At 44.6% G+C, this 82,451-nt stretch carries 84 protein-coding genes and 2 pseudogenes; 40 read left to right on the forward strand and 46 right to left on the reverse strand.

Annotated elements, in window-relative coordinates:
• Positions 1-82: 82 nt before the first annotated feature.
• The 3 genes from MOF34_RS11540 to MOF34_RS11550 all read right to left on the reverse strand — a co-directional run bounded on the left by MOF34_RS11540 (position 83) and on the right by MOF34_RS11550 (position 2,928).
• The gene (locus MOF34_RS11540; protein WP_268400227.1) at positions 83-1,054 is read right to left on the reverse strand and encodes an ABC transporter substrate-binding protein; all 972 of its coding nucleotides are present in this window, start codon (positions 1,052-1,054) and stop codon (positions 83-85) included.
• A gap of 361 nt (positions 1,055-1,415) precedes the next feature.
• Positions 1,416-2,408 (reverse strand): NADPH:quinone oxidoreductase family protein, encoded by a 993-nt coding sequence (locus tag MOF34_RS11545; RefSeq protein WP_268400228.1) that lies wholly within the window; start codon positions 2,406-2,408, stop codon positions 1,416-1,418.
• 70 nt (positions 2,409-2,478) lie between these two features.
• A complete protein-coding gene (locus MOF34_RS11550; protein ID WP_268400229.1) occupies positions 2,479-2,928 on the reverse strand; it encodes a GNAT family N-acetyltransferase in 450 nt (149 codons plus the stop codon).
• Between the two features lie 440 nt (positions 2,929-3,368).
• Here MOF34_RS11550 and aprE point away from each other — a divergent pair, with 440 nt between their 5' ends.
• On the forward strand, positions 3,369-4,514 hold the full coding sequence (gene aprE, locus MOF34_RS11555; protein ID WP_268400230.1) for a subtilisin AprE: 1,146 nt from the start codon (positions 3,369-3,371) through the stop codon (positions 4,512-4,514).
• Positions 4,515-4,551: 37 nt separating this feature from the next.
• Here the strand turns inward: aprE and MOF34_RS11560 are convergent, their stop codons facing one another.
• Positions 4,552-5,832 carry a M48 family metallopeptidase gene (locus MOF34_RS11560; protein ID WP_268400231.1) on the reverse strand — a complete coding sequence of 427 codons (1,281 nt, stop codon included), beginning with the start codon at positions 5,830-5,832 and terminating at the stop codon, positions 4,552-4,554.
• Positions 5,833-5,981: 149 nt separating this feature from the next.
• Between MOF34_RS11560 and MOF34_RS11565 the strand changes: the two genes are divergently transcribed.
• Positions 5,982-6,377: a hypothetical protein gene (locus tag MOF34_RS11565; protein WP_019713854.1), complete on the forward strand. Its 396-nt coding sequence runs from the start codon at positions 5,982-5,984 to the stop codon at positions 6,375-6,377.
• Positions 6,378-6,420: 43 nt separating this feature from the next.
• Here MOF34_RS11565 and lcfB read toward each other — a convergent pair whose 3' ends face one another.
• The 4 genes from lcfB to MOF34_RS11585 form a co-directional block, all read right to left on the reverse strand.
• Entirely contained in the window at positions 6,421-7,962 is a 1,542-nt protein-coding gene (lcfB, locus tag MOF34_RS11570; RefSeq protein WP_268400232.1) for a long-chain-fatty-acid--CoA ligase LcfB, read from the reverse strand.
• A gap of 117 nt (positions 7,963-8,079) precedes the next feature.
• Positions 8,080-8,724 (reverse strand): SDR family oxidoreductase, encoded by a 645-nt coding sequence (locus MOF34_RS11575; RefSeq protein ID WP_268400233.1) that lies wholly within the window; start codon positions 8,722-8,724, stop codon positions 8,080-8,082.
• Positions 8,725-8,788: 64 nt separating this feature from the next.
• Positions 8,789-9,784, reverse strand: a complete 996-nt coding sequence (gene lplJ, locus MOF34_RS11580; RefSeq protein WP_268400234.1) for a lipoate--protein ligase LplJ — start codon at positions 9,782-9,784, stop codon at positions 8,789-8,791.
• A 12-nt stretch (positions 9,785-9,796) separates the two neighbouring features.
• Positions 9,797-10,531 (reverse strand): MBL fold metallo-hydrolase, encoded by a 735-nt coding sequence (locus MOF34_RS11585; protein ID WP_019713850.1) that lies wholly within the window; start codon positions 10,529-10,531, stop codon positions 9,797-9,799.
• 157 nt (positions 10,532-10,688) lie between these two features.
• Here MOF34_RS11585 and yhfH point away from each other — a divergent pair, with 157 nt between their 5' ends.
• Both yhfH and gltT read left to right on the forward strand, forming a co-directional pair.
• On the forward strand, positions 10,689-10,823 hold the full coding sequence (yhfH, locus tag MOF34_RS11590; protein ID WP_003224325.1) for a protein YhfH: 135 nt from the start codon (positions 10,689-10,691) through the stop codon (positions 10,821-10,823).
• Positions 10,824-11,092: 269 nt separating this feature from the next.
• On the forward strand, positions 11,093-12,382 hold the full coding sequence (gene gltT / locus MOF34_RS11595; RefSeq protein WP_268400235.1) for a glutamate/proton symporter GltT: 1,290 nt from the start codon (positions 11,093-11,095) through the stop codon (positions 12,380-12,382).
• A 37-nt stretch (positions 12,383-12,419) separates the two neighbouring features.
• Here the strand turns inward: gltT and MOF34_RS11600 are convergent, their stop codons facing one another.
• The 3 genes from MOF34_RS11600 to MOF34_RS11610 form a co-directional block, all read right to left on the reverse strand.
• The gene (locus MOF34_RS11600) at positions 12,420-12,827 is read right to left on the reverse strand and encodes an ASCH domain-containing protein (RefSeq protein WP_268400236.1); all 408 of its coding nucleotides are present in this window, start codon (positions 12,825-12,827) and stop codon (positions 12,420-12,422) included.
• A 12-nt stretch (positions 12,828-12,839) separates the two neighbouring features.
• Positions 12,840-13,880 (reverse strand): M42 family metallopeptidase, encoded by a 1,041-nt coding sequence (locus MOF34_RS11605; RefSeq protein WP_268400237.1) that lies wholly within the window; start codon positions 13,878-13,880, stop codon positions 12,840-12,842.
• Positions 13,881-14,170: 290 nt separating this feature from the next.
• A complete protein-coding gene (locus MOF34_RS11610; protein WP_268400238.1) occupies positions 14,171-14,947 on the reverse strand; it encodes a YhfC family glutamic-type intramembrane protease in 777 nt (258 codons plus the stop codon).
• A gap of 125 nt (positions 14,948-15,072) precedes the next feature.
• Here MOF34_RS11610 and fabHB point away from each other — a divergent pair, with 125 nt between their 5' ends.
• Positions 15,073-16,050, forward strand: coding sequence for a beta-ketoacyl-ACP synthase III FabHB (fabHB, locus tag MOF34_RS11615; protein WP_268400239.1), 978 nt, complete (start codon positions 15,073-15,075; stop codon positions 16,048-16,050).
• A gap of 42 nt (positions 16,051-16,092) precedes the next feature.
• Here fabHB and MOF34_RS11620 read toward each other — a convergent pair whose 3' ends face one another.
• The 6 genes from MOF34_RS11620 to MOF34_RS11645 all read right to left on the reverse strand — a co-directional run bounded on the left by MOF34_RS11620 (position 16,093) and on the right by MOF34_RS11645 (position 24,969).
• Positions 16,093-18,420: a YhgE/Pip domain-containing protein gene (locus MOF34_RS11620; RefSeq protein WP_268400240.1), complete on the reverse strand. Its 2,328-nt coding sequence runs from the start codon at positions 18,418-18,420 to the stop codon at positions 16,093-16,095.
• Positions 18,421-18,490: 70 nt separating this feature from the next.
• The gene (locus MOF34_RS11625) at positions 18,491-19,066 is read right to left on the reverse strand and encodes a TetR/AcrR family transcriptional regulator (protein ID WP_268400241.1); all 576 of its coding nucleotides are present in this window, start codon (positions 19,064-19,066) and stop codon (positions 18,491-18,493) included.
• 144 nt (positions 19,067-19,210) lie between these two features.
• Entirely contained in the window at positions 19,211-20,623 is a 1,413-nt protein-coding gene (gene hemY / locus MOF34_RS11630; RefSeq protein WP_019713843.1) for a protoporphyrinogen oxidase, read from the reverse strand.
• Positions 20,624-20,637: 14 nt separating this feature from the next.
• Entirely contained in the window at positions 20,638-21,570 is a 933-nt protein-coding gene (hemH, locus tag MOF34_RS11635) for a ferrochelatase (RefSeq protein ID WP_268400242.1), read from the reverse strand.
• A 71-nt stretch (positions 21,571-21,641) separates the two neighbouring features.
• Positions 21,642-22,703, reverse strand: coding sequence for a uroporphyrinogen decarboxylase (gene hemE, locus MOF34_RS11640; RefSeq protein WP_166853731.1), 1,062 nt, complete (start codon positions 22,701-22,703; stop codon positions 21,642-21,644).
• A 121-nt stretch (positions 22,704-22,824) separates the two neighbouring features.
• Complete coding sequence (locus MOF34_RS11645; RefSeq protein ID WP_268400243.1) at positions 22,825-24,969, reverse strand: transglycosylase domain-containing protein; 2,145 nt, start codon at positions 24,967-24,969, stop codon at positions 22,825-22,827.
• Between the two features lie 121 nt (positions 24,970-25,090).
• Here MOF34_RS11645 and hmoB point away from each other — a divergent pair, with 121 nt between their 5' ends.
• The 4 genes from hmoB (at position 25,091) to sndC (ending at position 28,690) form a co-directional block, all read left to right on the forward strand.
• Positions 25,091-25,591, forward strand: coding sequence for a heme-degrading oxygenase HmoB (gene hmoB / locus MOF34_RS11650; RefSeq protein WP_268400244.1), 501 nt, complete (start codon positions 25,091-25,093; stop codon positions 25,589-25,591).
• A gap of 49 nt (positions 25,592-25,640) precedes the next feature.
• Positions 25,641-25,955: a hypothetical protein gene (locus tag MOF34_RS11655; RefSeq protein WP_268400245.1), complete on the forward strand. Its 315-nt coding sequence runs from the start codon at positions 25,641-25,643 to the stop codon at positions 25,953-25,955.
• A 79-nt stretch (positions 25,956-26,034) separates the two neighbouring features.
• A complete protein-coding gene (locus MOF34_RS11660) occupies positions 26,035-27,426 on the forward strand; it encodes a hypothetical protein (RefSeq protein WP_268400246.1) in 1,392 nt (463 codons plus the stop codon).
• A 73-nt stretch (positions 27,427-27,499) separates the two neighbouring features.
• Positions 27,500-28,690: an N-acetyl amino acid acetylase SndC gene (gene sndC / locus MOF34_RS11665; protein WP_268400247.1), complete on the forward strand. Its 1,191-nt coding sequence runs from the start codon at positions 27,500-27,502 to the stop codon at positions 28,688-28,690.
• Positions 28,691-28,707: 17 nt separating this feature from the next.
• On the opposite strand, the gene MOF34_RS11670 is transcribed toward sndC, so the two are convergent.
• Genes MOF34_RS11670 through ecsA form a run of 3 tightly spaced genes read right to left on the reverse strand, consistent with a single transcriptional unit; the run spans position 28,708 to position 31,405 of the window.
• Positions 28,708-29,418, reverse strand: coding sequence for an EcsC family protein (locus tag MOF34_RS11670; RefSeq protein ID WP_019713835.1), 711 nt, complete (start codon positions 29,416-29,418; stop codon positions 28,708-28,710).
• A gap of 24 nt (positions 29,419-29,442) precedes the next feature.
• Positions 29,443-30,669, reverse strand: coding sequence for an ABC transporter permease EcsB (ecsB, locus tag MOF34_RS11675; protein WP_268400248.1), 1,227 nt, complete (start codon positions 30,667-30,669; stop codon positions 29,443-29,445).
• Positions 30,662-31,405: an ABC transporter ATP-binding protein EcsA gene (gene ecsA / locus MOF34_RS11680; RefSeq protein ID WP_019713833.1), complete on the reverse strand. Its 744-nt coding sequence runs from the start codon at positions 31,403-31,405 to the stop codon at positions 30,662-30,664. The genes ecsB and ecsA overlap by 8 nt, the downstream gene beginning before the upstream one ends.
• Before the next feature lie 487 nt (positions 31,406-31,892).
• On the opposite strand from ecsA, the gene MOF34_RS11685 reads away from it, so the two are divergent.
• From MOF34_RS11685 to trpP, 3 genes are all read left to right on the forward strand, one after another.
• Positions 31,893-32,330 (forward strand): HIT family protein, encoded by a 438-nt coding sequence (locus MOF34_RS11685; protein ID WP_019713832.1) that lies wholly within the window; start codon positions 31,893-31,895, stop codon positions 32,328-32,330.
• 145 nt (positions 32,331-32,475) lie between these two features.
• On the forward strand, positions 32,476-33,555 hold the full coding sequence (gene serC, locus MOF34_RS11690; RefSeq protein ID WP_268400249.1) for a 3-phosphoserine/phosphohydroxythreonine transaminase: 1,080 nt from the start codon (positions 32,476-32,478) through the stop codon (positions 33,553-33,555).
• A 122-nt stretch (positions 33,556-33,677) separates the two neighbouring features.
• Positions 33,678-34,196 carry a tryptophan transporter TrpP gene (gene trpP, locus MOF34_RS11695; protein WP_019713830.1) on the forward strand — a complete coding sequence of 173 codons (519 nt, stop codon included), beginning with the start codon at positions 33,678-33,680 and terminating at the stop codon, positions 34,194-34,196.
• A 74-nt stretch (positions 34,197-34,270) separates the two neighbouring features.
• Here the strand turns inward: trpP and MOF34_RS11700 are convergent, their stop codons facing one another.
• Positions 34,271-34,462 carry a hypothetical protein gene (locus MOF34_RS11700; protein ID WP_268400250.1) on the reverse strand — a complete coding sequence of 64 codons (192 nt, stop codon included), beginning with the start codon at positions 34,460-34,462 and terminating at the stop codon, positions 34,271-34,273.
• Between the two features lie 129 nt (positions 34,463-34,591).
• Here MOF34_RS11700 and MOF34_RS11705 point away from each other — a divergent pair, with 129 nt between their 5' ends.
• Together MOF34_RS11705 and MOF34_RS11710 are read left to right on the forward strand one after the other, a co-directional pair.
• Positions 34,592-34,948 carry a YtxH domain-containing protein gene (locus MOF34_RS11705; protein WP_003224279.1) on the forward strand — a complete coding sequence of 119 codons (357 nt, stop codon included), beginning with the start codon at positions 34,592-34,594 and terminating at the stop codon, positions 34,946-34,948.
• A gap of 177 nt (positions 34,949-35,125) precedes the next feature.
• Positions 35,126-35,737, forward strand: coding sequence for an HTH-type transcriptional regulator Hpr (locus MOF34_RS11710; protein WP_268400251.1), 612 nt, complete (start codon positions 35,126-35,128; stop codon positions 35,735-35,737).
• Here the strand turns inward: MOF34_RS11710 and MOF34_RS11715 are convergent.
• Positions 35,734-36,075, reverse strand: coding sequence for a YhaI family protein (locus MOF34_RS11715; RefSeq protein WP_019713827.1), 342 nt, complete (start codon positions 36,073-36,075; stop codon positions 35,734-35,736). The two genes, MOF34_RS11710 and MOF34_RS11715, sit on opposite strands and share 4 nt — an antisense overlap.
• 210 nt (positions 36,076-36,285) lie before the next feature.
• On the opposite strand from MOF34_RS11715, the gene MOF34_RS11720 reads away from it, so the two are divergent.
• Both MOF34_RS11720 and MOF34_RS11725 read left to right on the forward strand, forming a co-directional pair.
• On the forward strand, positions 36,286-36,804 hold the full coding sequence (locus MOF34_RS11720) for a DUF3267 domain-containing protein (protein WP_019713826.1): 519 nt from the start codon (positions 36,286-36,288) through the stop codon (positions 36,802-36,804).
• A 107-nt stretch (positions 36,805-36,911) separates the two neighbouring features.
• Positions 36,912-37,094, forward strand: coding sequence for a hypothetical protein (locus MOF34_RS11725; RefSeq protein WP_024571667.1), 183 nt, complete (start codon positions 36,912-36,914; stop codon positions 37,092-37,094).
• A 52-nt stretch (positions 37,095-37,146) separates the two neighbouring features.
• Here MOF34_RS11725 and yhzE2 read toward each other — a convergent pair whose 3' ends face one another.
• Both yhzE2 and yhzE1 read right to left on the reverse strand, forming a co-directional pair.
• The gene (gene yhzE2 / locus MOF34_RS11730) at positions 37,147-37,233 is read right to left on the reverse strand and encodes a sporulation protein YhzE2 (RefSeq protein WP_003155248.1); all 87 of its coding nucleotides are present in this window, start codon (positions 37,231-37,233) and stop codon (positions 37,147-37,149) included.
• Between the two features lie 124 nt (positions 37,234-37,357).
• On the reverse strand, positions 37,358-37,444 hold the full coding sequence (gene yhzE1, locus MOF34_RS11735) for a sporulation protein YhzE1 (RefSeq protein ID WP_003327753.1): 87 nt from the start codon (positions 37,442-37,444) through the stop codon (positions 37,358-37,360).
• A gap of 159 nt (positions 37,445-37,603) precedes the next feature.
• Between yhzE1 and prsA the strand changes: the two genes are divergently transcribed.
• Positions 37,604-38,467, forward strand: a complete 864-nt coding sequence (gene prsA, locus MOF34_RS11740) for a peptidylprolyl isomerase PrsA (protein ID WP_019713825.1) — start codon at positions 37,604-37,606, stop codon at positions 38,465-38,467.
• A gap of 40 nt (positions 38,468-38,507) precedes the next feature.
• Here the strand turns inward: prsA and yhaL are convergent, their stop codons facing one another.
• The 6 genes from yhaL to MOF34_RS11770 all read right to left on the reverse strand — a co-directional run bounded on the left by yhaL (position 38,508) and on the right by MOF34_RS11770 (position 46,246).
• Positions 38,508-38,720, reverse strand: coding sequence for a sporulation protein YhaL (gene yhaL / locus MOF34_RS11745; RefSeq protein WP_003239506.1), 213 nt, complete (start codon positions 38,718-38,720; stop codon positions 38,508-38,510).
• Positions 38,721-38,846: 126 nt separating this feature from the next.
• Entirely contained in the window at positions 38,847-39,791 is a 945-nt protein-coding gene (yhaM, locus tag MOF34_RS11750) for a 3'-5' exoribonuclease YhaM (protein ID WP_019713824.1), read from the reverse strand.
• Positions 39,792-39,864: 73 nt separating this feature from the next.
• The gene (locus tag MOF34_RS11755) at positions 39,865-42,762 is read right to left on the reverse strand and encodes an ATP-binding protein (RefSeq protein WP_268400253.1); all 2,898 of its coding nucleotides are present in this window, start codon (positions 42,760-42,762) and stop codon (positions 39,865-39,867) included.
• Between the two features lie 4 nt (positions 42,763-42,766).
• On the reverse strand, positions 42,767-43,993 hold the full coding sequence (locus MOF34_RS11760; RefSeq protein WP_268400254.1) for a DNA repair exonuclease: 1,227 nt from the start codon (positions 43,991-43,993) through the stop codon (positions 42,767-42,769).
• A 104-nt stretch (positions 43,994-44,097) separates the two neighbouring features.
• Entirely contained in the window at positions 44,098-45,357 is a 1,260-nt protein-coding gene (locus MOF34_RS11765) for an ABC transporter permease (protein WP_268400255.1), read from the reverse strand.
• Positions 45,350-46,246, reverse strand: coding sequence for an ABC transporter ATP-binding protein (locus tag MOF34_RS11770; RefSeq protein ID WP_268400256.1), 897 nt, complete (start codon positions 46,244-46,246; stop codon positions 45,350-45,352). The genes MOF34_RS11765 and MOF34_RS11770 overlap by 8 nt, the downstream gene beginning before the upstream one ends.
• A 126-nt stretch (positions 46,247-46,372) precedes the next feature.
• Here MOF34_RS11770 and MOF34_RS11775 point away from each other — a divergent pair, with 126 nt between their 5' ends.
• The gene (locus MOF34_RS11775) at positions 46,373-46,558 is read left to right on the forward strand and encodes a YhzD family protein (RefSeq protein ID WP_019713819.1); all 186 of its coding nucleotides are present in this window, start codon (positions 46,373-46,375) and stop codon (positions 46,556-46,558) included.
• A 20-nt stretch (positions 46,559-46,578) separates the two neighbouring features.
• Here the strand turns inward: MOF34_RS11775 and MOF34_RS11780 are convergent, their stop codons facing one another.
• Complete coding sequence (locus tag MOF34_RS11780) at positions 46,579-47,346, reverse strand: enoyl-CoA hydratase (RefSeq protein ID WP_268400258.1); 768 nt, start codon at positions 47,344-47,346, stop codon at positions 46,579-46,581.
• Positions 47,347-47,509: 163 nt separating this feature from the next.
• Between MOF34_RS11780 and MOF34_RS11785 the strand changes: the two are divergent.
• The 3 genes and pseudogenes from MOF34_RS11785 to khtU all read left to right on the forward strand — a co-directional run bounded on the left by MOF34_RS11785 (position 47,510) and on the right by khtU (position 49,634).
• Positions 47,510-47,849: pseudogene (locus tag MOF34_RS11785) on the forward strand (hypothetical protein).
• 62 nt (positions 47,850-47,911) lie between these two features.
• The gene (gene khtT, locus MOF34_RS11790) at positions 47,912-48,409 is read left to right on the forward strand and encodes a K(+)/H(+) antiporter subunit KhtT (RefSeq protein ID WP_019713816.1); all 498 of its coding nucleotides are present in this window, start codon (positions 47,912-47,914) and stop codon (positions 48,407-48,409) included.
• 7 nt (positions 48,410-48,416) lie between these two features.
• Positions 48,417-49,634, forward strand: coding sequence for a K(+)/H(+) antiporter subunit KhtU (gene khtU / locus MOF34_RS11795; protein ID WP_268400260.1), 1,218 nt, complete (start codon positions 48,417-48,419; stop codon positions 49,632-49,634).
• 17 nt (positions 49,635-49,651) lie between these two features.
• Here the strand turns inward: khtU and MOF34_RS11800 are convergent, their stop codons facing one another.
• Positions 49,652-51,157, reverse strand: a complete 1,506-nt coding sequence (locus tag MOF34_RS11800; RefSeq protein WP_268400261.1) for a coproporphyrinogen III oxidase — start codon at positions 51,155-51,157, stop codon at positions 49,652-49,654.
• Between the two features lie 113 nt (positions 51,158-51,270).
• Positions 51,271-52,137: a Cof-type HAD-IIB family hydrolase gene (locus MOF34_RS11805; protein WP_019713813.1), complete on the reverse strand. Its 867-nt coding sequence runs from the start codon at positions 52,135-52,137 to the stop codon at positions 51,271-51,273.
• A gap of 499 nt (positions 52,138-52,636) precedes the next feature.
• Here MOF34_RS11805 and MOF34_RS11810 point away from each other — a divergent pair.
• A pseudogene (locus tag MOF34_RS11810) lies at positions 52,637-53,301 on the forward strand (hypothetical protein); the annotation flags it as partial.
• Positions 53,302-53,337: 36 nt separating this feature from the next.
• Here the strand turns inward: MOF34_RS11810 and MOF34_RS11815 are convergent.
• Together MOF34_RS11815 and MOF34_RS11820 are read right to left on the reverse strand one after the other, a co-directional pair.
• Positions 53,338-53,691 carry a YlbF family regulator gene (locus MOF34_RS11815; RefSeq protein WP_019713812.1) on the reverse strand — a complete coding sequence of 118 codons (354 nt, stop codon included), beginning with the start codon at positions 53,689-53,691 and terminating at the stop codon, positions 53,338-53,340.
• 93 nt (positions 53,692-53,784) lie between these two features.
• Positions 53,785-54,918 carry a DUF445 domain-containing protein gene (locus MOF34_RS11820; protein WP_268400262.1) on the reverse strand — a complete coding sequence of 378 codons (1,134 nt, stop codon included), beginning with the start codon at positions 54,916-54,918 and terminating at the stop codon, positions 53,785-53,787.
• Positions 54,919-55,184: 266 nt separating this feature from the next.
• Between MOF34_RS11820 and spaC the strand changes: the two genes are divergently transcribed.
• The 6 genes from spaC (at position 55,185) to MOF34_RS11850 (ending at position 59,299) form a co-directional block, all read left to right on the forward strand.
• The gene (gene spaC / locus MOF34_RS11825) at positions 55,185-56,276 is read left to right on the forward strand and encodes a spore coat associated protein SpaC (RefSeq protein WP_268400263.1); all 1,092 of its coding nucleotides are present in this window, start codon (positions 55,185-55,187) and stop codon (positions 56,274-56,276) included.
• Positions 56,266-57,627: a YheC/YheD family protein gene (locus tag MOF34_RS11830; protein ID WP_268400264.1), complete on the forward strand. Its 1,362-nt coding sequence runs from the start codon at positions 56,266-56,268 to the stop codon at positions 57,625-57,627. The genes spaC and MOF34_RS11830 overlap by 11 nt, the downstream gene beginning before the upstream one ends.
• A gap of 150 nt (positions 57,628-57,777) precedes the next feature.
• Positions 57,778-57,996, forward strand: coding sequence for a YheE family protein (locus tag MOF34_RS11835; RefSeq protein WP_072566014.1), 219 nt, complete (start codon positions 57,778-57,780; stop codon positions 57,994-57,996).
• Between the two features lie 208 nt (positions 57,997-58,204).
• Positions 58,205-58,408 (forward strand): beta type acid-soluble spore protein SspB, encoded by a 204-nt coding sequence (gene sspB / locus MOF34_RS11840; RefSeq protein ID WP_019713808.1) that lies wholly within the window; start codon positions 58,205-58,207, stop codon positions 58,406-58,408.
• A 106-nt stretch (positions 58,409-58,514) separates the two neighbouring features.
• On the forward strand, positions 58,515-58,640 hold the full coding sequence (locus MOF34_RS11845) for a hypothetical protein (RefSeq protein WP_268400266.1): 126 nt from the start codon (positions 58,515-58,517) through the stop codon (positions 58,638-58,640).
• A gap of 38 nt (positions 58,641-58,678) precedes the next feature.
• Positions 58,679-59,299, forward strand: coding sequence for an SDR family oxidoreductase (locus tag MOF34_RS11850; protein ID WP_268400267.1), 621 nt, complete (start codon positions 58,679-58,681; stop codon positions 59,297-59,299).
• Between the two features lie 44 nt (positions 59,300-59,343).
• Here the strand turns inward: MOF34_RS11850 and bmrD are convergent, their stop codons facing one another.
• Together bmrD and bmrC are read right to left on the reverse strand one after the other, a co-directional pair.
• Positions 59,344-61,365: a multidrug resistance ABC transporter ATP-binding protein/permease BmrD gene (bmrD, locus tag MOF34_RS11855; protein WP_268400268.1), complete on the reverse strand. Its 2,022-nt coding sequence runs from the start codon at positions 61,363-61,365 to the stop codon at positions 59,344-59,346.
• Positions 61,362-63,119, reverse strand: coding sequence for a multidrug ABC transporter ATP-binding protein BmrC (gene bmrC / locus MOF34_RS11860; protein ID WP_268400269.1), 1,758 nt, complete (start codon positions 63,117-63,119; stop codon positions 61,362-61,364). The genes bmrD and bmrC overlap by 4 nt, the downstream gene beginning before the upstream one ends.
• Before the next feature lie 451 nt (positions 63,120-63,570).
• On the opposite strand from bmrC, the gene MOF34_RS11865 reads away from it, so the two are divergent.
• Both MOF34_RS11865 and nhaC read left to right on the forward strand, forming a co-directional pair.
• Entirely contained in the window at positions 63,571-64,071 is a 501-nt protein-coding gene (locus MOF34_RS11865; RefSeq protein ID WP_019713804.1) for a universal stress protein, read from the forward strand.
• A 126-nt stretch (positions 64,072-64,197) separates the two neighbouring features.
• Positions 64,198-65,559 carry a Na+/H+ antiporter NhaC gene (gene nhaC / locus MOF34_RS11870; protein ID WP_268400270.1) on the forward strand — a complete coding sequence of 454 codons (1,362 nt, stop codon included), beginning with the start codon at positions 64,198-64,200 and terminating at the stop codon, positions 65,557-65,559.
• Between the two features lie 40 nt (positions 65,560-65,599).
• Here the strand turns inward: nhaC and dat are convergent, their stop codons facing one another.
• Complete coding sequence (gene dat / locus MOF34_RS11875; RefSeq protein WP_268400271.1) at positions 65,600-66,448, reverse strand: D-amino-acid transaminase; 849 nt, start codon at positions 66,446-66,448, stop codon at positions 65,600-65,602.
• 285 nt (positions 66,449-66,733) lie between these two features.
• Between dat and MOF34_RS11880 the strand changes: the two genes are divergently transcribed.
• A complete protein-coding gene (locus tag MOF34_RS11880) occupies positions 66,734-67,582 on the forward strand; it encodes a polysaccharide deacetylase family protein (protein WP_268400272.1) in 849 nt (282 codons plus the stop codon).
• Between the two features lie 29 nt (positions 67,583-67,611).
• On the opposite strand, the gene MOF34_RS11885 is transcribed toward MOF34_RS11880, so the two are convergent.
• The 3 genes from MOF34_RS11885 to MOF34_RS11895 all read right to left on the reverse strand — a co-directional run bounded on the left by MOF34_RS11885 (position 67,612) and on the right by MOF34_RS11895 (position 69,802).
• Positions 67,612-68,355 (reverse strand): NAD-dependent protein deacylase, encoded by a 744-nt coding sequence (locus MOF34_RS11885; protein ID WP_268400273.1) that lies wholly within the window; start codon positions 68,353-68,355, stop codon positions 67,612-67,614.
• A 73-nt stretch (positions 68,356-68,428) separates the two neighbouring features.
• Positions 68,429-69,544 (reverse strand): small-conductance mechanosensitive channel protein MscY, encoded by a 1,116-nt coding sequence (mscY, locus tag MOF34_RS11890; protein WP_268400274.1) that lies wholly within the window; start codon positions 69,542-69,544, stop codon positions 68,429-68,431.
• A 150-nt stretch (positions 69,545-69,694) separates the two neighbouring features.
• On the reverse strand, positions 69,695-69,802 hold the full coding sequence (locus MOF34_RS11895) for a YhdX family protein (protein WP_003224203.1): 108 nt from the start codon (positions 69,800-69,802) through the stop codon (positions 69,695-69,697).
• Positions 69,803-70,035: 233 nt separating this feature from the next.
• Here MOF34_RS11895 and MOF34_RS11900 point away from each other — a divergent pair, with 233 nt between their 5' ends.
• The 3 genes from MOF34_RS11900 to crcB are packed head-to-tail and all read left to right on the forward strand — an operon-like array spanning position 70,036 to position 71,502.
• On the forward strand, positions 70,036-70,767 hold the full coding sequence (locus MOF34_RS11900) for a glycerophosphodiester phosphodiesterase family protein (protein ID WP_268400275.1): 732 nt from the start codon (positions 70,036-70,038) through the stop codon (positions 70,765-70,767).
• On the forward strand, positions 70,754-71,149 hold the full coding sequence (locus MOF34_RS11905) for a fluoride efflux transporter FluC (RefSeq protein ID WP_268400276.1): 396 nt from the start codon (positions 70,754-70,756) through the stop codon (positions 71,147-71,149). The genes MOF34_RS11900 and MOF34_RS11905 overlap by 14 nt, the downstream gene beginning before the upstream one ends.
• Positions 71,146-71,502 (forward strand): fluoride efflux transporter CrcB, encoded by a 357-nt coding sequence (crcB, locus tag MOF34_RS11910; protein ID WP_019713795.1) that lies wholly within the window; start codon positions 71,146-71,148, stop codon positions 71,500-71,502. The genes MOF34_RS11905 and crcB overlap by 4 nt, the downstream gene beginning before the upstream one ends.
• Positions 71,503-71,515: 13 nt before the next feature.
• Here the strand turns inward: crcB and MOF34_RS11915 are convergent, their stop codons facing one another.
• Together MOF34_RS11915 and MOF34_RS11920 are read right to left on the reverse strand one after the other, a co-directional pair.
• Positions 71,516-72,901, reverse strand: a complete 1,386-nt coding sequence (locus tag MOF34_RS11915; protein WP_268400277.1) for a hemolysin family protein — start codon at positions 72,899-72,901, stop codon at positions 71,516-71,518.
• Positions 72,902-73,192: 291 nt separating this feature from the next.
• Positions 73,193-74,374 (reverse strand): pyridoxal phosphate-dependent aminotransferase, encoded by a 1,182-nt coding sequence (locus MOF34_RS11920; RefSeq protein WP_268400278.1) that lies wholly within the window; start codon positions 74,372-74,374, stop codon positions 73,193-73,195.
• Between the two features lie 155 nt (positions 74,375-74,529).
• Here MOF34_RS11920 and cueR point away from each other — a divergent pair, with 155 nt between their 5' ends.
• The 3 genes from cueR to MOF34_RS11935 all read left to right on the forward strand — a co-directional run bounded on the left by cueR (position 74,530) and on the right by MOF34_RS11935 (position 77,415).
• Positions 74,530-74,961 (forward strand): Cu(I)-responsive transcriptional regulator, encoded by a 432-nt coding sequence (gene cueR, locus MOF34_RS11925; protein ID WP_268400284.1) that lies wholly within the window; start codon positions 74,530-74,532, stop codon positions 74,959-74,961.
• A gap of 60 nt (positions 74,962-75,021) precedes the next feature.
• A complete protein-coding gene (locus MOF34_RS11930) occupies positions 75,022-76,356 on the forward strand; it encodes a hemolysin family protein (RefSeq protein ID WP_268400279.1) in 1,335 nt (444 codons plus the stop codon).
• A gap of 159 nt (positions 76,357-76,515) precedes the next feature.
• Positions 76,516-77,415, forward strand: a complete 900-nt coding sequence (locus MOF34_RS11935) for an NAD-dependent epimerase/dehydratase family protein (RefSeq protein ID WP_003224186.1) — start codon at positions 76,516-76,518, stop codon at positions 77,413-77,415.
• A 19-nt stretch (positions 77,416-77,434) separates the two neighbouring features.
• On the opposite strand, the gene MOF34_RS11940 is transcribed toward MOF34_RS11935, so the two are convergent.
• The 3 genes from MOF34_RS11940 to MOF34_RS11950 all read right to left on the reverse strand — a co-directional run bounded on the left by MOF34_RS11940 (position 77,435) and on the right by MOF34_RS11950 (position 80,392).
• Positions 77,435-78,562, reverse strand: a complete 1,128-nt coding sequence (locus MOF34_RS11940) for an FAD-dependent oxidoreductase (RefSeq protein WP_268400280.1) — start codon at positions 78,560-78,562, stop codon at positions 77,435-77,437.
• 100 nt (positions 78,563-78,662) lie between these two features.
• A complete protein-coding gene (locus MOF34_RS11945; RefSeq protein ID WP_268400281.1) occupies positions 78,663-79,262 on the reverse strand; it encodes a 1-acylglycerol-3-phosphate O-acyltransferase in 600 nt (199 codons plus the stop codon).
• A 134-nt stretch (positions 79,263-79,396) separates the two neighbouring features.
• Positions 79,397-80,392, reverse strand: coding sequence for an aldo/keto reductase (locus MOF34_RS11950; protein WP_268400282.1), 996 nt, complete (start codon positions 80,390-80,392; stop codon positions 79,397-79,399).
• Positions 80,393-80,581: 189 nt separating this feature from the next.
• On the opposite strand from MOF34_RS11950, the gene sigM reads away from it, so the two are divergent.
• From sigM to MOF34_RS11965, 3 genes are read left to right on the forward strand one after another with little or no spacing between them, the layout of a single operon-like run.
• Positions 80,582-81,073, forward strand: a complete 492-nt coding sequence (gene sigM, locus MOF34_RS11955) for an RNA polymerase sigma factor SigM (protein WP_003224177.1) — start codon at positions 80,582-80,584, stop codon at positions 81,071-81,073.
• Positions 81,063-82,139: an anti-sigma factor gene (locus MOF34_RS11960; protein ID WP_268400283.1), complete on the forward strand. Its 1,077-nt coding sequence runs from the start codon at positions 81,063-81,065 to the stop codon at positions 82,137-82,139. The genes sigM and MOF34_RS11960 overlap by 11 nt, the downstream gene beginning before the upstream one ends.
• Positions 82,127-82,417 (forward strand): anti-sigma-M factor, encoded by a 291-nt coding sequence (locus MOF34_RS11965; RefSeq protein ID WP_003224169.1) that lies wholly within the window; start codon positions 82,127-82,129, stop codon positions 82,415-82,417. The genes MOF34_RS11960 and MOF34_RS11965 overlap by 13 nt, the downstream gene beginning before the upstream one ends.
• Positions 82,418-82,451 lie beyond the last annotated feature (34 nt).

The following is an 82,451-nucleotide window of genomic DNA, read 5'->3' on the forward strand; positions in this document are numbered from 1 at the left end:
AGTGTAACAGCCACTTTTGAAAAGTGGGCTTTTTACACTGTCTACTTAGAGGGGATAATATCACGTTCGCCTGTCTTTTCTTTTATTTCTTCTTAGCCGGCATCTCTTTCTGAAGCTCATCCAAAATGGCATTCGCTCCGTCCACACTGCGGCGCAGAGACCACACCGTACGGTCCACGTGGTACACATGTCCGTTTTTCACTGCCTTCAGCTTCTTCCAAAGTATATTCTTTTCGATTGGGCGTTTACCGTCCGCATCGATGTCATCTGTTTTTCCTGTCATCAGAATAATCACATCCGGATCTGTTTTTAGCAGCTGCTCAAGTGTCATCTTCATGTTCACTGAGTCGCCGCCATTGCTTGATTCACTGTTTTCTGTCGTGCTGATCGCATATCGATAGCCGGCCTGTGTTAAAAGTCTTGATGTAAAGAAATTTTCATCTCTTGCCATAATCGTATCATTTGTATTTCCAATCAGAAGGACGGACTGGCTGTTAGCGCTGATTTTCTGCTTTGTCTCGCTAAGTTTTTCTTCATGTGCCGTCAGCTTTTTCTCCATTTCCTTCTCCTTGCCGACTGCTTTTGCAATCGTAAGTGAAGCGTCAATTGTATCCTGATAATCAGCATTTAAATTATTTAGCGCAATCGTCGGCGCAATTTTTTTCAGCTGATCGTATACTTTCTTATGACGGGTCGTGTCAGCAATAATTAAATCGGGTTTTAATGAAGCGATTTTTTCCATGCTTGGCTGTGAGCGAGTGCCGACAGATGTGTAGCCGTCAATTTTCTTCAGCACATCCTTGTTGATCAGCTGCTTCGCTTTATTATCATCGGCAACCCCGACAGGCGTAATGCCGAGATCAAGCAGTGTGTCTATAAAACCAAGCTCAAGAACAACAACCCGCTTAGGATGCTTAGGCACATTGGTCTTCCCTAAATCATGTGTTACCGCCACTTTATTTTCTTTGCTGTTTTGATTGCCGCTTGAAGACGAGCAGGCAGCCGTTAAAACAGAAAGAAGCAAAACTGTAAGAATAATCAGTGTTTTTTTCATATGTTCCAGTCTCTCCTGTATGTAGGTAGTTTCTAAGATTAAGTGTCCAAAAGATAGTATAACACGGAATGAGAATCATTATCACTAATTATGATTAAAATGAGAAGAGAAAGTTCAATATACGGGAACGGTTCATAACAGCCATACTTTCAAGTGACACGGAATCATTGGATAAACTCCTGGCTGATGACATTATCTTTATGTGTATTGGATCAGCACATCAGAATCTTAAATCACCCCATTTGAAGGTGAGTTTACTTAGAATGGCAAATTGTTTCAGGACACAGCGGTACAGCAGCTTCACATCATGTACACAAAAAAGCTTGCAGAAAAACATAGCTTTCTCTGCAAGCAGATCCTGTTAAAGCTTCACAATGACTCTTCCTTGAATGCGATTTTGCAAAATATCGTTTAACGCAGCCGGCGCTTCTGCCAATGGTACTTCCCTGTCCACGATAGTCAGCAGCTGATCGGGCTTGAGATCAGAAGACATGCGCTCCCAAACAGCGGCTCTGACATCCATCGGACAGTACACTGAATCGATTCCGAGCAGGCTGACCCCGCGAAGGATAAATGGATAAACTGTTGCAGGAACTTCTCCCCCGCCCGTTAAGCCGCTCACCGCGACAGCTCCGCCATATTGGATTTTGCTTAAAAGCGAGGCAAGCTGTTTTCCGCCGACAGGATCAACCGCTCCCTGCCAATGCTGCTTGGACAGCGCCTTAAGCGATCCGTCATAAACCTCTTCCCTGCTGATCACTTTGCTTGCACCGAGCTGCTTCAAAAAATCAGCCGCATCCCGGTTTCCGGTGCTTGCCACCACATCATAGCCCCGCTTGTTCAGCATCGATACCGCAATTCCGCCGACACCGCCGGTTGCTCCTGTGACAAGCACGCTCCCTTTTTCTGGAGACAGGCCGTTCTGTTCAAGCCGATGCACCGATAACGCCGCAGTAAATCCAGCCGTTCCGTACGCCATCGCTTCTTTTAGTGTAAGATTCGCTGGCAGAGGCACCAGCCAGTCACCAGGCACTGAAGCATATTGACTTAATCCGCCATCGCGGGAGACACCAAGCTCATAGCTTGTCGCAATTACCTCATCCCCCTCGGCAAAGCGCGGATCATTGGAAGAGACAACCGTACCCGCAGCATCAATACCCAAAATAAGCGGATACTCTCTGACGATATTGCCGTCTGCTTTTCCGGCCAGACCATCTTTATAATTGATGCCGGAATAAGCGATTTTAATCAGGACACCGTCTTTCGGCAAATCCTCTGTTGACATGGTTTTCACATGGACTGAAACATCATCGGCATGTTTCTCTGCCAGCAATGCTTGAAATAACGTTGACATTCGTCACACTCCTTTTCATTTATATCGTAACCGAAGAAGGTTCAAAAAACCAAATCATCAAGCTTCAATTTTACTTCGCCGGCACATTGAGACGATAATGGACAAATGCAGTTTCCTCTTCATAGCCGTTTTGCTCATATAAGCTTCTTGCCGTCCGGTTGTGGTGTTCCGTCTGAAGCAATAAACGGTTTGCCCCGTTTTCCGCAGCAAAATCCTTTGCGGCAGACAGCAGCTGCCCGCCGGCTCCCTTTGTCCGCGCATGAGGAGCGACGAATAAGTCATTTAATATGTAAATTTTTTTCATAGACACAGAAGAAAACGTGGGATAGAGCTGGGTAAAGCCTATGAATTCTCCATTTTCTTCTGCTATCAAAATCATAGACTCGTCATTTTCCAGACGCGCTTTCAAAAAAGCCTCTGCCCCTTTCAGATCGGACGCCTGCTTATAAAATTCCCGATACTGGTTAAACAGCGGCGCAATAGCTGTTGCATCTGATAGCTTTGCTTGGCGAATGTTCATCTCATTTCTTCCTTCCTCTCTATAATCGTTTTATTCTAACTTTTATAGAATTTTCTGTAAAGTCCCTTTTACAGAATACTTTTATCAGCATGCATAGAAAAAATATCACGATAATATCCATCGATCTCTCCAAAATAAACGCAGGTCATTTGAAGGATTTTTTTCGACAGGAATTTGCCGGGACTCAGGAGCATTTGACCTGAAAAAGCATGACTTTTCAACATAATGAACATTTACTCATGTCTATTTTCGTTCTTTTCTGTATAAAATTAGTGACTTGGAGTTTCTGCAAAAATAGCGAGAGATGATATACCTAAATAGAGATGAAATCATCGCGAAAAAATGGGTCTACTAATATATTATTCCATCTAGTACAATTAATTAACAGAATAGTCTTTAAATAAGTCTACTCTGAGTTTTTTAAAAGGAGAGGGTAAAGAGTGAGAAGCAAAAAATTGTGGATCAGCTTGTTGTTTGCGTTAACGTTAATCTTTACGATGGCGTTCAGCAACATGTCTGCGCAGGCTGCCGGAAAAAGCAGTACAGAAAAGAAGTATATTGTCGGATTTAAACAGACAATGAGTGCGATGAGTTCCGCTAAGAAAAAGGATGTTATTTCTGAGAAAGGCGGAAAGGTTCAAAAGCAGTTTAAGTATGTTAACGCAGCCGCAGCAACGTTGAATGAAAAAGCTGTAAAAGAATTAAAACAAGATCCGAGCGTTGCATATGTGGAAGAAGATCATATTGCACATCAATATGCGCAATCTGTTCCTTATGGCATTTCTCAAATTAAAGCGCCGGCTCTTCACTCTCAAGGCTACACAGGCTCTAACGTAAAAGTAGCTGTTATCGACAGCGGAATTGATTCTTCTCATCCTGACTTAAACGTCAGAGGCGGAGCAAGCTTCGTACCTTCTGAAACAAACCCATACCAAGATGGCAGTTCTCACGGCACGCATGTAGCCGGTACGGTTGCCGCACTTAATAACTCAATCGGTGTTTTGGGCGTAGCGCCAAACGCATCGTTATATGCGGTAAAAGTTCTTGATTCAACAGGAAACGGCCAATACAGCTGGATTATTAACGGCATTGAGTGGGCCATTTCCAACAATATGGACGTGATTAACATGAGCCTTGGCGGACCTTCTGGTTCTACAGCGTTGAAATCAGTCGTTGATAGAGCCGTAGCCAGCGGTATCGTCGTTGTTGCTGCAGCCGGAAATGAAGGCACTTCCGGAAGCTCAAGCACAATCGGCTATCCTGCAAAATATCCTTCTACCATTGCGGTAGGTGCGGTAAACAGCAGCAACCAAAGAGGTTCATTCTCAAGCGTAGGTCCTGAGCTTGATGTGATGGCTCCTGGTGTATCCATCCAAAGCACACTACCTGGAGGCACTTACGGCGCTTACAACGGAACGTCAATGGCGACTCCTCACGTTGCCGGAGCAGCAGCGTTAATTCTATCTAAACACCCGACTTGGACAAACGCGCAAGTCCGTGATCGTTTAGAAAGCACTGCAACATACCTTGGAAGCTCTTTCTACTATGGAAAAGGGTTAATCAACGTACAAGCAGCTGCACAATAATATCAAAAAGAAGCAGGTCCTCCATACCTGCTTCTTTTTATTTGTCAGCATCCTGATGTTCTGACGCATTCTCTTCTTTTTCCGCGTGTTGTATCCGTTCCATGATCGAAGGGTGGCTGCCTCTAAAAATTTTTACAAGCACGGGAGGATCAACCTGGCTCAGTCCCGTCACAGCCAAATCCTGAAACGTCTTCACAGCGGCTTCTCTGTTCTCCGTCAGCTCAATCCCATACCGGTCAGCCTGATTCTCCTGATACCGCGAGACCGCGTTAGAAAAAGGCGTGACCGCAAAGCTCAAAACGGACATCAAAAGCAACAACAGCGGCAGTGCTGCAAGGTCATGCCGTCCCTCCAAATGAAACATGCTGCGGGTAAAGCGGACCGTTCGCTTGTAAAGCTTATCAATGACATAAAATCCGGCGAGCGACACGAGCAAATAGCCAGCCAGTCCGATATAGACGTGCTTCATGACATAATGGCCCATTTCGTGGCCCATAATAAAGAGAATTTCAGAATCGTCAAGCTTGTTAAGCGTCGTATCCCACAATACAATCCGTTTGTTCGCCCCGATTCCTGTGACATAGGCGTTAAGCGCATTTGTTTTTTCGGACATGTTCACTTCATATACATGATTAGCCGGGATATCGGCTTCTTCTGCCAGCTCTAAAATTTTGCTTTCAAGTTCCTTGTTTTTCAGCGGATAAAAATCATTGTATAAAGGATCGATAATGACCGGCTGAATAAAAAACAGAAACAGCGAAAACGGCACAGTTAACAGCCAAGCGTATAACCACCATTTTTTTTCATGCCTTTTGATCAGCCAATAAAACACGAGAACGCAGAGCGTAAAGATCGGAAAGCTGATCCAAAAGTCTATGACCTGATCCTTAGCCCAGCTGGCCGCTGTCTGTGTGGAAATATTGTAGTCAAGCGATACTTGATAGCCTATCCAATCTAAAGGCAGCGTCACTAACGTTGTAACCAGCGAAAGCACAAACACAAAACCAATAATCTGCAAAAAACGAAAGGGCACGGCTGCTTCCATCCATTTCTTGATTTTCTTTGAAACGCCGCTGACCAGCAATACAAAGAACAAAAACCAATCAAGAGGAAGCCCTATAAAAAATAAAAAATTTTTTACATTTGAATACTTCTCGGCCACTGCCAATTCAGACGGCTTCATAAAAGAAGCCGGATCAGCCTGCGTCCCTTTCACAGCCTCCGGTACTGTGGAATCACCCGACAGGAAAAAGTACCAATAAAAAAACAGCCCGTACAGCACGTAAGCAAGCCCTGCTGCCGCAATCCACTTGCGCATAACGCCTCACTCCTCACATCAACCCGTTACTTCTATTGTAATCATAAATGCAAATTCTTAGAACCAAGCTGTGTATCCTTACTTTTCCGTCCTATTAGGCATGGATTGCCTTATCACTGGGAAAACTAACTATGTTTGGAGTGATGCAAATGAAAAAAATAGTGGCAGCCATCGTGGTTATTGGTCTTGTGTTTCTTGCATTTTTCTATCTTTACAGCCGGTCAGGCGAAGTGTACCAATCGGTAGACGCGGATTTGATCACGCTGTCTTCAAGCGGCCGGGAAGATATCGAGATTGAAAAAAGGCAGTACGTCAAAGACATGCTGGATATTATGAATCAGGGAAAACAGCTAAAGACAGAAAAAACATCAACCCCTGATTACGAAGGGACAATCAAGTTTCATAAAGACCGGTACGACTCATTCAGACTATGGGTTGACGGCAGCCAGCAGGCCGTTTATTTGAAGGACGGGACATACTACAAATTAAGTAAAAGAGATACAAAGGCGCTGCTTAACATTATTAAAAAAGAAGCAAAGGATTGAAATTGAAAAAGCGAAGCTCGCCGCTTCGCTTTTTTCGTATTATTTATTGAGGCAAAATATCTCTCAGCGCCCGCCTGAGCATTTTCCCCGTCGCATTTTTAGGAATGTCGTCAAGAAACGTAATGGCAGCGGGCCGTTTATATTTGGCGAGATGTTTTTCACAGTGCTGCATGATATCCGCTTCTGTTACGCCAGAGCGTTTTGGCACAATATATCCCTTTACCGCTTCCCCGCTTTGGGCGTCCGGCACCCCGATGACAACCGCCTCCTTGACATCTGGGTGGCTGTAGAGCACTTCCTCTACCTCGCGCGGATACACGTTGTATCCTCCTACAATGATCATGTCTTTTTTCCGGTCAACAATGTAAAAATAGCCGTCCTCATCTCTTCTTGCCAAATCCCCCGTATAAAGCCACCCGTCTTTTAACGCATGCTTTGTTTCCATCGGCATTTTATAATAGCCCTTCATCACATTGGGGCCTTTCACGATCAATTCGCCGACCTGGTGTTCGGGCAGCTCGCGTCCGAGCGGATCTACGACCTTGTTTTCGACATGTAAGATACTTGTCCCGATGGAGCCCGGCTTTCTGCCTCTGTCAAACGGGTTAAAACACGTCACGGGCGATGCTTCCGAAAGCCCGTATCCTTCCAAAATGGTCACACCGAATTTTTCTTCAAACGAGGTCAGCAGCGCGACTGGCAACGCCGCACCTCCCGAAATGCACAGCCGAATGGAAGAAAAGTCATCTTTCTTTCCGTTTTCATGCTGAAACAGATAATTATACATCGTAGGCACACCGGCAAAAATGGTTGCCTGGCGCTGCTTAACAAGCTGAAAAATAGATGCAGGACTGAATTGAGGCTCAATTAAAACAGTTGCGCCGCTCATCAGCGGGGCATTCATACAGACGGTTAAACAAAACACGTGGAACATAGGAAGAGTGCAGACCACATTGTCCTTCTCATCCATTCCCAAATAGCAGGCGACATCGTTGGCATTGCTGTACAAATTTTGATGGGTCAACATTGCGCCTTTTGGTTTTCCGGTCGTTCCTGACGTATACAAAATGACCGCGGTATCATCAGGAACAATCTCCGGGCTTTGTTTAGCGGCAGATGTAGGACACAATATCTTTGCAAACGTTGTCATTTTCATCCTGACCTCTGGGTCTGAAGCTTCTGATTCGGTATCTCCCGTCTGGCATAAAATGACGAGCTCAACCTTTGGCAGCGATTCATGCATGCTCTCATAAAGCGGCAAGAGCTGGTCAACGCCCACGATCGCCTTTACATCGCCATTTGTCAGCATATAACCGATTTCTGTGGGCGTGTACAGCGGGTTGATGGGCACTACCACAATCCCAGCTTTTAACGCACCAAAAAACGCGATGATAAAATCCGGCGAATTGCCAAGCAGCAAAGCTAGATGGTCCCCTTTCTCCATACCGGCTTCCTGAAGGCCGTCCGCAAATCGCTGAACTTTTTTATTCAGCTCCTGATACGTCATCATGCGATCCTTAAACCTGCATGCGATGCTGTCGGGCTTCTCAGATGCTGTTTCTTCTAATTTGGAAACAAGATTCATTCTCCCACCCCTTAAAGTGAATGAATAGTCATTCATTATTGAAGCCTAGCTTTCCCCTTCATTATAGAGAAACAGAAAAAAACACTCAAGAGCAAAAAGCCCTGAGTGTCAGTACTGTTATAGTTTCTTTAATGCTTCGGGAATCGGTGTATCTCCTTCTGTCAGATCAAAGGTCCGATTTTCCGTATTGGTTTCATCTAAAGAAGCAATGACCGTTTTTGCCACGTCATCACGGGAAATGAATCCCCGTTCCAGATCGGCGGCGACTGAAACAGTTCCCGTTCCTGACTCATTGCGAAGGCCTCCCGGACGGATAATCGTATAGGTTAAGCCGCTTGATTCAAGAATTTTATCAGCGTAATGCTTAGCCACATAATAAGGTTTAAGTGATTCATTCCAATTTTCACGGTTTTGGGCTTGCAGAGCGCTAACCATGATAAACCGCTTGATGCCCGCAATATCCGCTGCTTCCATCGCTTTTGCCGCTCCGTCTAGATCCACCAGTAGCGTTTTATCATAGCCTGTGCTGCCGCCTGAACCCGCTGTAAAAATGATCGCGTCGCAGCCTTTTGCCGCGGCAGCGATTTCTTCGGGGCTGCCTTCCAGATTCGCAAGCACAGCTTCTGCACCTGCAGCTTCGAGAGACGCTTTCTGTTCTTCTTTTCTGACCATCGCTCTGACAGAATGATCAGGATTGTCTCGGAATAAAGAAACGAGTCTTTGTCCGATTTGTCCGTTCGCTCCGATTAAAAACACTTTCATGTGAATCCCTCCTGCCTCCATTATTTCAAAATCACAACCGCTCTTTCAAACAATGTGTTTTGCCTTAATAAATCAGATCAAGGAAATCCTCTTTCGTAATGTTCCCAAAGTAATGCTTAAGATTCACACCTTCCAGCGCGTCAGCGATGACACTGCGTTCATATTGTTTTCCAACCAGCAGGTTTTCAATTTCAGATACATCACCGGCACCGAAGAAATCTCCGAAGATTTTGCAGTCCTCAATTTTGCCTTTCTTGACTTCCAGACGCAAATCTATCGATCCGATCGGATAACGTTTCGAATGATTAAGGTTAAATTTTGGTGAACGGCCATAGTTCCAATCCCAATTCTGGTAGCGCTCTTTCGAAATTTGATGGATTGCCTCCCAATCTTTTTCGGTCAGCTTATACTCAGGTACGTTTTGAATGTCATTTGTGTTGAAAATATGGCGAAGCAAGTGGCTGCGGAATTCTTCCGTAGTCATTTTATCATCGAGAAACTCACTGATGTTTGCCACTCGGCTTCTGATCGATTTGATGCCTTTTGATTCAATTTTATCCTTTTTCACCTTTAACGCTGACACAACATGATCAATGGCTGAATCAAACATGAGAGTGCCGTGGCTGAAAATGCGTCCTTTTGTTGCAAACTGGGCGTTTCCGGATATTTTCCGGCCATTTACTACTATGTCGTTCCGGCCGCTCAGTTCTGCTTCAACCCCAAGCTGATGTAATGCCTGGATCACTGGCTCAGTGAATTTTTTGAAGTTATGAAAGCTGTCCCCATCATCCTTTGTGATAAAGCTGAAATTCAAATTTCCCAGATCATGATAAACAGCGCCTCCGCCTGATAAACGGCGGACGACGACAATCCCGTTTTCCTCTACATATTTTGTATTGATTTCTTCTATTGTATTTTGGTTTTTCCCAATGATAATAGAAGGCTGATTCACGTAAAAGAGCAAATACGGCTGTTTAGGGTCTAAATGCTTTACACAGTACTCCTCGATAGCAAGATTGATCCGCGGATCATTGATATTTTGATTGTCGATAAATAACATGGTGCTCCTCCTTTATCCTTCCCACACAAAACCTGACTTCGCAAGATTCACTTCCCCGCTAAAAACGGTTTTCGCTTCTTTGCGAAGATTATCATGCACGCCGAAATGCGGCAAATGCGTCAGCAGGAGCTCTCCCGCTCCCGCTTCTTTTGCAATTCGTCCGGCTTCCAGGCTGTTCATATGGCCTGCGCTTGTCCCGTCTTGATCAGCATAAAAATTGCATTCTGAGATCAGCAAATCGGCATTTTTCGAAAATGGAATAAATGAATCCTGGTAGCTGGAATCAGCGGTATATACGACAGTATGGCTGCCGTCAGTAATCCGCATGGCATAGCACGTCACCGGGTGAATTGTTTTTAAAAAGGTGACCGTAAACGGACCGACAGTCAGCGGCTGATCCGGCTGATAGGCAATGCCTTTCGTATGTGTTTTATATGTAAGCTTTTGAAACTGTTCTATATCAGCATCATGTCCGTAAATTGGAAGTGTATGCTCTCCTTTGCCGAGAAACGAACCGACTTGTTTGGCAAATTGCAGCGGCCCGATGTCCGCGATATGGTCATGGTGATAATGAGACAGAATCACCGCATCCAGCTTTTCCGCCGGCACATACCCGAACAGCTTAGATAATACGGCACTGCCGCAATCAACAAGCAAAGAATAATCACCTGACTGAAATAGATAGCCCGACGTCGCTTCATTTGCCGCCGGAAAACCGCCATAGCATCCGATAACTGTAACTTTCATAATGTCCTCCTATCTTTTCAAGAAAATTGATCCTCCTTCAATATACCCATTTTTCTTAAAAAAAGCATGTTTTAAACATTGTATCAAAACAGTTATTGATTTTTATAATCTGTTATATTACAATGAAGGCACTACAAAGGGGAAAGAGGGATTGGTTATGCTGGGGAAAATCACAGATTTTTTTAGAAACCTGCCTTCGAAAAAGTGCGCGGAATGCGGAAAAAAGATAGAAGAGCAGCATGAGTGTTATGGAAACATCTGCAATGACTGTATAAAAGTTAACGATTTATAAAGAGTAAATATCTCGCGCAGCATGCGCGGGGTTTTCTTTATTTTTCCACACTTCTTTATTTCGAAATAATAATTACGTTAGGTCAAAGCTCACCTGTTTTTAGATAATTCTGGTGAATCCAGCCTCATTTTAGAAAATTTCTTATTTTCTAAATATAATTTACTATAGACGAATTCATTTCTTATCTATTATAATTTGATCTAATAGTGAGATTAAATATATGTCTATTCATGATATATGTTGATACTTTGTTTTTTGGGAGGTAATCTATGAAAAGAATTAAGTTTGGATTAGCCACACAAATATTCGTTGGACTTATTCTAGGTGTTATTGTTGGCGTTATTTGGTATGGCAACCCAGCATTGCCTACTTACCTGCAGCCAATCGGGGATCTCTTTTTACGCTTAATCAAAATGATAGTGATTCCTATTGTTGTCTCCAGCTTAATCATCGGTGTAGCCGGTGCAGGAAATGGAAAGCAAGTCGGTAAATTAGGCTTCAGAACAATTCTGTACTTCGAGATCATTACGACTTTTGCTATCATTCTCGGACTAGCCCTTGCAAACATCTTCCATCCGGGTACAGGAGTTAATATACACGAAGCTCAAAAATCTGACATAAGTCAATATGTTGAAACTGAAAAAGAGCAAAGCAATAAATCAGTGGCGGAAACGTTCCTGCACATTGTGCCGACAAACTTCTTCCAGTCCTTGGTCGAAGGGGATCTTCTTGCCATCATCTGCTTTACAGTTTTATTTGCATTGGGTATTTCCGCGATCGGTGAACGAGGCAAGCCTGTATTAGCCTTTTTTGAAGGCGTTTCCCATGCCATGTTCCACGTTGTAAACCTTGTGATGAAAGTAGCGCCATTCGGCGTTTTCGCGCTCATCGGAGTGACTGTGTCTAAATTCGGGCTCAGTTCTCTTCTTTCTCTCGGAAAGCTTGTCGGACTGGTGTATATCGCACTTGCTTTCTTCTTAATTGTCGTGTTTGGAATTGTTGCAAAAATTGCCGGCATCAACATTTTCAAATTCCTTGCATATATGAAGGACGAAATTTTACTGGCGTTCAGTACGTCCAGCTCTGAAACCGTTCTTCCGCGCATCATGGAAAAGATGGAGAAAATCGGCTGCCCGAAAGGTATTGTTTCATTTGTCATTCCGATTGGATATACGTTTAACTTAGACGGTTCCGTACTCTATCAATCTATTGCCGCGCTGTTTTTGGCACAGGTATACGGAATTGATTTGACGATTTGGCACCAAATTACGCTTGTGCTCGTCCTAATGGTGACATCTAAAGGGATGGCTGCCGTGCCTGGTACTTCTTTTGTCGTCTTGCTTGCGACACTTGGCACGATCGGCGTTCCGGCTGAAGGACTTGCCTTTATTGCCGGCGTAGACCGGATCATGGACATGGCACGTACAGTTGTCAACCTGACTGGTAACGCGCTTGCTGCCGTTGTAATGTCTAAGTGGGAAGGCATGTTTAATCCTGCGAAAGCAGAAACTGTCATGTCTCAAGCAAAAGCAGACCAAAACGCAACCATTTCCGGTTAATGAAAAGCCTGCGGGGTTCTTGCCCCACAGGCTTTTTCTATTCTTGAACAAGCTCAAACAGCTCTGTAATCAAAACAGTACCCTCATTTAGCTCCACTTCACCGTTTTTGATCAGTTCCGCCCATGCCATCCGGTGGTCTTTCTGAAATTCCTCAATTCGGTCTGCATTGCCCTCTCCTTTGACTAACCTTATATCAGGCGCTCCAAAGGTCGTTTCAAATACATCGGTCACTTTTATATTGCATCTCGGATTGCCATGTTTATCATAAACGGTAACAAGCTGACCCGATGTTTGATACACGGCCATTAATTCATCTTTTGAATATAATGATTTCGGCGCACACGTGGCTGTTTTTTCTCCGGCGAGGATTTGCTGAATCAGCTGTTCCCCTAAGCCGTCATCACCTTCCCAGCCGAAAGTGCTTTTCAGCTTATATATCTTCATCCGCCTCTCCCCTTATACCATCGGTGACTGTACATAATAGTAAAGAAGCTTAGCCGTATGGGAAAGAGACGATTTATGGGTGCGTTCAAATGCATGCGAAGCGTCAATTCCCGGCCCGATAAGGCCATGCACAATATCATGCCCGGATTTGATCGCTGCTGACGCATCCGACCCGTAGTATGGGTAAATATCAAGCTTATAGTCGATATGATGCTTCTCGGCTAAATGGACTAAATGCTTTCTCAGCTGATAATGATACGGCCCGCTCGCATCCTTCACACAGATTGATACTGAATATTCATCTGTCGCCTGCCCGTCACCGATAGCACCCATATCAACCGCCAAATATTCGACTGTTTCAGGAGGAATATTCGAGTTCCCGCCGTATCCGATTTCTTCATTATTCGATATGAGAAAATGGGTTGTATACGGCAATTCAATTTCTTCTGTTTGAATTTGATGAATTAAGCGGAGCAATAAAGCGACGCTTGCCTTGTCATCCAAATGGCGCGATTTAATAAATCCGCTTGATGTGATCTCGACACGGGGATCAAACGACACAAAATCTCCGACGCCAATGCCAAGCTCTTCAGTATCTTTCCGGCAGTGAACAGGTTCATCAAGGCGGATCTCCATATTCTCTTGATTCCGCTCAGCTTTTCCCGCGTCTTTGTATACGTGCACTGACGTTTGATGCATTAAAATTGTGCCTGTATACGTTTTTCCCGAGGCCGTTTCAATTTGGCAATACTCCCCCTCAATCGAGTTGTAGCGGAACCCGCCGATTAAATCAATTGTCAGCCGGCCGTCAGCTTTAATTTCTTTTACCATAGCGCCGAGCGTGTCAACGTGCGCCGTCAGCATGCGGTGCCGGGATGTATCGCGTCCAGGAAGCGTTGCAATTAAGCCGCCCTTATGGTTCCGAACCGTTTCTACCTTCCATTCTGTTAAAAGGCTTTCAATATAATGGATCACCTCATATGTATTTCCTGTCGGGCTTGGGATCGATACAAGTTCTTTAATGAGCTCCATTGTTTTACGTACGGACGTCATAGGACATTCCTCCTTTTACTTTTCTATATAAAATATACTCTTTTCCCGAGGGGCCCGTCCAACCTTTTCCTATCAATCTCTCATATGCTGTAGTAAGCATGGAAAGAGCAGAAATTTCCACGATCATTGCAAGAAACAGAAATATGCCATAACCCTTGCGAGAAGAAGAAAATAAAAACCACTGTTTCTCTTGTAAATAACACAGATGCTTGCTCATTGCTAAGGACTAAAACAGAAATACGCTGATGACCCATGCTATGAATACGAGCAAACTATGCCGCTTGGACTTTTTAGCGAAACAGACTTTTTGCTTTTACAATCCAATAGACGGATATGACAGCGATTAGAGCAACAATGATTTCAACAGCAGCAGCATGCTCTATAATACCTTTTTGGTATAAAACCGCCGGAACATTAAAGAGTGCATGTAAAAGAATAGAATACAGCAAAAACAGCGGCCTGCGGCTTTTAACCGCATACAAGACAAGCAACGACAGCCCGATTTGAACAGCCATCGCACTGATTCTTTCTATTCCGCCCAGCAGCCATTCATACGAATGGGTGTGCAGCAGCTGCTCCTGTATCGGCAGAAGCACCTGTTTGATGTCTTCATTGTTTAAAAGCTGTTCAAACGTTCCGCTATTAATCGCAATGGCGTACACAATAAGCGAGATAGAGGACAAGCCTGTAATCAGGATAGCTTCAAGCCCGCCATGGCCCGTTCCGAAGGCCAGGCCATCCTTCCAAGCATCATGGCGCTTCAAAACTATTCTCATCATGATATACCTTCCGCACTCTTCAAAAATCCCAGCCATCAAACAGCCGTAAACACCATACCACAATGGATTTTGCATGGCTGCTTTCGTCATTTCATTCAATTGCAGTACATAAACGTGAACACCGCCCTCCAACAGCTGAGCAAAGACAAAAAACGTGAGAGCACCAATAAAAAACACCTTTAACGAAGCGCCATACTTTCGCCTAAACCATACTATCAATCCGATCGGCAATAAAAACGCAATAGCCCCAGAGACCGCCATAAAGACTATTGCTTCTTGACTGACCATTTACCAGCCTCCTTTTTTTATTTCTAGATTCCCTATCTCACATTTTCTCTTTTTTTATGAAAAACCCTTTTTAGTACCAGATACTAATATCTAGTGTTATAATCTGATCACAAGGAGTGATTCATATGTCAAAAGCAAAAATTACAGCTATCGGCACCTATGCGCCGAGCAGGCGCTTAACCAATGCTGATTTAGAAAAGATTGTTGACACGTCAGATGAGTGGATTGTTCAGCGCACAGGAATGAGAGAACGGAGAATTGCGGATGAGCATCAGTTCACCTCTGATTTATGCATCGAAGCGGTGAAGGATCTTAAGAGCCGTTATGAAGGGACACTTGATGATATCGATATGATCCTCGTTGCCACAACAACATCTGACTATGCCTTTCCGAGTACGGCATGCCGTGTGCAGGAATATTTCGGCTGGGAAAGCACCGGCGCGTTGGATATTAATGCGACGTGCGCCGGGCTGACATACGGCCTTCATTTGGCAAACGGATTAATCTCATCCGGCCTTCATCAAAAAATTCTCGTCATTGCCGGAGAGACACTTTCAAAAGTAACGGATTATACTGATCGAACGACATGTGTTCTCTTCGGCGACGCTGCAGGTGCGCTGTTGGTTGAACGAGATGAAAAGGCACCCGGATTTCTTGCGTCTGTCCAAGGAACAAGCGGGAACGGCGGAGATATATTGTACCGTGCCGGACTGCGAAATGAACAAAACGGGGTTCAGCTTGCCGGTTCCGGTAAAATGGTCCAAAACGGCCGTGAAGTGTATAAATGGGCGGCGAGAACTGTTCCCCGTGAATTTGAACGTCTTTTACATCAAGCGGGTCTGACAAGCGGCGACCTCGATTGGTTTGTGCCTCACAGCGCCAACCTGCGCATGATCGAGTCGATTTGTGAAAAAACACCGTTCCCGATTGAAAAAACGCTTACCAGTGTCGAATACTACGGAAACACGTCTTCTGTTTCGATTATTTTGGCGCTGGATCTCGCAGTGAAAGCCGGAAAGCTGGAACGAGACCAAACCTTGATGCTTTTCGGGTTTGGCGGCGGATTAACCTATATAGGATTGCTTGTCAAATGGGGAATGTAATAAAAAAAGAACTTGTTTCATCGGAAACAAGTTCTTTTTTTATTATGAAGCCGGCTGTTCTTCTGATGTTTCTTCCTTCCGGCTTAAAATCGTAAAGTAAGTAATGCTGAGCGCAATCATGACGAGGGCAATGCCGATTAAGACGCCGGCCATCTGCCACATGTAGCCAAAATCCCCGTTTGAAATGACCGCTCTGAAACCGTTTATGCTGTAGGTCATCGGCAATGCGCCATGGATGACTTGATAGAAATTCGGGAGCAATTCTAACGGGAAGGTTCCTCCGCTGGCACCGAGCTGAAGCACCAAAATAATGACTGCGATAAATCGCCCCGGATTGCCCATCGTTGTCGCCAAAAATTGAATCATCGCTAGGAAAGCGAGACTAGTAATAATCGTAAACACGTAAAATCTCCACGTGCTCTCAACCTCGAGTCCTATTCCAAGAAGCAGAACCGTCGCTACAATCACCGATTGAATGATTCCCACGAGCATCATCACATTGAATTTGCTGAAGAACCACTCAAAACCGTTTCTCGGACGTCCTGACGCTTCCTTCAGCGGGAAGACCACCGTCAGCATGATGCCGCCGACATACAAGCCCATTGACAGGATATAAGGTGTCAGCCCTGTCCCGTAGTTAGGAACAGAATGGATGGCATCATCCTTGGTTTTAACCGGATCGGCAAACATGCTGTATGTTTGATCGTCAGCATCGATATCTCCTGTTTGATCAGCCGCATCCTTCAGCTTACTAGACAGCTCTCCTGTGCCGTCTAATAGCTTGCCTAAACCTGTATCAAGTGATTCAGATCCTTCTGCGAGTTTTGAAGATCCGCTTTGGACTTGTTTAGACCCGTCTAACAGTTTCAGCAATCCGCCAGATACTTGACTGCTTCCTGTCACCAATTGCTCTGAGCCTGCTTTTGCTTTTGCGAATTGCTTATTATATTCACCGATACCGGCTGTCAGTTTATTTTGGTTTTCTGTCAGTTGCTGTGAACCGTTGTATATCTTCTGGGCTCCTTCAGTTAATCTGTCGATCGCATCTTGAGTCGTTTTTGCGCCGTTATAAAGCTTAGAAGTAGCTTCCGGCATTGCTTTCAGCTGTGTCACCTGCGCTTTCACATCTTCCAGAGAGCTTTTCATCGCTGAAATGTCAGGCAGCTGAGCAGCTGATGGCAGCTGGCTTAAGATTTTATCAACATCAGGCGCATCAACTTGCGGAAGCTTCTTCTCAACAGAGTTGATCAGCTGGCTCTTCTGCTCCGCTGTTAAGAAATCACTCGAATTGATGAGATTTTTAAATGCCTGATCACGGTTTTTTAAGCTGTTTTCAAAGTCCGTCAGCAGTTTTTGGAAATTTTTCATCGCTGTTTCTGAGCTTTCCAGGTTGTTCACAGCTGTTTCAAGCTTCGTTAAATCGACTGCATTGATGATCTTTTCCGCTTTTGTTGCCTTCTCAGAACCTTCCTGGACTTTACTGTTGAGCTGATCCAGCCCGTTTGTGAGATTAGGCAAGCCCTGCTGAACGTTTTGAAGGCCGCCAAGCAGTTCATTCATCTTGCCCGTCAGCTCGCCTAATCCTGCCGCAAGCTTTCCTGAGTTTTCATAAATCGTACTGCTGCTGTCCTGGAATTTTCCGAGCGAGCTGTCAAGTGATTGGATACCGCTTGTCACCTGAGCCGCTCCTTCTGCAAGCTGCGCCGTTTTGTCACTGATAGTGGCAGTGCTTTCCTTCAGCTTCTCCAGATTTTCTTTCAGCTGGGCGCTTCCGTTTTTCGCATCCTTTGTGCCGTCATCGATTTTTTTCGCTCCGCTGCTCGCGTCGCTCAAACCTTTGGCGATATCTTTAAAGTTATCAAAAATGACTTTCGTATATTGCTCGGTCACTTCTTTTGAAACAGAGGCTTTCAGTTTATCAATCGCTTTTTCACCGATCGTTGCCCCTACATAGTTCGAACCGGCATTCGTATGGTATTTCAAATCCAGCTTCTTCGGATTTTTGTCTAATACAGTGCTGGCATTCTTTGAAAAATCCTCAGGAATCTCAACAACTAAATAATATTTTTGATTTAATAAGTCCTTTAACGATTGGTCGAGATCACTTGAAAAATGCCAATCAAAGTTGTCATTATCCTTTAATTCTTTGACCAGATCATCACCGATTTGAAGTTTTTCTCCTTCATACGTTGCTCCTTTGTCTTGGTTGACAACAACGACAGGCAGCTGGTCAACTGTGCCGTATGGATCCCAATAAGCCTTTAAGAACACGCCGCTGTAAATAAGCGGGACAAACAAAATGGCAATAATGGGAATCAATAGTTTTTTACTTGTTACGATGTCTTTCCACTGACTTCGTATTGTGTTCATCCTGATGCCTCCATTCTAAAACTGACTCATTATGAAAAATGGTCATTTTCTTGCAAAGAGAAAGGATTATCTAGTTGGCTGACAATCCTTTCACAACATACAATTCAAGCAGTTCCGCAATCGTCTCTTTGTCGAGCGGGGGATGCTGTTTTTCCCAATCGAAAATGAGCGCGATATAAAGCTTCAGCATCACAAAAGCTGTTAGCTCAGGGTCACACGGCTTGATTGCACCGCTTTCAATCCCGTCTTCAATTTTACTTTTTATATAAGACAGAATGCCTCGCTCCATTTTCTGGATCACTTCCTGAACTGCCATTGTACCAATCTCAGCATTTTCTTGGAAAATTTTAATCGTCAGCTGATGTGTTTTCCTAAACTCTAGAATGGCAAACAGCGCCCTGTGCACATTTTCATGGAACGGAAGGTTCGGCTCCATCGCTTCGTCCGCTTTTTGCTTCATTTCCTTCAATAAAGTAGTGAAAATCTCGTCAAACAGCTCTTCTTTGTTTTTGAAAAAAGTATAAATGGTTCCCTTCCCCACGTTCGCAAGCTTGGCCACAAGATCCATTGTCGTCGCTTTATACCCGAACTGGGTGAAAGATTTAGTGGCCGCCTCCAAAATGAGCTTTTTTCGATCTATTGACATTGTATTCACCTCGAAACTGACCGTTTGAACATTTTAGTCATTAAGTACATATGCAAATGTATCATAACCTGCTGATCAATTCAATCATTTTTTACACAATATTGCCATTGCACAACAAAAAAACCTCCGCAGAGCGGAGATTTTTCAGCTGAATAGATAGGTAAGCGCGTCAGACACGGCAGCTTTTCCTTGATCGATGCAGTCGGGAATTCCGACACCTTCAAAAGAAGCGCCTGTCACGTAGACACCCGGATATACGGAGGCCAGTGCTTCGCGCAGCTCTTTGATGCGCTGCCTATGGCCGACATGGTACTGCGGCATGCTTTCAGGCCAGCGGGTGACACATGTCATTTCCGGCTCCCCGTTTATGTTCATGACTTTTTTTAAGTCTTCTAACACAATGTTGATAATGTCGTTATCTGAGAGATCAACAATGGATTCGTCTCCGGCTTTTCCGACATACGCCCGAAGCAGCGTTTTGCCTTCCGGCGCTGCGTGCGGCCATTTTTTGTTCGTCCACGTACAGGCTGTGATCGCGAAATCACTGTTTCTTGAGATAACGAAGCCCGTTCCCTCATGCTCCATTTGGACAGCGCCTTCAGGGAAGCCCAAGGCGACATTTGCCACAGATGTGGAGTGCATATTTTTCAAATGAGAAATGGCAGGTAGCTCAGGTAGCATTCCTGCAGCCGCTTTATGCGGAGCAGTCACAATCACTGATTCAGCATCAAGTGTGACGCCGTTATCCAGTTCGAGCGAGTAGCCAGTGCCGCCTCGGTTGATCTTGGTCACTTTTGTGCCTTTGTACACGTTCGTCAGCTTTAATTGCTTTTCAATCTCTTCTACAAGGGTCTGCAAACCCGTTGAAAGGGTCTGGAACTGCCCTTGCTTTTTAGCTGTGATTTGCTGCCCGGAGCCTTGAGGCCTTGTTTTTTTCATGCCGAGAATTAAGCTTCTGTGCTTTTGTTCCGTCTGATAAAATTGCGGAAAAGTCGACATTAAGCTGAGCTTGTCTATGTCGCCAGCGTAGATGCCTGATAGAAGCGGCTCGATTAAATTCTCAACCACTTCATCTCCGACACGCCTGCGGAAAAATTCTCCCAATGACTGGTCGTCTTTTGACTTGCTTGCAGGCAGGATAAAATCCATAGCGGCCCTTGCCTTCCCTGACACAGAAAACAGACCAGTTGAAACGAACGGCGCGATTTTTGTCGGTATCCCCATCACGGAGCCCTTCGGCATTGGATGCAGGGTGCGGTTTACAAGCACATAGGATTGACCTGTCGCGTTGTTGACAAGCAAATGCTCAAGGCCGACATCTTTGACAAGCTGCGGAGCGCTTGTCTTCCGTTCCAGAAATGAGTCAGGCCCTCTTTCAATGATATAGCCGTCTTTCTTGACGGTTTGGATTTTCCCGCCGACTCTAGGACTTGCCTCAACAAGCGTCAGCTCAAGGGGCAGATTTTTTTCTTTGATTTCTTTTTCCATATAGAAGGCGGCGGCTAAACCGGTAATGCCGCCGCCGATGATGACTACATGTTTTTTGCCGTCACTCATGTTCATCGCCTTCTTTAACGTCCTAATTTTTTCAATACAACTGTTGCTAATGCATCAATAAATTCCGGCTTTGCATTCGGCATTTCCGGGCGGTAGTAGCTTGCGCCGATATCGTCAGTGACCACTTTACATTCATAATCATTATCATAAAGCACTTCTAAATGATCTGCTACAAATCCGACAGGGACATATACGAATGCCTGATACCCTTTTTGTTCGAATAAATCACGTGTTAAATCCTGAACATCAGGTCCGAGCCAAGGATCAGGCGTGTTCCCTTCGCTTTGCCAGCCGACAGCATATTCGGAAACGCCTGCACCATCAGCAATCAATTTCGCCGATTCATGAAGCTGGTCCGGGTACGGGTCTCCCAATTCTTTAATTTTTTCCGGCAGACTGTGCGCGGATACGATAAGCATCGCATTTTCTCTTTCGTCTTCAGGCATTGACGCATATGTTTCCTTCACTCGGTCAACCCAGTATTTCACGAATTTCGGTTCATCGTACCAGCTTTCAACAGACGTAATCGTTAAGCCGCCAAGTTTTTCAGCCTCTTCTTTGGCACGTTTGTTGTAGGACTGCACGCTGAACGTGGAGAAATGCGGTGCCAGCACGATGCTGACCGCTTCTGTAATGCCATCCTTATGCATCTCTGCCACAGCATCTTCAATAAATGGCTCGATATGCTTCAGCCCGATATACGCTTTAAATGTTATCTCGTCCTGAATCTCATTTAAGTGCTGTTCAAGCTTGTGCGCTTGCTCTTCTGTGATTTTGGCAAGCGGTGAAATGCCGCCAATTGCTTCGTATCTGTCTTTCAAATCTTGAAGCATTTCAGGTTCAGGCTTTCTGCCTCTTCTGATATGTGTATAATAACGTTCGATATCTTCTTCTTTATAAGGCGTGCCGTACGCCATAACGAGAAGTCCCATTTTCTTTTTACTCACTGTTTACACCCTCTTTAATAATCTGATACAACCATTTTGACAGGATATCATTCAGATACCAAAAGATATGCTTAGGAATATTGACCCGTTTTTTTGTTTTGTGAATATTTATGGACAAATGCAGTCAGTTTTTTCAGGACCTCAGGACTGACGTCAGGAAAGACCCCGTGTCCAAGATTGAAAATGAAGCTGTCCGATTTCATGCCCTGATCAAGTATTTCCGTCGTTTTCTTCTCAATGACTTCCCATGGCGCGAGCAAAATGGACGGGTCCAGGTTGCCCTGCACTGTTTTAGTGATGCCTTTTGACCTGGCTTCATCAATGCTGAGCCTCCAATCGAGCCCGACAACATCGAGAGGAAGGTCATGCCAATCACCTGCCAGATGGCTTGCGCCTACGCCAAACATGATCAGCGGCACATTCTCCTCCGCAAGCTCTGAAAAGATCCGGTTCATCACGGGTTTGATGTATGTTCTGTAATCTGCTTGATTCAGCGCGCCGACCCACGAATCAAAAATTTGAATCGCTTTTGCGCCTGCCTTAATCTGCGCTTTCACGTACACAATGATCATGTCGGCAAGCTTGGACATCAGCAGGTTCCATGCATCCGGCATGCTGTACATGAAGGCTTTTGTTTTATTGTAGTTTTTGGACGGACCGCCTTCAATCATATAACTGGCCAGCGTAAAAGGCGCCCCTGAGAAACCGATGAGCGGGACGTTGAGCTGCTCATTGACAAGCAGTTTAATCGTCTCAAGCACGTACGGCACGTCCTGTTCCGGATCAATCTGACCGAGTTTTTCAATGTCCGCCAGAGACCGGATTGGCTGATCAATCACAGGCCCGATCCCGTTTTTGATTTCAACATCTACACCGATTGACGGCAGCGGAGTCATGATATCTTTATAAAGGATCGCAGCATCAACTCCGTATTGCTCAACCGGCAGTCTTGTGACATACGCACAAAGTTCCGGCTGATGTGTAATGTCAAACAATCCGTACTTTTCCTTCAGCTTACGGTATTCCGGCTGTGATCGCCCTGCTTGTCTCATATACCATACAGGCGTGTGATCCGCTTTTTCTCCCCGTGCTGCTTTTAAAAACGTCTCGTTAAACGTTTCTCGTTTACTCATCTGATTTCCACCTTTCATACTGCAACCATACGTTCGTATTTCTTGACTTATTACACTATACCTTATTTTAGGCAAATGGTATAGAAGTGAGGCTCAAAGTTCAAAAAATCGCCGAATTCCATTATGAGGAAAACAATTTAGGCTGAACGTAATCGGTTCCTTCCCCTTCTCTCTTTGTCTGTGAATTATAAGGCACAATTTTATAAGAAGCGCCCGAAAACAAGTTGGCATAAGGGATTTCATAGCTTCCCTTTCCTTCAACTGAATCAAGAAGCGTCTCCTTGCCGTCCTTATTTACATAAATTCTGTATACGGCCCGGTCATCCTCTTGAGCGTCCCATTTTAATTCAATGGTAAAGAGCCCCGCAGCTTTAAATGTGTAATCTGCTTTCAGCATTTTGACCGGCTCCAGCTTAATTGGGCTTTCCAGTTCTTTGACGTTTTTAGGCTTCGTAAACACAGAACCGGTTTCTCCAGCCTGTGTCAAAATATCCTTAAACAGTCTCGTCGAATACGCGCTGCCGCCTTTTAAATAATGACTTTGATCCGTTTTGTCATAGCCCATCCAGACAGCCCCGGTTATTTTCGGCGTATAGCCTGCAAACCAGGCGTCCTTAGTCGCTCCGGAGACGCCAGTATAAGAAGTAGAGCCTGTTTTTCCCGCCAGATCGCCGTGATAAGTGCCGGTCGTTGCCGTTCCCTTTTTGACCACCTGCTGCAGCATTCTCGTCATATTCCATGACGTTTGCTTGCTGAATACTCGCTTTCCTTCTTCTTTATGTTCGGCTATTATTTCTCCGTCTTCATCCTTTATGCTGGAAATAAAGTACGGTTCAGTATACGTTCCATTCGCGGCAAATGTATGAAATGCGCCGGCAAGCTGAAGAGGCGAAACGCCTTTTTCCAAGCCGCCTAGAGCGAGAGCAAGCCCTTCATCAGGGATATCAATGCCGTTTGCTTTCAAATAAGATTTGCCTGTTTCGACGCCGATTTCATTCAATGTCCAGACAGCCGGCGCGTTTTTGCTGTACGTAATGGCGTCAGACATGGTCACTTCGCCCTCATATTGGCTGTCATAGTTTTTCGGCGTATAATCTCCGTAGGATTGCAGCTCATCCTTCAATAGAGAGTAGGGCTTAAATTTCTTTTCTTGCATCGCCGGTCCGTATACTGCAAGCGGCTTAAATGTGGAACCCGGCTGGCGGGCAGCTGTGACACGGTTATACCCCTTTGCTGTGTAATCTCTTCCGCCGATCGCCGCTTCCACACCGCCTGTCTTGTTATTGATAAAGACCGCGCTTCCTTCGGCATTTTGATCAGTTCCAGGATAATAGCTATCCAGCTTCATCACCTGATAAGCCGTCTTTTGCAGCTTCGAATCAAGCGGCACCTTGATCGTGAATCCGCCTTGAAGGAGCTGCTCACCGGAAATCGAGTACTTGTCCTCCGCCTCTTCAATCACAAGATCAATATAGCTGTCAAACCAAGGTGTTTCCGACTGTTTCTTCACGTTCAGCCCTAGCGTCCTCCCCTGCGCGCTGACAGCCTCTTTTGCACTGATGTAGCCTTGGTCATTCATCATGCCAAGAATCGTATCACGCCGCTCCTTACTTTTATCAGGATGCAAAACCGGAGAATACGTAGAAGGCGCCTTCGGAATAGCGGCCAAAACCGCACCTTCAGATACAGTTAAATCTTTTACTTCTTTATTAAAATAATAGTGGGACGCAGCTTGTATGCCGTAGACACCATGTCCGAAGTAAAGCTGGTTCAAATACATTTCCAATAGCTTGTCCTTGCTGTAATCCCGTTCAAGATTGATTGCAATGATCACTTCTTTTGTTTTTCTTAAAAACGTTTTGTCATGTGTCAGAAAAATATTTTTGGCAAGCTGCTGGGTGATCGTGCTTCCGCCTTCCACCTTTCCGCCTGCTAATATATCGCGGTACACTGCCCTTCCAACAGATTTCACATCGATACCGTGGTGTTCATAAAATCTCTTATCTTCCACTGCGATAAACGCTTCTCTGACCTCTTTCGGAATTTCATTGATAGAGACCGGTTCACGATTTTCAGTAAACAGACTTGCGACCTCATCCCCATTTTGATCCACAATTTTTGAAGATGCATGAAGGATCAGCTTCTTTTCATCTATAACATAATGACCGAGAAAAATGATTGAAATATATCCTATTAAAGCGAGAAAAGCAGTTAACACTAAAATAATGATGGGAATGAAAAGTTTCTTATTCTTTATCTTAAACATGAACTCACCTCGCCTTTCTAAAGGTAGTATGGGAAAAATTGTTTGGAATTATGTTCGAAGCACTCGCCAATAGAAACTTATACCATTGTTTTGATATACTAGCAAGCAGGAGGTGGCTGATATGAAGGTTTATATTACATATGGGACAGCCGATTTTTTAAAAACGATCGTAAAGAAGCATCCCTTGGAAAATATCCTTTTGATGCAGGGGCAGGAAAACGCGATTTTGATCCACGAAACAAGCGGAGATACGGTTTTCCAGGCACCACATGCTTACGAAGTAATTGACCAAGTCGGAGAGATAAAGCATCCCGGTTTTGCAGTATTGAATAATATTGCCGTCACTCAGGAAGGACGTCCGCTGTTTGAAAACAAATTTAAAAACAGAGCGGGAAAAGTCGAAAACGAGCCTGGTTTTGAAGCGATTCGTTTGCTCCGACCGCTTGACAGTGACACCTATGTCATTCTCACCTTGTGGGAAACGGAAAGAGCCTTTCAAGATTGGCAGCAGTCCGATTCATACAAAGAAGCCCACAAAAAACGCGGCACGTCTGCCGGAATGGACACAACGTCGATCTTTTCCCGGCCTTCGTATGTCACCACTTATTCCGCTGTCGAGTAGCTGCCGGTATGCCGGCAGCTTTTGTTATGGCGAAAGGGAGGGAATCTAGATGAAGTATATTTGCCCAGTCTGCGGGTTTAAAGGGCTGACAGAACCGGCATATGATGATCAAGGGAATCACTCCTATGAAATCTGCTCGTGCTGCGGCTTCCAATTCGGATTCGACGATTATGAAATGATGCGTGAGGACGGTTCATATTTAGACCCTTCGGAAAGCATAATCGCCTACCGAAAAAACTGGCTCGCTGCCGGTGCCGTTATTTTTTCACCCGAATGCTATCCGCAGCATCAGCAGCAGGCTAAAAAAGTATTGAAACACCAGTTGATCGAGCAGCTAAAACATATTCATATCTATTTGAAGTAATATCTGCGATCGGACGCCCTCCATCCCGGCACCTTCCGCCCGCCTATGAATAGGCTGTAGGAAGCGGAAGGAGTGATCAATGATGGAAGTCGGGATTTTGTCTGTCCATGTTCTGTATGTGTGTTTTATTGGAGCGATCATTACATTTATGCTGCTGCGGAAAGATACGACCTTTATTTCCTTATTCGGCATTTTTATCATATCGCTATGGGCCAGCCATTCACTTTCAGCTTCTGTCAGCAGTTTATTCCACAGCTTTATCTACGCGGCCGCCGAACTGCTCCCCACGATTTTCATCATTTGTTTTATCGTTTCGATGAGTGATTTATTAACAAAAACAGGGATAAATGAAGCAATGATTTCTCCATTTGCAAACCTTGTGAAAGGTCCTGTGACGGCCTACTGGCTGATTGGCGGCCTGATGTTCGCCATTTCTCTCTTCTTCTGGCCTTCTCCGGGTGTCGCTTTAATCGGCGCCGTCCTGCTCCCAGCAGCCGCCCGCGCCGGTTTGCCGCCTATTGCCGCCGCCATGGCCATGAACTTATTCGGACACGGTTTTGCTCTGTCTGGAGACTTTGTCATACAGGCGGCGCCAAAGCTGACAGCGGATGCAGCAGGCATTCCAGTCGGTGATGTCATCTCAGCGAGTATTCCACTTGTGCTGATTATGGGCGTGACCACAACAACCGCAGCATTTATCATGATTCAGCGCGAACGCAAAAAAATGCTGGATTCAGCTTCTTTTTCCCCAGTACATTCTGGCGAGCAAGACACCTCGCTGTACTTGCCAAAACGCCTGCGATCCATACTCGCTTTTTTGATTCCGCTTGTCTTTCTTGCGGATATTGCCTGCATGCTCTTATTTAACCTACAGGGAAATGATGCGACCGCGTTAATTGGCGGGTCTGCCATCTGCATCCTCCTGATCGTTCATTTTCTCGTATATAAGCAAAAAGGGCTTGAAAAAATCACCGGTTATTTTATTGATGGATTTCAGTTCGGCTTTAAGGTTTTCGGCCCCGTCATCCCAATTGCCGCTTTCTTTTATCTTGGCGACTCAGGCTATAAAAACATACTAGGCACTTCACTCCCTAAAGGCTCCCACGGTATTGTCAATGATCTCGGCATTGCTTTATCCCACATGATGCCCTTGTCAAAGGAGCTTGCCGCTGCTGTATTAACTGCCGTCGGAGCCATAACCGGCCTCGACGGATCAGGGTTTTCAGGCATTTCTCTCGCCGGCTCTATCGCCAAGCTCTTTTCGTCCGCTCTTCATACTGATCCCGCCGTTCTGACCGCGCTCGGCCAAATATCTGCCATCTGGGTGGGCGGGGGAACACTCGTCCCATGGGCGCTGATCCCCGCAGCGGCCATTTGCAAAGTTGATCCTTTTGAGCTTGCTAGAAAAAACTTCATTCCCGTCGCAATTGGCCTTTCGGTGACAACCATCGCAGCCATGATGTTGCTTTGAAAAGCAACAAGTTGAAATATTCAGATTTTTTATATACAATCATGGAATAGCATAGAAAAAGGGGGAAGCGGCTTTGTCCATATCCACACTGCAGAAAGAGATAAACAAACAGCTCGACAGCTGTTTTGAAGAAATGGTTGAGATCAGGCGCCATTTTCATATGTATCCTGAGCTCTCGTTTCAAGAAGAAAAAACCGCCGCATTTATTGCTTCCTATTATGAATCGTTAGGCGTCCCGATCCGCACGAACGTCGGCGGCAGAGGGGTTTTAGCATATATAGAAGGAAGCGAGCCAGGCCCCACCGTCGCTTTGCGGGCCGACTTTGACGCCCTCCCCATTCAAGATGAAAAAGATGTTCCTTACGCCTCCAAAGTGCCCGGTGTCATGCATGCATGCGGCCATGACGGCCATACAGCAGCTCTTCTCGCAGTGGGGAAGGTCCTTCACCAGAACAGACATGAGCTGAAGGGAACATTTGTGATGATCCACCAGCATGCGGAAGAATATTATCCGGGAGGCGCAAAGCCAATGATTGATGACGGCTGTCTGGAAAACGCGGATGTGATATTCGGCACGCATCTTTGGGCGACTGAGCCGATTGGAACCATTCTCTGCCGTCCCGGCGCTATGATGGCGGCGGCGGATCGATTCACCATAAAAATCCTCGGGAAGGGCGGCCACGGTGCTCATCCGCATGATACAAAAGACGCCGTCCTGATTGGCTCGCAAATCGTTTCCTCTTTGCAGCACATTGTCAGCCGCAAAGTCAACCCGATTCAATCCGCCGTCATTTCGACCGGATCATTCATCGCCGACAATCCGTTTAATGTCATCGCAGACCAAGCGGTACTCATCGGTACAGCGCGTTCTTTTGACGAAGATGTCCGTACCATTCTAGAGAATGAAATTGAAGCAGTTGTAAAAGGCGTGTGCAGCATGCACGGTGCATCCTATGAGTTCAACTATGAAAGGGGCTATCCGGCGGTTGTGAATCATCCAGCAGAAACGAGCCACTTGGTCAGCATCGCAAAGAACACAGAGGGCGTTCAGCAGGTCATTGCCGGTGAACCGCAAATGGGCGGCGAGGATTTTGCTTATTACTTACAAAATGTTAAAGGCACCTTTTTCTTTACAGGGGCTGCTCCTGAACAGTCAGAGCGTGTTTATTCCCACCACCATCCGAAATTTGATATCAATGAAAAAGCGATGCTGACTGCGGCCAAGGTCCTTGCGGCCGCCGCGATCACCTATCATAAGCTATAAAATAACAGCCGGAGTGTTTATTCTCCGGCTGTTTCCTTTGATATTCTCAGGTGAAAAACGTGTCTTGCCGTCTCTCCAAGCTGAGCAAGCAGCTTATAATTTGCAATTCCGCCGACAGCTGCTCCTACGCCCGGCAATAGCTGCAAAAGTTTCACGACGTCGATATAATCGCGGTATTCCTGCTGAAACACTCGCCAATCGATGCTCTTTTTCTCCGTCTCCCAATTGTCGACGACAGAAAAAAGCGATTTGCGGCAGTCCTCACTCGAAAACGCAAGCTGAAACACAATCAGCAAGAACATTCTTTCTTGTGGATCCTTCACATCAAAGCCATAAATGGAGGATAAGGTAAATAAACACTTCATTTTAATCGAAAGCAGCAGGGGGAAATCGGCAATGCCTAAAATAATGCCGCCCGCTCCGGTGCCGACTCCCTCAGCAGCCGCCACCTTCTGATAAGAAGCAACCGTTTTTTTCGCTAGTTCGTTTTTTTCACTGAGCGAAAGTTCGGTTGTATCCTTCTTATAGGTGATGATATTAGAGCCGGCCATCGTCGCTTCCACCATTTTTTTCACGCTCTCAGTGATGACCGTATGGATTTTTTCAGGAATCCGCTCAGTCACCTTCGTTTGCACACGCTTTGAAAAGCGTTCAAACATGGAATCCTTCCGCAAAACATGCATTTTCCATTGAAGGGCTTCCTGCATCAGCTGCTGATTGTCTGTCATTTAACCTACCCCTTTTTAGCTAGCTCACAGCTTTCCATGTTTTTTCAGTCTTGTTGTCATATAAGACGGCAGAACAACAAAAATCAGAATGGCAGATCCGATCAGCGCATAAAGAAAACCTGTCAATCCGGCAGCATAGGCTGATGCAGCGGATATCAGCAGCGCTTGAACGGTAAGTGCAGTTTTCAATAGGGAAAAATAGCTTTTCCGCTTTGTTTCTTTATTCACAGGATAAAGCTCTTGAAGCGCAAGATGGTCAAAGTGGCCGAACAGCGGCAGTAGCTGAATGCCCGTAATGAAAATGGTAAACACAGTCAAAACCCCTGCAATGAGCGGGCTTGCCGACACATACATAATGATCAGCGTGAAAATGATTGTTAATCTGACGAGTATCCCCAAATAATCACTTGAACGCAAAAAGGCGCGGGTAAACATGTAGGCAAACGTTTTGCGCTGTTCAAACGGCACGAGCCGCAGCAAAAAGTCAAGATACGCTCTGCGTTTCGCTTGCTTTCGTAAATGCGGCACATCAGTGAACAGGTTGGCAATCCGATAGAAACGCTGCTTGCGTCTCAATTCGGACTCAATATGGCTCTCCCATTTAAACGTTTTCCGTTTTGCTGCCGAAGACGTATACAGATAAAGAGCAGCCATAATGACATAGACTACAAGTGCATACATATAAACAGATTGGAAAACAAAATAAAGAACGAGCGTATTCGCCGCAAAGCGAATGATCACATCCATCCGTTTCATGCTTCGGTCATTCTGGAAGGTCGTACGCCATTCCATCACCTGATTCCACGCTTTCAGCAGCAAAAGCTGAACAAAGACTGCCGCGTACGATACAAGCGAAGCCTCCGGTGCAACAGCGAAATATAGCGGCATTGCAACAATGCTCAATGCAATCAGCGGAAACAGCTGAGACACATAGCTGTAAACAAACGCCTGCTTCAAGTAAGGCTCCATTTTTGCTTCAAGCGGCAATAAAAAGACAAGGTCAGCCTCCTTCAAAAGTGTCCGCACAAAAGAGCTTGTCAACACGAGCGAAAACAGCACGGCCATCACCCAGAAGGACGGAAAGTGAGCAGGAATGTCCCGTATCCATTTGCTATACCAGCTTGCAGCGCCCGCGAGAAAAAAGATTAAGACAATGACGAGGTGATCGTTGAGCATATATTTCATGTACATTCTTGTTTCTTTGATATGCTCCTGCAGCCGCGACTGCCAAATATCAAGCATATTATTCATGGCCGGCGTCTTCCTTTGTAAGCTCAAGATACAAATCGTCCAGCGCCGCGTCCTTCATTCCAAACTGCTCTCTGAGTTCGGACAGCGTGCCGCGCGCACGCACCTCGCCGTTATGTAAAATAATAAACGAATCACAATAACGTTCTGCCGTTGCCAAAATGTGCGTTGACATCAGCACGCTCGCCCCGCCTTTTTTCGCTTCATTCATCCGCTCCAACAGCGCGTTAATCGCAAGCGGATCAAGCCCTAGAAAAGGCTCATCAATAATGTAGAGTGCGGGCTCTGCCAAAAATGCGCACATGATCATAACCTTCTGCTTCATTCCTTTTGAAAAATGAGCCGGGAACCACTTCAGCCTCTTTTCCATTCGGAATTCTTTTAAAAGCGGCGGCAGCCTTTTTTCCATTGTTTCTTTTGACAGTCCGTATGCCATGGCTGTTAATTCTAGATGCTCCTTCAGCGTCAGCTCTTCATATAAAACAGGTGTTTCAGGTATATAGGTGAATTGTGAACGGTAGCCTTCCGGATCCTCGGCAAAGGTTTTTCCGTTTAATTCGATTGAACCTTTATGCGGGTCCATCAGACCGATGATATGTCTGATTGTTGTACTTTTACCAGCACCGTTCAGCCCGATTAAGCCGACAATTTGATTCGGTTCAAGGGTAAATGATACGTTTTTTAAAACCGGATTTCTTGTATATCCGCCGGTTAAGTCTTTTACCGATAGCAGAGACATAGTTTCTCCCCTTATATTGTTTTTCTTCATAGTACCAAAAACAAGCCCTGATTTGAAACAATTCCCTTTTAAGAAATGATGAATTTGCTGTCATAAAGAGACAGGTTTCTGGACATCATAATGGTCGTAGAGGAAAAGCATATCAACTGAAAAATGAGGTGTTTGTCAAAGACGTCTTAGATACAGTTGGATAGAAAATAAACATGTCCAATGCTGAAACCATTTCTCTTCACTAAATTGATGAATTCTTCATCTATGAAGCAAATTGTCAAATGAGGTGTTTATCGCAGGAATCGTTAGGCATTAAACAAGTCTTCATTTTATTGACAAATGAGGTGCTTACCAAAGGCATATCACATTTTCTTCATATAAGCTCTTCCTCTGCATTCAGGGTGAACGCTCGCCGTTCATCCTGTTTTCTATTCTCTGCATTTCTGTGGTACGATGAGTATATACATACTAAACAATTTCATAAGGAGGAACCCTCATGCATTGTGAAGAGAATTGCATCTTTTGTAAAATTATCGCCGGTGACATTCCGTCCGCAAAGGTGTATGAAGATGAGCATGTACTGGCCTTTCTTGATATCAGCCAAGTGACAAAAGGTCATACGCTTGTCATTCCGAAAACCCATATCGAAAATGTGTATGAGTTTACGGATGAATTAGCAAAACAATATTTTCACGCCGTTCCGAAAATCGCCCGCGCTATCCGGGATGAGTTTGAACCGATCGGCTTAAATACGCTGAACAATAACGGCGAAAAAGCAGGACAATCTGTTTTCCATTACCATATGCATATTATCCCGCGCTACGGAAAAGGAGATGGATTCGGAGCGGTTTGGAAAACACATGCTGATGATTACAAACCGGAGGATCTGCAGGACATCTCTTCCTCTATCGCAAAACGCCTGGCCTCATCATAAGATGAGGTTATTTTATTTGTGAACATTTCGCAAACATCCGTCAATTTCTTTTGATTATTCTAATTTTTTATCAAAAATCTGAATTTTTGTGATAGGATAATTGTATTATTTTATACATTAACGTGGAAAACAGGGAGAGATCATGATGGAACGTACAACGAATTTTAACGCAGGTCCTGCAGCGCTGCCATTGGAAGTTCTGCAAAAAGCACAGAAAGAATTTATTGATTTTAACGCATCCGGCATGTCTGTTTTGGAGCTTTCCCACCGCAGCAAAGAGTATGAAGCGGTGCACCAAAAAGCAAAAAGTCACTTAACTGAACTGATGGGCATCCCGGAAAATTACGATATTTTGTTTCTTCAAGGCGGGGCAAGCCTTCAATTCTCAATGCTTCCAATGAACTTTCTAACACCTGAGAAAACCGCGCATTTTGTGATGACAGGGGCTTGGTCCGAAAAAGCCCTCGCGGAAGCAAAGCTGTTCGGGAACACCTCTGTGACAGCTACAAGTGAAGGGGATCATTACAGCTACATTCCGGAGATTGACCTTACGGATGTAAGAGACGGGGCGTATTTACATATCACGTCCAACAATACGATTTTCGGGACACAGTGGCAGGAATTCCCGAATTCCCCTATTCCGCTGGTCGCTGACATGTCCAGCGATATTTTAAGCAGAAAAATTGATGTATCCAAGTTTGACGTGATCTACGGAGGCGCTCAAAAGAACCTCGGCCCTTCCGGCGTGACAGTTGTCATCATGAAAAAAACATGGCTGCAGAATGAAAATGCGAACGTTCCAAAAATCCTGAAATATTCAACGCATGTCAAAGCGGACTCACTCTACAACACGCCGCCGACATTTGCCATTTATATGCTAAGCCTTGTACTGGAATGGCTGAAGGAAAACGGCGGTGTAGAAGCTGCTGAACTTCGCAATGAGCAAAAAGCACAAGTTCTTTACAGCTGCATTGATGAAAGCAACGGATTCTATAAAGGCCATGCCAGAACGGACAGCCGCTCACGCATGAATGTTACCTTCACGCTTCGTGATGACGAATTGACGAAAACATTCGTTCAGGAAGCAAAAGAAGCAAAAATGATCGGCCTTGGCGGACACCGTTCAGTAGGAGGCTGCCGCGCTTCTATTTATAACGCGGTGTCTCTCAAAGACTGTGAAAAATTAGCTGCGTTCATGAAGAAATTCCAGCAAAAAAATGAGTAAAAAGTCTGGCTATGCAAACGATCCGTTTGATATACTGTTTGCATATACATTCTTTAAGCCTTCGCAATAAATGACGAGCATATTATTGGAGGGCAAAAAGCTTAGCAGAGGAGAGCATAGAGATGAAAACAAAAGAGTTAGTCATTATGGCTCTGTTTGCCGCAATCGGCGCAGCGCTTCATTCCATTATACCGCCCTTTTTAGGCGGCATGAAACCAGATATGATGCTGATCATGATGTTCATGGGCATCCTTCTGTTCCCGCGGGTGCAAAACGTACTCGTCATCGGGATTGTGACCGGAATCATCTCCGCGCTTACAACCGCATTTCCAGCCGGACAGATTCCTAATATCATCGATAAACCCGTGTCCGCGTTTCTGTTTTTCTTCCTGTTCCTCTTGTTCAGAAAGAGCCAGAAAACAGGTGCAGCCGCTGTGCTGACAGCGATCGGGACCATCTTATCGGGAATTGTATTTTTATCGTCAGCTTTAATGATCGTCGGTTTGCCTGGCGGTTTTGCCGCACTGTTTGCAGCTGTTGTTCTGCCGGCAACTGTGCTGAATGCAATTGCAATGATCATTATTTATCCGATTATCCAAACCATTTTAAGACGTTCGAGCTTTTTGGAAGCTGTTAAATAGTTGTCACCCAAAACCTCTTCCGCTTGCGGGAGAGGTTTTTTTCGAACAGAGAGCCTGCAGCATGTCAGCATGTTTTAAGCGAAGAGTTTTGTGAAAAAGATAAGACATAGTGTAAAGGCGGTTCCGGTTGAACAAACAAGCGCTTTCTGCCGGATGACCTTCTTGGGCGGATAAGAAGCAGCCTGGCTGAGAAGTTTGATATAGTAAACAGCGCCTGTAGCGAAGGCAAGGGTGATGCAGGATAACACAATCATAAAGACAGACAACCTTCTCCCTCCTTTTCACTTAAAAAATATGCTAAAATAAAGCAAGCTATGTATAGAAGTTCAGGCTTTCAACAAAAATGAAAAATACTGAATGAATCCTATTTTCAAGAAAAAGACGGGGTGATTGTAATGGCGGACGGACGTTCTCTATTAACAGGACTATTCGTAGGCGGCATCATCGGAGGAGCAGCAGTTCTTCTATCTGCACCTTCCTCAGGAAAACAGCTGCGTGAAAAAATGAAAACCAATTATGATTCTTTCGAAGAAACGATCAAACGCTTAAAATCAGACGGGCTTGCATTAAAAGACCAGCTGATCAAAGCGGCAAAGGAAAGTACAGACGTCATTAAAGACGTAAGCGGCGAGCTCCAAACGTCAATTAAAAAATGGCAGGAAGAGATCAAGCCTCATCAGCAGGATCTGCAAAAAGAAATCGCTGATATTGAAGAGAAGATCAGACAGCTGGAGAAAACCTTACAAAACTAATATCCTATTCAAAAGAAAAAAATGCGGGCCAAAATGGGACCCGCATTTTTTTATGCCGAAAAAGCCTCTCACCGCAATGGTTCGTGAATTTATTAAAAAATTCTTACATTTTCATCTTTATTAATCTTTATTTTATTGGCATAATAGAGAAAAAGAAAAAGAGAAGCAGGTGACGTAATGAATCGAGTGGAACCGCCCTATGATGTGAAAGAGGCTCTTGTCTTCACCCAGAAAATGGCTCAGCTTAGCAAGGCTCTTTGGAAATCGATCGAAAAGGACTGGCAGCAATGGCTCAAACCGTATGACCTGAATATCAATGAGCATCATATTTTATGGATTGCGTATCAACTGAATGGAGCTTCCATTTCTGAGATCGCGAAATTCGGGGTCATGCACGTATCAACCGCATTCAACTTTTCAAAAAAGCTGGAAGAACGAGGATATTTAAGGTTCTCTAAACGGCTGAATGATAAACGGAACACATACGTTCAATTGACTGAGGAAGGCACCGAGGTATTCTGGAGCTTGCTAGAGGAATTTGATCCGACTCGCAACGCGGTTTTTAAAGGGTCACAGCCTCTGTATCATTTATTCGGAAAATTCCCTGAAGTGGCTGAAATGATGTGTATGATACGCCATATCTACGGCGATGATTTTATGGAAATTTTCGAAACGTCACTCACCAATATTGACAAAGACTTTGAAAGCGCAAACGGAAAACTGAAGAAAAAAGCAAAGGACAGTGCGGCAGATACACCGGCAGAAGAACTCGAACCTGTAAACAGTTAATCAAAGTGCTTCATGATGTCGATAAAGACTTCCATCAGCTCTTCATAAAGCCCCTGCTCATACAGGGCGAAAATCGTTTCATGAACATCTAACTTTTCATTCAGCTGTCCGGCAAAAAGCGCAAGGAGCTTATCGAAGGTTACAAATCCTTGCGCTTTTTGTGTTGCCAGCTCTTCCGACAATTCATCGCATATCCTCATAACCTCTTCCCCTTCTTCCCTGCTCAGCCCTTTATCAATGAGAAGCGCATAGAAGGGGTACCTGTCCATATCTACTGTTTTCACTAATAATTGTATGTAATATTCTAATCGCTTAATGCGATGATCCATCGAATCCATCCACACCACTTCTTTCTATCTTTAATCTTATTTTAGCTGATAATGCACTGAGAAGAAAGTTCTAACCCCATATTTCACAGTTTGTTTGCTTGTTTCAAAAAAATACCTGCCGGATGATATTTTTTCTTAAAAAAGCATTGATTTTTTCTCTTGGGAGGAGTAAATTATTTTGAGATTCTATTCAAGATGATGTATGGAAGGATGACTTTGATGAATTGCTGGAAGACCATAAATCTCATGAAGGATTATGGTGCCGTTCGCATAATATTAACTGCTGTATGTTTTATGATTTTGGTTTTTATATCTACCTTTTTAGCATTTGAGCTGCTGCGGCCTGGCACAAGCTTAAGCGATGAATATGTACCTTTATTCGGCGGTTTGCTCGTCGTTATTTTATTTGTACATAAAGTCATCCATGTCCTGCCAATCATCTGCAAAAAAAGAAAAATAGAAAAAAAGTTTTATATACTACGCATGCGCACATGGAAACGAATACCAAAAACAACAATGCTGATTTCACTCGTAAGCCCGTTCTTGCTGATTACGCCTGTACTGTTTTACGCCGCGCTGGCTTTTCCGAATCACGCCCATTATTTCTGCATGATATCGGGCATTCATGCCGGCTACTGTCTGCCTGACTTCTTGCTGGCTCTTAAGCTGATAAAAGCGCCGAAAGCCGCATTCATTGATCAGGAAGCAGATGGCTTGGATATTCTTGTTGAAAAGTAGCCACACCTTGGCGCCAGTGGCGATTTTTCAATCTGCATTCTATCTTTTTTGATAAATATTTGGTAATGTAATATGGGACAGTTCAGAGAGAGGGGGAATCTCCCATCATTTTATTCTATTTTATCGTGGCTGCCGTGTTTATTTTATATTTCATAAACAGGCTCACCAATACATTATGCCTTGTCAGAGAGATTCCTGAAGAGCGGCAAGATAAGGTATTCCGATTTATTAACGTATCTATATTAATTTTACTGATCTCTTCGTTTGTGGAGATCTCCTTTACAGTGTAAATACGCAAGAAAGCATAGCTGCTGATTCAGCAGCTATGCTTTTTTATTTTGATTAGTACAGCCAAGAAGCGCCGATGATAATCAATAAGATAAATAACACAACCAATAAAGCGAATCCGCCTGCAAATACTTCACCCATCTTAAAAAGCACCTCCTGTAAAAAGCTTTATTTACCAATTACATCTTATGCAATTCATGTTTGAAACGATTAGGCGCTAGTGAAAATAAAGGATCGCTTATCTTGTAAGCGATCCCCGGGCTGCTTAGTAGATGTAAGCTGCACCTACGATGATAAGCAAAATGAACAGTACTACAAGCAGCGCGAATCCGTTAGAGTATCCTCCGCTCATGTTACATACCTCCTTTTCTTGATCAATATATAAGTATGCCATCAGCAAAAGTTTGACTAGACGAATGCCCTTTATTTAAAATCTTTTTACAGAATGCCACAATATGTTATGATACGCATAGGTACTTTAATTTGGAATGATTAGGAGTGTTTGAAAACAATGAAGAAAATCGCAATAGCAGCTATCACTGCTTCAAGTATCCTCGCTCTCAGTGCTTGCAGCAGTGGCGACAAAGAAGTCATCGCAAAAACAGACGCAGGCGATGTTACAAAAGGCGAACTTTACACAAACATGAAGAAAACAGCTGGTGCAAGTGTCCTGACACAGCTGGTGCAAGAAAAAGTATTGGACAAGAAATATAAAGTGACAGATAAAGAAATTGACAACAAGCTTAAAGAATACAAAACACAGCTTGGCGATCAATATACTGCTCTCGAAGAACAATATGGTAAGGATTACCTTAAAGAGCAAGTAAAATATGAATTGCTCACGCAAAAGGCAGCTAAAGATAACATCAAAGTAACAGATGCTGATACTAAAGAGTACTGGGAAGGCTTAAAAGACAAAATCCGTGCAAGCCACATCCTTGTCGCTGATAAAAAGACAGCTGAAGAAGTAGAGAAAAAGCTGAAAAAAGGCGAGAAATTTGAAGACCTTGCAAAAGAATACTCTACAGATAACTCTGCTTCACAAGGCGGGGACCTTGGCTGGTTCGCAAAAGACGGTATGGTGGATGAATTCAGCAAAGCTGCATTCAAATTAAAAACAGGTGAGGTCAGTGATCCTGTCAAAACACAATACGGCTACCACATCATTAAAAAGACTGAAGAACGCGGCAAATACGATGATATGAAAAAAGAATTGAAATCTGAAGTGCTTGAACAAAAACTAAATGACACCACAGCTATCCAAGAAGCTGTTCAAAAAGTCATGAAGAAAGCTGATATCGAAGTAAAAGATAAAGATCTGAAAGACACATTTAATACATCTTCAACAAGCGAAAGCACTTCTAGTTCTAAATAATAAAAAAAGCTGTGCAGGCTCATTGAGCTGCACAGCTTTTTTATGCAATGGAGTGGTTTGGATTTTCTTCATCATGCTGTTGAGAACTGCGGCGTTCTCTCTCCTTTTCCATCCTCTCCATATAAATCTGCCCTTCTTTTTCAATAAAAGACTGGTCTACTTTTTCTTCCTCTTTGGCTGCCGCCACAAGTTTATATGCACTGAAAATGATGCCTACAATACATAGATACACCCACCATGGAAAAAATAACACGGGCTCCTCCCCCTTTTTGCATAGATTCTTTATTCTTAACCATATGCGGGAATGAGACGAGTTATGAGCGGCAAAAGCACATAAAAAAGGACTGATCTGAGTGTTTCAGCATCAGCCCTTTTACGATTATTGATGAAATGTCGGTTTATAAAAGGAGCGGTTTTCCAGCGCAAATACACGCTCAGTGTATTCACCTGGCTTCACGCGCTCAAGCGCTCTGTCCATCATGTTCATTTTTGCATCCAGGTTGTCTATATAGTGTAAAATTTCCGCTTCTTTCACCATCGGCGGTTTTGGGCTGCCCCATTCCGCTTTGCCGTGATGACTCAAAATCAAGTGCTGAAGAATTAACACCTCTTCAGAATCGATTTGAAGCTCCTCAGCCGCTTTTGACAGCTCTGTGACCATAATCGAAATATGGCCTAGTAAATTCCCTTCAACCGTATACGAAGTGGAAACAGGGCCGGACAACTCTTTTACTTTTCCGAGATCATGCAGGATAACGCCGGCATAAAGCAAATCGCGGTCAAGAGACGGATATAAATCTGCAATGGATTTCGCAAGATTCAGCATAGAGACAACATGATACGCTAAACCTGAAACAAACTCATGGTGGTTTTTCGTAGCCGCCGGATAATCCATAAATTCAGTTTCGTGTTTTTTGACTAAAAACCTTGTGATCCGTTGGATATTCGGATTTTTCATTTCAAATATATATTGAGTGATGGTGTCCATCATTTCATTTTTCGGTATCGGAGCGGTTTCTAAAAAATCATCAATATTCACGTTTTCATGCTCGCTCACCGGTCTGATGTTTCTCAGCTTCAGCTGGTTGCGCCCGCGGTAATGGTGGACATCCCCCACGACCTTGACAATCGTCTGCGGCGCATAGGTCACTTCATCACTTTGCTTGGCATCCCACAGCTTTGCTTCAATATCACCTGACTGGTCTTGCAGCATTAGCGTTAAAAACGGTTTTCCATTGCTTGCAATCCCTTTCGTCGAGGATTTAATCAATAGATATTGGTCCACCTGTTCGCCAACCTCATGTAGCATAATCCCTTTTGCCATTCTATTAAAGCTCCCTCCGTATCTTACATAATACCAGTATATCACATACCGTTTTACAGCTATAGAACCTCTTTTATGACACCAAATGAATGATTTGGCTGCTTTGAAATGCATCTTTCACATGGTCATGGCATGTAAAATACAAAATCTGCCTTCCGCCTTCAGATAAATCATAAAGAACGTCTAATACACGTTTGAGCCTTTCCTGATCAAAATGTACAAAGCTGTCGTCAAGCTGGAACGGAAGCCTTGACCCATCATGACGGGTAACGGCCAGTGCAAACCGGATCGCAGTATACAGCTGCTCACATGTCCCCTGTGATAGCTCTTCCGCGTGATAGACCGTTCCATCACAATGCATGACCATTATGGAATCATCCGTTTCAGAAAAATAAATTGTCTTGTAGCTACCGTCAGTCAGCGGGCGGAAAAATGCTCCAGCCGTCTCCAAAAGGCGTGGGAGCTCGACTTTTTTATGCCGTTCCAATTTGTTTTGAATCACCCGTTTAATCATTTGGATCGAGGCCCATTTTTTAGCGGTATCTTTCACACGCTCTTTTTGCATTTCCATTTGAAGCTTGAGATCTGAGACCAATCCCGAAGCCTCTAATTGTTCCTGTTTGACGAAGAGCAATGCGATTTGGCTGCGAAGGTGTTGAATCTCCTCAGTCAGCCGCTCTTTTCTTTCATTTTCAACTAATTGCTTGCTTTCCAATTCAGAAAGCGTATTCGAATCCGCCAGTTCAAGCTCCTCTGGGTGTCCGCCTTGAAGCTGTGCGTTTACGTGATGAAGCTTGTTCTCCGCATCCTTCAATTGCCTGCTGATGTCGGCTATGGCGCAAAACTCATTTCTGTCTTTTGCAGCCGCAGCGGCAAATAGCTGTTCAATCTGTGTTTCAAAATACTGTATCTCTTGCTCCAGCTCCAGCAGCTGCTCCTTTGTATAATGAATTTCTGTTTCAATAGCCCTTTTTTGCTTCGCGATTTCTTTTTCACGTTCAACGTTTTTCCGCAAAGTGTGAAGGGCTTCCGAGATGGAGATGTTCCGACTCTCATTCACAGGATGAAGCATGCTGACACGTTCTTCGAATGTGCGTCGGTGCTTTTTCAGCCTCCCAGCTTCAATTGTCAGTTCATGCTTTTTCTTCACTTCTTTTTTGACATCCTTCATTAAGCTGTATGCATCAAGCAGAAAAGACGGATCTTCCTTGAATCCGAGATCCTTCATAAAAGACTCGACCTGTGTATAGGACGGCGCCATATCGGCCTCCCACTGTTCAAACTGCTGGATGACTCTTTCATACGCCGCCTCTTTTTGCTGAAGCACTGCCCGCTGTGTGAAAAGATGCTGTTTATTGCGGTCATCCTCCCATAACGCTTCTCTAAGCGCTTCGGCTTCTGCCGGTGAAATGTTTGTCATTGGCTGTCTCATCTCCCGGCTATTTCCGGAAGACGGTGTTTTTTTCCCAGACACAAGCCAGTATACAATAAGGGCGGCGCCGAAACTTATGGCGGGAATCCATTGCTGCAGCAACAAAAAGAGAACGATGAACAACATACCAGCTGCAATGACAACCTTTTTCTGCTTATCCTGCTGCCTTTCAAAAAACCTCAGCTGCTCTCTCAGCCTCGCTTGCTCCAGATGCTGCCCCTGTGCTTCATCATATGCTTTAAGAGCCGCTTCTTTATCTTTTCTTTCGTTGTTTTCAAGGATAGCGGACGAAGCGGCATGAACGGCCTTTTCTGCGTCTTCAAGCTCTTTCCGGGCAAGTTCAAATGTCTCATCAAGCTGCCGTTTTCTGTCTCTTGCCTGTACGTATTGCTGCACCGCCTGCTGAAGCTGCCATTCATAGTCATATGAGGAGTTCATATTCAGGAGCTCATTTTCATCCGTTTTATTGAGCTGTTCCAGGCCTGCCGCAGCCTGTGCAGATGACTGTCGCAGCTGTGCCTGAATGGCGGCGAGCTGTTCTCCATAGGATTGATACATATGAAACCCTGCCGAAAGCTCTTGTATCAGCGTTTCTTTTGCCAACATTTCTTTATCCGGATTGAGCTTTTGCATCTGTTTGTCCAGCTCTGCCATCTTCACCCGAAGCGCCTCCTGCTGTGCGGATTTCGGGTGGAGGTGAGATTCATATTTCTCCAGCTGATGCAATCCGTCAGCCGGGAATTGTCCCGCCTGTTCCGGATATTGCGATATCGCTTCTTCCAGCATCGCTTTTTCATTTAGCAACGGCTTCAGCTCAATCGCACCCTCAATCGTTCGGATATGTCCTGCCGCCTCTTTCAATTCGGTTTCTGCAGCTGCAAGACGGGCTTCAAGCGTTCTTTTTTCCTCTAGAAGCTGATGATAGCCCGCTTCCTCTGCCTCAGCCTGTTTCAGCTTCGCCCCCAGTTGCTTGAGCGTTTCCAGCTCCTGATTCAATTGAGGGTTTCGCCCGTTTGGTTTATAAAGCCTTTCGCTTTCCTTTGTCAGCTTTGAATCAAGCTTGGATACGGCTTCAGCGCCAAACAAGCTGGAAAACAGCAAAAATTCCCCTATCTTGTCCCGATTAACGGCGTGAATTTCCTGCAGCCCGAATACGTCAAACGAATAAATGGCTTTATAAAGCGCCCTGTCCGTGCCTTGGAACAGCTGCTTTAAAAAATCTCCATGCTTCACTTCGCCTTTTTCTGTGTACACTCTCAGCTTTTCGGCAGTCCCTTTCGTCCGTTCGATTTTCACAGCCCCTATCTCAGGATGTTCAGCTTCAAGAACACCGCCATAGACACCCCCTGTTTTCGGTTCATATTTTTTTGTTTTCGGAAAACCAAACAGCATGCTCTCAATAAATGACATCATCGTCGTTTTTCCTGCCTCATTTAATCCGTAAATTAATTGGACAGGCGAGGCGGAAAAGTGAAAGGTCTGATTGGAAAATTTCCCGTATTGGTAGATATGTAAAGATTTAATTCGCAAAGCTTTCACCGCCTCATATTTCAAGCACCTTAAGCTGTCTTTTCAATAAAATCTGTGCCTGCTCTTTTATTTCCTGTAACTCCTCTTGGGTAAACCGGTCGGCGTGCCTTCTGTACACAGGATGCCGCTCAAGCCCATCCAGCACGTCTGTTAAATCACTGCGATCAAGGTCTTCAAATAAACCGCCAAAAAAAGGATCAAGGTTTGTAAGGTTTGCTTCATTTTCTGTCTCATCGTCCAATGAAAGCGGCCAAACGAATTGTTCCTCCTCCGCCTCTTGCTCCTGAAAGGTTTCGAGAAGCTCATCCAAAGTGCCTTTCGGCGCCTCCAGCAGCCATTCCGGTTTACGCCCTTGTAATACGAGTCTTACACAAACAGGGCTGCCCTTTGTCCGCAGCTTCGAAAACGTGTCCTCAATCATTTGGAAAAGAGCAGTCATATTCCTTGCCTCTGTCACATCAATCCCCGCTTTTTCCCACAGCACATCATGCGCTTTCTGAAATTGATAAGAAATGTCTCCGTTTGTCACATGAACGAGATAATAGCCTTTATCTCCCGTCTCCTTCATATGGCGCGCTTGGGTGTTTCCCGGATAAATGACTGCCGGGTGCTCGGCAGAAAGAACCTGGCGTTTATGTATATGTCCAAGCGCCCAATAATCCATTCCGCTTTTCACGAGATCGTCATGTGTAAACGGGCAATACGGATCGTGTCCTTCAGATCCTGATAGCGAGCCATGGAGCATACCGATATGAAACGGCGCGTCAGACGATCTTCGATAGCGGGCGGCTTGGTTTTCCGTCACGGCTCTGGCCTGATAGCTGAAACCATAAATGCTTGCTATGCGCCTGCCTTCTTTATAAAACGATTTTTCTTCAGGAACAGAGGACGAAAAGGTGTGGACATTCTCAGGCCATTCAATCGGCGTCCACTCCCCGCCTAGATGATCGTGGTTTCCAAAGATCACATACACTGAAATTCCGCTCTCTCTCAATCTTTCAAACTGTTTCTTCAAAAAGAGCTGCGCCTTTAAGCTTCGATTGGCTTCATCAAACAAATCCCCCGCCAGCAAAATGAAATCAACGTTTTCTCTCACTGCGGCGTCCATCATATGTCTCACGCTTGCAAACGTGCTTTCTTTAATCCGTGCAAAAATCGGTTCCGGCAGATGCGATATCCCGTAAAACGGGCTGTCAAGATGAAGATCTGCCGCATGAATAAAGGTTAGATCAGTCAACATTCTGCTCCTTTCCAGGATGAAGTACCCTTATTTTAGCACCGAATTCTTGCGAATGCACGTTCTGTCAATAAAGAAACAGCCTGAGAATCCCAGGCTGTTTTTACTCAATTTTTCGCTAAACGAAGTGCTTGTTTGATCGCTTTAAACGCGCTTGAATTGCCGTAAATCAACACACCGCCCTTGTAAATTCTGGCGCCGATGACAGCCAGTAAGACAATGGTGAGCAGTGTGATTCCAATTCCGGCAGCAGCCTGCCAGAATGGAATATCCAGCATGCCGACACGCAAGAACATAATCATTGGTGTAAAAAACGGAATAAACGAGGTTACTGTAATAAATCGTGCATCAGGTGCATTCAAGCCGAACATCGCGATCATAAAACCGGCGACAACTAAAAGCGTCATTGGTGTGATCGTTTGCTGCACGTCCTCTATTCTGCTGACGACACTGCCGAGAAACGCGGCGAGTGTCGCGTATAAAAAGTAACCAAGCAAAAAGAAAATCACAGCATAGACGACAGTGGTTGCGGAAAGATCGGTCAAATGAAGGAATCCGCCGACAGGTGAAGCTGTTCCGTTCGTTTTGTTCAGCATCAGCGACAGAGAACCGGTCCCTATAATGACAGCAAGCTGCGTGATTCCGACAAGCCCGATGCCAAGCAGCTTTGCAAACATCTGCTGAATCGGCGGCATGCTCGAAATCAGGATTTCCATGACACGCGAAGATTTTTCGGTTGCGACCTCCATCGCAATCATGCTGGCATACATAACCACAGAGATATAAATGACGAACAGCAGAATATAAACAAGCCCTACCGTCTGTCCAAGCTCTTCCTCAGACTTCGCCCCCTCTTTCAGCGTCTCCTGCCCGACAGTAACGGGCGCATAAAGGCTGCTGATCGTTTCCTGAGAAACCCCGAGCTCCGACGTTCCGACAGCCGTTTTGGTTTGCGTCAGCGCCTGCTGCAGCGTCTGGTATGTGCTATCATCAGAAATCGTTAATGCTTTATAAGTTCCTGAAATGGCTCCTTTTTCATCTCGTTTGATGATGAGCATGCCATCGAGCGCTTCATCTTTGACTTGCTTTGTGACTTCATCCTCCGACTGCTTCGACTGCCTCACATCAAGACCACCGTTTGTATCCACCGCTTTCAGCTGCTTTGAGAAAATCGGATATAATTCGTTGGTTTCATCAACAACGGCGATTTTTTCTTTCACATCATCACCTTGAAACGAAGAAATGATCGACTCCAGATTCGTTACAACTAATACAAGCAGTACCGTGATGACAGTCGAAATAATAAAGGATTTTGCCCTAAGCTTATTTTTGTATGTATGAGAAAGCATGATCCAAAATTTATTCATAGACGGCCCCCACCTTTTCTATAAAAATATCATGCAGTGACGGCTCTTCAAGCTCAAACTTTCTGATAAACCCTTTTCCTTGGAGCATGGCAAAGATCTCTTGAGAAATGTCTTCATTAGCAATCTGCAGCTTGACGCCGCCGGCCGTTTCCTTCCATTGGAGAATGCCTTCATGAGACTGCAAAAAACGCAGATCGCCATCGGCGTGAATGGTGACATTCTTTCTGCCGAAAGAACGCTTGATCTCTTTCAGCTTGCCTTGCACAACCGGTTTTCCTTTCTGCAGTATGCAAAGGTTCTCACATAGCTCCTCCACATGCTCCATCCGATGGCTGGAAAATAAAATAGAAACGCCGCTGTTTTTCAGTGAAATCACAGCCTCTTTTAACAGCTCAACATTGACAGGATCCAGGCCACTGAATGGTTCATCAAGAATCAGCAGCTCCGGCTTATGCAAAACAGACGAAATGAATTGGATTTTCTGCTGATTTCCCTTCGAAAGCTCTTCTACCTTCTTATTCTCGTAATCTGTTATATTGAAGCGTTCAAGCCATGTGCCGAGCTCTTTTACAGCCTCCCGCTTCTCCATCCCTTTTAATCTGGCAAGATAGACGAGCTGATCCTTTACCTTCATTTTCGGATAAAGTCCCCGCTCTTCCGGCAAATAACCGATTTTGTTGCTGATATTGTAATTGACAGGACGGCCTTTCCAGCTGATTGAGCCCTCCGTAATGCTTAATAAACCAAGAATCATGCGAAACGTCGTCGTTTTTCCCGCTCCGTTTGCGCCTAAAAGACCGAACATTTGCTGTTCCGGAATGTCTAAGTCTAATCCGTCAACAGCTTTATAAGTTCCAAATGTCTTTGTTACGTGATCAATCTTAAGCACCGTATCTCCTCCTTCCCTGACCCATTATATACTAATTTTGGATGAAACATAATAAAGGATTTTGATTTCCTTGTTAGAATATAAATGAAGAAGATTGATAAATCTTGAAAATGGAGGAGAAACCTGATGGCTGATTATTTCCTTACAGCTTTTGATCCTTCGGGGAAAACACTGGTAAACAAGCGATTTGAGGCGAAAAATGAAGAAGCGGCAAAAACGCATGGTGAAGCCCTATTAAAAGAAAAAGAGCTTCTCAGTCATACCCATCGTATGGTTGATGCAGCCGGAAAGCTGATTTTGTTTCATAGATGATCAGCTTTCCGGCTGATCTGTTACACTTGGAACTTCGGCTCCCGTTTTTCTAAAAAGGCACGGATTCCTTCTTGGTGATCCTTGGTCCTTCTCATTTTCTCTTGAGCGCTGCGCTCAAGAGAAAGCACCTTTTTTAGTTCTTCAAGCTGGAGGCTCTGAAAGATGGCTTTCGTTTCAATCATCGCCAAAAGAGGTGAGGCTAAAAGGGTTTCGATAAAGGGTCTTGCGCCTTCCGCCGGGCCTCCGGCAAATGTTCCGTCAAGGAGCCCCATATCGGCGGCTTCCGCGGCGGAACATTTTTTCCCGCTCCAAATCAGTTTTTTCGCCTTCGCTTCCCCAATTCTTTTCATCAGCAAATAATGCCCTCCGCCGTCCGGAACAAGCCCAATGCCGATAAAATTCATCGCGAGAACGGCGTTTTTTTCCGCGAGCACAATGTCAGCGCAAAGCGCCAAACTCAGACCCAGTCCCGCAGCAGCGCCGTGAATAGCTGCAATTGTCACTTTCTTCATCTGATAGAACGTTAGAATGACAGCCTCAATCGTATCCATCAGCTGCTTAAATTGATCAGAGTTATGCTCTGATGTCATCATCCGGATATCTCCGCCGGCCGAAAAGCCTTTCCCGGTTCCTCTCAGAAGAACGATGAGCACCTCGCTTGCAGCCGCCTTTTCAACCGCCTCCTTCAGTTCAGACAGCATCTGTTCATTCAGGGCGTGGTGGGCATCAGGGCGATTCAAGATAATCTCGGCCACGGATCCATTCACTTCATACTGAATAAACTCCATTGAAACACCTCCATGTATGCGCTAGCTTTTTTTCTTTCACACTATACATTCCCTGCCATTCTCAAATAAACCTTTTTATTTTTCAAGGTCAATAGATACTGAAAAATGCATATTGTTTGAGTGGAAACATAAAGTTTTATATAGTGAAAGAAGGGATATTAGGATGAGAAAGGAGGAAAGGAAGCATGGATAAATTGCTAATCAGTTTTCTGTTAAGTTTATTTATGGTGTACTTTCCCCCTTCGGATGTGGTTCTGCCTTCCCAGCTTGAAGCAAGCACTGACAGCTATGTGCCTATGTCCTCATATCCACAAGAAGCACAATCGGCCAAAATTCCGTCGCCGAGCAGCTTGTACTTGGCAGAGCTGAACAAAGAGTACAGTCCGCTGGCGCAGTCTGTCAGGCAGCTATCTGTCAAGCCTCTTGATGAACCGCTGATGAACAGGCTGGAAAAGGTGTGTGCCGTCCCTATCAAATACCAGTCTAATTACCTCCGAATATAAATGCCCAAGCTTTATTTGCAACTCGCCCCATTTCAACAACACTACATTCGGAGGGATTTTCATTGAATATTAAAGAAAACGATCTGCCGGGCATCGGCAAAAAATTCGAAATCGAAACGAGAAGCCATGAAAAAATGACGATTATCATTCATGATGACGGCAGAAGAGAGATATACCGGTTTAATGACCGGGACCCGGATGAGCTCCTTTCCAATATCTCATTGGATGATACTGAAGCAAGGCAAATTGCCGCTATTCTAGGTGGCATGGTCTATAAACCGCAAGCACTAGAGTCCATCGAAATGGCCTTCAGCGATCTCATTATTGAATGGTTTAAGGTCGAAAAAGGCGCCAAATCGATCGGGCGCACACTCGGGGAGCTTGATGTCCGCCAAAACTACGATGTCACTGTGATCGCCATCATCAAGCACAGCCAGGAGAAGCTTTTAAATCCCGGAGCCGATTCGGTTATTGAAGAAAATGACACACTTGTCCTCTCAGGTGAAAGAAAGCATCTGAAGAAACTGATTCACGATTTTCTTTCTGGAGAGGGCGTGTGAACGGCCGATGGATCATCTCGTATTTGAAGTCGGTACAGCGCTTGTGCTTGTCGCGATTGCCAGTGTAATCGCCAATAAAATTAAATTTTCGATTATTCCGTTTCTGATTGTGCTGGGCATGCTGGTTGGACCGCACGCACCGAAAGCGGGCATTATTGACCTAACATTTATAGAAAGCAGTGAAATCATCGAGTTTTTCGGGCGGATGGGCGTACTGTTTCTCCTCTTTTATCTCGGGCTCGAATTCTCCGTCGGAAAGCTGATCAAATCCGGAAAATCAATCGCGGTCGGCGGAACGATTTATATCTTGATTAATTTCAGTCTCGGGCTGCTTTACGGGTTTATTACCGGGTTTTCCTTTCTGGACGTCCTCGTCCTCGCAGGGGTCATCACAATCTCGTCAAGTGCGATTGTCGCAAAAGTGCTCGTTGATTTAAAAAGAACCGCCAATCCGGAAACCGAGCTGGTTCTCGGCATCATTATGTTTGAGGATATTTTTCTTGCCGTGTATTTGTCCGTAGTTTCCGGCCTTGTGTTAGGTGATGCGACATCAGTCGGAAGTGCACTTTTGTCCATTTTGATCGCCTTCAGTTATATGCTGCTGTTTTTTATCGCAGCTAGAAAGCTCCCGCCGCTGTTGAATAAACTGTTGGACATTCGCTCAAACGAAGTGTTTATTATCGTCATTTTTGCGTCGCTCTTTTTTATCGCCGGGTTTTCAGAGACGATCCATGTAGCGGAAGCGATCGGTGCGCTGCTGCTCGGGTTGGTTTTTTCTGAAACAGAGCATTCCGATAGGATTGAGCACCTTGTCGTTCCATTTCGCGACTTCTTCGGCGCGATGTTCTTTTTTAGTTTCGGCCTTAGCATCGATCCGTTTTCACTCGGCGAAGCGGTCTGGCTTGCGTTGGGAGCCGTGATTCTGACCATTCTTGGAAACTTTATTGCCGGAATGGCGGCAGGACGGCGCGCAGGGCTTTCTCATAAGGCCTCATCGAATATTGGACTGACGATCGTATCACGGGGTGAGTTTTCGATTATCGTTGCGAACCTCGGGATAGCCGGCGGCCTGTCAGCCACATTAAAGCCGTTTGCCGCATTATATGTCCTCATTCTGGCGATTTTGGGACCGCTTTTAACAAAGGAATCAAAACGAATTTACCGTTTACTGAACAAAGTATTTAAATGGAAGCCTGATGTTCATCCTGCAAGAAAACAGGGATAAAAAAAGCAGCACTGTGATCAGTGCTGCTTTGTCGTTTTCTCAAAAATCCGCTCTAAATATTTAATTTTTTCGTCCGTATAGTGCTCAAAGCGCTCATTGTACGATTTCGGATCTTTCGGATTGGCAAAGTGCGTGATTTTCCCTGTTTCCCGGTCAATAAACTTACTTGCAGCGCCGCAGCCGATGCCGATAATCATCTGCACCTCTTCCATAATCATGATGTTGTAGATGCTTTCTTGTCCCGGCAAAGAGTATCCGACGTTTTCAAGGTTTCCAAGAATGTTTTTCTGGCGGTATAAATAATAAGGCGCGTACCCATGCTCTTTCGTCCAGGCTACCGCGTCATCCATCATTTGAGAAACCTCTTCCCTGCCGGCGACTTTGTACTTATGCTTGTTTCTCGTCATTTCTGACGCACGTTTAAAGGAAAGCGTATGAACTGTAAGAGATTCCGGCATCAGTTTTTCCGTTTCTGAAAGGCTGTGTCTGAATTCCTTCACGCCTTCCCCAGGCAAACCGATAATCAAGTCCATGTTGATATTATTCATGCCATGCCGGCGTGACAGATGATACTTCTCAATGGTCTCTTCAACCGTATGATGCCGCCCGATCGCCTTTAGCGTTTCGTTTTCATATGATTGTGGATTGATGCTGATTCGGTCAATGTCATATTTATTTAAAACGGCGAGTTTTTCTTCTGTAATCGTGTCAGGGCGTCCGGCTTCCACCGTTATCTCACGAATGTTTTTTACATCCGGGAAGGAGCGGACCATTTCCTCATACAGCAGATCCATTTCCTCCGCAGTAATGCTTGTCGGTGTCCCGCCTCCAAAGTAAATGGTTGTAACCTTAACATCATGCTCCTTCAGCCATTCGCCGATTTTCTGCATTTCGTAATGCAGCCCCCATAAGAATGAGCCAACTCTGCCCGCCTGCCCTTGAATGGCGTACGCAGGGAATGTGCAATATGCGCACTTTGTCGGACAGAACGGAATGCCGATATAAATGCTGACTTCATCCTTTACTTGATACAAATCCGGCACTGCCGCCAGCTGCCGGTCAACAATTTCCTGCATTAACTCGATTTTCTCATCATGAATTAAATAGTCTTTTTTCAATTCAGTGTGAGCTTGCGCCTTCGGCATTCCGCTTTGCAGCTTTTTATGAAGCAGCTTTGTGGGCCGGATGCCTGTCAGGATTCCCCACTTTTGCGTGATGCCCGTATGTGCCTGAAGAAGATTGAGGTACACATAAGAAATCGTGTTTTTCACTTGCTTAAAGGCTTCTTTTTCATTCATGCCGAGAGAAAAAGATTTTGTATGCTGCTCCTTTATGACAGTTCCCTTCACTTCTCCCGTTACCGTCACCTGCTCATTTGTTTGTGAACATTCTAAAGAAATGGCAACATCTGCGGGCTCCTCTCCGCCGTACACAAGCTCGCACTCTTCATAAAACAAATTTGCAATATTTTGCAGAGGCCGATGCAGGCGGTCATCATGTATGCCTTCTATTTTAATTTGCAACTTCATCACCTAATTTATCAGATTCAAAACTTTCTTTAGTGTACAGAAATAAACCGTTAAAATCAATCCGGCAAAAAAGCCGCCGCACCCATCTGGGCGCGAGCGGCTATTTTTTACACACGTTTCATGTGGAACCTATCAAGAAATCCTTTTCGCTGCTGCATTCGAAAATATTCCTTCATCATATAGGCAACACCTTGCTCATCATTAGACCTTGTGACCCAATCTGCCTTTCTCTTGATCTCTGGAGCGGCGTTCCCCATCGCTACCCCAAGACCGGCAAGTTCAATCATCGGGAGGTCATCATACTGATGCCCAATGGCCACGACATCAGCCATAGTCAGGCCCAGCTCTGAAGTGACGAGGGCCAGACCCGCTTCCTTGGAGACACCCTTCGGGACGATATTCAGCTTCTCATCGTTTACGCGAATAACATCAACCGCAGGGAAGGCCTTCGTTATCGTTTCTGTGATGTCATGCTGAATGTCGTGCTCCGTATACACTTCGATGACAGGTGCACTCACCGGCTCATCCATGAGAAGATCGCTTAATGATTCAACGAACTGGACTGGATAAAAGATCGGATCAGACGGATGAATGAGTGCTTTCCCCAATAAATTAGAATTCACTTTTTTCTTGTTTCCAATAGAATACTTCTCGTGAAGAAGCCGAATATTGCATTGATAACTCTCCAGCACTTGAACAATGTTAAAGGTGTGATCGTCAGAAATTCTTTTTTCAAAAAACGGGGCGTCTATTTTCTCAGCGATGTATGCCCCGCTGTGGGTGATTAGCTTGGCATCAAGCTTTAGTGATTTCGCTATTTTTTGTGCAGAACGAAAATGTCGATTGGTCACGAGAGTAACGTAAATTCCTTTTTTCTTAACGTATTCAATCGCATCCTTCGTTGCCTGATGAATCTTCCCGTTCGACCGTAGCAGCGCTCCATCTATATTTAAGGCAAGCAATTGTTTTGACACAGAGATGTCCCCCTCCTTGATGACTGTACTTGTGTATAGGATATGACCCTGTCTCTGTGTTTAGAACAACCTTTTCTGGTAAGCAAAAAAAGCCTGACTCAGCAGACTTTATGTATGGCATGATGAAAGGATACGATCGAAGCAGCCATTCTCCCTAATATCGTTATTTCGATTTACGAAAAATCATGTATTAGGAACCCCTTGTTTGACCGATGATGCGCTCCGAACACTTACTCTCTGTTGCTTATCCCCTCTATATAACGGCATGATATGCGACCGTATCCTATTGAAATCTCGTAAGTGTAGGCGCTTTCAATGCCATTATCTCAGTTTTTCTTGGTGATGACAAGGGTTTTTTTAACTAAAAAAAGTATCCAAATGATGTATACTAAGGTAGGATTTATTGTTAATTTTTGGAACTAACTGCTCGATAAAGAACATACATTCCCATATAATATATTTAATAACGAAAAAGCGGTGATCAGATGGCTGTTTTAAGTCCGAGCATGAAAATGAACATGTAAGAAGACTTGCGAGCGAAGGAAGCAGACCCCGCCTGCATGGGGAAAATCGATACCCGCTTTGAATTTGGACCCTTCCCCCGTTCTGCCGATCCTTGAGAAGCTGATGCAGGACGAGTCCTTGTATGTAAGGAAAAGCGTGGCCAATAACCTTAATGATATTTCAAAAACGCACCCTCATTTGCTGAGAAAAGCCGCAGGCCATTGGTATGGAACACACCCTGATACCGATTGGATCATCAAACACGCCTATCGAACCTTATTAAAAAAGGGTGATAAACAGGCCTTAGCACTTTTTGGATATGAAAATACTGATTCAATACAATTACATAATTTATCATGTCAATCCAGCCGTATAGCCATTGGCAAAAGCCTTGAATTTTCTTTCTCCATTCATTCAGTCATGGATCAAAAAGTAAGAATTGAGTACGCTATTGATTTTGTAAAAGCAAGGGGTCAGCGTCATCAAAAAGTGTTTAAAATTACAGAAACAAATATAAGAAAAAACGAAACGAAGTCGTACACAAAAATTCAATCCTTTAGGGATCTAACTACCAGAAAACATTACAAAGGAATTCATACATTATTAGTGATTATAAATGGAGAGGTAAAAGATTCATTCGATTTCCAAGTTACTGAATAAAAAAGTCCCTTCTTTTTCAAGAAGGGATTTTGCTGATTAACCTTCGACACTGCCGTAAAGCTCTTCTAAAGGCTTCATAATGATTTTGTTCAATTCGCCGATCAGCATGCTCATGCGCTGCTCCGCTTCCATCAGCTGAGAAATTTTTTCGTGCTGCTGTACAAGCGCAACTGTTTTTTGAGCCTGAGTCACTTCTTCTTGTGTAATTTCTTCTCCTGCCATTTGTTTTTGCTGGAGTTTAAGCTGCACATCGCGGAAGTTTTCGAACATGCGCTTCGCTGATTCATCTGCGTTTACTTCATCATAAAGATTTTTTAGACGGGTGAACTCTTCGCTCCCGCGTAATGCATTTTCCAGGTCATATGCTACATCATAAAAATTAACAGCCATTGTGAATAGCTCCTTTCATCATTGCCGTTTAGACATACCACTCCACTATAACAGACTATGGAGCTCCTTTCATTATTCAAGAACCATTTCTTCTTAAAAAAGGGTGACAAATAACGCTTGAACTGCACCTATGATTCCGCCGAGAAGGCCTCCCAAATAGGTAATCATTTTAAATTCTTTTTTCGAAATGGACAGCACCATTTCTTCAAGCCGCTGCACCGGGAACTGATCCACCTGCTCCTTGACGATTTCCTCAAGGCGCATCCGTTTTAAAACACTTTCAAGATTAGCCGAAACCCCTTCAAGCAATTTGTCTAACAGTGCCGGCAGCATTTGCTCGGTCAGCTCAGATTCATAGCGGACGGTAAGCGTGCCAATCGTATTAATGAAAAATGGAGCAGTCGAAAATGTTTGCAGCACTCTTCGTTTCAGGCTGAAAATGAGCGCTTTTGCATTCCATTTTTCGTCTGCTTCATAAAACGTATACTCCCTCAGCTTGCCCCATTCGTTCTTCAAAAGATCAGAAAGCAGTTTATTGGTTTCCTCATTCCGCAAAAACTTCAGCAGCTCCGGCAGCACGCGGTCCGCTAGGCTTGAATTCCCCAGAAACATTTGTACCATGCTTCCAAGCATGCCGCGTTCTTTTAAAAAGCCATCAATCATATTGCCGAGACGGATTTTTCCTTCATCACTTTCAAAATAACTTGCACTGCGTGACAATATATATCCTGAAATCATCGGAATCTTTTCCTCAAGCTTTTCCTGCACTTCCATAGGAACGAGGTCTTTTAACGATTGGTGCTCGTATTGGCGGAAAAGCTCATTCAGCTTATCATCCGTCCAGCGGCTGATCCATGCGTCTGCCGCTTCATCAGGACGCTTCACCCCGGCTTTTTCAAGCGCTTCTTTCACTGTCATTTCAGAAAGTGACAGCTTTTGAATCAGCTGTTCCCCGACCTGAAGAGCCTGCGTTTTGGCTGCATCAGAAACAAGCCGCTTTTTAATGCCCTCAGGGGTTAAGAGATGATTGACTACCATCAGTCCCATTTGTTTTGCAAGTTCATCCCGTCGTCTCGGAATCAGCCCGGGGGTAAAAGGGACTCGTTTTCCAAACAAATAGTACGCCTTATAGGGTCTAAATAGCATTTGAATTGCTAAATGATTGGTCACCGCGCCAATAGCAGCGCCGATCACAGTCATAAAAATAAAGGTTCCTGCAATACCCATTCCTATTCATCTTCCTCCATCTGTCATTCAGCTTTTTTCATATAGATGATGTACCTATTCGTATTATAGAGGCTCATGCAATCACTTAGCAAATGAGGAGACAAATTCCTGTTGTCAGAAAATCAGCTTGTTCTTTTGGAATAGGGCAAGGTGAAGAATCGTAATCTGTAAAGTAGAATACCGTCAGCTGCGTTCATCCTGAATGTATTTAGCGTAAAGCTGCCGACACCCGCCGGCAGCTTTTGAATAAAAGGGGGAGTCTCACCATGATAACACTCGGTTTTATGTCCTTATCCCGCCAGCATGAGGCAGACTATTCTGCAGAGTTGGCCAAGAGAGCACCCGAATTTGGCATACGCTTCATCCGGTTTACACCGTTTGATATTTCTCCTGACAACTTGCGCGTCAAAGCATCGGTTTATCATTCGGCCAGCAATACATGGAACGAAACCGAAATGGCGATTCCAGATTATATTTATGACCGCTGTTTTTACGGCAAGGATTCACAATCCCAAAAAGCTAAACCTATCGTAGAGTGGCTCAAAAAATATCCAAAAACGGAATTTATCGGGCGCGGCCTTCCCGATAAGTGGACCATCCTTCATGATCTTCAGCAGCATGCTGTGATCAATCCTTATATTCCGGAAACGATAAAGGTAAGCCGTTACGAACAAATTCACTCCTTCTTATCCAAAGAAAAAGCCTGCATCTTAAAACCGGCATTCGGCGCAGGAGGCAGAGGCGTGATTCTCTTGGAGCTGGGCAAGAAAAACATAACCGCTACGTATCACATTGGAAAAGATAAGCAGACAAAAACCTTTTCCAACCAGGCTTCTTTTAAAACATGGTGCAAAAAAGTGCTTCAGCATCAATATTTGCTTCAGCCTTATTTAGATATTCAAGATAAGGAACAATATCCATGTGATATCCGTCTGTTCATGGAAAAAAACGAAGCAGGTGAATGGAATACAGTCGGAAAGGCAGTGAGACGCGGATATAAACACGGGCTGCTGGCCAACTTGTCTGTCGGATCTGATGCGCTGACATTTGATTCTTGGTTTGAAGATATACCGAAAAAACAGCAAGTGGTCTTACTCGATGACGTGTTCTCGATTACACAATCGGTTCCGTATTATCTTGACGAGCGCTACGGGCCGCTGTTTGAACTCGGGCTTGATATCTGCCTTGCGAAGGACGGAAGAATTTGGATTTTGGATATCAATTCCAAACCGGGCAGAAAGTCAATCCTGCGTGTTTCTCCCGAACAAAAAGAAAACCTGTACACTTGTCCCCTTAAGCGCTGCCAATATCTGTTTTCTGAGCAAAGCCAGAAAGGAGTCCTTCCGCGTGAATCGTAAACAGTTTTTGATCGGCATAGACAAAAACAGTGAAAACACCCTGTTTCTGCCCTCTTCGCTGAAACGAGACGGACTTTTGCATGCCGCGTTCGGGACGAAGGTTGTCAGATGCCACGTTTCTTACAAACAGCATCTGGAACAAACCGTGCTTCTCTCTGAAAATCTATTTTATGAGCTTTTGCTTCCCCACCGAAGCAGGGCTGACATTTTAATTCATGATCATACGGTGCATATCGGGCCTTTAATCGGCATCTTTACAGCGGGGTTTTCCGTATCTCTTGAACGACCTTTTAAGGATCGTTCCCTCTTTTTTTCTAAGCTCGTCACGTTACACGAGCAAGCCGGAGGCTACTGCTACGTTTTTGGCGCGCACCAAATCAATTGGGATGAAGGCACGATTGAGGGGCTCCTCTATAGAGAAAACGGTTGGGAGAAAACAATCGTCCCGCTACCGAACGTCGTTTATGACCGTTTGCCAAACCGAAAAATTGAAGATTCGCTTCTCTTGCAACATACAAAAAAGAGACTAATCGACGAATATCAAATCCCATGGTTTAATAAAACGTTTTTTAATAAATGGAGCGTTCATCAACTGCTCGAACAAGATCCGAGAACAGCCCCTTTTTTGCCGAAATCCGAGCTGACACCATCTGAGAAGCGGATTGATGAGCTCTGTGCCGCATACAAAAAAGTTTATATCAAACCGGCTAACGGAGCACTCGGCACCAGCATTTATCAGCTGACAAAAACAGACAACGGCCTGACGGTGAAACATACGAATGACGCCAAAACGTTTTCTTCAATCGATTATCCCGATGCCGCAGCATTCCTGGCAGCATTTCAAACACAGCACAATCCGTCTGACTTTCTCATTCAGCAAGGTGTCGATCTAATCGAATTCCAGGGCAAACCAGCGGATTTCCGTGTCCATACGAATAAAAACAGAAAAGGGAAATGGACGGTGACAGCAATAGCCGTCAAGATTTCCGGAGAAAATAGCATTACAACACATCTTTCTAATGGCGGAATCGTAAAAACACTTGCAGAAGTATACGCTGACCCCGCTGAAAGAATTGAGGTCATAAAAAAGCTTTCTGCTGCGGCACTGACCGCTAGTCATGTGCTTCATGATCATATCGAGGGGTTTATCGGTGAGATCGGCTTCGATTTTGGCATTGATCAGAACGGCAAGGTATGGATGTTTGAAGCAAATTCACGTCCGGGCCGCAGTATCTTTTCTCATCCGAATTTGCATCATGTTGATTCTCTGACAAAACGAAGAAGCTTTGAATACGCGTCATATCTATCCGAGAAGGCGATCACCTCCCATGATGCGCTGTGGCCTTCGTAACCTGCCCCGCTTCTTTTGATAAAGCGGGCTTTTTTTGTCAAAAGCTAGGACAAACTGCAACACAAAGTCTCTTCAATGATGTTTTGAAACAGTGGTACAATGAACATAATTCGTTCGTATTCAGGTCAATTGATACCAATTTTAAGGAGCGTGGCCGTCATGATTTCTCATTTCAGCTGGAAACCTTTGTTCCAAAAAGAAAAGCTGCCCGGATGGAGAATTTCGTTTTATTATAAAGGAACCCATTATGAAGGCATCTATCATAAAAGCGGTGAGATTGAATGGGGAGATTTGTTTCCCGCCCGCGCTGACGAACCTGCTCTGACAAACGAGATACATGAACTGATGCTTTTTCATATTTATGACTAGCTTAGCCTGAACGGTTAAGCTTTTTTTATGCCTTCTCAAGATTTACCACTCAATTCTCCGCATGAGTTTCCGGCCATTTTAACATAATACTAGTAACAAGCCGGCAAGCATTGGGTTACGCCGAGCGGCAGTGACACCCGAGACGGGTCCACAGACTGGTGCAACTCCAGTTAACCCAACCATACTAAACAAAAAGGAGATTTTACACATGGCTAACCAAAACTCTTCAAACCAATTAGTAGTTCCTGGCGCAGCTCAGGCTATCGATCAAATGAAACTTGAGATCGCTTCTGAATTCGGCGTTAACCTTGGAGCGGATACTACTTCCCGCGCTAACGGTTCTGTCGGAGGAGAAATCACAAAACGTTTAGTATCTTTTGCTCAGCAGCAAATGGGCGGCAGAGTTCAATAACAATTCAATATATGGCTTTAGAGGGCGCGGTTTCCCGCGCTCTCTTTATATTTGTCACCCTTTTTTCCTGATCCACATATCCTAGAAAAAAAAGGAGGGAATAAAGGTGGCATTCATCGCCTATGTGAATTGGGAGCTGGTTCAGTTCGTAAGTATATCCATGATTCATGAATATGTTTCCCATCGTTCTGTCTATTTTTCCAGGTATTCTTTCCCGCGCTGTTCAAACTGAGAACATCCATTTATAATGAGGGGCGAGGAGGTTATTTGATGAAAATCGCTTTATTTGGTGCCAGCGGCCGCGTCGGACAAGCCTTTTTAACTCAAGCTTCCGCAGATGAACAGTTTGACATTTACGCTCTGGTCAGATCTCAACATGCTGAAGTTCCCCTTCCAAAAGACCGAATCATCATAGGGAACGCGCGCCGCCGGGAAGATGTAAAAAAAGTTGTGAAGGATGCTGAAATCGTGATCAGCTGTCTCGGCACAGATGGTGATGATACCCTATCCGAAGCTATGGCAAATATACTCGCCATTATGAGAGAACAGCATATCAAACGGCTGATCACGATTGGTACCGCAGGCATTCTTGATTCCCGATATGAACCTGGAAAATACCGGTTTGAAACAAATGAATCGAAACGAAAGCTAACTCGCGCAGCCAAGGAGCATGCAAAAGTATACGAAATGCTAAAAGATTCTTCGTTAGACTGGACAATGATCTGTCCCACTTACCTCCCGGACGGAACAGCAACTGGCGTCTATCGTACAGAGCGTGACGTTTTGCCGGAGGGCGGCACAAGTATTACGGTCGGCGATACTGCTGATTTTCTACATCGTGAGCTTGTTACAGGAGAGTATATCGGATACCGTGCCGGACTGGCTTATTAACTACATAAAAAACCCAAAACACGATTGTTTTGGGTTTTTGAGTGTTATGCAATGGTATGTTTCTGGCCCTTTTGCAGCTTATACATTTGATAATATTGCCCTTTGATTGCCATCAATTCCTCATGGTTTCCTCTCTCAACAATTTCTCCTTTATCGAGGACCAAAATCTGATCCGCGTTTCTGATTGTTGAAAGCCGGTGAGCGATGACGAAGGTGGTGCGGCCTTGTTTAACGACGTCGAGCGCCTTCTGGATGACGGCTTCTGTCTCTGTATCAATGTGCGCTGTTGCTTCATCTAAAATCAAAATGGCAGGATCAAACGCCAAAGCTCTTGCGAAAGAAATTAACTGCCGCTCTCCAGAGGATAGTGTGCCCCCTTTTTCAATCACGGGTTCATTAATGCCTTTTGAAAGCTTTTTCAGAAGCGGCTCGGCACCAACTTGCCGCAGTGCTTTCTTGATATCTTCTTCGGTCATTCTTTCGTCATCCAGACTTACGTTAGATCCGATCGTGCCTGAGAATAAGTACGGGTCCTGAAGCACAATGCCCATATGGGATCTGAGTTTCTGTCTTGACATGTTGTAAATGCTTTTCCCATCAATCAGTACATCCCCTTTTTGCGCATCATAAAAACGAAACAGGAGATTTAAAATCGAGCTTTTGCCTGATCCGGTATGGCCGACGAGCGCTATAGTTTCGCCTTTTTGCGCGGTAAAGGAAATATGTTTTAATACCTCTTCACCATCTTGATAAGCAAATGACACATCACGAAATTCAACACGCCCCAACGCGCGCTCCTTCGCCGGATCACCCGCTTCTTCCGTATTCTTCTCTTCAAGAAGTTCGAAAACACGCCCGGCAGAAACCCGTGCAAGCTCCAGCTTTGAAAACTGATTGACAATGCCTGTGATCGGTTGGAATAACCGGTTCAAATAATCGACAAACGCATACAGCACACCGACAGAAACAACCCCGGCCGCATTCAGGCTTGCACCGCCAAAATGCCAAATCAAACTGACAAACGCCAGGTTCCGGATCACATTGACAAGATTATGGGACATTAAGGAGTTTAGATTCAGCATCCTGTTTTGAAAATAAAAATGAGATTCATTTAATTCCTCAAATTCTCTCATTGTTTCCTTTTGATGACGGAAAGCCTGAATAATTGTCATGCCTTGAATGGACTCATTCATTTTTGCGTTAATGTCACTGTTGATCGACCGGATTTTTTGATTGTAATAAGAAGCGTATTTCCGGTATATGACCGACCACAGCCAGATAATCGGCACAATTGCCAGGCACACAAACGCGAGCTTAACATCCAGCAAAAACAAAGCCGTGAATATGCCGAGCATATAGATTCCGCTTGTCACAAATGTAGACAGCACTGTGACATATAAATCCCTGATGGCCTCCGTATCATTGGTAATCCGCGCAACCACTTTGCCGGCCGGAAGGTTGTCAAAATAGCGAATCGGCATTTTCTGTATGTGTGAAAACACGTCCTGCCTCATCTTTTGAATAATCCGATTGGCGCTCATCTGCAGCAAATAATGCTGTCCATATTGAAAGAAAACCGAAAACACAAGCAAGCCCCCATACAGGCAGATTAAAAACACCATTCCCTTTATTTCGGGCTGATAGAACCGGAAAAGATCCTCTTTTGTCAGCTTTTCGGCCGCATATATCCGGCTCTTGTCTCCATTTGTGATTGTCAGCTTACCGTCAGAAACCGTTCTGTTCCCGTCAAAGCTGACAGCCTGATCAACAAAATAGAACGCCATTCCTACTTGATAAATATGCGCTTCTTTGTCTTGAGAAACAGGTCCCTGGATACGGTCTTCTCTGACATAAGAAGTGCCATGAAACCGAACGGCATTTTTATCTTTTTCCGAGGCTTCATACCATGTTTTTTCAATACCGAGGATATGGTCGTCAATCATTTTTTTGCCGATAAACGGCCCAGTCAGTTCTGCCCCGACGGCGACCGCAAGCAATAGGACGGCAGTGATCAGCAATTTCCGATAGAGGAGTGCGTATCTCCATAACGTTTTTCCTGTTTTCATGCCCCTGCTCCCCCTTCTTCCGCAGTGAACAGCTGCTGTCTTTCATATTGTTCCCGGTACCACCCATTATTGGCCATTAGTTCTTGATGCGTGCCTCTCTCAGAAATCACGCCGCCGTCCATCACAAGGATCAGGTCAGCATGCTCTACCGCAGATAAACGGTGTGTCAAAATAAATGTTGTTTTTCCTTTGCGGTTTTCTCTGATATTCCTGATAATCGCAGCCTCTGTTTTGGCATCTACGGCAGAAAGCGAATCATCCAGGATCAAAATCTCCGGATTCGCCATAAGTGCTCTCGCAATCGAAATTCTTTGCTTTTGCCCGCCGGACAGCGCTACCCCTTTTTCACCAACCATCGTCTCCAAACCGGATGGAAGCATGTGTAGATCTTTTTCAAAATGTGCTTCGGCAATGGCTTGGTTAACCTCTTCATCACTTGCATCTTGTTTTCCATATAAAATATTTTCTTTTACTGTCCGTGAAAACAGCAAATGATCCTGAGGCACATATCCGATCCACCCGCGGAGCCGGTCAAGAGGGATCTGCTGAATCGGCACACCAGAGAATGTAATGCTCCCTTCACCGGCAGGGTACTGGCGCAAAAGCTGCTTAATAACCGTCGTTTTTCCGCTCCCGGTTTTACCGGCAATCCCGACAGTCTGCCCTTTTCGTACCGTAAACGAAATATCTTGAATATTGCCGCTTGTTGAGCTTGGATATGTAAAGCTGACATGGCTGAAAACAATATCTCCAGGCTCTTTCAGTTCAACAGGCTGCTTCGGGTCCATCACGTCCGGTTGATAAGAAAGAGTATCATTTACCCGGTCTAATGACGCATTGCCACGCTGCATCACATTAATGAGTTCACCGATTGCAAACATCGGCCAAATCATCATGCCGAGATAAACATTAAAGGAAACAAGCTCGCCAAGCGTCAGCTCGTTCCGGAACACAAGAAACGCTCCGTAGCCGAGCCCAATCAGATAGCTGGCACCGACAAGCAGCTTAACCGTCGGCTCAAACAGTGAATCAATAAAAGCCACTTTCATATTTTTCTGATAAACATCTGCGGTCATTTCTGTAAACTGGCGGACATCATTTCTTTCCTGTACATACGCGCGAATCACCCGCACGCCCGAAACGGATTCAAGCACCCTGTCATTTAGCGCCCCAAACGCATTCTGGGCCTCCGTAAACCTTTCATGGATTTTGCTTCCGTATAGACTGATTGCAATCGCCATAATAGGAAGCGGGATAATGGCGGCCAAGGTCAGCTTCCAGCTGATCAGAAATCCCATCGTCAAAAAGATCGTCATCATGAACATCGTAGAATCGACTAATGTCAAGATGCCAAACCCCGTCGTTAAACTGACCGCCTGAAGATCATTCGTCCCCCGTGCCATCAAATCGCCTGTCCGGTTTTTTTCATAAAAAGGCGGCGACATGGACAGAAGATGCCCCATTAGCTTCGTTCGGAGAATTTTCTCCATCACATTCGCTCCGCCGAACAGCTGGTACATCCAAAAATAAGACATGATATAGACGACCGCCGACAGCACAAAAAAGATACCGATATAAAACAGCAGCCCCTCCGCAGTAAACGCCCCTGATTTCATATCATCTATGGCGTTCCCCAAGAGCTTAGGCGGAAACATTTCAATGACATTGACTCCCAATAAAAGCACAATTGCAATCGTATAGCGCAGCCAGTACGCTTTAAAAAACCAGCCTAGCTTTTTCAATACTGAAAACATCGATCACCATCTCCTTTATCTCATCAGCCGCCTTCTATTTTTTCCTTACTGCTTTTTTCGTTTAATTTGACATGAGCCGCACTCGCCACTGTATTTGCCTTCACATCCCATACACCTGTCTTTCCTTAGATTTTGTATATAAAAAAGGCATGAAGCGTCAGCTCCATGCCTTTTTCACCAATATCATATGCACAGCGCTCTTCAGCGCGCAGCTAGACTTAAAAATACCGTTCAATCATACAGAACATAGGGTTTGCCGCGCCAATATGAAACTGTCTTGTAAACACGCAAATTCCTTGGCATAGCAAACCCTCCTTCCATTCTGATTTCATCTTTTTTTCATCATATAAACAAAACCTTTTTTTGTCAATCGTTACTTGAATAGGAAAAGATTAATTGTACCCGAATCCGGGTATTTGTATTGTAAGACGTTTTTGAAAGGGTGAGAATGATGTTTCATGCTGGCCGTATCATCGTTGCGTTTGACGGAAGTGAAAATAGTAAGAAAGCGCTGCAGACAGCCATCGATCTTGCTAAAACCGTAAATGCTGCCATTACCGTCGCCCATTCACATGATATGAAAGACAATCAGACCATCATCGACCCGCCAAAGCCCGCAGCAGGGGCAAGCTACATTGGCGGAGGCATGACAAGTGTTCCTGATCCGCTAATATCAGATGTTGCACCACCTGAGCCAATGATCTATGAAGACCGTACGGAGGAAGTCATCGCCGAAGCCAGAATGATGCTGAATGACCAGCAGACAGATGGACATATTGATATATTAGAAGGCGATCCGGCTGAATCAATTATCGAGTATGCAAACCGCATTTCTGCCGATATGATCGTAACCGGAAGCAGAGACCAAAACAGGCTGAAAAAGCTCATATTCGGAAGTGTAAGTGAAAAGCTATCAGCGAAATCGGATATACCCGTCCTGATTGTAAAGTGAGCATGCCCTGTGCTCACTTTTTTTAAATTCATAATTGTTAAAAAACATAGATTTTCGTTTTTTTCTGTTATAATGCTTTCGTGCCCAAAAGCACAAAAGCATTAAAGATAAATATGGGGTGTTATTTTGGATTCTCAAAAAAAGCTGACGTTTCCGTTAGCCGTCAGTTTATTTATATTTATGTTAGGAATCATTATTTCTTGCTTATTCTTGCTTCATACAGAACCGCATATCCCACTGTTTCTATGTGTTATCATGCTTTCAGCTGCCGGTTTATGGGCCGGTTTTTCCTGGAATTCCTTAGAAAAAGGGATTACAGATGGGATCAAGAATGGTGTACAGCCAATTATCGTTTTGGCGCTGATCGGCATCTTAATCGGCGCTTGGATGTACAGTGGCGCAATACCGTCCGTGACGGTTTATGTCCTGTCCTTTATTGAACCCAGCCATCTTCTTTTGACTGCTTTGTTTTCCTGCATGATCATCAGCACGCTTGTCGGCTCAAGCCTGACAACTGTGAGCACGATTGGGGTCGCGCTGATCGGCGTGGCGAGCGCGGCCGGCGTTCCGCTTGAATGGACGGCAGGCGCGGTCATTTGCGGCGCATGCTTTGGTGATAAAATGTCACCCATGTCGGACACAACCAATTTTGCCGCCGGCATAGGCGAAATACCAATCTTTGAACACATTCGCCATTTGATGGGCACTACTATCCCGGCTTTGCTCATCACCGTCGTGCTGTTTTACTTTCTCGGATTATCTGTGTCAGCGGACAGTGCTTCAACCGATGATATTCAACATGTCATAACCGGAATCAAGGATGCCGCAAACGTAACGCCGTGGGCGCTTCTTTCACCGGTCTTAGTCGTTTTGCTGGCGGTTAAGCGTGTGCCCGTGATTCCCGTGCTGACTGCCGGAATTATTTCCTCGGGAATTTTGACTACTATTTTTGTCTCTGACAGCAGCCTGCAGGGGTTTATGACAGCTTTGCAAAATGGCACGACGTTCGAAACTGACAATGAGGCCGCCGCTCAAATTATCAACAGAGGCGGACTTCAATCCATGATGGGCTCAGTCTCGCTCATTATGATTGCTTTTGCACTCGGCGGGCTGATGGAGAAAATCGGATTGATTTCCGCGCTATTGGAGGGTGTCATGAAAGGCATCCGCTCAAAAGGACAGCTGATTGCGGCAACTGTCTGCTCAAGCATCGGCATCAATTTGGCAACCGGCGAACAGTATCTCTCAATATTAATACCGGGACAATCATTTAAAGCCTTATACGACAAACAAAACATCGAGCGAAAATTTCTTTCCAGATCCTTAGAGGACGGCGGGACATTAATGAATCCGTTGATCCCTTGGGGAGTATGCGGTGCTTTTATGGCGAGCGCACTTGGTGTTCCCGTCATCGACTATATCCCTTTTACGTTCTTCCTCTATATATCGCCGATGATCTCAATTTTGGTTGGATTTATTAAAAAATAAAAGAGCTCCGCTTGCAAAGCGGGCTCTTTCTTATGTTTCATTATGAAATGCTTGCTGCCTGGTGAATGCTTTCTTGAAAAGCAGCCTGAAGCTGTTTTGTCACCGGTCCGGGCTCACCGCTTCCGACCGTTTCTCCATCTAGCGTCACGACTGGAATAATCTCTGCTGTCGTTGACGAAATAAAGATCTCTTCCGCCTGTCTCAGTTCTTCCTCACTGACAGGCTTCTCTTCAAGCTGGATCCCGTTCCTTTTCATAAGCCCTAAAATAGTCATCCGCGTAATTCCGTTGAGGATGAGCCGATTAGCCGGATGCGTTCGCACCTTCCCATTGATAACAGCATAAACGTTAGAGGATGTACCTTCCGTAACAGTGCCGTCTCTTAGTAAAATAGTTTCAAATGCTCCTGCTTCATAGGCTTTTTGCTTGGTCATAACATTATACAGTAAATTCAGACTTTTGATGTCACATCTCAGCCAGCGAAGATCCTCATCTGTAATGGCTGCCACTCCGTATGCCTGCTCTTGCTCCGGTTTTTTCACATTAAATGTGTAAGCAGTAGTCTGCGGCTTAAGTCCAGCTTCATACTGGTGTTTTCGCGGCGCCACACCTCTTGTTGTCTGAATGTATACCGCTCCCTCACTGACCGCATTCTCCTGTACAAGCTTTTGCAGGTCCCACTCTAAATCTTCTATACTGAACGGCAGTGAGATTCCAATTTCAGCCGCGCTTCTGAAAAAACGCTCTGCATGCTCGCGCAAGCCGAACAATACCCCTTTGTACACTCTGATAACCTCATAGATACCGTCACCAAACTGATAACCGCGATCTTCCAAATCAACCGAAGCTTCACTGCGTTCGATCAGCTGGCCGTTGACTAAAACCTTCATAATAGCCCTCCCTTTCGAGATTTCCCTCATGGTTTCTCTTGCTGTCATTGTCACTTATTCTATCATATTGGACTAGCTGAAAAACAGAAAGATCCAAGAGATCTATAGCGGGAAGGAGTTTATTTTTTCCTTAAAATCTGACATTTCGACACACTTTCTATGTTCTTTCCAGTTTTATTCCTGTATACTTGACTGGTGATACATAGGTTGTAAACATATGGCATCTTCATAAGCTGCCTGCTGTACAGCGGTATGTAGAGATTTTATGCCAATGGAGAGATTGTTATGCGACAAACAAGAGGAGACGCTTCTCCTTCTGCAGTTTCGCTTGCTTTTAAATTTGCAAGTTTAGCAGTTTTATGTGTGCTGCTTTTGCTTATGGTGATTCTAGGGTATTCCAACAGCTCATCGAAAGCAAAGGAAGTCACTGTTACCACAAACGGCCAGCTTCGCAATGAAAAGGAAAGCCTGAAGCTGAAAAACGACTCCCCCGATCTGCTGATTAAACATCTGCAGACAAAACAGAACATGGGAGATAAGACGGTTTACTTAACCTTCGATGATGGCCCGTCAGCCTATACAAACCGCTTGCTCGACGTACTAAAAAGCGCTGATGTAAAAGCGACATTTTTTATGCTGTCACCGCGGATGAACGAATTCAAACAAGCGGTGAAAAGGGCACAAAAGGAAGGCCATACACTCGGTTTACACGGCGTCACCCATAATAACAAATTGTTCTATCAAACACCGACATCTCCGTTAAAAGAAATGCAGGAGGCGCGTGATACGCTGCAAGACATTACAGGATATAAAACCGATCTTGTCAGAACGCCATACGGGAGCAAGCCGTCACTGACCGCCTCACAAATCCGCAATCTTGAGAAAGAAGGTTTTGTGTACTGGGATTGGACAATTGACAGCATGGACTGGAAATACCGGAATTCAACATATGTGGCGGCGGTGTTGCAGCAGCTTGAGAATATGGAACACAGCCATTCAAGCAGGCCGTATGTCATTCTCATGCATGATCTTCCCGCTACCGTAAACGCGCTCCCGGCATTAATCAATAAACTAAAAGAAAAAGGCTATTCCTTCGGAGTGTTAGAGGACACCATGGTTCCTGTTCATGAATAAAAAAGTGAGGCGCACGCATATGGGCGGCCTCACTTTTTTATGCCCAAACTTCGGGCAAACTTTCCAATTTTTTGATGGATGACCATGTCAAACAAGCTGTCGCAATACGTTGGCTCGAGGTTAATGATGACTTTCTTCATGCCGGGAATCCGGCTTGCGTCCTCAGGCACAAATCTTGCCGGCGCAACTTCGAGAGACGTGCCGATAACCAATAAAAGATCTGCTTGATCCAACTTTTCATAAAGGGTGTCAAAGTGCAAGACGGCATCGCCAAAAAGAACAACATCGGTTTTTAATACCGCTTTGCAACTGTTACCATCTTGCCCGGGCGCCGTGCACTCCGGCACCTCCCGCTCCAGCAAATGAGGGAGCTCATATCGGGCGCCGCATGCCGGGCAAGCAGCTGTCTGGATAGAGCCATGCAGTTCGTACACATGTCTGCTTCCGGCTTTTTTATGAAGACCGTCAATGTTTTGCGTAAAGATATCGACCTGCTTTCCTTGCTTCTCCAGCTCAGCTAAAAGCAAGTGCCCTTCATTCGGTTCAAAGCTGCCGCTCATTTTCATCTGGAACATTTTTTTGAATTTAGGCCAAAATAGACGCGGATGGCTTAAAAAGTAATCAAGGCTCATCGCTTCCATTCTTGAGGCATCCTCTGTCCAAATGCCCCCGGCTGAACGAAAGTCGGGAATCCCTGATTCTGTGCTTATCCCCGCCCCGGTCAGCACGACAATTCGCTGCGATTCATTTAGAATATTTTTGAATGCTTCCAACTCAACACCGCCTTTTTTCTCTTATTTTACCACGAAAAAGACTCCGCCTCTGTCAGACGAAGTCCTTCCCTTTTTAAGCCCGTTCCCTTTCCTCTTTATTCAGATTGACTTGGAACGGATCGTTTTGGTGCTTTTGCTTTACATAAACCATTTGGCCGGGGTATGCAAACTCAACACCTTCTGCGGCGAGGATTTCAATAATTTTATAGTTGATATCCTCTCTAACATCAAGGTTTTCAGCCCAAACCGTTGTTTTTGTATAGAAGTTGAAAAATAGATTGTAGTAGCTGTCGGCAAACGTATCAAAGTTGACCATGATCGTTTCATTATCAACGCCCTCATGTTCCAAGAGCATGGTTCTGAGAGAACGAATAGAGCGTTCAAGGTTCTCAATCGGCGTTGCGTAGGATACATGGATGGAAAACGTGATCTGGCGTTTGGTCATTCTCGTCCAGTTCGTGATCGCTTCCATCGACAGCGTAGAGTTCGGCACCGTTACAAGCGCTCCCTGTGCTGTTCTGAATCTCGTGCTCCTGAAGGTAATATCTTCCACCGATCCGGTTACTGTCGACGTCTCCACCCAGTCACCGATTGTAAACGGCTTTTCAGTGATAATGATGATTCCGCCAAAGAAGTTGCTGATGGTATCCTTCGCTGCTAGAGCAAAAGCCAATCCGCCAAGCCCAAGGCCCGCCACAAACCCATTGACGTCATAATTGAATTCCTGTGCGATCACGCTCACACTGAGCGCTATAATGACAAAACGGAGCAGCTTAGACAAAAACGGCGCCAGAATATCATCCATATCCAGCTCGAAGCGCTGATTCACTTTATGAAAAATAAAAGATGATGTAGCGGTCAAATTACAAAGCCCCCAGCACAACAGCGCCACAATCAGCGAGCGGTATATTTTGCTGATCAGCAGCATCTGTGCATCTAAAAACGGTGAATAACGGATCGCTAAAAACAGCCCTAAGGCAACAAAAAACCATCTGGCAGGCTTATCGAATGCCACAACCACCTGTTTAAAAACTTCGGTTTTCGGTTTGTTTGTCATATTAAAAAGCAAATTAAAGAAATATCTTGTAAACAGTTTTCTCAGTATAAGAAACACCAGCAAAATCGCCAAGCTGATGCCGATTTGTATGATTTTATCAAGCGTGACATATTGCTGCAGATAATCTGGCATGACAGTCTCTCCTTCTATTTAAATCAAATGTTTATTATACTAAAAGATTCGTAAAGATGCGCTTCTAAATGTCTTTTTCCAGCACAAAACCCCGGCGGAGCGCCGGGGTCATTTCTCAATTCATCTATCAGCCAGATTCAATAGGGACAGTCACTTACTTTTTTTCGTTTGTGTCTGATCAAGGAGAGTTGCTTTTTGCATTTCAGCATCCGTTTCGGCTTTAATTCTTTCCTCCACTCTGATTCTCCCTTTTCCCATGATCTCGCCTCCTTTTTTGCTATTATAAAGTAACAGAATGTTTTGTGAACATGTCGAAAGGCCTAATTTCCTGGCGAAATATGTTCTGATACGCTGAATGTCTTTTTTTAGTTATACGCAGTCCTCAGCCCGTACCATTCCGATATGACAGAAAAAATTCACCAGTTTGTATCGCCGCGCATATATGGATTTGATACAATAACAGAAATGCCCATACGAGGAGCTGACTTAGCTTGTACACCATTGCCCATCGCGGAGCATCAGGTTACGCTCCGGAAAATACATTTGCCGCATTTGACCTTGCGGCGGAAATGAATGCAGATATGATCGAACTGGATGTCCAGCTTACAAAAGACAGGCAGATTGTTGTAATACACGATGACAGGGTTGACCGAACAACAAACGGCTCGGGTTTTGTTAAGGATTTTACATTGGAGGAATTGCAGAAGCTCGATGCAGGAAGCTGGTACGGCCCCGCTTTTCAAGGAGAGCGTATTCCAACCTTGGAAGCGGTGCTCAAGCGCTATCATAAAAGAATCGGTCTTTTAATTGAATTAAAAGGCCATCCATCTCAAGTCGGTATTGAAGAAGAAGCGGGACAGCTGTTAGGGAAATTTTCTTTTTCTATTAATAATATTGTCCAATCCTTTCGATTCCGCTCCGTCCAGAGGTTCCGCGAGCTTTATCCATCGATTCCGACAGCAGTCATTACAAGGCCCAATTTTGGCATGCTGTCTAGAAATCAGCTGAAGGCCTGCCAATCTATCGCAAACTATGTCAATATCAAATACATACGACTCAACCGGCTGATGATCGCTTCCGCGCATAAAAACGGCTTAAAAGTATTTGCATGGACTGTCAAGAATCAAAGGACAGCAGCAAAATTACAAGCCATGGGCGTGGACGGCATCGTAACAGACTACCCGGATTTCATCATAAAGGATGGAAAACATGAAAATATATAGCGCAGTTTTTATCGGAGGCGCGCTTGGCGCCTGCCTCCGATACGAATTAAGTATGTGGATACACACCGATCAATTCCCGGCAGCAACCTGGCTGGAAAACGCGGCAGGCAGCCTTTTATTAGGCATTCTGACCGGCTTTTTTATGACCAGGGCAAAACGGCCTTTGCTGTCGGCTTTTTTAGGCACCGGCTTTTGCGGAGGCTTTACGACAATGTCTACGTTTTCTAAAGAAACGGTGATGCTATTGCAAGCACAATCCTCACTGGCTGTTTTGTATATGGCAGTTTCACTGATATCGGGAATCGTTCTTGCGCTGATTGGCGTTCTGGCGGGACGGCGCATAGCAGGCATTCAGTTAAGAAAGGGGCTGCAGGAAAGATGACACTAGCTGGTATCTTCATAGCCGGCGGTCTTGGCGCGATGCTGCGCTTCTGGGTCGGCAATGTCATAACATCCAAAGCCAAAGGTCTCAGCCTTCCCATCAGCATAGTAACAATTAATATTCTCGGAGCTCTCGGGCTTGGACTATTGACTGGGCTTCATATTACAAATGCATCTGCCTCCCTCATCATCGGCACGGGTTTTTTTGGCGCCTTTACGACTTTTTCCACTTTCAGTGTTGAAAGTGTTCAGCTCCTGCTGTCCAAACGCGTAATGGAAAGCATTTTGTACATCGCCCTGACGCTTTGCGGGTCGCTTTTGGCATTTTGGTGCGGCTGGACAATTACAACGTAAAAAAACCTTGAGCTTATTTCTCGCTCAAGGTTGCACTGTTCATCATCACAGGCTCGGGCATTGGCAGCGTGTGATGTGCTGTCATCCCGGTTGTGTTGCCAACTTCTTCTTTTATATCGATTTGTTTGATTAATCGGCCGTCCATCTTCAGTACCTTTATCGTATATGAACCGATACGGATGGACTCACCAGCCTCAATATCGATATTTTCTTTTAGTATCAGTCCGCCAATCGTATCGACGTCCTCTTCAATAGACGCGCCAAGAAGGCTGTTCACCTGATCGATCCGAACCTTTCCATCCATCACATAATGGCGGTCGCCAAGCTTTTGGATCAGCGGCTGTTCATCTTCGTCAAATTCATCTCTGATCTCGCCGACAATTTCCTCAAGAATATCCTCTGTCGTCACAAGTCCCGAGGTTCCTCCGTATTCATCAGACAATATGGCCATATGAATACGTTCACGCTGCATTTTAATCAGCAAGTCATGAACCGGGATGGTTTCAATCACTTCGATTACGGGCCGTACATACGGATGGATCGTCATCTTCATTCGTTCCTCTTCTGTCATAAACAGCAAATCGGAAAACAAATGCTTCGTATTAACCAAACCGATGACACTGTCTTTGTCCCCGTCTGTGACAGGCCAGCGCGTGTATTTTTCCTTCAGCATGACTTCAAGCATCTCGGCCATTGTCATCTCTGTTGACACAGCGGCCATTTCCTTCCGCGGTATCATAATTTCTCTGGCGATCCGATTATCAAATTCGAAAATTTTATTCACATATTTATATTCAGACGGATTAATCTCTCCGTTTTTTAAACTCTCAGATAACAGCATTCTGAGTTCTTCCTCAGAATGGGACCCGTCATGTTCTGACGCAGGCTTTAAACCGAACATGCCGCATAAAAGCCGCGCCGATCCATTGAGGATCCAAATAAACGGAAACAGGAGCAAATAGAATAAACGCAATGGACCCGCTATCAGCAAGGTCAGCTGCTCTGCCTTTTGAATCGCGACCGTTTTCGGGGCCAGTTCGCCCACAACAACGTGCAGGAACGTGATCAAGGCGTACGCGACCGCAAATGAGATCGCATGAGAAACCGATTCCGGCAGATCGAGCGGTTCAAACAATGGATGCAGCAGCCGTTCAAATGCCGGCTCCCCCAGCACGCCGAGTCCGATTGATGTCAATGTAATGCCCAGCTGGGATGCGGATAAATATTCATCCAAATCTGTAATGACACGCTTTGCGAGTATCGCCCGTTTGTTTCCTTCCGTTATAAGCTGATCAATTCTGGATCTCCTTACTCTAACAATCGCAAACTCGCTCGCAACGAAAAACGCGGTTAAAGCAATGAGCACGCCAATTAAAATCAGACTGTCAATATCGTCCATTTAACCTTATCCCCCTCGTGGAAAGGATAAGGAGTCACCTCCTGATATAATCATTTTTCCTTAACATTGAGGTACGCGGTGTATTGTTGCCTAAGCAGAGGGCCCCATCATACCACCTCCAAGTCAAAGTTTGATTATAATTTGTATATTTTATTGTAACACAACTCATTCCAAAAATGATTTTTAATTTTTAGACATTTGCCAGTTGCCTGTTTGAATTGGAAGAGGGAGGATTTTGAGAATATAAAAAAGATAACAGCATGTAAAGCCGTTTTCTTTTTCTTTACTTTCCTAAGCAAAATCTCTATATAAGGATATGAAAATATCCCGTGAGTTTTTAATCTGCTCGATCGGCACACTGAAGGATAAACGGAAGTGCCCTTTCATTCCAAAACCGCTGCTCGGCACGATTAATAGTTTGTATTTTTGGGCGGCATGCACGCAAAATGCGGCTTCATCTTCAATTGGCGATTTCGGAAAAACGAAGAAGCCGCCCTTCGGCATTTCAAATTCAAAACCGGCTTCCTTTAAAATGTCGACCATTAAATCCCTGCGCTCTTTATAAGCGCTCGCGTCTACTCTTAAATCTTCCATTCTTGCCACAGCCCGCTGCGCCATGACAGGGGCATTCACATATCCAAGCGTTCGATTACAGTACACAAAAGCGTTGATCAATAGGCCTGCATCCGGCATCTTGCTATCCAATCCGATATACCCGAGCCGCTCTCCGGCTATGCCGAGATCCTTACTGAATGAGCTCGCCAAAATCACACGATGATATGATTGAAACGGATTTGCCAGCTCTTCATCATAAATGAATTGACTGTACGGTTCATCAAACAGCACATAAATTGTCTGGCCGTTCTTCTCTTCTATTTCTTTTAATAAAGCGCCTAAATCATCTATATTTTTCTGGCTGAGAACGGTACCTGTCGGGTTATGAGGTGTATTGAGAATCAGCCCTTTCGTCTTTGGCGTGATCGATTGCCTTACCACATCAATATCAATTTCGAACCGGGAGGTCAACGGGCAGCTGACAGCCTTTGCTCCGTAGTTCTCAATATACAATTTATACTCGGCAAAATAAGGTGCGAGAATAATGACCTCTTCTCCCGGGTTTACGATACTTTTTAACGCGACATTTAATGCGCCGCCTGCGCCCACCGTCATGACGACGCGTTCTGCCGAGAACTTTGATTCAAAACGGGACGCCAGAAATTGGGCAACTTTTTCTCGCGCTGCCGCAAGCCCTTGGTTTTGTATGTATCCGTGATTGCCTTTTTCAGCTTCCTCTATTAACGCTCTCTTAAAAGCTTCTGGCGGTTCAACAATCGGATTGCCGAGTGAAAAATCAAATACCTGATCATCCCCGAACTCTTTCTTCAGCCTTGCGCCTTCATCAAACAGCTTACGAATCCATGAGCCTTTATTTAAGTTTTCTTCAATTTCCCGGGATAATCCAGCCAATTTCATCTGTCCCTTCCGTCTATAAAAGTTTGAAAATTCTATCTTTATATGTTACTTCAATCAGTTGATGAATTCCACACTTCCGGTTCACGCCTGAAAAAAACAATAAACTTGTGCAATACACCGTTCATATATTAAACTATTCTCATAACTATAACGTGATGGTTGGGAGGGATATAGATGGGGCTGAGACTTATCGTATCAGTGAACTAGCGGCACTTGCCGGAGTAACGAAACGAACAGTTGATTATTATACGAATATTGGTCTGCTTACGCCGGCCAGATCCTGTTCAAATTACCGTTACTACGACGAAAATGCACTCAAACGGCTTATATTTATTGTAGATTGTAAGAAGCAGCGATTGGCCCTGTCCGATATTAAAGATCGACTGGAGAACCAGTTTCCCTCTTCAGCTAAACTTGATGATGAAATTGGAAATCTGGCATTAGAAATTGATCATATGAATCAAAACATCTCCGGCATCTTGCATCGGTTTGAACGGCTGAAGCCTGAGGATCGTGACAAGCTGAAAAGCAAGCTCCCTCCCGAAAAGCTCGCCGTGCTCCAATCATTTATGCTGCTGTTAAGTTAAAACCATTTTATCTAACAGGAGGTGTTACCTTCATTCTCAATGCTAGAGTGAAGGTTCTAATTGGACATAGTGAATTTGATTTTAGTTGCTGTTTTAATCGCCCTGACGGCATTTTTCGTTGCATCTGAGTTTGCCATTATCAGAATCAGAGGCTCACGGATTGATCAGCTGATCGCGGAAGGAAATAAAGCAGCAATAGCCGCAAAAAAAGTGACCACGCATCTTGATGAATATTTATCTGCGTGTCAACTCGGAATTACATTGACTTCCATCGGATTAGGGGTTTTAGGTGAATCAACGATTGAAAGGCTGCTTCACCCGCTTTTCGTACAATTGAACGTTCCTGGTTCCCTTTCACATGTCATATCGTTTATTTTTGCGTATGCCATTATCACGTTCCTGCACGTTGTTGTCGGAGAACTTGCACCTAAAACAGTCGCTATCCAAAAGGCGGAAGCAGTGTCTATGCTGTTTGCGAAACCGCTGATTTGGTTTTACCGCATTATGTTCCCGTTCATTTGGCTTTTGAACAATTCCGCACGGTTATTGACAAAAGCATTTGGCCTGGAGACCGTTTCAGAAAACGAACTCGCTCACTCTGAAGAAGAGCTGCGAATCATTCTGTCTGAAAGCTATAAAAGCGGTGAAATTAACCAGTCAGAGTTTAAATATGTGAATAAAATCTTTGAATTTGACGACAGGCTCGCGAAAGAAATTATGATTCCGCGGACCGAAATTGTCAGCCTTCCACATGATATCAAGATTTCTGAAATGATGGACATCATTCAGATTGAAAAATATACCCGTTACCCTGTAGAAGAGGGCGATAAGGATAACATTATCGGGGTTATTAATATTAAAGAAGTGCTGACCGCCTGCATCAGCGGCGAGGTATCTGTTGATTCCACCATTTCTCAATTCGTCAACCCGATCATTCACGTCATTGAATCTGCGCCGATCCAAGATCTGCTTGTCAAAATGCAAAAAGACAGGGTTCACATGGCTATCCTGTCTGATGAATACGGCGGGACTGCCGGGCTCGTGACGGTTGAAGACATTATCGAAGAAATCGTTGGCGAAATCCGCGATGAATTTGATATTGATGAAATTAACGAGATCCGCAAAATCGGTGAAGGCCATTATATTCTTGACGGAAAAGTGTTGATCGACCAAGTAAACGACCTGCTCGGCATCCAGTTAGAGAACGAAGAAGTCGATACAATCGGCGGCTGGTTCCTTACCCAAAAATACGATGTTGAAAAAGGTGACTCGATCATCGAAGAAGGCTGCGAATTTATCATCAACGAAATTGACGGTCACCATGTCGCTTATATTGAAGTCAAAAAACTTGCGGCAGAAGAGCTTATCGAAGCTGGAGAATCGAAAGAAGCATAATGTGAAAAGACACCTTTTATTAAGGTGTCTTTTTTATTATGTTTTGTTTTAACCTCCCCAATCTGCTCCTATGAAAACTGTTGCTAATAAAACGCTAATCCTCGGGAAGCCTAATTATGGGGTTCGATCTCATTTAAAACAAGAAAAAGGAGTGAAAACATGAAAGTAGTGGTAACTGGGGCAGCAGGCAAAATAGGGCGTTGGGCCGTAAGAACAATATTGGAGGCCGGCCACGATGTGACAGCGTCAGATCGGTTATTAAGAGAAGAATCAGCATCGAAAAAATTTATTCAAGCTGATTTGCGGGATTATGGCCAGGTATGCCAGCTTATTATGGGCTGTGATGCTGTAGTCCACCTCGGGAATATCCCGACCGATGTCAGGAATACCTCCCAGGCGATATTTGAAAATAATATGCTCGTCAATTTTAATGTCCTGGAAGCCTGTAAAGATTTTAAAATCCCTAAGCTGGTATGGGCTTCAAGTGAAACAGTGCTGGGATATCCGTTTGTCCCGAAAGAGCTCAGCTACCTTCCTGTAGACGAGGAGCACCCGACGATCGTAAAATCTTCGTATGCCATGGCAAAACGGCTGACTGAAATTCTCTCAGATATGTATTCAAAGCTTACCAAAACACAAATCGTCACACTCCGTTTTGCGAATATTTATGAGCCTGATGAATACGAAAAAATCCCTGGCATGCACTGGAACGAACAGCAAAAAGAGATACAAAAGAAAAATGCATGGGCGTATTGCGATGTAAGAGATGCAGCACACGCTTGCCTCCTTGCAGTCGAAAAAAATAATCTCGGGAACGATGTCTTCCATATTACTGCGCCGGACACCATCATGAAAGAACCGAGTGAAGATTTAGTTAAGCGGTTTTTCCCGGATGTCTCTTTAAAAAGAGATATAAAAGGATATGAAACGCTGATGGCAATCGATAAAGCGAAAAAGATCCTTGGTTATGAACCGCGTTATACATGGCGTTCTGTATTAAACAATGACGGCTCACTCAAAGCACTGCCAGAAGATCAGCTTTCATTATCCAAAATATAAAACAAAAAGCAGCTGATGTTCAATGAACGTCTGCTGCTTTTTTTATATCATACTCTTCTAAATTGATGTCTACATCCATTTTGAGAGCCAGCTTTGCCAGCTGCAGCCCCATATAGGGCCCCATTGTCAAACCTGACGATCCTAGGCCATTTGCTGCTATAATCCCGTCCCAGCCGGGAAGAGGTCCGATCACCGGCACATCACCTGGTGTAAAGGGGCGTAAACCGACTCTTGCCTCTTGAAAGGTGCTGTTTGCTAAACCAGGGGCCATTTCTAAACCTTTGTTCAACAATTCCTGCAGCCCGCCTGCCGTTATCCGTACATCATGTCCATCTATGCCATCTTCACGAGTCGCTCCAATGGCTATTCTCTTATCAGCATAAGCTAACAGATATTCCTTAGAAGGCGGCATTACAGCCGGCCAGCTGTCCATATCTTTTGCGGCCGGAACCTGTACATATACGATTTGCGCTTTTTGCGCGCTTACTTTGAAGCGAATGCCTAAAGGTTCCAGCAATTGGCCTGCCCATACACCTGCACAAACAATCACCTCATCAGCAGCATAACACTCATTATTCACAGTTACTCCTGTCACTCGTTTCGAATGATAGTGAAGCTTGGCATCGCCTGTTAAAAAAACGGCGCCCATCCTTTGAGCAGAACGCACCAATGCATCTCTCAGCACTTCCCCATCCACTCGGGCAGCTCCGCTTATATGAATGGAATGGTACCGTTTAGCCAGCAGCGGAAACATGCCAGCAGTTTTTATTTCAGAGAGAAAGGAAATCTCACCGATTTCCGGGGCACCTTGTTTACGGTCCTGCACCCGTTTTTCAATTTTCTCGATCTTTTCTTTCTCGTAATGAATACTAAGAGCACCAACAGGAGCATAACCCGTTTCTTTCACGCCTGCTTTTCTAAGCTCTTCTATGAAACTCGGGTAAAAGTGTGCTCCTGCCTTTGCCATTGTGTACCACGCCTGATTTTGCCTCGGTGACAGCCATGGACAAATAATGCCTTTCGCCGCATGGGTGGCCTGTCCCTTATCTTTCCGATCTATTACAAGAACCTCAGCCCCCATTTTGGCTAACTGATATGCAGTTGACGCTCCCAGAATTCCAGCTCCTACTACGATGATTTTTTTCATTTTCCGTAACCTTTCCCAACAGTCATTCCTCAATTAGTATAGCTAATTGCTTAGGAACTTATAAACAATCGGGAAATTAGTGAGAAGAAGCACTGATGGTTTATAGCTGCTCAAGCTTCTTTTCGAGTTCTTTAATACTTTTATTCAAAGCCTCTGTCATAGCTGCAAGTCTTTCCTTTGACGGCAGGTGTGCAAAATCAGCCTGCTGAAGAGGCTCACCGATAATAAGCTTCATTTTCCCTTTTTTAAACAATTCCTTTCCGCTTGATGGCCCTTTATAAGCAGCAGGAACGAGCGGCGCTTTCCCCATTTGCGCAATCGTCACCGCACCTCTTTTCAAAGGCACGTCCTCAGAGGTTCTTGTTCCGCTTGGAAAGATACCGACGATCTCTCCTTCTTTCAGCAGCTTAATCGGTGTTTTAATACTGCTAGGCCCGGGATTTTCCCGATCTACCGGAAAGGCATGAATTTTCTGCAGAAATGAACCGATCCATTTATTTTGAAAAAGCTCTTTTTTCGCCATGTAGTGTATTTGATAAGGAAGAATCCCGACTCCGAGTGTGATCACATCAACCCAGCCGGAGTGTGTACACGCGATGACAAAACCTGAATCGGCCGGAAGGTTTTCTTTGTTATACACCTTCACTCCTCCGCGAAGAGAAAGAATAACTTTTAAAGCATTTGCACAAAACTTATACATATCGCACTTCCTTTGTCGTAATCAATGATTCTTACTGTTACTTATTATAACAACATTTTTTATTACCTGGTACTAATTTTTATGATTTCTCCGGTTAAAACGCTAAAAAGCTGAGGATTCATCCTCAGCTTTTGTTATATTTCCTCCCTTGTCGGCGGTGCCATAAACTCCGGCCCGACCGGGTCTGATATCGTATTTTTTAAAATGGTATTAATGTCTTTATGATCTTCACTGCTCAGCGTCCAATCAGTTATTTCTGATACCGCCTCAACCTGCCCAGGCTTTCTTGCTCCCCAAAGAGCGATATCCGCTCCCGGCTGATCTAAGATCCATCTGACGGCCAAGTGAATCACTGATTTTCCATAACGTGTCTTCGCCAGCTTATCCAATTGTTTGACAGCGGAAAGGTACTCTTTAAAGCGGGGCTTCTGGAATTTCGGATCGTGATTTCTCAAATCGTCGCCTTCAAATGGATACTCTTCGGTCATTTTTCCTGTTAACAGCCCTCTGCATAAACTGCCGTATAATAACGTTGTGATCTGTTTGTCCTTTGCATACGGAAGGATATTCTCTTCGATGTCTCTTTCAAACAGATTATATGGAGGCTGTATTGAATGAAGCGGTGCAGCGGCACGAAATGTATCCATTTGCTCAACTGAAAAATTACTGACGCCAATCGCCCGGATTTTCCCCGCATCATATAATTCCTTCATGACTTCCGCCGTTTCTTCAATTGGCACAAGCGGATCAGGCCAATGCACCTGATAAAGATCAATATAATCCGTTTGAAGCCGTTTCAAAGAAGCCTCAACTTCCTCTATAATTCTCGCTCTGTTCGCGTGGCGGAACAGCTGGTTGTTCTTCCAGTCCAGAGCCGTTTTCGTGGCGAGAATCACCTGATCTCTTTTGCCGAGCTCTTTAATCGCCTTGCCGACGATTTCCTCGGACTGCCCGAAGCCATAAGCCGGCGCAGTGTCAATCAGTGTGATCCCCTGATCAAGAGCGGCGCGGATTGTTTTGATGGATGTTTTTTCGTCAGTGCCTCCCCACATCGTTCCGCCAATCGCCCATGTACCGAGGCCGATTCTGGAGGCTTTGATTCCTGTATCTGCAATACTGGTATATTCCATTTTGCCACTCCTTCACTTTTTCACTATTTTTTCCCCGCTGGCAAAAATGTTAAACATTTCTCGGTACTATCTTTTGCGTGTATTTTTAGTTACTATATAGGAATGGTGTTTGATAAAAAAGCCGTTTGCACGTAATGTGCAACTTTAAACCTTTCTTATGCGTGTATAAGATAGAGGGGAGAAAAGGCAGTGACGATCGATGAAATTTACCAAATGTACATGAATGATGTTTACAGGTTCCTGCTCTCCATGACTAAAGACAAGCATCTTGCCGAAGACTTGCTGCAGGAAACCTTTATGCGGGCATACATACACATTCACTCCTATGATCACAGCAAAGTAAAGCCCTGGCTTTTTCAAGTAGCGCGAAACGCCTTCATTGATTACGTCAGAAAGCATAAGAAAGAAGTAACCATTTCTGATGACTTGATCGGAAGCCTCTTTCAGAATGCTGTTCAGAGCCCTGCCCATCAGGTAGAGATAAAGGAAGTGCTGACTGGTTATATGTCCGAGCTCCCCGATAATTATCGGGAGGCCTTAACGCTATATTATTTAAAAGAGTTAAATTACAAAGAAGCATCCCATATTATGAATATTTCAGAGGCGAATTTTAAAAGTGTTTTATTTCGCGCCAGACAGCGGCTGAAAGCACTTTATAATAGAGGTGTTAATGATGAATGAAGAATTTAAAAAGCGTTTTGATCAATATAAAAATGGGGAAATGAGCGACCAGGAAATGACCGCTTTTGAGGAAGAACTTGAGAAGCTAGAGGTGTATCAGGAACTGATTGACAGCGAGCTGGAGGACGATAACGATTGGGATGTCAGCATCAGTCCTGAAAAACAAAAAGCGATTTTAGCTTACGGCAAACGCAAGTCTTATTTGCGAATTTCTGTACTTGCCGTCATTTCGACATTGATGATTTTGCCGCTTTGTACGCTGGGAAGCTACCTCTATTATGGAATGGGAGGAAAACACAGCACCGGCAATGAATTTATGGAAACAGCCGCAGTCACTGTAGCCCTGACCATGCCGAATGTTCTTGTCGATACATCAGGACTGAAAAGCCAAGTGAAGCTGTTTGGCATGAATACGGAATTCCCGCTGCAAAAGCAGATCGGCACGAAGACAGCTGCCGTAGGGAATGAACGGGTTGAAATGTTTTATGATAAAGTGAAAGCGCCAGCCGTGAACTACTATAACTTAGAAGTGAATAAAACCGGCCTTTACTTTACACACCCATCAAATGCGTCGGAACAAACAACCGCTAAAGCAGAAAAAACGTTAAAGACATTACCTGAAGGAACGGTTTCCGAGGTCTATCTTTCATATGACCGTGCATACCCGACAAAAGAAGTGTATAACAAGTTCAAAGGCTATGATGTGAGCTTTTTGTGGAATGCAATTGAAACAGAGAGAAATACAAATGAGACAGTGTACACAGAACCTCTTGGCTATCCCGGGAAGGATTCAAAGTTCTTGGCCGTACTTAATACAAAAGGCAAGTCAAATGGCGATCAGTTTATCAATGCCTTGAAATTCATGTCCAAGCACGAAAAGTGGGCGCAGGTCATTTCAAAACGAAAAGACTTGAATGTGAATAACCGATTGGATTATGTCGAAAAAAACGGTGTCAATGTATACGGTTCGGTCGTTACAGGACCAACCAAGGAAATCCAGCGCATGCTGAAAAACAAATCTGTAAAATCAGCGAATGTCGGTGAGGTGGAATTATGGAACTGGTAAGAATTTTCAAAGAACACAATGTATTCGGCTGGATCTCTGTCGGAACAGCGGTTCTGTCCCTGCTCCTGCTCAATTTGGCGATTATCAGCAATGTCACATTTTATTCCTATCAAATGCTTCCGTTCGCCATGGCTGCCGTTCCGTTTGGCGTTATTGAACTCTTCATCAAGAGAGGACGCACAGGCCCCGGCCTGCTCGGCGTCATCCTGAATCTCTTTGTAATCATTTGTGTGTATACCATTGTATCTGTAGATACCAATTTACAGTTTGGCTTTTAAAAAAAGACGCCTCTTCTGAAGTGCACCCCAAATT

Origin of the sequence: Bacillus sp. T17B1 (assembly GCF_026796395.1) — a bacterium.
Classification (GTDB): Bacteria; Bacillota; Bacilli; order Bacillales; family Bacillaceae; genus Bacillus; species Bacillus spizizenii_A.

What these genes read in the sequence shown, in the direction of transcription:
- MOF34_RS11780 (WP_268400258.1), bottom strand. Translation starts at nt 47,346, where the DNA reads ATGGAGTTTATTCAGTATGAAGTGAATGGATCCGTGGCCGAGATTATC.
- sspB (WP_019713808.1), top strand. Translation starts at nt 58,205, where the DNA reads ATGGCTAACCAAAACTCTTCAAACCAATTAGTAGTTCCTGGCGCAGCT.
- MOF34_RS11705 (WP_003224279.1), top strand. Translation starts at nt 34,592, where the DNA reads ATGGCGGACGGACGTTCTCTATTAACAGGACTATTCGTAGGCGGCATC.
- MOF34_RS11850 (WP_268400267.1), top strand. Translation starts at nt 58,679, where the DNA reads ATGAAAATCGCTTTATTTGGTGCCAGCGGCCGCGTCGGACAAGCCTTT.
- hmoB (WP_268400244.1), top strand. Translation starts at nt 25,091, where the DNA reads ATGAAGGTTTATATTACATATGGGACAGCCGATTTTTTAAAAACGATC.
- yhzE2 (WP_003155248.1), bottom strand. Translation starts at nt 37,233, where the DNA reads ATGGGTGAAGTATTTGCAGGCGGATTCGCTTTATTGGTTGTGTTATTT.
- dat (WP_268400271.1), bottom strand. Translation starts at nt 66,448, where the DNA reads ATGAAGGTTTTAGTCAACGGCCAGCTGATCGAACGCAGTGAAGCTTCG.
- hemY (WP_019713843.1), bottom strand. Translation starts at nt 20,623, where the DNA reads ATGAGTGACGGCAAAAAACATGTAGTCATCATCGGCGGCGGCATTACC.
- MOF34_RS11895 (WP_003224203.1), bottom strand. Translation starts at nt 69,802, where the DNA reads ATGGGAAAAGGGAGAATCAGAGTGGAGGAAAGAATTAAAGCCGAAACG.
- MOF34_RS11950 (WP_268400282.1), bottom strand. Translation starts at nt 80,392, where the DNA reads ATGGAATATACCAGTATTGCAGATACAGGAATCAAAGCCTCCAGAATC.
- MOF34_RS11720 (WP_019713826.1), top strand. Translation starts at nt 36,286, where the DNA reads ATGAATTGCTGGAAGACCATAAATCTCATGAAGGATTATGGTGCCGTT.
- ecsB (WP_268400248.1), bottom strand. Translation starts at nt 30,669, where the DNA reads ATGAATAATATGCTTGATATTTGGCAGTCGCGGCTGCAGGAGCATATC.
- prsA (WP_019713825.1), top strand. Translation starts at nt 37,604, where the DNA reads ATGAAGAAAATCGCAATAGCAGCTATCACTGCTTCAAGTATCCTCGCT.
- MOF34_RS11935 (WP_003224186.1), top strand. Translation starts at nt 76,516, where the DNA reads ATGAAAGTAGTGGTAACTGGGGCAGCAGGCAAAATAGGGCGTTGGGCC.
- hemE (WP_166853731.1), bottom strand. Translation starts at nt 22,703, where the DNA reads ATGAGTAAACGAGAAACGTTTAACGAGACGTTTTTAAAAGCAGCACGG.
- crcB (WP_019713795.1), top strand. Translation starts at nt 71,146, where the DNA reads ATGACACTAGCTGGTATCTTCATAGCCGGCGGTCTTGGCGCGATGCTG.
- MOF34_RS11660 (WP_268400246.1), top strand. Translation starts at nt 26,035, where the DNA reads ATGATGGAAGTCGGGATTTTGTCTGTCCATGTTCTGTATGTGTGTTTT.
- MOF34_RS11815 (WP_019713812.1), bottom strand. Translation starts at nt 53,691, where the DNA reads ATGGCTGTTAATTTTTATGATGTAGCATATGACCTGGAAAATGCATTA.
- MOF34_RS11760 (WP_268400254.1), bottom strand. Translation starts at nt 43,993, where the DNA reads ATGTTGACTGATCTAACCTTTATTCATGCGGCAGATCTTCATCTTGAC.
- MOF34_RS11710 (WP_268400251.1), top strand. Translation starts at nt 35,126, where the DNA reads ATGAATCGAGTGGAACCGCCCTATGATGTGAAAGAGGCTCTTGTCTTC.
- MOF34_RS11605 (WP_268400237.1), bottom strand. Translation starts at nt 13,880, where the DNA reads ATGACGTCCGTACGTAAAACAATGGAGCTCATTAAAGAACTTGTATCG.
- spaC (WP_268400263.1), top strand. Translation starts at nt 55,185, where the DNA reads ATGATAACACTCGGTTTTATGTCCTTATCCCGCCAGCATGAGGCAGAC.
- gltT (WP_268400235.1), top strand. Translation starts at nt 11,093, where the DNA reads ATGAAAAGAATTAAGTTTGGATTAGCCACACAAATATTCGTTGGACTT.
- MOF34_RS11920 (WP_268400278.1), bottom strand. Translation starts at nt 74,374, where the DNA reads ATGAAATTGGCTGGATTATCCCGGGAAATTGAAGAAAACTTAAATAAA.
- MOF34_RS11820 (WP_268400262.1), bottom strand. Translation starts at nt 54,918, where the DNA reads ATGGGTATTGCAGGAACCTTTATTTTTATGACTGTGATCGGCGCTGCT.
- MOF34_RS11915 (WP_268400277.1), bottom strand. Translation starts at nt 72,901, where the DNA reads ATGGACGATATTGACAGTCTGATTTTAATTGGCGTGCTCATTGCTTTA.
- cueR (WP_268400284.1), top strand. Translation starts at nt 74,530, where the DNA reads ATGGTTGGGAGGGATATAGATGGGGCTGAGACTTATCGTATCAGTGAA.
- MOF34_RS11565 (WP_019713854.1), top strand. Translation starts at nt 5,982, where the DNA reads ATGAAAAAAATAGTGGCAGCCATCGTGGTTATTGGTCTTGTGTTTCTT.
- MOF34_RS11670 (WP_019713835.1), bottom strand. Translation starts at nt 29,418, where the DNA reads ATGACAGACAATCAGCAGCTGATGCAGGAAGCCCTTCAATGGAAAATG.
- serC (WP_268400249.1), top strand. Translation starts at nt 32,476, where the DNA reads ATGGAACGTACAACGAATTTTAACGCAGGTCCTGCAGCGCTGCCATTG.
- MOF34_RS11880 (WP_268400272.1), top strand. Translation starts at nt 66,734, where the DNA reads ATGCGACAAACAAGAGGAGACGCTTCTCCTTCTGCAGTTTCGCTTGCT.
- MOF34_RS11620 (WP_268400240.1), bottom strand. Translation starts at nt 18,420, where the DNA reads ATGAACACAATACGAAGTCAGTGGAAAGACATCGTAACAAGTAAAAAA.
- MOF34_RS11625 (WP_268400241.1), bottom strand. Translation starts at nt 19,066, where the DNA reads ATGTCAATAGATCGAAAAAAGCTCATTTTGGAGGCGGCCACTAAATCT.
- yhzE1 (WP_003327753.1), bottom strand. Translation starts at nt 37,444, where the DNA reads ATGAGCGGAGGATACTCTAACGGATTCGCGCTGCTTGTAGTACTGTTC.
- MOF34_RS11945 (WP_268400281.1), bottom strand. Translation starts at nt 79,262, where the DNA reads ATGTATAAGTTTTGTGCAAATGCTTTAAAAGTTATTCTTTCTCTTCGC.
- MOF34_RS11965 (WP_003224169.1), top strand. Translation starts at nt 82,127, where the DNA reads ATGGAACTGGTAAGAATTTTCAAAGAACACAATGTATTCGGCTGGATC.
- MOF34_RS11610 (WP_268400238.1), bottom strand. Translation starts at nt 14,947, where the DNA reads ATGGTCAGTCAAGAAGCAATAGTCTTTATGGCGGTCTCTGGGGCTATT.
- MOF34_RS11560 (WP_268400231.1), bottom strand. Translation starts at nt 5,832, where the DNA reads ATGCGCAAGTGGATTGCGGCAGCAGGGCTTGCTTACGTGCTGTACGGG.
- MOF34_RS11645 (WP_268400243.1), bottom strand. Translation starts at nt 24,969, where the DNA reads ATGTTTAAGATAAAGAATAAGAAACTTTTCATTCCCATCATTATTTTA.
- MOF34_RS11940 (WP_268400280.1), bottom strand. Translation starts at nt 78,562, where the DNA reads ATGAAAAAAATCATCGTAGTAGGAGCTGGAATTCTGGGAGCGTCAACT.
- lcfB (WP_268400232.1), bottom strand. Translation starts at nt 7,962, where the DNA reads ATGAATCTTGTTTCCAAATTAGAAGAAACAGCATCTGAGAAGCCCGAC.
- MOF34_RS11775 (WP_019713819.1), top strand. Translation starts at nt 46,373, where the DNA reads ATGGCTGATTATTTCCTTACAGCTTTTGATCCTTCGGGGAAAACACTG.
- MOF34_RS11865 (WP_019713804.1), top strand. Translation starts at nt 63,571, where the DNA reads ATGTTTCATGCTGGCCGTATCATCGTTGCGTTTGACGGAAGTGAAAAT.
- bmrD (WP_268400268.1), bottom strand. Translation starts at nt 61,365, where the DNA reads ATGAAAACAGGAAAAACGTTATGGAGATACGCACTCCTCTATCGGAAA.
- MOF34_RS11545 (WP_268400228.1), bottom strand. Translation starts at nt 2,408, where the DNA reads ATGTCAACGTTATTTCAAGCATTGCTGGCAGAGAAACATGCCGATGAT.
- bmrC (WP_268400269.1), bottom strand. Translation starts at nt 63,119, where the DNA reads ATGTTTTCAGTATTGAAAAAGCTAGGCTGGTTTTTTAAAGCGTACTGG.
- fabHB (WP_268400239.1), top strand. Translation starts at nt 15,073, where the DNA reads ATGTCAAAAGCAAAAATTACAGCTATCGGCACCTATGCGCCGAGCAGG.
- MOF34_RS11765 (WP_268400255.1), bottom strand. Translation starts at nt 45,357, where the DNA reads ATGAATAAATTTTGGATCATGCTTTCTCATACATACAAAAATAAGCTT.
- mscY (WP_268400274.1), bottom strand. Translation starts at nt 69,544, where the DNA reads ATGCCAGATTATCTGCAGCAATATGTCACGCTTGATAAAATCATACAA.
- MOF34_RS11585 (WP_019713850.1), bottom strand. Translation starts at nt 10,531, where the DNA reads ATGAAAGTTACAGTTATCGGATGCTATGGCGGTTTTCCGGCGGCAAAT.
- yhfH (WP_003224325.1), top strand. Translation starts at nt 10,689, where the DNA reads ATGCTGGGGAAAATCACAGATTTTTTTAGAAACCTGCCTTCGAAAAAG.
- yhaM (WP_019713824.1), bottom strand. Translation starts at nt 39,791, where the DNA reads ATGGCAAAAGGGATTATGCTACATGAGGTTGGCGAACAGGTGGACCAA.
- MOF34_RS11905 (WP_268400276.1), top strand. Translation starts at nt 70,754, where the DNA reads ATGAAAATATATAGCGCAGTTTTTATCGGAGGCGCGCTTGGCGCCTGC.
- ecsA (WP_019713833.1), bottom strand. Translation starts at nt 31,405, where the DNA reads ATGTCTCTGCTATCGGTAAAAGACTTAACCGGCGGATATACAAGAAAT.
- MOF34_RS11685 (WP_019713832.1), top strand. Translation starts at nt 31,893, where the DNA reads ATGCATTGTGAAGAGAATTGCATCTTTTGTAAAATTATCGCCGGTGAC.
- MOF34_RS11540 (WP_268400227.1), bottom strand. Translation starts at nt 1,054, where the DNA reads ATGAAAAAAACACTGATTATTCTTACAGTTTTGCTTCTTTCTGTTTTA.
- khtU (WP_268400260.1), top strand. Translation starts at nt 48,417, where the DNA reads ATGGATCATCTCGTATTTGAAGTCGGTACAGCGCTTGTGCTTGTCGCG.
- lplJ (WP_268400234.1), bottom strand. Translation starts at nt 9,784, where the DNA reads ATGTTATTTATCGACAATCAAAATATCAATGATCCGCGGATCAATCTT.
- MOF34_RS11960 (WP_268400283.1), top strand. Translation starts at nt 81,063, where the DNA reads ATGATGAATGAAGAATTTAAAAAGCGTTTTGATCAATATAAAAATGGG.
- MOF34_RS11655 (WP_268400245.1), top strand. Translation starts at nt 25,641, where the DNA reads ATGAAGTATATTTGCCCAGTCTGCGGGTTTAAAGGGCTGACAGAACCG.
- trpP (WP_019713830.1), top strand. Translation starts at nt 33,678, where the DNA reads ATGAAAACAAAAGAGTTAGTCATTATGGCTCTGTTTGCCGCAATCGGC.
- MOF34_RS11600 (WP_268400236.1), bottom strand. Translation starts at nt 12,827, where the DNA reads ATGAAGATATATAAGCTGAAAAGCACTTTCGGCTGGGAAGGTGATGAC.
- MOF34_RS11550 (WP_268400229.1), bottom strand. Translation starts at nt 2,928, where the DNA reads ATGAACATTCGCCAAGCAAAGCTATCAGATGCAACAGCTATTGCGCCG.
- MOF34_RS11715 (WP_019713827.1), bottom strand. Translation starts at nt 36,075, where the DNA reads ATGGATTCGATGGATCATCGCATTAAGCGATTAGAATATTACATACAA.
- MOF34_RS11575 (WP_268400233.1), bottom strand. Translation starts at nt 8,724, where the DNA reads ATGAAAGTGTTTTTAATCGGAGCGAACGGACAAATCGGACAAAGACTC.